The organism is Eubacterium segne, from assembly GCF_014287775.1.
GTDB lineage: Bacteria > Bacillota > Clostridia > Lachnospirales > Lachnospiraceae > Eubacterium_G > Eubacterium_G segne.
In genome coordinates this window covers 1-115,343 of sequence record NZ_JACOOZ010000008.1, presented here as the reverse complement: position 1 = coordinate 115,343, position 115,343 = coordinate 1, and the positions used below count along the sequence as shown (strand labels likewise).

The 115,343-nt window shown below is 34.9% G+C and carries 119 protein-coding genes, 14 tRNA genes, 1 rRNA gene and 1 pseudogene (1 of these 135 running past the window's edge); 9 read left to right on the top strand and 126 right to left on the bottom strand.

Annotation, left to right across the window (positions count from 1 at the left end; translation table 11 throughout):
• The 4 genes from H8S00_RS11355 to H8S00_RS11340 form a co-directional block, all read right to left on the bottom strand.
• Positions 1-703: the 5' portion of a dihydroorotate dehydrogenase electron transfer subunit gene (locus H8S00_RS11355; RefSeq protein ID WP_186840590.1), read on the bottom strand. 65 nt of this gene lie to the left of the window's left edge; only the first 703 of its 768 coding nucleotides appear in the window; the start codon lies at positions 701-703; its stop codon lies off the left edge, out of view.
• A gap of 27 nt (positions 704-730) precedes the next feature.
• Positions 731-1,648 (bottom strand): orotidine-5'-phosphate decarboxylase, encoded by a 918-nt coding sequence (gene pyrF / locus H8S00_RS11350; protein ID WP_021951847.1) that lies wholly within the window; start codon positions 1,646-1,648, stop codon positions 731-733.
• Between the two features lies 1 nt (position 1,649).
• On the bottom strand, positions 1,650-2,933 hold the full coding sequence (locus H8S00_RS11345; protein WP_186840589.1) for a dihydroorotase: 1,284 nt from the start codon (positions 2,931-2,933) through the stop codon (positions 1,650-1,652).
• A gap of 108 nt (positions 2,934-3,041) precedes the next feature.
• Positions 3,042-4,874, bottom strand: coding sequence for a DUF2079 domain-containing protein (locus H8S00_RS11340; protein WP_186840588.1), 1,833 nt, complete (start codon positions 4,872-4,874; stop codon positions 3,042-3,044).
• A 160-nt stretch (positions 4,875-5,034) separates the two neighbouring features.
• Between H8S00_RS11340 and H8S00_RS11335 the strand changes: the two genes are divergently transcribed.
• Positions 5,035-5,913, top strand: coding sequence for a DegV family protein (locus H8S00_RS11335; RefSeq protein ID WP_118589799.1), 879 nt, complete (start codon positions 5,035-5,037; stop codon positions 5,911-5,913).
• An 88-nt stretch (positions 5,914-6,001) separates the two neighbouring features.
• Here H8S00_RS11335 and H8S00_RS11330 read toward each other — a convergent pair whose 3' ends face one another.
• The 30 genes and pseudogenes from H8S00_RS11330 to H8S00_RS11190 form a co-directional block, all read right to left on the bottom strand.
• Positions 6,002-7,600, bottom strand: a complete 1,599-nt coding sequence (locus H8S00_RS11330) for an MBL fold metallo-hydrolase RNA specificity domain-containing protein (RefSeq protein WP_021951843.1) — start codon at positions 7,598-7,600, stop codon at positions 6,002-6,004.
• Between the two features lie 117 nt (positions 7,601-7,717).
• Positions 7,718-8,692: a choloylglycine hydrolase gene (gene bsh, locus H8S00_RS11325; RefSeq protein ID WP_021951842.1), complete on the bottom strand. Its 975-nt coding sequence runs from the start codon at positions 8,690-8,692 to the stop codon at positions 7,718-7,720.
• A gap of 177 nt (positions 8,693-8,869) precedes the next feature.
• Positions 8,870-9,673, bottom strand: coding sequence for an MBL fold metallo-hydrolase (locus H8S00_RS11320; RefSeq protein ID WP_021951841.1), 804 nt, complete (start codon positions 9,671-9,673; stop codon positions 8,870-8,872).
• 16 nt (positions 9,674-9,689) lie between these two features.
• Positions 9,690-10,187 (bottom strand): GNAT family N-acetyltransferase, encoded by a 498-nt coding sequence (locus H8S00_RS11315; protein ID WP_186840587.1) that lies wholly within the window; start codon positions 10,185-10,187, stop codon positions 9,690-9,692.
• A gap of 160 nt (positions 10,188-10,347) precedes the next feature.
• The gene (locus H8S00_RS11310) at positions 10,348-10,524 is read right to left on the bottom strand and encodes a hypothetical protein (RefSeq protein ID WP_186840586.1); all 177 of its coding nucleotides are present in this window, start codon (positions 10,522-10,524) and stop codon (positions 10,348-10,350) included.
• A gap of 117 nt (positions 10,525-10,641) precedes the next feature.
• Positions 10,642-12,363 carry a leucine-rich repeat protein gene (locus H8S00_RS11305; protein WP_186840585.1) on the bottom strand — a complete coding sequence of 574 codons (1,722 nt, stop codon included), beginning with the start codon at positions 12,361-12,363 and terminating at the stop codon, positions 10,642-10,644.
• A gap of 221 nt (positions 12,364-12,584) precedes the next feature.
• The gene (locus H8S00_RS11300) at positions 12,585-12,986 is read right to left on the bottom strand and encodes a DUF2752 domain-containing protein (protein WP_186840584.1); all 402 of its coding nucleotides are present in this window, start codon (positions 12,984-12,986) and stop codon (positions 12,585-12,587) included.
• A gap of 40 nt (positions 12,987-13,026) precedes the next feature.
• Positions 13,027-13,239, bottom strand: a complete 213-nt coding sequence (locus tag H8S00_RS11295) for a hypothetical protein (RefSeq protein ID WP_207721425.1) — start codon at positions 13,237-13,239, stop codon at positions 13,027-13,029.
• A gap of 79 nt (positions 13,240-13,318) precedes the next feature.
• Positions 13,319-13,783, bottom strand: coding sequence for a DUF2798 domain-containing protein (locus H8S00_RS11290; RefSeq protein WP_186840583.1), 465 nt, complete (start codon positions 13,781-13,783; stop codon positions 13,319-13,321).
• 224 nt (positions 13,784-14,007) lie between these two features.
• Positions 14,008-14,190 (bottom strand): hypothetical protein, encoded by a 183-nt coding sequence (locus H8S00_RS11285; protein WP_186840582.1) that lies wholly within the window; start codon positions 14,188-14,190, stop codon positions 14,008-14,010.
• Positions 14,191-14,250: 60 nt separating this feature from the next.
• Positions 14,251-14,346 (bottom strand): annotated as a pseudogene (locus H8S00_RS14110) (hypothetical protein); the annotation flags it as partial.
• A gap of 282 nt (positions 14,347-14,628) precedes the next feature.
• A complete protein-coding gene (locus tag H8S00_RS11280) occupies positions 14,629-15,030 on the bottom strand; it encodes a hypothetical protein (protein ID WP_186840581.1) in 402 nt (133 codons plus the stop codon).
• Positions 15,031-15,505: 475 nt separating this feature from the next.
• A complete protein-coding gene (locus H8S00_RS11275; protein ID WP_186840580.1) occupies positions 15,506-16,363 on the bottom strand; it encodes a GNAT family N-acetyltransferase in 858 nt (285 codons plus the stop codon).
• Positions 16,364-16,469: 106 nt separating this feature from the next.
• On the bottom strand, positions 16,470-16,859 hold the full coding sequence (locus H8S00_RS11270) for a hypothetical protein (RefSeq protein ID WP_243169588.1): 390 nt from the start codon (positions 16,857-16,859) through the stop codon (positions 16,470-16,472).
• 94 nt (positions 16,860-16,953) lie between these two features.
• The gene (locus tag H8S00_RS14105) at positions 16,954-18,258 is read right to left on the bottom strand and encodes an ATP-binding protein (RefSeq protein ID WP_366459863.1); all 1,305 of its coding nucleotides are present in this window, start codon (positions 18,256-18,258) and stop codon (positions 16,954-16,956) included.
• Positions 18,259-18,575: 317 nt separating this feature from the next.
• The gene (locus tag H8S00_RS11260) at positions 18,576-18,755 is read right to left on the bottom strand and encodes a hypothetical protein (RefSeq protein WP_186840579.1); all 180 of its coding nucleotides are present in this window, start codon (positions 18,753-18,755) and stop codon (positions 18,576-18,578) included.
• Between the two features lie 81 nt (positions 18,756-18,836).
• Complete coding sequence (locus tag H8S00_RS11255) at positions 18,837-19,334, bottom strand: GNAT family N-acetyltransferase (protein WP_186840578.1); 498 nt, start codon at positions 19,332-19,334, stop codon at positions 18,837-18,839.
• Between the two features lie 22 nt (positions 19,335-19,356).
• Entirely contained in the window at positions 19,357-19,788 is a 432-nt protein-coding gene (locus tag H8S00_RS11250) for a cytidine deaminase family protein (protein WP_243169586.1), read from the bottom strand.
• Between the two features lie 300 nt (positions 19,789-20,088).
• On the bottom strand, positions 20,089-21,150 hold the full coding sequence (locus H8S00_RS11245) for a HEPN domain-containing protein (RefSeq protein WP_186840577.1): 1,062 nt from the start codon (positions 21,148-21,150) through the stop codon (positions 20,089-20,091).
• Positions 21,143-22,387, bottom strand: coding sequence for a DUF262 domain-containing protein (locus H8S00_RS11240; RefSeq protein WP_118565289.1), 1,245 nt, complete (start codon positions 22,385-22,387; stop codon positions 21,143-21,145). Before H8S00_RS11240 ends, H8S00_RS11245 begins: the two co-directional genes overlap by 8 nt.
• Positions 22,388-22,409: 22 nt before the next feature.
• On the bottom strand, positions 22,410-23,702 hold the full coding sequence (locus tag H8S00_RS11235) for a DNA cytosine methyltransferase (RefSeq protein ID WP_186840576.1): 1,293 nt from the start codon (positions 23,700-23,702) through the stop codon (positions 22,410-22,412).
• Between the two features lie 9 nt (positions 23,703-23,711).
• Positions 23,712-24,593 carry a hypothetical protein gene (locus H8S00_RS11230; RefSeq protein ID WP_186840575.1) on the bottom strand — a complete coding sequence of 294 codons (882 nt, stop codon included), beginning with the start codon at positions 24,591-24,593 and terminating at the stop codon, positions 23,712-23,714.
• Positions 24,594-24,603: 10 nt separating this feature from the next.
• Positions 24,604-25,068 (bottom strand): ASCH domain-containing protein, encoded by a 465-nt coding sequence (locus H8S00_RS11225; protein WP_186840574.1) that lies wholly within the window; start codon positions 25,066-25,068, stop codon positions 24,604-24,606.
• A gap of 178 nt (positions 25,069-25,246) precedes the next feature.
• Positions 25,247-25,855, bottom strand: a complete 609-nt coding sequence (locus H8S00_RS11220) for an NlpC/P60 family protein (RefSeq protein ID WP_186840573.1) — start codon at positions 25,853-25,855, stop codon at positions 25,247-25,249.
• 138 nt (positions 25,856-25,993) lie between these two features.
• Positions 25,994-26,884: a plasmid recombination protein gene (locus H8S00_RS11215; RefSeq protein WP_186840572.1), complete on the bottom strand. Its 891-nt coding sequence runs from the start codon at positions 26,882-26,884 to the stop codon at positions 25,994-25,996.
• Positions 26,815-27,249, bottom strand: coding sequence for a hypothetical protein (locus H8S00_RS11210; RefSeq protein ID WP_186840571.1), 435 nt, complete (start codon positions 27,247-27,249; stop codon positions 26,815-26,817). The genes H8S00_RS11215 and H8S00_RS11210 overlap by 70 nt, the downstream gene beginning before the upstream one ends.
• A gap of 347 nt (positions 27,250-27,596) precedes the next feature.
• Entirely contained in the window at positions 27,597-27,842 is a 246-nt protein-coding gene (locus H8S00_RS11205; RefSeq protein WP_243169585.1) for a complexin-2, read from the bottom strand.
• A 368-nt stretch (positions 27,843-28,210) separates the two neighbouring features.
• Positions 28,211-29,548, bottom strand: a complete 1,338-nt coding sequence (locus tag H8S00_RS11200) for a virulence-associated E family protein (protein ID WP_366459861.1) — start codon at positions 29,546-29,548, stop codon at positions 28,211-28,213.
• 168 nt (positions 29,549-29,716) lie between these two features.
• Entirely contained in the window at positions 29,717-30,769 is a 1,053-nt protein-coding gene (locus H8S00_RS11195; protein WP_186840569.1) for a site-specific integrase, read from the bottom strand.
• A gap of 3 nt (positions 30,770-30,772) precedes the next feature.
• A complete protein-coding gene (locus H8S00_RS11190) occupies positions 30,773-30,973 on the bottom strand; it encodes a DNA-binding protein (RefSeq protein WP_117900690.1) in 201 nt (66 codons plus the stop codon).
• Between the two features lie 165 nt (positions 30,974-31,138).
• On the opposite strand from H8S00_RS11190, the gene H8S00_RS11185 reads away from it, so the two are divergent.
• Complete coding sequence (locus tag H8S00_RS11185) at positions 31,139-31,630, top strand: helix-turn-helix domain-containing protein (RefSeq protein WP_022088599.1); 492 nt, start codon at positions 31,139-31,141, stop codon at positions 31,628-31,630.
• Positions 31,631-32,211: 581 nt separating this feature from the next.
• Here the strand turns inward: H8S00_RS11185 and H8S00_RS11180 are convergent.
• The 41 genes from H8S00_RS11180 to H8S00_RS10980 form a co-directional block, all read right to left on the bottom strand.
• On the bottom strand, positions 32,212-32,796 hold the full coding sequence (locus H8S00_RS11180) for a peptidoglycan recognition protein family protein (protein WP_186840568.1): 585 nt from the start codon (positions 32,794-32,796) through the stop codon (positions 32,212-32,214).
• Positions 32,797-32,799: 3 nt separating this feature from the next.
• On the bottom strand, positions 32,800-33,270 hold the full coding sequence (locus tag H8S00_RS11175) for a phage holin family protein (RefSeq protein WP_186840567.1): 471 nt from the start codon (positions 33,268-33,270) through the stop codon (positions 32,800-32,802).
• A 96-nt stretch (positions 33,271-33,366) separates the two neighbouring features.
• Positions 33,367-33,540, bottom strand: a complete 174-nt coding sequence (locus H8S00_RS11170) for a hypothetical protein (RefSeq protein WP_186840566.1) — start codon at positions 33,538-33,540, stop codon at positions 33,367-33,369.
• Positions 33,537-34,376, bottom strand: coding sequence for a hypothetical protein (locus H8S00_RS11165; RefSeq protein WP_186840565.1), 840 nt, complete (start codon positions 34,374-34,376; stop codon positions 33,537-33,539). Before H8S00_RS11165 ends, H8S00_RS11170 begins: the two co-directional genes overlap by 4 nt.
• Positions 34,369-36,036: a hypothetical protein gene (locus tag H8S00_RS11160; RefSeq protein WP_186840564.1), complete on the bottom strand. Its 1,668-nt coding sequence runs from the start codon at positions 36,034-36,036 to the stop codon at positions 34,369-34,371. Before H8S00_RS11160 ends, H8S00_RS11165 begins: the two co-directional genes overlap by 8 nt.
• 8 nt (positions 36,037-36,044) lie before the next feature.
• Complete coding sequence (locus tag H8S00_RS11155; protein ID WP_186840563.1) at positions 36,045-37,883, bottom strand: hypothetical protein; 1,839 nt, start codon at positions 37,881-37,883, stop codon at positions 36,045-36,047.
• Positions 37,884-37,895: 12 nt separating this feature from the next.
• A complete protein-coding gene (locus H8S00_RS11150) occupies positions 37,896-38,300 on the bottom strand; it encodes a DUF6711 family protein (RefSeq protein ID WP_186840562.1) in 405 nt (134 codons plus the stop codon).
• A gap of 14 nt (positions 38,301-38,314) precedes the next feature.
• Complete coding sequence (locus H8S00_RS11145) at positions 38,315-41,317, bottom strand: hypothetical protein (RefSeq protein WP_186840561.1); 3,003 nt, start codon at positions 41,315-41,317, stop codon at positions 38,315-38,317.
• A 17-nt stretch (positions 41,318-41,334) separates the two neighbouring features.
• Positions 41,335-41,631: a Gp15 family bacteriophage protein gene (locus H8S00_RS11140; RefSeq protein ID WP_436233079.1), complete on the bottom strand. Its 297-nt coding sequence runs from the start codon at positions 41,629-41,631 to the stop codon at positions 41,335-41,337.
• 35 nt (positions 41,632-41,666) lie between these two features.
• Positions 41,667-41,963 (bottom strand): hypothetical protein, encoded by a 297-nt coding sequence (locus tag H8S00_RS11135; RefSeq protein WP_186840560.1) that lies wholly within the window; start codon positions 41,961-41,963, stop codon positions 41,667-41,669.
• Positions 41,964-42,040: 77 nt separating this feature from the next.
• Positions 42,041-42,475 carry a phage tail tube protein gene (locus H8S00_RS11130; protein ID WP_186840559.1) on the bottom strand — a complete coding sequence of 145 codons (435 nt, stop codon included), beginning with the start codon at positions 42,473-42,475 and terminating at the stop codon, positions 42,041-42,043.
• Positions 42,468-42,872 (bottom strand): phage tail terminator protein, encoded by a 405-nt coding sequence (locus tag H8S00_RS11125; RefSeq protein WP_186840558.1) that lies wholly within the window; start codon positions 42,870-42,872, stop codon positions 42,468-42,470. The genes H8S00_RS11130 and H8S00_RS11125 overlap by 8 nt, the downstream gene beginning before the upstream one ends.
• Positions 42,872-43,252: a hypothetical protein gene (locus H8S00_RS11120; RefSeq protein ID WP_186840557.1), complete on the bottom strand. Its 381-nt coding sequence runs from the start codon at positions 43,250-43,252 to the stop codon at positions 42,872-42,874. The genes H8S00_RS11125 and H8S00_RS11120 overlap by 1 nt, the downstream gene beginning before the upstream one ends.
• A complete protein-coding gene (locus H8S00_RS11115) occupies positions 43,252-43,590 on the bottom strand; it encodes a hypothetical protein (protein WP_186840556.1) in 339 nt (112 codons plus the stop codon). Before H8S00_RS11115 ends, H8S00_RS11120 begins: the two co-directional genes overlap by 1 nt.
• Entirely contained in the window at positions 43,590-43,970 is a 381-nt protein-coding gene (locus tag H8S00_RS11110; protein ID WP_186840555.1) for a head-tail connector protein, read from the bottom strand. Before H8S00_RS11110 ends, H8S00_RS11115 begins: the two co-directional genes overlap by 1 nt.
• 11 nt (positions 43,971-43,981) lie before the next feature.
• Entirely contained in the window at positions 43,982-44,308 is a 327-nt protein-coding gene (locus H8S00_RS11105; RefSeq protein ID WP_186840554.1) for a hypothetical protein, read from the bottom strand.
• A gap of 14 nt (positions 44,309-44,322) precedes the next feature.
• Positions 44,323-45,219: a capsid protein gene (locus tag H8S00_RS11100; RefSeq protein WP_186840553.1), complete on the bottom strand. Its 897-nt coding sequence runs from the start codon at positions 45,217-45,219 to the stop codon at positions 44,323-44,325.
• 13 nt (positions 45,220-45,232) lie between these two features.
• Positions 45,233-45,898, bottom strand: a complete 666-nt coding sequence (locus H8S00_RS11095; protein WP_186840552.1) for a hypothetical protein — start codon at positions 45,896-45,898, stop codon at positions 45,233-45,235.
• Positions 45,899-45,980: 82 nt separating this feature from the next.
• Positions 45,981-46,142 (bottom strand): hypothetical protein, encoded by a 162-nt coding sequence (locus H8S00_RS11090; protein WP_186840551.1) that lies wholly within the window; start codon positions 46,140-46,142, stop codon positions 45,981-45,983.
• A 147-nt stretch (positions 46,143-46,289) separates the two neighbouring features.
• Positions 46,290-48,941, bottom strand: coding sequence for a phage minor capsid protein (locus tag H8S00_RS11085; protein ID WP_186840550.1), 2,652 nt, complete (start codon positions 48,939-48,941; stop codon positions 46,290-46,292).
• 2 nt (positions 48,942-48,943) lie between these two features.
• The gene (locus H8S00_RS11080) at positions 48,944-49,135 is read right to left on the bottom strand and encodes a hypothetical protein (RefSeq protein ID WP_243169584.1); all 192 of its coding nucleotides are present in this window, start codon (positions 49,133-49,135) and stop codon (positions 48,944-48,946) included.
• Complete coding sequence (locus tag H8S00_RS11075) at positions 49,122-50,645, bottom strand: phage portal protein (RefSeq protein WP_186840548.1); 1,524 nt, start codon at positions 50,643-50,645, stop codon at positions 49,122-49,124. Before H8S00_RS11075 ends, H8S00_RS11080 begins: the two co-directional genes overlap by 14 nt.
• The gene (locus H8S00_RS11070) at positions 50,642-52,030 is read right to left on the bottom strand and encodes a terminase (RefSeq protein WP_186840547.1); all 1,389 of its coding nucleotides are present in this window, start codon (positions 52,028-52,030) and stop codon (positions 50,642-50,644) included. The genes H8S00_RS11075 and H8S00_RS11070 overlap by 4 nt, the downstream gene beginning before the upstream one ends.
• A 2-nt stretch (positions 52,031-52,032) precedes the next feature.
• Complete coding sequence (locus tag H8S00_RS11065) at positions 52,033-52,521, bottom strand: terminase small subunit (protein ID WP_186840546.1); 489 nt, start codon at positions 52,519-52,521, stop codon at positions 52,033-52,035.
• 82 nt (positions 52,522-52,603) lie between these two features.
• A complete protein-coding gene (locus H8S00_RS11060; protein WP_186840545.1) occupies positions 52,604-52,786 on the bottom strand; it encodes a hypothetical protein in 183 nt (60 codons plus the stop codon).
• A 56-nt stretch (positions 52,787-52,842) separates the two neighbouring features.
• Positions 52,843-53,718 carry an SDH family Clp fold serine proteinase gene (locus H8S00_RS11055; protein WP_186840544.1) on the bottom strand — a complete coding sequence of 292 codons (876 nt, stop codon included), beginning with the start codon at positions 53,716-53,718 and terminating at the stop codon, positions 52,843-52,845.
• A gap of 194 nt (positions 53,719-53,912) precedes the next feature.
• Positions 53,913-54,350 carry a hypothetical protein gene (locus H8S00_RS11050; RefSeq protein ID WP_186840543.1) on the bottom strand — a complete coding sequence of 146 codons (438 nt, stop codon included), beginning with the start codon at positions 54,348-54,350 and terminating at the stop codon, positions 53,913-53,915.
• Between the two features lie 4 nt (positions 54,351-54,354).
• Positions 54,355-54,609, bottom strand: coding sequence for a hypothetical protein (locus H8S00_RS11045; protein WP_186840542.1), 255 nt, complete (start codon positions 54,607-54,609; stop codon positions 54,355-54,357).
• A 66-nt stretch (positions 54,610-54,675) separates the two neighbouring features.
• Positions 54,676-55,368 carry an SLATT domain-containing protein gene (locus H8S00_RS11040; RefSeq protein WP_186840541.1) on the bottom strand — a complete coding sequence of 231 codons (693 nt, stop codon included), beginning with the start codon at positions 55,366-55,368 and terminating at the stop codon, positions 54,676-54,678.
• A gap of 194 nt (positions 55,369-55,562) precedes the next feature.
• Positions 55,563-55,772: a hypothetical protein gene (locus H8S00_RS11035; RefSeq protein ID WP_118590279.1), complete on the bottom strand. Its 210-nt coding sequence runs from the start codon at positions 55,770-55,772 to the stop codon at positions 55,563-55,565.
• The gene (locus H8S00_RS11030) at positions 55,765-56,172 is read right to left on the bottom strand and encodes a RusA family crossover junction endodeoxyribonuclease (protein WP_243169583.1); all 408 of its coding nucleotides are present in this window, start codon (positions 56,170-56,172) and stop codon (positions 55,765-55,767) included. The genes H8S00_RS11035 and H8S00_RS11030 overlap by 8 nt, the downstream gene beginning before the upstream one ends.
• Positions 56,162-56,386 carry a hypothetical protein gene (locus tag H8S00_RS11025; protein ID WP_118590276.1) on the bottom strand — a complete coding sequence of 75 codons (225 nt, stop codon included), beginning with the start codon at positions 56,384-56,386 and terminating at the stop codon, positions 56,162-56,164. Before H8S00_RS11025 ends, H8S00_RS11030 begins: the two co-directional genes overlap by 11 nt.
• A 254-nt stretch (positions 56,387-56,640) precedes the next feature.
• Entirely contained in the window at positions 56,641-58,860 is a 2,220-nt protein-coding gene (locus H8S00_RS11020) for an AAA family ATPase (RefSeq protein ID WP_186840540.1), read from the bottom strand.
• A 12-nt stretch (positions 58,861-58,872) separates the two neighbouring features.
• The gene (locus H8S00_RS11015) at positions 58,873-60,450 is read right to left on the bottom strand and encodes a DEAD/DEAH box helicase (RefSeq protein WP_186840539.1); all 1,578 of its coding nucleotides are present in this window, start codon (positions 60,448-60,450) and stop codon (positions 58,873-58,875) included.
• On the bottom strand, positions 60,450-60,914 hold the full coding sequence (locus H8S00_RS11010) for a DUF669 domain-containing protein (RefSeq protein WP_118589724.1): 465 nt from the start codon (positions 60,912-60,914) through the stop codon (positions 60,450-60,452). The genes H8S00_RS11015 and H8S00_RS11010 overlap by 1 nt, the downstream gene beginning before the upstream one ends.
• 18 nt (positions 60,915-60,932) lie before the next feature.
• A complete protein-coding gene (locus H8S00_RS11005) occupies positions 60,933-62,072 on the bottom strand; it encodes an ATP-binding protein (RefSeq protein WP_186840538.1) in 1,140 nt (379 codons plus the stop codon).
• Positions 62,072-63,385: an AAA family ATPase gene (locus H8S00_RS11000; protein WP_186840537.1), complete on the bottom strand. Its 1,314-nt coding sequence runs from the start codon at positions 63,383-63,385 to the stop codon at positions 62,072-62,074. Before H8S00_RS11000 ends, H8S00_RS11005 begins: the two co-directional genes overlap by 1 nt.
• A gap of 3 nt (positions 63,386-63,388) precedes the next feature.
• Positions 63,389-63,700 carry a hypothetical protein gene (locus H8S00_RS10995; protein ID WP_186840536.1) on the bottom strand — a complete coding sequence of 104 codons (312 nt, stop codon included), beginning with the start codon at positions 63,698-63,700 and terminating at the stop codon, positions 63,389-63,391.
• An 8-nt stretch (positions 63,701-63,708) separates the two neighbouring features.
• Entirely contained in the window at positions 63,709-63,975 is a 267-nt protein-coding gene (locus H8S00_RS10990) for a hypothetical protein (RefSeq protein ID WP_186840535.1), read from the bottom strand.
• A 203-nt stretch (positions 63,976-64,178) separates the two neighbouring features.
• Positions 64,179-64,352, bottom strand: coding sequence for a hypothetical protein (locus H8S00_RS10985; protein ID WP_186840534.1), 174 nt, complete (start codon positions 64,350-64,352; stop codon positions 64,179-64,181).
• A gap of 12 nt (positions 64,353-64,364) precedes the next feature.
• A complete protein-coding gene (locus tag H8S00_RS10980; protein WP_186840533.1) occupies positions 64,365-64,565 on the bottom strand; it encodes a helix-turn-helix domain-containing protein in 201 nt (66 codons plus the stop codon).
• 168 nt (positions 64,566-64,733) lie between these two features.
• On the opposite strand from H8S00_RS10980, the gene H8S00_RS13705 reads away from it, so the two are divergent.
• From H8S00_RS13705 to H8S00_RS10955, 5 genes are all read left to right on the top strand, one after another.
• Positions 64,734-65,045: a helix-turn-helix domain-containing protein gene (locus H8S00_RS13705; protein ID WP_207721422.1), complete on the top strand. Its 312-nt coding sequence runs from the start codon at positions 64,734-64,736 to the stop codon at positions 65,043-65,045.
• 28 nt (positions 65,046-65,073) lie between these two features.
• On the top strand, positions 65,074-65,769 hold the full coding sequence (locus tag H8S00_RS10970) for a restriction endonuclease (protein ID WP_186840532.1): 696 nt from the start codon (positions 65,074-65,076) through the stop codon (positions 65,767-65,769).
• 43 nt (positions 65,770-65,812) lie between these two features.
• Entirely contained in the window at positions 65,813-66,316 is a 504-nt protein-coding gene (locus tag H8S00_RS10965) for an ImmA/IrrE family metallo-endopeptidase (RefSeq protein ID WP_186840531.1), read from the top strand.
• 69 nt (positions 66,317-66,385) lie between these two features.
• On the top strand, positions 66,386-67,069 hold the full coding sequence (locus H8S00_RS10960; protein WP_186840530.1) for a hypothetical protein: 684 nt from the start codon (positions 66,386-66,388) through the stop codon (positions 67,067-67,069).
• Between the two features lie 142 nt (positions 67,070-67,211).
• A complete protein-coding gene (locus H8S00_RS10955; protein WP_118589736.1) occupies positions 67,212-68,267 on the top strand; it encodes a tyrosine-type recombinase/integrase in 1,056 nt (351 codons plus the stop codon).
• Between the two features lie 75 nt (positions 68,268-68,342).
• On the opposite strand, the gene tuf is transcribed toward H8S00_RS10955, so the two are convergent.
• The 13 genes from tuf to H8S00_RS10890 form a co-directional block, all read right to left on the bottom strand.
• Complete coding sequence (gene tuf, locus H8S00_RS10950; RefSeq protein WP_021951967.1) at positions 68,343-69,530, bottom strand: elongation factor Tu; 1,188 nt, start codon at positions 69,528-69,530, stop codon at positions 68,343-68,345.
• Between the two features lie 190 nt (positions 69,531-69,720).
• The gene (gene fusA / locus H8S00_RS10945) at positions 69,721-71,838 is read right to left on the bottom strand and encodes an elongation factor G (protein ID WP_021951966.1); all 2,118 of its coding nucleotides are present in this window, start codon (positions 71,836-71,838) and stop codon (positions 69,721-69,723) included.
• 87 nt (positions 71,839-71,925) lie between these two features.
• Complete coding sequence (gene rpsG, locus H8S00_RS10940) at positions 71,926-72,396, bottom strand: 30S ribosomal protein S7 (RefSeq protein WP_021951965.1); 471 nt, start codon at positions 72,394-72,396, stop codon at positions 71,926-71,928.
• A gap of 233 nt (positions 72,397-72,629) precedes the next feature.
• Positions 72,630-73,049: a 30S ribosomal protein S12 gene (gene rpsL, locus H8S00_RS10935; protein WP_021951964.1), complete on the bottom strand. Its 420-nt coding sequence runs from the start codon at positions 73,047-73,049 to the stop codon at positions 72,630-72,632.
• Positions 73,050-73,175: 126 nt separating this feature from the next.
• Positions 73,176-73,727, bottom strand: coding sequence for a DUF2207 domain-containing protein (locus H8S00_RS10930; protein WP_118589748.1), 552 nt, complete (start codon positions 73,725-73,727; stop codon positions 73,176-73,178).
• On the bottom strand, positions 73,709-75,736 hold the full coding sequence (locus H8S00_RS10925) for an AAA family ATPase (protein ID WP_186840529.1): 2,028 nt from the start codon (positions 75,734-75,736) through the stop codon (positions 73,709-73,711). Before H8S00_RS10925 ends, H8S00_RS10930 begins: the two co-directional genes overlap by 19 nt.
• Positions 75,737-75,748: 12 nt before the next feature.
• Positions 75,749-75,925 (bottom strand): hypothetical protein, encoded by a 177-nt coding sequence (locus tag H8S00_RS10920; protein ID WP_021951961.1) that lies wholly within the window; start codon positions 75,923-75,925, stop codon positions 75,749-75,751.
• Entirely contained in the window at positions 75,918-78,092 is a 2,175-nt protein-coding gene (locus H8S00_RS10915) for a DEAD/DEAH box helicase family protein (protein ID WP_186840528.1), read from the bottom strand. The genes H8S00_RS10920 and H8S00_RS10915 overlap by 8 nt, the downstream gene beginning before the upstream one ends.
• 12 nt (positions 78,093-78,104) lie before the next feature.
• The gene (locus H8S00_RS10910; RefSeq protein ID WP_186840527.1) at positions 78,105-79,259 is read right to left on the bottom strand and encodes an aminotransferase class V-fold PLP-dependent enzyme; all 1,155 of its coding nucleotides are present in this window, start codon (positions 79,257-79,259) and stop codon (positions 78,105-78,107) included.
• Positions 79,260-79,263: 4 nt separating this feature from the next.
• Entirely contained in the window at positions 79,264-82,794 is a 3,531-nt protein-coding gene (locus H8S00_RS10905; RefSeq protein ID WP_118589751.1) for a DUF6079 family protein, read from the bottom strand.
• The gene (locus H8S00_RS10900) at positions 82,787-83,635 is read right to left on the bottom strand and encodes a DUF4007 family protein (protein ID WP_158576816.1); all 849 of its coding nucleotides are present in this window, start codon (positions 83,633-83,635) and stop codon (positions 82,787-82,789) included. The genes H8S00_RS10905 and H8S00_RS10900 overlap by 8 nt, the downstream gene beginning before the upstream one ends.
• 15 nt (positions 83,636-83,650) lie before the next feature.
• Positions 83,651-85,366, bottom strand: coding sequence for a phosphoadenosine phosphosulfate reductase domain-containing protein (locus H8S00_RS10895; RefSeq protein ID WP_118589753.1), 1,716 nt, complete (start codon positions 85,364-85,366; stop codon positions 83,651-83,653).
• 14 nt (positions 85,367-85,380) lie between these two features.
• Positions 85,381-85,563, bottom strand: coding sequence for a helix-turn-helix domain-containing protein (locus H8S00_RS10890; protein WP_118589754.1), 183 nt, complete (start codon positions 85,561-85,563; stop codon positions 85,381-85,383).
• 206 nt (positions 85,564-85,769) lie between these two features.
• Between H8S00_RS10890 and H8S00_RS10885 the strand changes: the two genes are divergently transcribed.
• Positions 85,770-86,093, top strand: a complete 324-nt coding sequence (locus H8S00_RS10885) for a helix-turn-helix domain-containing protein (protein WP_021951955.1) — start codon at positions 85,770-85,772, stop codon at positions 86,091-86,093.
• A 154-nt stretch (positions 86,094-86,247) separates the two neighbouring features.
• Here H8S00_RS10885 and H8S00_RS10880 read toward each other — a convergent pair whose 3' ends face one another.
• The 14 genes from H8S00_RS10880 to H8S00_RS10815 form a co-directional block, all read right to left on the bottom strand.
• On the bottom strand, positions 86,248-87,900 hold the full coding sequence (locus H8S00_RS10880; RefSeq protein WP_118589755.1) for an ABC transporter substrate-binding protein: 1,653 nt from the start codon (positions 87,898-87,900) through the stop codon (positions 86,248-86,250).
• A 115-nt stretch (positions 87,901-88,015) separates the two neighbouring features.
• Positions 88,016-88,720, bottom strand: a complete 705-nt coding sequence (locus tag H8S00_RS10875) for a hypothetical protein (RefSeq protein WP_021951953.1) — start codon at positions 88,718-88,720, stop codon at positions 88,016-88,018.
• Positions 88,721-88,733: 13 nt separating this feature from the next.
• Positions 88,734-90,158 carry a sensor histidine kinase gene (locus tag H8S00_RS10870; protein WP_118589756.1) on the bottom strand — a complete coding sequence of 475 codons (1,425 nt, stop codon included), beginning with the start codon at positions 90,156-90,158 and terminating at the stop codon, positions 88,734-88,736.
• Positions 90,159-90,175: 17 nt separating this feature from the next.
• Complete coding sequence (locus tag H8S00_RS10865; protein ID WP_021951951.1) at positions 90,176-90,829, bottom strand: response regulator transcription factor; 654 nt, start codon at positions 90,827-90,829, stop codon at positions 90,176-90,178.
• 8 nt (positions 90,830-90,837) lie between these two features.
• Positions 90,838-92,064, bottom strand: a complete 1,227-nt coding sequence (gene hemW, locus H8S00_RS10860) for a radical SAM family heme chaperone HemW (protein ID WP_118589757.1) — start codon at positions 92,062-92,064, stop codon at positions 90,838-90,840.
• A 57-nt stretch (positions 92,065-92,121) separates the two neighbouring features.
• Positions 92,122-93,210 (bottom strand): hypothetical protein, encoded by a 1,089-nt coding sequence (locus H8S00_RS10855; protein ID WP_118589758.1) that lies wholly within the window; start codon positions 93,208-93,210, stop codon positions 92,122-92,124.
• Positions 93,210-95,024 carry a translation elongation factor 4 gene (lepA, locus tag H8S00_RS10850; protein ID WP_021951949.1) on the bottom strand — a complete coding sequence of 605 codons (1,815 nt, stop codon included), beginning with the start codon at positions 95,022-95,024 and terminating at the stop codon, positions 93,210-93,212. Before lepA ends, H8S00_RS10855 begins: the two co-directional genes overlap by 1 nt.
• A 60-nt stretch (positions 95,025-95,084) precedes the next feature.
• Positions 95,085-95,606: a DUF4364 family protein gene (locus H8S00_RS10845; RefSeq protein WP_021951948.1), complete on the bottom strand. Its 522-nt coding sequence runs from the start codon at positions 95,604-95,606 to the stop codon at positions 95,085-95,087.
• 2 nt (positions 95,607-95,608) lie between these two features.
• A complete protein-coding gene (gene yihA / locus H8S00_RS10840; RefSeq protein ID WP_021951947.1) occupies positions 95,609-96,196 on the bottom strand; it encodes a ribosome biogenesis GTP-binding protein YihA/YsxC in 588 nt (195 codons plus the stop codon).
• A gap of 4 nt (positions 96,197-96,200) precedes the next feature.
• A complete protein-coding gene (lon, locus tag H8S00_RS10835; RefSeq protein WP_118589759.1) occupies positions 96,201-98,516 on the bottom strand; it encodes an endopeptidase La in 2,316 nt (771 codons plus the stop codon).
• Positions 98,517-98,532: 16 nt separating this feature from the next.
• On the bottom strand, positions 98,533-99,816 hold the full coding sequence (gene clpX, locus H8S00_RS10830; RefSeq protein ID WP_021951945.1) for an ATP-dependent Clp protease ATP-binding subunit ClpX: 1,284 nt from the start codon (positions 99,814-99,816) through the stop codon (positions 98,533-98,535).
• Positions 99,817-99,884: 68 nt separating this feature from the next.
• Positions 99,885-100,466: an ATP-dependent Clp endopeptidase proteolytic subunit ClpP gene (clpP, locus tag H8S00_RS10825; RefSeq protein WP_021951944.1), complete on the bottom strand. Its 582-nt coding sequence runs from the start codon at positions 100,464-100,466 to the stop codon at positions 99,885-99,887.
• Between the two features lie 27 nt (positions 100,467-100,493).
• Entirely contained in the window at positions 100,494-101,774 is a 1,281-nt protein-coding gene (gene tig / locus H8S00_RS10820) for a trigger factor (RefSeq protein ID WP_021951943.1), read from the bottom strand.
• 399 nt (positions 101,775-102,173) lie between these two features.
• Positions 102,174-102,725 (bottom strand): DJ-1 family glyoxalase III, encoded by a 552-nt coding sequence (locus H8S00_RS10815; protein ID WP_021951942.1) that lies wholly within the window; start codon positions 102,723-102,725, stop codon positions 102,174-102,176.
• A gap of 175 nt (positions 102,726-102,900) precedes the next feature.
• Between H8S00_RS10815 and H8S00_RS10810 the strand changes: the two genes are divergently transcribed.
• The gene (locus H8S00_RS10810) at positions 102,901-103,344 is read left to right on the top strand and encodes a CYTH domain-containing protein (RefSeq protein WP_118589767.1); all 444 of its coding nucleotides are present in this window, start codon (positions 102,901-102,903) and stop codon (positions 103,342-103,344) included.
• Between the two features lie 31 nt (positions 103,345-103,375).
• On the opposite strand, the gene H8S00_RS10805 is transcribed toward H8S00_RS10810, so the two are convergent.
• From H8S00_RS10805 to H8S00_RS10690, 24 genes are all read right to left on the bottom strand, one after another.
• The gene (locus H8S00_RS10805; protein WP_118589760.1) at positions 103,376-105,589 is read right to left on the bottom strand and encodes a hypothetical protein; all 2,214 of its coding nucleotides are present in this window, start codon (positions 105,587-105,589) and stop codon (positions 103,376-103,378) included.
• Between the two features lie 9 nt (positions 105,590-105,598).
• Positions 105,599-107,155 carry an NAD(P)/FAD-dependent oxidoreductase gene (locus H8S00_RS10800; RefSeq protein ID WP_021951938.1) on the bottom strand — a complete coding sequence of 519 codons (1,557 nt, stop codon included), beginning with the start codon at positions 107,153-107,155 and terminating at the stop codon, positions 105,599-105,601.
• 142 nt (positions 107,156-107,297) lie between these two features.
• A tRNA-Leu gene (locus tag H8S00_RS10795) sits at positions 107,298-107,377 on the bottom strand.
• A gap of 86 nt (positions 107,378-107,463) precedes the next feature.
• Positions 107,464-107,536, bottom strand: a tRNA-Lys gene (locus H8S00_RS10790).
• Between the two features lie 34 nt (positions 107,537-107,570).
• A tRNA-Gln gene (locus H8S00_RS10785) sits at positions 107,571-107,642 on the bottom strand.
• 8 nt (positions 107,643-107,650) lie between these two features.
• Positions 107,651-107,724: transfer RNA gene (locus tag H8S00_RS10780), tRNA-His, on the bottom strand.
• Positions 107,725-107,752: 28 nt separating this feature from the next.
• Positions 107,753-107,826, bottom strand: a tRNA-Arg gene (locus H8S00_RS10775).
• 22 nt (positions 107,827-107,848) lie between these two features.
• Positions 107,849-107,919: transfer RNA gene (locus tag H8S00_RS10770), tRNA-Gly, on the bottom strand.
• Positions 107,920-107,925: 6 nt separating this feature from the next.
• Positions 107,926-108,000 (bottom strand) — tRNA-Pro (locus tag H8S00_RS10765).
• A gap of 127 nt (positions 108,001-108,127) precedes the next feature.
• The gene (locus H8S00_RS10760) at positions 108,128-108,610 is read right to left on the bottom strand and encodes a metallophosphoesterase (RefSeq protein ID WP_021951777.1); all 483 of its coding nucleotides are present in this window, start codon (positions 108,608-108,610) and stop codon (positions 108,128-108,130) included.
• Positions 108,604-109,209 (bottom strand): XTP/dITP diphosphatase, encoded by a 606-nt coding sequence (locus H8S00_RS10755; RefSeq protein ID WP_118589761.1) that lies wholly within the window; start codon positions 109,207-109,209, stop codon positions 108,604-108,606. Before H8S00_RS10755 ends, H8S00_RS10760 begins: the two co-directional genes overlap by 7 nt.
• Positions 109,210-109,223: 14 nt before the next feature.
• Positions 109,224-110,960: a lectin like domain-containing protein gene (locus tag H8S00_RS10750; protein ID WP_118589762.1), complete on the bottom strand. Its 1,737-nt coding sequence runs from the start codon at positions 110,958-110,960 to the stop codon at positions 109,224-109,226.
• Between the two features lie 9 nt (positions 110,961-110,969).
• Positions 110,970-112,121 (bottom strand): THUMP domain-containing class I SAM-dependent RNA methyltransferase, encoded by a 1,152-nt coding sequence (locus tag H8S00_RS10745; protein WP_021951774.1) that lies wholly within the window; start codon positions 112,119-112,121, stop codon positions 110,970-110,972.
• Between the two features lie 65 nt (positions 112,122-112,186).
• A complete protein-coding gene (locus H8S00_RS10740) occupies positions 112,187-112,471 on the bottom strand; it encodes a rhodanese-like domain-containing protein (protein WP_021951773.1) in 285 nt (94 codons plus the stop codon).
• 93 nt (positions 112,472-112,564) lie between these two features.
• The gene (locus tag H8S00_RS10735; RefSeq protein ID WP_118589763.1) at positions 112,565-112,867 is read right to left on the bottom strand and encodes a hypothetical protein; all 303 of its coding nucleotides are present in this window, start codon (positions 112,865-112,867) and stop codon (positions 112,565-112,567) included.
• 95 nt (positions 112,868-112,962) lie between these two features.
• Positions 112,963-113,036, bottom strand: a tRNA-Arg gene (locus H8S00_RS10730).
• Positions 113,037-113,176: 140 nt separating this feature from the next.
• On the bottom strand, positions 113,177-114,427 hold the full coding sequence (locus tag H8S00_RS10725; protein ID WP_158576815.1) for a glycoside hydrolase family 25 protein: 1,251 nt from the start codon (positions 114,425-114,427) through the stop codon (positions 113,177-113,179).
• A gap of 133 nt (positions 114,428-114,560) precedes the next feature.
• Positions 114,561-114,644: transfer RNA gene (locus tag H8S00_RS10720), tRNA-Leu, on the bottom strand.
• Between the two features lie 33 nt (positions 114,645-114,677).
• Positions 114,678-114,750: transfer RNA gene (locus tag H8S00_RS10715), tRNA-Val, on the bottom strand.
• A 35-nt stretch (positions 114,751-114,785) separates the two neighbouring features.
• A tRNA-Ile gene (locus tag H8S00_RS10710) sits at positions 114,786-114,859 on the bottom strand.
• 7 nt (positions 114,860-114,866) lie between these two features.
• Positions 114,867-114,939: transfer RNA gene (locus tag H8S00_RS10705), tRNA-Thr, on the bottom strand.
• 37 nt (positions 114,940-114,976) lie between these two features.
• Positions 114,977-115,048, bottom strand: a tRNA-Glu gene (locus H8S00_RS10700).
• Positions 115,049-115,078: 30 nt separating this feature from the next.
• Positions 115,079-115,150 (bottom strand) — tRNA-Asn (locus H8S00_RS10695).
• Between the two features lie 99 nt (positions 115,151-115,249).
• A 23S ribosomal RNA gene (locus H8S00_RS10690) occupies positions 115,250-115,343 on the bottom strand; the annotation flags it as partial.

Here is a 115,343-nt window from a genome sequence, read left to right as displayed (position 1 = left end):
TTGAATGAGCATCCTTATCCTTTGACTTACACACACAGGCAAGGCACGCCCCAATACCGCATGCCATTCTCTCTTCTAATGAAAGCTGACACTCTATTCCTTTTCCCATGGCATATTCTTTAATCGCCCTAAGCATAGGTGTTGGACCACAGGCGTATATTACGTCTCCCTGTATTTCTTTATCCTTTATGGCATCAATAACCGTTCCCTTAGTTCCGCAGCTTCCGTCTTCCGTTGCGATATAAAGACTTCCGTTTTCCTGCAATTCCTTAGTAAGAAAAAGTTCATCCCTGTAGCCTGCCACAATCTGAACCTCTGCCTTATCCTTTAATGCTTCTGCCAAACCTACCATTGGTGGGATTCCAATTCCTCCACCAATTAAAATGGCTTTTTTATTTTCACGCTGCATAAATCCATTTCCAAGAGGTCCTATTAATTCAATCCCGTCTCCTGACTTATAGCCTGACATTTCTTCCGTGCCGCCACCAACAACACGGTATACTATTCTGATTGTTCCGTTTTCCTTATCTATCTCACATATGCTGATAGGTCTTGGCAACAATTTAGTTTTGTCCTTACAGTAAATTGAAACAAACTGCCCTGCAACTGCACTGTCTGCCGCCTTAGTTTTTATTATCATACTGTAAATTCCGGTACCAATGCATTCCTGACTGACAACAACTGCTTTTTCCTTTTCTCTCATAACTAATCCATCCTTATTAAAATTTCACTAGAAAATTGAATTAATATCCTCAATCATATCTATAACTGCCTGACGTGATGCATCGGCATAATTTAATTCTCCAAATTTGGCATATTTATCCTGCTTGTATGCACATATAATTCCTCTTGAAGAGTTTACAATGGCACCAAGTCCGTCCTCGTTGAAATATGGTCTTAAGCCTTCTGCAGTTCCACCTTGTGCTCCGTATCCCGGTACCAGAATGTAGCTCTTTGGCATAATTTTTCTTAAAACTTTTCCCATTTCCGGATATGTGGCTCCTACAACTGCACCAATGTAGCTGTATTCATCACCCATGTGCTCCTGACCCCATTTTGCCACATATTCACCAACAAGCTCATACAAAGGCTTTCCATCAATTAATCTGTCCTGAAACTCTCCACTTGATGGATTTGAAGTTTTAACTAAAATAAATAATCCCTTGTTTTCTTCCTTACATACATCAATAAAAGGCTTGATTCCATCTGTTCCAAGATATGGATTAACAGTTGCAAAGTCTTCATCAAATAATGAATATGTTTTGCTTCCAACCTGAACCTTTCCAAGATGACCTGTAGCATATGCTGCTGATGTGGAGCCAATATCTCCACGCTTTACATCTCCTATTACAACTAAGTCTTTTTCCTTTGCATAATCTACAGTCTTTTTAAATGCCACAAGTCCCGGAATACCAAACTGCTCATACATGGCTATCTGCGGTTTTACTGCCGGAATTAAATCATATGTAGCATCAATAATTCCTTTATTGTACTGCCATATAGCTTCTGCTGCTCCCTCAAGAGTTTCTCCATATTCCTCAAAAGCCTTTTTTGTAATATGCTCCGGCAAATAACTCATCATAGGGTCTAAACCTACTACTACCGGTGCATTGGTTTCTTTAATTTTCTTAACTAATTTATTAATCATTCTATTTCTCTCCTTTATTGTATACTACATTGCCATTTAAAATCGTATATTCAACCTCTCCGGATACCCTGTAACCATTAAAAGGTGTATTTTTTCCTTTAGAAGCAAATTCATTTGAGTCAATAACATATTCTTTATTTGGATTGATAATGGTAACATCTGCTATGGCTCCTTCATTTAATGTTCCTTTGTTAATTCCAAGAACCTTCGCAGGATTGTAACTCATTTTTGCAGCCATCTGAAGGGGTGTAATATGTCCTTTTTTTACCAGATTAGTTATGGTAAGTGCCACAGATGTTTCAAGTCCCACGATTCCAAAAGGTGCATGCTCTAAATCCTTCGCCTTTTCCTCTGCACTGTGGGGAGCATGGTCTGTGGAAATAACATCCATTATATCATCACTTAATCCCTTTATTAATGCTTCCATATCCTCTCTTGTTCTAAGAGGAGGGTTCATTTTGAAATTAGCATCATTAGAAGTAATATCATCACTGCACATGGAAAAATGATGAGGGCACACCTCTGCGGTAACCTTTACTCCCTCTTCCTTAGCACGTCTTACCATTTCCACGCTGTCTTTTGTGGAGCAATGGCATAAATGCAATTTAGCACCTGTTTCCTTTGCTAAAAGAATATCTCTTAAGGCTATAACATCTTCCACTGCATTGCTTATTCCCTTAACCCCTAACTCCTTTGACTTGTCTCCTAAGTTAATAACTCCGCCTTCTACAAGGTTTATGTCTTCACAATGTGCCAAAACCGGAATATCCGCTTTTTTAGCATTTTTCATTGCTTTTCTATATACACCGGAATTCATAACAGACTTTCCATCTTCACTTATGGCACAGATTCCTGCTGCCTTTAGTCCCTCTACATCTGTAATTTCAACTCCTGCCATGTTTTTGGTAACTGCCCCTACAGGAAGTACATTGGTAAGCCCTACGGCTTTTCCCTTATCTATAATGTATTTAACTGTTTCCGGGGAATCTACTACAGGTTTTGTATTCGGCATGCAGCATACGGTAGTAAATCCACCTTTAGCAGCTGCCCTGCTTCCTGTTTCTATATCTTCTTTATATGTTAATCCCGGATCTCTGAAATGCACATGCAAATCTATAAGTCCCGGCATTACATAACAGCCTTTAGCATCTATAATCTGATTCGCTTCATTTTCAATATATGAAGCTTTTTTTACTATTACTCCCTTATCAATCAGAATATCCATAACACTGTCAAGATTTTCTGATGGATTAAGAACCCGTCCGTTTTTTATGAGTATTGACACCTATAAATCCTCTTTCTTATATATTTACCTTTAAAAGGCATAAAAATCCATATAAAAGTATAGCAAAAAAACACATCCCTTTCAATATAAAGAGATGTGTTCTAACTTTTAATTTGAAGTTCTTTTGTAAATTGTTATTAATCCGTCCACATTATACACCACTTCATACTTGCCTGAAGCTATAATATTGCTAAACTTCTCTTTTTCAGTATCATATCTTGCATCCACTACCAGATAATCAGTATATATATCACTTTCAAGATGATTCTGATCATATAAAATAAGGTTCTTTGACAAATGTGGTACCAAAAATCCTGATGCACATACTGAAGCATCCTCCGGAACCATGTCCAGTGCCTTGTTAAGTCCCTGGTATGTAGCCTTGTCCGCATTATATCTTGATACATAATACGGTGCCTTCTGGTAAATGCTTCCCATAAACATTACACTGGCACATATTACCGAAACAGTTGCCAGTTTCTTTGCCCTGTTTATATCCATATCTGCTATGTTTAATATAATTGCATACATCATAAGTGCTATAACACTAAAATCGTATTGGAATGTTATATCATGCATATATAAATATGTCGGCAATAAATTAATGATTATAAACGGAAGAAGTAATATATATCTTGAATACTTCTTTCCTGTTGTAAAAAGCACTGCTGCTACAGGAACAAGCATGGAAATGATATATCCGATTTTATCCATTGAGTTATCATTTGTGTTTCTTATAATCTGACTGATGGCATAACCCGGATTAGCCAAAAGCGTCTCAAATACCTGAATAAGACCTCCATCCTGAGTAAAGTATAAATTTCCAAATCTATATTCCTGTATTCCAAGACCATAGCTGTTTACTATGGCTGTTGCCATAGCGAAGTAAATTGCTGATGCCACAATAAGAATAACACCACGTTTTTTATCCTTCTTTGAAAACAGGAAGAATATCCCCAATATAAACACATAAACCGGTGCATCTTCCTTAACCATCAATGACAAAATTGCGAATATAACCGCTGCAACGTTCTTCTTTTTTTCAACTGTCCAGGCTAACATCAACAGAAAAAATGTTATAAAGCAGTTTTCGTGAATATCATAAAATGTTCCGCCTGCCGTAGCCGGATACAAAGCATATATCAGTGAAACTGCAATTGCCATCTGGTTAGATAACTTGTGATGTTTACAAAGTAATAATATTGGTATAACAGGAATGGCAACCATAAATGCCTGTATAAGCTGAACTGTTATGGCGTTATCAAATATAAAATATATTGGAAGCGCTATATAAAATATAGGTGAAAAATGCACTGCAAAATGTGAAAGCAATTTATTTCTCTCTACTGTAGTGCTGATGGTTCCTTTTTGCTTCATATATTCATACATTTGAGCAAATATACCAAAATCAAATGTTGAATTGCTATATGTAAGATATCTGTATACCGTAACCACTCCTATAAAGGCAAAGAGTAAAACACCAATTACAGCTACAACAATCCATATTTCTTTTTTAGTTAAATGAATTTTAGCAAAAATATTAAAAATATCCTCTTTCACATACATAAATGCCAAAACCGCAATGACACACAGCACTGTTTGGAAACATACATTTCCAATCCGGTTATAATATGATGCATCTCCCCATGAAACGGAATATCCCTGACATGCGCACAAAATTACAAAAAGATACACAAAAGCAAACATAGCCAGTTTTGCCATGGAATCCTTATGTATATAAAGCATGGCCATAAGTGCCATACCTATCACAAATAGACATATGACAATGGCAATATTAGTAGCTCCTCCAAAATTTACATCATTAATGTGCCTGTATGCCCCTCGTATTATTGAACATAACGCCCAACTTCCTACCGCACTTACAAAGAAACCTTCAATGATTTCTTTTTGATACTGTAATAATGATTTGATTTTATTCACTTTCCCTTCCTCACTTATAAAAACTTTTTCTCCATTTTAGCATATATCTTACAACTTATGTGGTAAAATTTTGTTTTTTGATAAAAATAATATTGATTAATGTTTTTTATATGATATACTATGTAGTATTAAATACTATGTTAAGGAGTTTTACAAGTCTATGTATAAGATAATTAGTGACAGTGCCTGTGATTTGTCAAAAAAGTATATTGCAGAACACGATATTACAATAGTTCCTCTTTCAGTTTCATTTGATGGAGAGACATATTACAGGGATTCCATAGATATTTCAAGAGATGAATGTTATGAGAGAATGGTTTCAAATCCGGGAGTTTACCCTAAAACTTCCCTTCCAAGTGTTGACAGCTATTACAATGCTTTTAAGGAATTTACTGACAAGGGTATTCCTGTTGTTTGCTTTACCATTACTCTTATTTTCAGTGGTTCTTATAACTCAGCAATGAATGCAAAGGAAATGATTGAGGAAGAAAATCCTGATGCTAACATTACTGTTATTGATTCTAAGCAAAATACCGTAACTCAGGCTCTTATTATTGACCAGATGGTTAGAATGCGTGATGCAGGAATTTCCTTTGAAGATTCTTTAAAGAAATTAGAGCCTTTAATGGCAAGCGCCCGTATTTTCTTTACAGTAGGTTCTCTTGACTATTTAAAAATGGGTGGTCGTATCGGTAAGCTTGCATCTATTGCCAGCAAAATCGACGTTAAACCTGTTATTATAATGAAAGATGGAGATATCAGCCTTGGGGGTATCGGACGAAACAGAAATAAACTTAAGGCTAAGGTTTTATCAACAGCTAAGGCTTATCTTGATGAAAACGGAAAAGACAATTTCGTGGTTTCCGTAGGATACGGATATGACAAAACAGAAGGTGTCAGCTTTATGAATGATGTAGAGGAAACTCTTGGAGTTAAACTTAATTCCGAAACCAATGTTGCCATTGGTATCGTATCCGGCGTACATACCGGTCCACATCCTATTGGATTAGGTGTAATCAGAAAATATGAAACACTGTAGTTAAACAAGCAACAGCAAAACAGGCAGTCAGAACGTGTTCAAATCACATTCTAACTGCCTATTTATATATCTTCTCTAAATTTCTGTTTTATCTGTCCCACTTATCGCATAGAGACTGTATCTGACTGGTGAATCTTGCCAAATCTTTATTGGCTCCACCTTCATTTCTCTTAATAACAGCCATAAGACGGTTACCTGCTGATACAAGGTTGTCGTAAATTCCATTAGCCCTGCGTTTCTTTGCCTTCTCAGCGATTCGTTGTGGAATACCTTCTTTAATCAACTCACCGGATATTAAATCAAACTCTGTTCCACTATATGGAGCATATGTATCATAACCATGCTGTTTGCTTAACAGTTCTGCAAAAGTATCACACACCTGATCTTCTCCATGAACGACAAACACCTTATCCGGCTTTTTCATCATGGATTCCATCCAGTTAATCAGTCCTTTTTGGTCTGCATGACCACTTACTCCCTTTAAATTTTCAATGTGGGCATTTACTGCAATTTCCTCACCAAAAAGTTTTACTGACTTAGCGCCTTCAAGAAGTGACCTTCCAAGAGTACCTACTGCCTGATATCCCACAAACAAAACAGTACACTCTTCCCTCCAAAGGTTATGCTTCAAATGATGTCTGATTCTGCCGGCTTCACACATTCCTGATGCCGATAAAATAACCTTTGGTTTCATATCTTCATTGATGGCAATGGAATCCTGAGTTGTTACGGAAACATTTAATCCCTCAAATCTCAGCGGGTTAATTCCCTGATTTATAAGTTCCATGGTTTCATCATCAAAACAGTCTATTATATTATTGTTAAACACGTTTGTAGCTTCCACCGCTAAAGGACTGTCAACATAAACCTGAAAATGAGGGAATCCGGGAACCATGTTTTCTTTTTTTATAATTCTTAAGAAATATAGCATTTCCTGAGTTCTGCCTACAGCAAAAGACGGAATAACTACATTTCCACCTCTCTCAAAGGTTTCATTTAGTATTCTGGCAAGAGCTCCCACATAATCCGGTCTGTCTCCGTGTAATCTGTCACCATAAGTTGATTCAATAAGAACATAGTCAGCACCATCCATAGGTGTAGGATCTTTAATAATAGGTTTATTAATATTTCCAACATCCCCTGAAAAAATAATTGTTCTCTTTTCCTCTCCCTCAGTTAAAAACATCTTAATGCTGGCAGAACCTAGCAAATGTCCCGCATCCTCGTACCTCACGGAGATTTCATCGCAGATTTTCACCATACAGTCATAGTCCACCGGAACTAACAACTCGCAGGCTGCCACAGCATCATCCATAGTGTATATGGGTTCATAAGGTGCCTCACCAGACCTCTTTGCCTTTCTGTTTCTCCATTCTGCCTCAAACTCCTGAATATGTGCACTATCACGAAGCATTATGTTGCACAAATCACAGGTAGCTCTGGTAGCAAACACCTGTCCTTTAAATCCCTGTTTCACCATCAGTGGAATGAGACCTGAATGGTCAATATGGGCATGGGTAAGAAAAATGTAATCGATTTCTCCTGCTAAAACCGGCAGTTCCTGGTTTACATAAATATCCTTTCCCTGCTCCATTCCACAATCCACAAGTACCTTTTTGTCACCAACCTGAATAAAATGACAGCTTCCTGTAACTTCATGGTCTGCTCCTAAAAATGTAAGAATCATAACTAGCACCTCCCTATTCGATTTTATCCGAAACTCATAATTTATATAACAGTAATTATACCATTTTCCCCGGAAGGTCGCTATATATATTTTAGCAAATGTGTTAGATTTAATTAGTTAATTCTGATAATTTATCTGCTCTCCTGTAATTAACGGATACCGTACTAACTTATCTCCATCTAATTTTTCCCTGTGCATGTCCACTGCGGTAATCTGATGATTGTTATAGGTTGTATAATAATAAATCCCCTTGGTTGCATTGCAGCATGAAGTATAAATTGTTATCTCATACTTGCCTTCTTCCACTTCACAGCATCCCCTTTGCTGGTCAACAGAGCCTAGAATATGGAAGAACTGACTGACACTTTCCTCTTCGCCATCTCCTGATACGGAATTCATTTTGGTAAAGGCAACCTTGGCAAATCTTGAAGCTGATGACAAATCCCCCGGAAGCCCCAAAGCTCCCATTCCACGACTGTAGGCATTAAAATCCAAATCCTTTGAAAACTTATTTTCAGGCTGTTTAGGAGATAAATTCATATAATTGTTTAACATAAACATCTGCTGATCAAAGGGTGGATTGTTGGTAAGAACTCCCACGGGATTGTCATATATATGAAGTCCGTCTGCCATACATTCCACTGTAATTGAGCTCTTTTCATCTGCAATTATCCAATGAAGCTGTGCAGAAGGCAACTGCTCACTAAAAGGTGTTGCCACCAGATTCATATGGGACAGCGCCTCCCTTGCCTCATCTACATTGGAGTATTGTGCCAAAATCCACATAATAAACTCAAACTGAGCCACATTGGTTTCATTTTCCTTAACTTCCTGATACATGGCATTTCCAACAAAATTAAGCCCTGCCATTCCAAGACCTTTCTCATTAATTGCATCATAATATAGAGGATACTCCCCTACAACATACGCCATGCCCATTATGGCATAGTGATTATCTAAAGCCTTTGTATGTCTAAAATTAATTGGATAATTTCTCGGAGTTATGGCAATTTCATCGCCATATGAAAACTCATAGTCCAATGTTCTTCCAAAATAAAAATCCTTTGTTTTATATGTTGCTGCGGTACACATACTACCTCCTAGTTTATTTTATAGTATTACGTTTTGCATATATTTATTTTTCTACTGTTGCCTGAACTCTATCTCTCCGGTATCTGCATTCATCCTGTCTACAATTGCAAGGGATTCTAAATGATATCCCAGATTTCTAATTGTTCTACCTCCCGGCTGGAAGCCTTTTTCTTATAATCACTCTTTAATTTCCACTATTTTTCCTGTGTGAATGGCTTTTAATTTATCTTTCATAATTTTATGCATTATCTCATAAGCTTTATCCCCTGTACAATGCCCGGTATAAAAAATAGTGTACATCTTGTTTAATTTTTTTGCAATAGCCTCTATATTTGCTGTTTCTTCTTTAGTATACCCACCGTTTTTAAACATATGAAACCCACTGATTACTACCATTGGCTCATTGGCAAATTTCTTCTTATATGCCTCTAAAATATTTATAATTCCACAATGTGCACACCCTGATATAAGGGCATTTCCCTTCTTTGTACATATTACAAGGCTTTGCTCATGGGAAAAATCATCTTCTGTAATTTTTCCATCCACTTTTCTTAGAAATTTTATATTTCTCTTTTCTGTGGGTACATTAGAAATCAAATATAAATTATCATCTATTTTATAGCTTCCATCTACTAATTTAAGCTGCGGCAAATTCAATATTCTGTTATCTATTCCTATATATGTGTCTTTATAATAGCATTCCTCTGTTGCATTTTTTTGCATATAAATTTGTGCATGATTGTTTATCTCACAAAATTTAAGCAAACCACCTGCGTGATCATAATGCCCATGACTTATAATAACCTTGTCAATTTCATTTAAATCAATTCCTAATTTTGCGGCATTTCCCACAAATCTGCCTGTGGCTCCCGTATCAAATAACAATTTATACTGTTGAATTTCAATATATAATGCCAAACCATGTTCAAAATCACACTCCATATCCTCCGGGGTGTCCTCAATTAATGTTATTACTTTCATTGTGTTTTTCCCACCACTACACTTCTATATAGTACACACATATATTTTCATATTTTCCTTCATCCACCTTGAAGCCATTGGGAATGACTCCCAGCTGCTTGAAGCCAATTCGCTCATATAAATGTATTGCATGCATATTTGATTCCACTACTGCATTAAACTGGAGAATTTTAAACTGCTCCCTGTGTGCCTGTTGTATGCAGTCACGCACCATTTTTTCACCAATATGAAGTCCTCTGCTTTCTGATGAAACTGCAAAACTTGCATTAGCAATATGTCCACACCTTCCAACATTATTAGGATGCAAAATATACATTCCCAGTATTTTTCCTGTGTCTTTGTTTACTGCTACTCCACAATAGCTCTGTCCCTCAAAGAATATCTTACCCTTTTCTTCTGTCAGTAAATCTTCCTGTGGGAAAGCATTTCCCTCCTTAACAACTTCATTCCAAATATTAACCATTTCAGGAATATCCCTTACTTCGTATCTTCTTAATTCAATATTATTAATCATTGTTCTTCCTCCTGTAACGGTACTTTTATACCTTAATACCGTATATTTTATGGTAACTCCATTGAAACTCTTTTGCAATACATCTTTATGACAATAACTCCAGAAGTTCCTCTTTATTAAATGAAGCCCCGGCATAAGATAGTCAAATTCGCTCCAGAGTTCACTTAACCTGTTTTCTCTCTTCTGCCGTTCCAACAACCATGGAAACATTAAGGGTCGGAGCAAACTTTTCAAATTCACTTTTCCAATTGTACACAAGACTACTAAACTCTTCACTTTTTTTCGTTTCAATATAAGTTTCATATACATTTCCACCACTTACATCTATATAAATCACTATACATTTATGCAGTTATTAACTACGTATGTGCATTTACTATTTCTATTTTTACATAAAATAACCCCGGTCACATACACCACCAATGACCGGGATTACAACTTTATTTACTAACGATTATTTAACTGTCATAGTCTTTTTGTACCCTGTAGATTTTTTCATAATCATTTTTTTATACTTCTTTAAAGATTTCTTAGGACACTTAATTGTAGCTTTCTTGTTAATTCCGCTAAATGCCTTCTTTCCAATCTTTTCAATATTTTTTCCAATTACTACTTTCTTTGTTTTGTTGCAATTCTTAAATGCCTTTTTCCCAATTGCAGTAACCTTGTATTTATCTTTACCAATTGTTACTGTTGCAGGAATTTTTACAGTCTTTTTATTTTTAGCTGCCTTAAGAGAAACAGTTTTCTTTGATATTGATGTAACTACATAAGTACCACTTTTAGCCTTTACAATATATCCCTTTTTAACTTTCTTAACAGAAGGTTTTGTATCGTTACTCTTTGTTCCTTTTTCCTTAACTGATACATCAAATGAAATATCTACAGATGTAGCCTCTTTACCCTCTCCTGATGCGAATTTAATACTTCCTGTAAACAGTGCATCTCTTGAACCTTTTTTACCCTTAGTGTCAGCAGTAAAATTAGCAGATGCCTTGACTTTGTTCATTTCAATTGCTTGTTCAATTGGAATGTACTTAATTATGTTTCCTCCCTTATCCTTCACTTCTTCTTCCTTAGTTAAGGCATCTAAGTTTCTGGATATACTTTTAACCTGGAAAACCATTTCTTTCTTCACTGCATCTAAGTATCCCTTTGGATATGATTTAGCTACTTCATCAAATCCAGGTAATGCAAACAATCTATCTGCTGCACTATTTATTATAACTTCCGCATTGTTTCCTAATGCCAGACTAAGTCTCTTGATTAACTCTGTCGCATTTTTTTCTGTTACACTAATAGTTGATTTTGTACCTGACTTTGTTTCAAATTTACCAAGAGTATAGTCAGCTGTATTAAGAACCAATGCCAATAAATCTTTCCCTGTACTCATTAACTGCTCACTGGATATGTTAAAGTTTGGATACATTTTTTCTCCATAATTCACATCTTTAATACATCCTATTTTATCAGCCACGTCTTCACCATCTTCCTCTGTATACACTGTATAAGATAATACTTCACGAATTCCAAGTTCTGACTTTAAGTATTTATTTAATTCGTTTATTCCATTAAGTGTAAGCTCTTCTATGGCAGGTATCTCCAATGCATCATAAATATCATTAACAGTTCTTCCTGTATATTCCTTCACAAATGAAACTAATGTGCCTAAATTAATTTTAATTTTTCCATTGTTATAATTTAATGAAATTGCCTTTGCATTTTTTCCTTTTGCAAGCTGAAGATATAAATCTAAATTAAAATTCTGTGAATCAATAACTGATGATTTTACTGTTCCCTTTAAGTCTAAAACATCTGCTCCAATAGGTTCGCCATCTTCATTTAAACCTGATGCAATGCCTAATTTAAGCATCCGGTTGTAAAATGCTTCACCTTCTTTAGTTAAAACCAATTTTCCATCTTCATATGAACCATAATCACTGTTATAATCAAAAGCTAACTGTCTAAAAGTTCTATAAAGCTGTTCAGCTACTTTCTCTCCCTTTACATTCGCCTTAAAATTAGCCGTAACATCTGCATTTTTTGCATCTAAAATGTCATTAACCTGCTTTGATACTGACTTTGTTTCTGCTGCATTTGCAGGTGTATGCATTGTTCCACCTAAACCTATTATCATTGTAAGTGATAATATAATTGCAACTATTTTTTCTTTCATAATGTTCACTCTCCTTCCAATAATTGTGGTGTTAATAAAATAATAACATAGGCAAACCTTCCCCCACATCACACAAAAGTGTTATATGGAGTAATTTCCTACATTTTTTATTCTTATGATTTTACAAAAAAAAATATTCCGGTAAAATCATTTCTACCAACATATTTTAATGAAATCATCCAAAGTATAAATTGCCATTCTACATACCAAAATAAGCAACTTCATTTATTAAATATTTTATATAACAGCCACTTTTCCGGCTGAAAAGCCACTATGCCATTAGGTGTAAACATCCTATATATGTAGACTATGCCAAATAAAATCAGCACAGTCCATATAATACCCGACAAAGCTTTTGGCTTTAGTCTTTTTCTATTTAGTATAATAATTAAAATCACCACCGGCATAAAAAATAACGGATGATAATAAAATGCCATTGAAAAATCTAATTTTAGTGCTGCTAACCATGCCCTGGTCATTCCGCAACCTAAGCATGAAACACCTGTGAAATATTTAATAATACAGGGAACGCCCTTTAAGTATACTCCCACATAGCCAATAATTATTATAAAAACAATTGCTATTATAATCCTTTGTTTCTTTAATTTATTGTCCTTTTTCAAGATTTGCCTTTCTTTATAATTTATCTTTTTGCTTAAAATACTATAAATATTTTCTTATGTCAATGGCAAAACTCTCTTCTATATTAACTAAGCGTTTTGCAATATCTTTAGTCTTCTCATAAGCGGCTTTGTACTGATTAAGATATTCATTCAAAGATTTAACGCCCATATTACATCCGTCAGTTATTAAGTCAGCGATGGTTTCATCTAACTCATCCATAACTAATTTAACATTTGTTTTTATCCACGACATTCCTTTTGCATAGGATTCGGATTTTTTCCTTCGTCATGGGTTTCTGATTGTAAACAATCTTTATGTAAAGCCATCATTTTTATGATTCGTGATTTTTTTCACGAAAAATCATTCTAAATATAAGCCTTACAAAAGGACCACAATAAAACATCTGATAACATATTGCCATTGGAAAATTCATTGCCCATGTCTGTATCCATGTCCCAAAGCTTTTTGTTTCCTTAAACAGTATGGTAGCAACTAAACTCATTATTGGACACATTATACAACAAATGCAAATTGAAATTGCATATGTTATAATCTGTGGTCTGTCGCTTGTTTTCATCACAGTAAAGGCTAATATTTTAGCTATTTTCCCCACTACGAAAAATTCTAATACAAAAGCCACAGGCACCATAATTGGCAATTCATGGGTTGCACTAATAAATGTTTGCCCTGTTACACTGCATGTATTAAGTGCTACATTATACACAACCATTCCATAAACCATCGTTGTAGCCATAATAATTGTAAATATTACATCCTGAAATTTGTTTTTTGGCATAAAAAATCCTCCTATCGATAACTTATAACTAATGTGTTGTTCGTTATCATCCCGGAGGATTGTGCGTTTCCAATAATAACCATAATAAAATTGCTAGGGAAGTATAACATATTTTTCTATTTAATGTAATACCTAAATTTAATATTTATCAACATTCCTACGTCGTAATTTTCACCATTTATCTCTGATTATAACAGTTATTTTTCACTCTATCTGCTATATTATTATTTAATATTCAGTGCATTCTTTAAAAATTCCACTACTCTCTTTTTGTATTCTCCATAAATTACATTTTCTATGCTATCAGTATCAGTTTCATCAAGATAATAGGCAGACACTTTTCCTCCAAGGTCTGATACCAGCTTAGAATAATATTTTATCATTTCTTCATCCGACATCCTTTCCATACCCATTGGTGTTCTAACATTAAGCCCCGACTGTCGCTTATCATCTAAATCAAGTTCCTCAAAATATAAACCTGAGTCATTGCAAATAACAGCATCAAAATACTGTCCGTAAAATTTTGCTTTACATACGGCATTTTCCTCAGGTGTTTTTCCTACTTCTTCCGGTTCCTATGATATCTCAAATTCCTTTAAAGTAATAAATTCTATATTGCAATTAGCTAAAAGCTCCGAAAATTTTTTTACTTTTGAAGGATTTGTTGTTCCCAGTAATACTTTCATTTTTTCTCCTGTCTTTTATATGATTCTACAAATCATGCTTACAAATTCAATTCAAACATTTTATACTCTGTCCAACCAGTACCTTCGTAATACATATTTTTAGCTTCCACAAATTGAAATCCGCAACCTGTATAAAGACGTTCTGCCGCTTTAATTAATTTATTTCATTTTAGAAATATATTTATTCAATTCGGTCATGTCATCTTCCTCAATTTTTTTCACATCACCTTCAAACAATAATTCCTTTTCCTGTAATATATACGCAGCATAACCATTGTCAAAATCAATCTTAAAGTCATAATTTTTTTCAGAAATATCACCTTTTATTGTATTATTTTCATTTACAATTTTCTTAATCAATCTGGTAAATTCCGATTTTTCATCATTAGTCAGAGTTATATTTTTGTCATTGCCTGTAATAACAATCTTGGAACTGTTTACCTCAAATACCGTCAGTCCTCCCTTTCCTCCATCTTTATTCGTAACAAATATTGTGATACCAATTGCAACCACAATTACTGCAAGAACAATTATACCCAGTACCTTTTTATTTCTAATCATGTGTTTTCACCTCTCCTTAAATATGTTGCCTGAATAGTAACATAAAGGTAGCAGTAGTGTAAATAACTTTAGGTTTATGCTTATTATTATAAACTACTTTTCTTGTTTTCTTAAGAAAAACCAGGGGATATGTATTTACAAATGCACAAAAACATCTACTTTGTCGCTGAACTACTTTTTTGTACATACCATTTTTTTACTGCCATTATCACATTGTAAAAACAATACACATATACAATGGACATATTATATGATAATTTACTTTGTATGTACGTACAATATACAGCGACTAATAAAGAAACCACAATATAACTAATAATATTTAATATAGACTTCATATTTTTCCTTTCTGAATTTTTTAATAATTTACATTTAAATTTCCCTATTTTGTATTTTTTAAGACTCATTCTTTTCTAGTTTTTTATTATCATCTATTCCGCATAAATTTATCACCGTTTTTTAATTACATTACTATTTATGCGTGAGTAATTGCCGGTAACATAAACTTGTAATCACCCAATATTTCAAATGCTTTTCCCTTAACAAAGAACGTTGTATCTTCTTCATCAACCTTCTTTTCTTCATAGCCGGTTTTATCTATAGGTGTAAAAAATAAAATCACATTGCTAATATTACTTCCAAAAGATGTAATCACGTCATCAATAGATGCTTCTCCGAAAATAGCATGCAACATAAGAGTATCTCCATCTACCTCAGCCACAACGTATGTATCTATACTATTGACGTAATAAACATTTTCTTTCATGAACTGTGATAAATAAAACATGAACAGTCCTTCATTTCCATTCATTGTCATGTTACCACACTGCGGCCTGGTTTTTATAATATCTACCATCTTTACCCAATCTTCAGATGTTTCCATTGGAATATTCTCTGTCACATCTGTTGCAGTGTTTATAACATGCTTACTATACTGGAATTCCGGTTTTGTGACAAAACCAAACTTAGGATAGAAATCGAGTACAGAATCATTTGCATACAAATATATTCCATCTACCTTACCCTCATATTCTTTCATTATTTCATCCATTAATATTCTTACATAACCGTTTCCTCTATATTCCGGAGCAGTCATAACAGTTCCTAGTTGAAGAAGTTTTAAAATATTTCCGTTGTAATTCATATTACACTTATTCACTGAAACATTAGAAACCACTTTTCCCTCAATAACAATGGAAACCGGATTGTAGTTCTCTTTCCAAAATCCATTTTGATACCATTCCTCAAATGAAAGATTGAAAACTTTCTTCGCCAGTTCATTAAAGCTGTCTCTTAATTCTTTGGTATCTCTATAATCTTTAACTATCTTCATATATACCTCTTTTTATTTCGTCTTCTTTATAATCCTACAAATACTCTCATCAGACAACGAATACTTTTTGCAAGTTTTTGAATGGTGACAATGTTTTACTGTTTTATTACATTTCCAAACTATTCTCATTCAACAAAAAATCATAAATACTCATAGTTGCAATACCGCCTTCATCACGCTGTACGTTTATAACATCCTTAACAATAATAATCTTCTTAAACGAATCATTAACGTTAAGTAATGATGCCTTTTCCTGTCTTATTTTTTCTTCATCTGATAAACTAAGAGCTGACTGTATATAATATCTCCTACTTCCCATATTAGCAACGAAATCAATTTCCAATTGCTTTCGTTCCTGTTTTCCATCTGCATTTCTTTCTATTTTGGGAACTATACCAACATCTACTTGGTATCCCCAGCACCAAGTCTCCATCGCACTATCGTCTAACTTATAATCCAAACTTCTTATGACCGACCATATCTGCTTTCTTGTCATACGCAATCCTCTTTCTATTTATTTTTGTGATGTGGCAATTTATATACATTATCCTGTTCACCATGAACAAGATAGTGAACAGGATGCCCAATTCTTACGAATAATACTTCTGATTCTTACTCGTTGCCTTATCTGGTATAGTCATTTTCAACTGACCATCTGTCAACATTGCATCCAAATAATGTCTTTTCAAATATAACCTGTTTGCAAAACCGAAATATTCAATAATTTCTTTTGTAGTTCTTGGTTCTTTACAATATTTTATAATTGCGCTTTTTATATCTTGTTCAACATCTTGTTCATTTTGAACAGGATGTTGAACATCATTTCTTAACAACTCCAAATACCTATCACAAGCCTTGCACAAAACCATAATGCCTGCTTCATTAATCTCATATTCTGGTAATGGTCCATCATACAACGCACAAGCTTCCTTAATTTTCTCAAAACCTCTTCCCCAAGCTTCAATCATACCGCTTTTGAAAAAGACATTTGCCAGTTTCGGATTGTATGGTTTAGAAGAATGTTTCATAAACAATTTGTCTGTCGAATCCAAATTTGGTGGCATCTCTCCATCATTCCAAATATATATCTTATCCTTATATACGCTAATTTGAATTGGATTACAACTACTATAATCTTTATGCACAATGGCATTAAGCAAAATTTCACGAAATGCATCTTTGTGAAACATAAACTGCTCAACTCTTTGAATACCTTCATAGTCAATTAGAGCCTTCATATATTTTGTATAAACCAAATCAACTGTCTTATCTACCTGTTCTATTAACGGACCATGTACCTCATCTTGGTACACCAAATCTGAATCAGATTTTCCGAAATAGCCTATCTTGATATATGAGCCTGTTACCCACTTTTCAGGATCTTTATAAAATGCCAGCATAGCTGCTTTTATCAAATATCCATCTTCATCAATCAAATGAAGATTTTCCATCAAAATATCATCTTCTACGCTTACTTCTTCCTTTGTAAGTCTTCCTCTTTTTACTGCCTTCTCTTTAAATAACTGTATTGCATCTTGTTTTAAATCAGTTACTGACAATTTAGGCAATGGAACACCATCCCATGTTCTTCCTTGCGTTTTTAACAACGTTCTTTCCAATTCCTTTCCAGTAATTTCACGCATGGTACTTCCAGAACGATAATAGTATTTTCCACGAAAACTAATTAAAGACGGATATTTTTCTACAATTATCTCTATATATTCCAATTCACCTTCATGTAAAAGATTTACATCAGCAATGATACCCATTATATCCGTTATTTTATTAGGTATTCTTTCTAATAAATCTCTCGCATTATTAATGCCAATAACATTACCATTGTCATCCATACCTATGTATATTGTTCCACCTTGAGCATTGGCGTATCCGCAAATCCATTTTAAATATTCATCTTACCACGACTCTTTCCACTCTATAGATTGGCTTTCTCTTTCTTACATATTTTCACCAACTTTCTGTTTTTTATTAATTAATAATACTTTTGTTTATTACTCAGATAATATCAATATATTTTTAAACACATATTACCTCGCACGAAAAATATTTCTCCATACTATTGCATCGAATATAATCCGTAATATATCCTCCCAATTCTCTAACTGCAAATACATTCTTTTCGCTAGAACAAAAAATAACATATATTTTTCTGTTTTTAATATTAATTTCTTTTTTAAGTTCATCATATATTGCTCTAAAATAGTCCGTAGCAAATTGCAAAAACACACTCACCATTTGATTGCACAATTACTTTTTCGTATTTATACGGAAACACTCTTGTAGACGCATTCATAATATCCAAAACATAATTCTCATATATGTCCTTCTTAAACAAATCAATAAAATTATTAGAATATTCAAACTTATAATTCAAATGCATAGCTCTCCCTAATATCCTCTTACTTTATAATCCAACATAAACTTTTTTTATTTTGTAACTTATATTAGGTTCATTCTATCCTATTTTCTTATATTTTTCCAATCTATAATGTTGCTCACTATCTAACTCTTTTATTCCATCCTTGTAATCATATCCAAATTTACGATAAAATTCTGTTGCCGTAATAGAAGATGGAATTTCAATTCGATCTGCTCGTAAATATAGTTCGTCTTGTCCCAATGTTTGCATAATAATTCTGCCTATCCCGTTTCCGTGAAGTTCTGGCAACACAAAGATAGTCAACAATATACTTTCTGTTTCACTTCCCCAAAAACTTGATATTGAACCCACACCAACGATCCTGTCGTCTAGTTCAAATACATACATATGAGCATAACTAACAATTTGTAAAATCTTATCAATTCCATAGTTAACTGCAAGTTCCTGCATTGCTTTAATTCCATAATCCTTGCTATTTACTTCAAGAAAATTACGTACAATTAACTCCTGTACTTCCTCTGCATCTGCTTTTTGAAATTTTCGTACCCTTACTTTATTTTTTATATCATTCATTTTCTTTCCTCTAAGATCTAATTTAACAAATTACGGGTTCCCAAGCAAAAGGCAATAAATCTCTTGCTTTAACTTTTATGAGTTGTCCTTTTTCATCATTAACAATAACTTTTATATCTGGACAATACTCATATAGCATTTGTCTGCAATTTCCACAAGGTGGAATAACACAATTTAAATGTTTATCGTGAACTGCCACAATTGTTTCAAACTCTCTTTCTCCTGCAGAAATAGCACTTCCAATTGTTATGTACTCTGCACAAGAACCATGTATCCCGTCGCAATTTACACCTTTATACATATTTCCATTTTTACATAGAACTGCACATCCTACTGTATGATTATAAATTCCATCATCAAAATTCTTTTTCAACACATCAAGACCTATTTCTATCAATCTTTTATCATGATCTGTCAATTGGTATCTTTCCATTTTATCCTCCAATTTTTGCAAACGGTGTGCAAAAAAGGCATCCCCGAAAATTTCGGGAATGCCTATAAATACTAGGTTTCTAGCTTATTATTCAATAATTGTAGCAACCTTACCTGAACCTACTGTTCTACCACCTTCACGAAATTGTCTCACCATTACTTAATGTTTTTTATTTAGTTTTCATTGCATTTCCTACTTGTTTTGGTTGCCTGTGCTGTCATTATTTCTATTTGCAGAGAAAAATGACGACAGTTTGACGACTGCACAAATTCAACAGTGGATTAAAATAATATTTTCACCTTACTTATTCAAAGTTATGTATTATGTATAGTAATATTTCCAATTTTTTTTAATATATCCATCAACCAAAATTCCAACATCTATATTATCTTCTTCAACTTTCTGTATATCTTTTTCATTATGCTGAATATTCAATATTTTAAATCTATTGTAATCCTTCCCCGTATACGCAAAAATATACTCCCCTACTTTTAATCTTGATTTTTTACTATTAATACATAATATATTATTATTGTACACATCGATAATCATATCGATTTCATTTAATAAGCCGCACGTTTGTAGAATTATGATTAATTCTTCCTCGAATATGTCGCAAATAACTTGTCCCATCATTTCCATAAATGGTATTATTTGTTCGACCAACACACTATTTGATAGCCTGGTATCTACGCACCAGCCATGTGCAACTTTATTTCGTTGTTCAACTAATTGTGTTAATTCTTCAAACAGTCTATTAACATCTCCACCTTTTTTCTTGTTAATGTACTCTTTTGCTTTTTCATCTGAGAATTCATTTTTATTTTTTATATACTCGACAAACTTCTTTTTTCCCAAGATTTTTGCTTTAGAGTTTTTTATTCCCAAATCATTAAACAACTCTATTAGTTGATCTATTCCTAAATTGCCACTATGCGTTAACAAAAGTTCTTTATTAAGTGAAAATTTTTCTTCTTCAAAACACGAATATAAATTTTTAATTACCTCTAGTTCAGTAATTTCAAAATTTTTAAACCTATTTGAATTCACCAAAAACTCTCCACTTTTCTTTATATGTTTTTGCTTAATTTCATTTGCTAAATTGACATACCTGTCTGCTTTTTCCACCCAAAAATCTAATAATGAATCAGCAATTTTATCAATATAGTTTTCAAAGCACCCATACAAACTTATGATTACAGCATTATAAACCACTGGGGTGCTCATCACTTTTGTAAATCTTTGTTTTATAATATTCACATCTAAATTTTCCCTATCAAAATTGTCTATTAATGAATGTTGTTCTTCCATACATGTAATATAATTTCGTATATCTTTTAAATTGTTTAAATACTCATCCTTACTTATGTTAATTCTATTCATCCATATTTCCTTCTAATATATTCTGAACAATTTTTTCGAAAAAGTCGGCTCTATTTAATATATCGGTTTTTGATTGTTTTTTCCCGTTAAACATTTCTTCGTTTTGTTTATATGCTTTTTCCATATATTGTGTAATTAGTTTATTGTTATTTGGTACACTATTTATATCATATTTTGTTAATGCCAACATAAGTGAATCATAAATCATCTTCTGTGGTTTTGACCATTTAAATTGATTTCTAATTTCTTTGTATTGACAAAAAGCTTTATCTCCAAACATTTTATTTGCTATTTCAATCGTATTTATAAATAATTCTTTTAGCACATCTCCTCTATCTGAATTTTCTTCTAAAATAGTGTTTCCAAAAATCATGCACTTGTCTAAAAAATCAGATAATTGCCCTGAATATTCATTAACATGTCTCATCGCAAAAAACCTTAATACTAATTCAACATCATACATTCTCATATATAAGTTATTTAAAGCGAGTTCATCCGCCACATCCAATGAATCTACTGTATCTAATTGATATAGTTCTTTAGTATTATTATCTTCATCAACACTTACCGGTATTCCCCACAATTTTCGAAATGTTGTATTTGTCGAAAGTTCCTTGCACAATTTATTAAATTCACCATTATATAGTGCATTTCTTATCTCTTGATCTTCTAATTTAACTCCACCGGTATTTAGTCTTTCAAATACCATCCTTTTCATTCTTTGCTCTTGTTCTTGAGATTTAGCTGATTCTTTTAGTAATGACACTACTGATATTTGTCGTCTGTCAATACCTTCTTTTATTTTTTTAGGTAATTCACTATATTTTTTTGTGTTTAATTCTGGCCATTCCGTTAAACCTTCTAATGCATATTCATTATCATAAAAATCCATAATTGCCGAAATACGCTGAAGACCATCCATCACCTCATATTTACCATACTCTACTTCATATATGAATATAGGTGGCACTGGAATATTCATTATAAATGATTCGATAAGACGAGAGCGCTTTTTATTATCCCAAGTAATTCGTCTTTGATATATCGGTTTTCTGTCATATTTACCGTTTGTAAAAACATCTTTTACTAGCGGTAATTTAATAGCTCCTTGTTCTGTAACAATTCTTGCCTCTCCAATTTCATATTTTTCATTAATTTCTTCCTCAGACAACATAACCTTTTTATTTTCTTTCCCTTCAAAATTTTCTTTTTCAAAATCTAATAACTCAATATTCATATTTTCTCCTTGTAAACTCAATTTATGCCATCATTCGTTTGTCTTCTCCAACATTACGAACAACTACATATTCTTTTTCTTTCTTCTCCAACTGCTCCTTAGCAAATTCTGCTATTGGTTCTGCGACTGCCAATGCTAACCTTACCGGTACAGCATTTCCTATCTGCTTATAAACTAAATCAAGTTTTGAATTTGCATTTCTGTTGCTTGTACCCCTACTAAACTCATACCAATCTGGAAATGTTTGAATTCTTGCAATTTCCTTAACTGACAATCTTCTATTATTCTCTTCTCCATCACTAAATATATATTTGTCTTTACCTACCTTTACCATAGGTTCTCCACCCGGATGTATAGGTGCCTGTCGTCCTGATGCCTGAATAGTAAAACTTGGCTGACTCCATAATTTTTTTCGATTACGCGACATAAAAATAGTTGAGTATGAGCCAACAAAATATTCTCCCGGATTTTCCTCTAAATCACCAATTGCATCCTGTAAAGTCACAACTTCTTCTAATCCATTAACCCCATATCCATGAGTTGGCTTTGGATGAACATATTCAAAATCTATGTCATTTCTCACTCCAACCAAAATTACTCGTTCTCTAATTTGTGGTACTCCATATTCTGCTGAATTAAGAAGTTTATGATAAATTTTATACCCTGCTGCTGCAAAGTCCTGAACAATCTGTTTAAATACTTCTCCTTTTCCTAGAGTCATCATTCCTTTAACATTTTCGGCAACAAATATTTTAGGTTTACTTTGCATCAAACAGCGAATAAAATGAAGGTATAAGAAATTTCTTTTATCATCCACTAATCGTGGACCCGCTTCTGAAAATCCAGGGCAAGGAAATCCGCCCAGAACAATGTCCGCTTTTGGAAATTCTTTAATTTTTCTTATATCACTTTTATCCATATAAATATATTTTCCAGCATTTTGAGCATAGGTTTGTCTCGCTTCGTCAAAGATATCATTTACATATATTGTATTAAAGACATTGTTATCAATATTTTCATCAAAAACTCTTTTGTCTCTAAACGCTTCTTCCATTACAGTTTTACCCATCACTGCTTGTAATCCTGCTAGTTCAAATCCTAAATCTAATCCTCCACATCCTGAAAATAATGATACTAAATTCCACTTTTTAGAATCATAGCTAAGTTTGTCAAATTCAATTTCTTCACTGCAATTTTCAAATACTTCTCTCTCTTCTTCTATTTTCTTATTAAGTAATTCTCTAACTTCATTTACATTATACTCTGGTGCAGGCTTAAATTTACCTCTACCACGCTCTTCTAAAATAACAGCCATTTCTTCTCCTCAACTTATTCTATCTGTTCCTGCATTGTCTTCATCAATATCATCTGTATTTTCTATATTCAATGTTTTCATATAGTGTATTAATCTATTCGCAATCTCGTTTCCTTTAACAGTTAAAGGATGATCAAAACTTAACTCAGGAATTAATTTATTATGTTTAGCACTCCAATTTACTTGTACAGAAAGTGGTCTATTACCATCCCATTTTTTTGCAAATGATCTATAATTAAGTGCTTTGCAAGCAAAATAAATATCAGGATGCATTTTAACATAATCCTTTATAGGAATCATCTTATCAATTACATCCTGTGCCGAATTAATATTCTCATCCATTAATATGTAATTTGCAACACCGCTATCTTTAATTACTTTCCCATTAACCATAGCATTTCTTTTGTCTTCTGCTAAATTACTCCCTGCATAAACATCAATTACTTGTTCTTCTGTTAACTTCATTTTTCCAGACAAATCGCCACTACTTTTATTCAACAGTTCAAATTTCCAGCCTAGTGTTATTGCACCTTTTTCCGTTCTTTTAAATTTGTTTTTATATATTAACATTCTCTCTTCAAATTTATCCATAATTGATGTCGTTGAATCTTCAATAATTTTTGCCCAATTTTTTCCAAATAATTGTTCTGCTCTTTCAGCACTCATTTTATTTTCAATAAAATCGGCATTTTCTTTTTTATACGATATTTTTATTTCCTTTTTATCAGATGCTGATTTTGCTAAAACATAAATATCTGTTTTAGGTTCTCCTTTATGACAGGTTGGTTTTCCCGAAATTTCTACCACAAATTTTTCGTCCTCAAACTTAAATTCTGTTCCTTCTACCATAAAAGATAAAATCTTTCTTTCTGCATCGCCAAAATCTCCCATAATGTACCTCCTAGTATTCTTGTCTACATATATCTTCTTTACTAATTTTATCAAATGAATTAACTTTTAATTTACCTATTTCTGAAGCATTTGTCTCTATAAATTCAAACAATTTTGGATAATTTTCTAAATAATAATACATTTGTGGACATACAAATTTTGAATCAAACTTTCGTAAAGTTTCTAAATTAATTTCTTTGGTCATTTGAAAAGACAATATTGGCATCGCATATGTGTGTTTTTCTAAATATTCGTCTATTCTTTCAGAAACTTCACCATCATCTTTATACTTTTCTTTCCATGTATTAATATCAATTTTTCGTCCTAAACGGATCTTTCCAACAATTTGCTTCATTGGACTACTCACATACATATAAGCCATTATTTCCTCATCTGGAAAGGTTCTTCTATATTCAAATATCTTGCTTCCATCCTTAATTAAGTTGTACCATTTAGGTTTAAAGCTTAATAGCATTGTTCGCATAACAAAAAATTATTCTCCTTGTAAAATACATACTTTAATTATATTATATAGCATTTTCGAACGCAAGTTCTATTTTTCTTTCTACAAAACACTCACCACATATATCCAGTAGTAATTTGAACTTATTCTTATATAATTTTGCTTCTTTTCAACTCATATTCCAATTCCACTACCTCTTTCGATATATTTTATATCCTTTGCCAAATAACTCTTCAACGTTTTCATGTCGCACAGAAACTTTACCTGTACTTCTAGTGGCATCAATAATAACAGCTACTTTTTGATTTTCACTTGTAAACTCTTTAAAGAACATAACATGACTTCCAATTTTAGCAAATACATCTCCTTGTTGTATCTCTTCTATTCTTTCTACAACATTAGCATAATCAGGTATTACTCTTGTTGAAATTTTTTGTGGTAAATTCCAACATATAGTCAGCAGACCTGAACAATCTACTCCAACACAATCGTAACTTATTCTTCTGGATTTATCCTCTGGTACATTACCTGCGTATTTTCCTGAAGCAAGTCCATTTTCAAACTCCTCTAACGTAGAACCTAATCCCCATCCATATGGAATTCCTATATTCTTTTGGCTTACTTTCCACCAACCACAATCTAGTTTTTCTCCACGCCACGTAGTATCTGGAGTATCGACTTCTATTCCTTTATTATCAATTCCATGTTTAAGATTTTTATCTGTTGCATACCATTCATAATTTGCATATTCCAATGCTTTATTTATAACTTCTTTTCCCCATTCGCTTGTTTTATTCATATTTATTACCTCAATAATTTTATTCTGTATAATCTAAATGTATCTACATTTTATCATAACACCCTCTCCAAATAAACATAATTCTTTTGCCAAGCAACTACCTTTAGTAGTCCCATTTGTACTAGAACTATCATATTTTTAACGAGTAAATCTTTTATTCTCTCTTTCCTCCTTCCCCATCTCTACAATCCTTTCATAATCTTCATTCCTGATAAATCTCCTAAAATATTCCAGCATAAACTCTGACTCTTCCAACTCACATATCCTTTCAGCTTTCTCATCAATCTCCTGATCCATACACTTTACTCTCCATCTAAGAGTTTCGTTTACTTCTGCCAGCCTTTCTCTGTCTTCATTTGCCTGCTCCAATTTCTTCTTCAATTCCATTGACTCTGCAAAGCAGCTTTTTGCCATTTTAACTATTCTTTTAAATATTCTGTTTAAACCTGCAATGAATGGCATTACAATCTTTTCTCTGTAAGATTTTGCACTCATTAGTCCTTTGGGTTCTTCCGGACCTTTTGCTACTTTATTTTCAAATTCCTTTATGTCCTTTATTCCCCATTGTGCCACGGCATCAGCTTCTTTCATTTCTTCATATGTTTTCTCCAGCTTCTTATCTGCGATTTTCTTTTCAACAGTCTTTTTAAGAATTTCATTATTCAGATTTTCAACCTCTTTTACTACTTTTTCATACTTCTCATTTTCCCTTTTTACCTTATATTCCTTAACTGCCAAATCATTATTGCGACCTTTTTCCTTTCCTTTCAGAAATTCTCCAATCCATATGAATGACCTGCCCTCTGCATATTCTCTTATTCTGCCCTGCAGTACTTTTTCAAGAAATTCCTTTGTGCATACTTTTCTCTTTGATACCTGCTTTGATATTCCCTTTTTAAATCCGTCAGCTACGGGAACTGCCACCACGTGCATGTGTGGGCTTGTCTCATCATAATGTATCACTGCATTTGCCACAACAAGGTTTGGTGCTTCCTCCTGTAATATGTTAAGCATTTCCTTAAATGCCACATCCATCCTTCTTCGCTTGTCAGGATTCTTATCCCGAACTCCTTGTCTCCTATCTGAAAAATAAGTTCCACTGCCATGTCCTTGTTTGACTTTGCAGTCTTTTCAAAATAATCATCAATCTTTCTGTCATCCCTTGTCTGCTTTTTGTTATATTCCCTGACTGCATCGTCAAACTGTTCCTTATATACTTTTTTTACATCCTGCACTAATTTATCCGTACCCCATAAAATTACAATGTTCTCCTTATCGTATTCCAAGGAGCGGTACTTTCGTAAATTGTGCTTTGCAACACCTGTGAGTTTTGCCTTGCTGTTAATGGCACTGTTCTTCCGGCTCAGGTGTGCTGAATATGATAATCCTGCCATAATCTCACTCCTTTTTTCTTTTATTGTTTTAATACGTGCGGTGACACCTGCACGTTGTTATTCTTTAGTTGTCTGCCCGAGTCTATTGAAAACGGGTAGTTCTTATCAATTTGGCTCTGCCATAATTGATAACCTCCTAGCAGTTCTGTCATAGACACAACTGCAGGGGCTCTGCCGAGGGCTTTAAATGCTGCCTTTACGGCATCAGTTCTGCTCACTGTTATAAAATATTTATGTGTGAGCAGACGTAACATCTAATCCGTTTTCCCTTTCCGTCGTTTTTATAACCGGCTTAATGTTACCATTACCTGCGGGTGTCACCCACAGGTCTTAATCATCAAAGGCAACTACCAACGGAAATCCTCCGGTATTCCTTTCCGATTAAGATAAGCTATTCTGTTACTCTCTCTTTCTTCATCCGTACCGGCCGTTAAGCTCTTCGTATATAAATCTCTAGTAATAAGCCTGTCCATCTTTTCAACCAGTCCTTCACTGATTTCCTCACGTAAATCTTCTCTGTCAAAAATAAAATACTGATACATCATTCTGAACAAATCTTCATCTATCATCATTTTCTTATTTTTCTTTTCCATTTTTCCTCCAATCTAACCCAAATTGTAAACACATAATAAAACAATTTATTTTTTTTAGTTTTCTCATCACTGTTTACAGTTTGCCGTTTACATTAAATTCACATTTCCCATAAATAAAGGATTTTCTCACTGTTTTCATGTAAACAGTCCGATTTTTCAGTCACTGTTACTGTTTACAAATCAACCGCCATTTACAAAATCACATGCTGTTTACATTCACTGTTTACAAATATTACAGCTGTTACTGTCACTTGCACTCCGGTAATATTCAACCTTGGGACTTCAGGTCCCGAGGTTCCAACTCCAAAAGAAAGTGACATGATGTCACTAACTTTTACTTTGCGACATCATGTCGTGAAGTTTCAATTCTACACATCAAAAGGCAGCTGAACATTTTCATCTACTTCCACAAATTCATCAATACGTTTTCTCTTCCATCCTCTCTGGGTTCCATACTTTTTAAATCGATGAGTGGATATTGATTCCCAATCATTTGAAAATTCATTTCTCATAATTGCTCCGATTTCTTTTGATTCATAAGGCTTAGGTTCTTCATTTTCATGGTGAAATGCCAATTCATAAATCATTGAGGAACATACATAATCCTCTTTCGTTGTTTCAAGGAAGTTTCCAATTATGCCAACCTTTGTGTCTTCCGGCATACAGTTCTTCTGCATTTCAATCAATTCTTCCGTAAGTTCCTTATTAAATACAAGTTTTGTATTAACACCCCTGTGATACATGTCCATAATTTCTGCCCAACACTGTTCCATATAACTTCTTGTTTCATCCTCATCTTCAAGTGGATGTTGCTCTGCCTTATCCTTATCAACAAATACAGGTATAAATCTTCTGTTACCTGACCTGTCAAAAGGTAAAAAGTCAGCATTGTTGGACGAACCAACGAATATGCACTGTCGTGGTCTATCTTCCGGATGTGTTTCATAGGGAACCTTATATGTTTCACTCTGACGGCTTAAAAATGACTTTATTTCCTCAACACTTCTTGCGTTGCAGGTTGCAAGCATTTCCGCCATTTCAATAATCCAGTGTCCCTGAATCTTTCTAAATACATTTTCATCATCAAGTTTTCTCAAATCATCTGAAAACCATTCGTTTTCCATTGTGAGAAATCTTAAAAAGCTGGATTTTCCTGCTCCCTGTCCGCCAACTAAACAGACCATATATTCAAACTTGCATCCGGGATTATATACTCTTTGTACTGCTCCCATCATCATTATTCTTGTAGCCTCGTAAATATAATCGCTTTCCTCTGTCCCAAGATATTTTGGAAGAAGATGTCTTACTCTCACAACTCCATCCCATTTAAGACCTTCAAGCTTTTCAATAATAGGATGGTAATGATTGTTGTTACTAACAATATCAATGGCTCTCTTAACATTCTTATCTCTGGTAATTCCATATCTCTTTTCCATACGGAGAAGAATGTTGTTAAAATCTGTATCCGTAAATGATTTAGAACGTCTGCGCCAGTCCATTTCCTTTACTATGTCTGTCTGACACGAGAGTTCATTTCTCTTAATTGCCCCTTTAAATTCAGGGTCATTTTCCAATACAATAATTGCATTACTAATGGTCTGTCTTGTTGTACCATCCTTTCTCTTTTCAAGGCTTTCGTAAACAGCCTTAATTTCGTTATTTAATTCTTTATTATTTTCCTCTGCATTAGAGGAACCATTATTCATGTAATAATTCATAGCAATTTCCTCCTAACATATAATTATTAATCTTAAAATTTTAATAACAAACCTCTTGTTGTCGGAAGAAACTCTTGCTATAATTCAATTGTCAGTTAAATGTAGCAAGGGAATCTTCCCGGTTACGACCAGCCCTTGGCTTTGTGCCTTGGGCTTTTAATTATGATTATTGTCAATTAAATCAGCGACACTTCTCGCTTTATTAGGATACAAGTGTCCATATGTATTAAGGGTAATTCTTATGTCCTTGTGACCTAACCTTTCTTTAATCAGCAATGGCTCCACACCTTTTTCAATAAGGTATGCTACATGACTGTGTCGCAAGTCATGGACCCTTATTCTCTTAACACCTGCTTTTTCTATTTGTCTGCGCATTTTATTTTGTACTGCCCGACATCCTACCGGAAATAGCCTTACATTATCAGGTAATCCATATTGTCTGTCGCACCATTCCTTTATTTCCTCTTTTAGAAAAACCGGAATTTCAACAACTCTTACAGACTGCTTTGTTTTAGGTGTTGTTATCATATCCTGACCATTTGCCCTAAAATAAGTTTTTGAAATATTGATTCTGTTATTATAAAAATCAATATCCGACTTTGATAAAGCAAGCAACTCACCTTCTCTTATTCCTGTCCAAAATAAGATTTCAAACATGATGTAATATCTGTCTGATTTGTCAACGGTACTTATAAACTTCTTATATTCGTCAACAGTCCAAAAGGTTAAGCTTCGCTTATCATCTTTTCCCATTCTTTTGACCTTTTTACATGGATTATTAGTCAGGTCGTAGATTTTTGTTGCATGCGTAAATAAAGCCGTCAACTGGTTTTGAATCATTCTCATATATGATTCCGATAGATTCTTTTTATAGATTTCATTCTGCCATGCTATAATCTGTGCAGGTTTTATGTCTGACATTTTCATATCTCCAAAATATGGTATAAGATAACTGTCAATCATATATCTCTTATTTTGCTTTGTTCTTGATTTAAGTTCATTTTCCTTATCCTGAAAATACTGCTCCACAAATACTTTCATACTCATTTGAAGATTTCCCTGCTTCTTTAGATTTCTGTCACATTCATATTGTTTTGCTTCTCTTTGTGTCTTAAATCCACGTTTTTTCTTCTGTTTATTCACACCATAAACATTAGGTTCATACCATTGTGCAACCCATTTTCCTGTTTCTTTGTCTTTAAATGCCATCGCTTAGTTCTCCTTTTCTGATTCTTTTAATCCAAATAATTTCTGCTCCAAATAGGCTTTCGGAATTTTTCCTGCAACTACAAGATATCCGCCTTTAGCAAGTTCTTTATTTAAATCTCTTATAACTCTATATGCATGACTGTTAGAACAATGTAGTAACATTCCAACATCATTTACATCTAATAAATACTTTTCATATATCATACACTCATCTCCTTTCTGTATACGTTTTTCGTACGGTTGTGTCCACATTATAATGTACGAACTTCGTACTGTCAAGTGTTTTTCGTAATTGTTTTTATTTGCAGTGTACTTTTTTCGTACACTGTGTTATACTATATAAAAATTTAGAAAGGTTGGTACCTGCAAATGGGTGATGGAAAAAACCTAAAAAAAATCCTTGATGAACAGGAAAAAAGTGTAAGATGGCTGGCAAAAGAAACCACAATCAGCCCTACAACACTTTATTCTATTATTCAAAAAGACACTGCTATCAGATTTGACTTTGCACTTAGAATAGCTAATGTCCTTAATGTTGAAGTTTCTGACATATGTTCCGATTCAGCCCTCAAAGCTGAAAACTGGTCCGATGAAAGCAAGATTATATTACCTGAGCTTCCACATGGATTTGATAAAGTTCTGGACGGAAACAGAATCAAAACTTATTTAAAGAATTCTCTTTATCCATTAATGGAATTGTTTGGAAAACAAAGTATGCCTAAATTAGATGAACATTTAACTAATTATTATCAGCTAACCGATGAAGGCAGACGTGATGTAGATAGTTTTATTGAAGCTCAACTTCAAATCAAAAAAGATCCAAAAAGAGCTGCAGATGTAAAGAAAATTACAAGATGGTAAGTATGAACTCCGAGTAAATTCGGAGTTCTTTTTTGTTTGCAACAAGTCCTCATTCTTACTTTTAGGTGAATTTTGACGACACTTTTGACGACACTTTTCTGAAATTCATCCTGTAAGAACGAAAAAAAGGCATCCCCGAAAATTTCGGGAATGCCTATAAATACTAAGTTTCTAGCTTATTATTCAATAATTGTAGCAACCTAACTAGATATGATTGTTTTTAATGTTTTTATATTATTTTCAATGTTTCTAATTGATATATATTCACATTTTACACATATTTTTTGCATTTTTAACTTTTTCTAGTACCGTTTTAGTACCATTTGACCTAAAACAAGTTTATAAGTGAAAACCTATTTCAATTTATTTACAGGTTTTTGTGTTTACATTGTACACCCAACAATCATGTCTCATCACATGGTAGAACTTACCCTGAACCTTATCTATTACAAGTCTCTGACCTTTTTTGAATTTTCCAAGACTCTTAGTTCTTGCTAAGGCTTTTGGAGCTTTTCGCTTGTGGCAGTTTTTTGACAGTTTTTTACTAACTAAAAGGCACCAAGTTTCCTTGATGCCTTACATTATTTAATCTTCTTCTTAAACTCCAGCCAAGCCTTTGCATTTGCTATTCCTGAAAATCTTTGTGGACAATTCTTTCCAGTCACATCAAAATGCCTAATTATTGTCTTTGCCTTTCTGCAATACTTCTGAATGTATTCAATCACTGCTCTAGTTGCTGCTATCTGCTTTGCAGTTGGTTTATTGTCAACAATACCGGCTAACTCAATAGATACCTGATTATAGTTATTGCATTTTCCAAAATATGTACCACCACCTGTTTTGTAGCAGTTTTCATATTTATTTCCACCAACTGAGTAGCACGCATCACTTAATCTTCCACTCTGATAGATTATTCCATCTAAATCAATGATGAAATGTGCTCCTGCGTATACTTTTTTATTGTTATAGAAATAATTTGCATTTGCATAAGCTGTGTCTCTACCCTTGTTTCCTGTGTTGTGAATAGGAATGTATCTGACGTTTGCTCTTTTCAACTTTCTTTTTGCACAGAAAAATGTGTTGTCAGATGCAAAATACCTGTAAATTGTGTAGATTTTTTTGTCAGATGCTCTAAACCTTTTAGTCGTTATTTTTTTCTTTGCCATTTTCTATTTCTCCTTATCCTCATTCTCCATGTTCACACTTGCCTCTGTCTGTGACTTAATATTCTTAACCAGTGGCAATAAAAAAGCAGGTATATTAACACCTGCATCCTTGATATTCTCTAATATTGATATTAATTCATTGCATATTAGCCACACGGCAACTATACAAGCTATTAAAAACTGAAATGGAAATTTAAGCCCTATGGTATCTGTTGTGTACTTCAGCAACTGGTCAACCACAACACCTACAACTACAAGCATCCACATGGAAATTTTCTTAAAAATCCCCCGGAAAGACTTATATGAACTGATAGTTCCATCATCTCTGTATTTAGCTGCGATTAAACCTGTTGTGTAATCTACCACGTTGCAAGTTACAAGGAGCAGTACAGGAATGTACAATATTCCAAGCATTGATGACAACACACTGCTTATTGCTCCCACTATTTTCTTCAATAAATTTGCCTTATCCATATTCTTTTACCTCTTTTCTTTATTGTTTTGTTTGTCAAGACACTATTACTGTACTAAAGGTACATTTTTTATCCATCCCTAATCATTGAATCACCTCTATTCTTCCTCTTCTCCTACTGCCTTATCTGTTTCCTCATATACTCGGTCAAATTCTATAGGGTCGTATGCTTCGTCATACATAACGTTGTCTCGCTTAATCTTCATTCCTATATCGGAATACGTATGATTAAATTCTTTTCCGTTAATTGTTATTTTTTCTGTTATTATCATTCTAATACCTCACTTTCATCCCAAGTTCCTGCATAATCTTCTTCAAACAGCGGAAACACCTCACATATTTCGTTTTTATAATCTTCAATTGCTCTAAACCTATCTGCATAAGTTGACCAATTAGTTGCTATTTTATAGCTCTCTAATAAATCTCTAGGAACATAAATGTAACAATCACCTTCTGTTAATGCGTAATTGGGGAAATTTGCTAATGATGTACATGGAACAACTTTCGATATGTAATTTATTATTATAATCTTCATAACCAAATTTGATTTGACAGACAAAGAATTTGATGCAAAATAATTTTCTGCTTTAACACATACATATTCTAAAGAAGTCGAAGAAATACAAGTATTTCCATTGAAGGACACTTTAGGAATATATAACTTTTTCAATTTATTGCATCCTATAAAATCATTAGCATTCACTCTGGTAAGATTTCTAAATTCTATTTCTTCAAAACTTGAAGAATAACAAGTATTATTTCCATTAAAAGATTCCAATTTATTAGCTATTATTTTTTTTACGTTTGGCATACTACTTAAAGCATACATGCCTATCGATATTATATTTGGAAGCTCAATAGTTCCAACCATAGACCTGTTGCAGTAAAAGGCATACTCTTTTAATGATGTAATTTCATCGTTATAATAATTAGAAATACTATCAGATAGAAAAGAATTAAAAACTGTATTATTACCAATTCTATTTACCTTATCCACTAATGTATTTAAGTTATCATCATCAGATACATCAACACGTCTGTCAATTAATATATTTTTTAGCTTGTCCTTCAGCCTGACAAGGCTCTCTATTTCCCATATACTAGTCATTGGCTCCACCTCCTACATAGTCGTTTATTAATTTATTTATAAAAATAAACTCCGATTCTCCTACACGCTTTCCTAAAACATATACGTGCCTTTCCGTTGAATTGTTCCATCCTTTGTCAAACGTCACTTTCAAATTTTTAACATCTTCAACTGATTGAATGCTCATATCAGTAGACCAATTCTTTGACGTTGTTAATGTTGATGTTGTAGCCTTAACTCCTGCCGATACCTTTTCAGCTATTGTTTCAATATATTTGCCCGGAATCGGAGAGTTTTTCAGGGAAATATTGTACACGTAAGTAGCTCCGCCGGTCAAAGCGTTTGTTAAAGTCACTATTGGCTCTGTTCCGTCATTGGCATATACATCAATGTTAGCTGATTCAGTCGACCATAAGGTTACACAAATTTTTAATTCCTCAAACTGTCCGTTTAAATTCAAATCGTTAAAATCTAATATAACTGTGTCACTGCTTGATGCAACTAACGTCTTATCAAGAAGCAATTCCCAATCAAATGCCGATTCTGTCAACTTATCAAGAATGTCCTTATTGTTGTGAGAATGCCTTACTTCCGTATTGTCTGAAACATTCTCATTTGAATTAATCGTAGCTTCAATAGTTGATTTGAATGAACTTTCGTACATATTCAGCCACGTGTTTGCTATCGTGGGTCCAAAAGTCTCGTATTCTGCCAAAGTAGAAAGTAAAGCCTGCGTTGTAATGTCTGATGTAAGCTCCATTCCTGCTATCTTTCTTGTCTTTTTCAGATACTCACTTAACTCAATATCTGTTGTTCCGAAGTGCTCCCATGCATTGCCAACATACATATATTCATCATATACATTGTCTTTTGTTGCTGATTTTCGAGGCACCATGTAAATTGTGCTTGTTGATATATCCGTTGTTGGAAGAACATCCACTTTTTTAACGTCTAATAAAGTTAATGAACTTACTAACTCATCTACATATGACTTGTCAGCTTTTCCTTTAACAAGCGCATTGTTTATAATTTGAGTTCCAACAAATGTTCGCAACAGTTCTTCCGGATCCGCAGTCATTGAATTAACAAGCTGTGCGACTGTTATATCGTTCTCTAATGTTTCGTTTGCGATTTTTCGTGTTGGTGGAACATAATTCAATTCTCCTTCAATCCTATCCGCTATTTCCTCTCTGTCCTCATCCGTCAAGTTATAGTCTTTTCCATTGAACAATCCTGCATCTGCATCTTCTCTGACTGACTGTGCTTCCTTTTTTGCTGATTCAGCTATTTCTTTTGTATCATTCATTATCTTTTGCATGTCTGCTCTAAATCCCGGCTTATCATCTTCTGAAATGTATTCCTCTGGCTGTTTTCTCTCCTGCACTGGAATAACCAGAAACTTCTTAGTGGTCTGGCTGTTTTCATCAATGTACTGCAAATATGCCGTTATTGTTCCATTCATGGCAATTAAAAAATCAGGTATTTCTACCTGACTGTCTGTAATAATCTTATTTGATGTTTTGTCTGTATCATCATTTGAAAACTGAACCTCAACTCCATCAGGAATATCAAGGAACTCTATTCTTTGTCCCCGGTCATACTGAAATATCCGTGGAGCTGTAAGCCTGCACTCCTGGTCAAATCTGACCTGTATAACATTATCAATTCTTTCTATCTTCATAACTGCTCCTATTCCTCATAATTAGCTTCAATATCATCCGTCAGTGCCACAATCCCACTCAATGTACGTTTAAGCACCACAGTAGTAATTGTCTTTTCCATATCAACCAGATTTCCGTCTTCATCCGGTGAATATTCATCAACCTTGTAACTTATTACATCACCCGGTGTTATAAATGGTAATCCCATCATTTTTAACTTTGTTGGTGTAAACTTAAGCTTGTTTTGACCTAACATGGATGAATTAACTATACTTATACAGTCAGCGGGGGTATATTGGTCTTTTAGCAGAAAACTGTATTTGACCGACATTGACGGCTTATCTGCTGTACCCTGTAGTGAATTTCCATTACTATCAATAATGTCAAATGCTTTACATTCATATACATTATCTGAGTATTCCACACCATCCATGTCATAATTTCTACCTATGTTATAAGGGGTACTAACATCCGGTGGTGCAACATACTCAAAGTGTGCCGTGTGGGGATTGTAAAAGCCAAATACTCCGTTTAAATTGCATATGTAATCAAGCAACTGCATTAATGTCATATTTGAAGAAAATGGCTTAATCCACAGAGTTACATTATCCATTGGTAATGTTGTTTCCTGCTGCTTAAAGTCAAATACTTCACCAAGATATTCAAACAGCTTGTCCCTAATTTTTTTAACCGTAGTAGTAGCTTTCTTATTTTTTGTTAATTTCTTTAAAATTTCACTTCCCTTAATATTATACTGACTGTCAAAGTAACCTGTGTACAACTCATACGGATTCCATTTACTCTGTCCTTTATTTACCGGCTGTAAATACTCATACCATGCAGACATGTCTAAATAGGAAGAACCACCCTGCGGTATTGTGTAATCACAGTGAATGACATCTCCTTTTTTATAAAGTGTGCCTTGTACCCATTCGCCCTTATTATGAGAATCAACCAGTCCATAATCTCCTGATTTAAAAAAATCTGAAATTATTATGTTACTGTTTTCATCAAGATAATGTAAGTAATCATATGCCACTATATCCCTGAAACGTCTGTCGTTTTTCTTTTTACAGCTCTCTATCTTTCCGTCAAACAACACAATATCGTCTGTATCACTTGTATCAATGTAACCGTAAGACTGCTGCCAATGCTCTTCATCACGTCCGGAACTTACCAGTAAACGCACATCCAGTTTTTGAATAAGAATGTCTAAAGCACTTCCATCTGATGATTTATCCTGTATGGAAATGGTAATTGACGTACATTTGCTATTTATCATGATAATGCTGTTAAAATCATTTGTGATTGTTGTAACATCAGGAGACGTACCATCACTTTTTGCCTGAATTATGTTCATCTGAAGATTGCTCCAGTCTATTGAGCCTGTGTTTACCTTTAATACACCATACTCTGTAATGTCATTTAAGATTGCCGTTTTTAATTTGCCAACATTTGGAATATCCTGTGTACTAAATTCCAGTGACTGTATTTCATATGTCTGCTTAATGCATTCATAGTATTCTCCACTGACACTTTTAACCACATCACCCTCATTGTATTCTTTGCTTAAATCACCAAAAAAACCTCTGTAATGTGGGTCCTTTAAGCTGATAGTTACTTTTATCATCTTGTTAGTCAAATCTTCATCAATGTCTGCCACTGTAATTTCAAACTGGGAAGAATTACAGCCACCAACTATAGGCTTGTTTTCCTCACATATGCTCTGTACAAGCTTCATACTTTCCTCTAAGATGTTACTGTTGGTAATATCAGCATGGTCTCCATTTGGGAATGATATTGTGATGTACTTTGGCATATTTTCATTAAGATATATTTCTTTGGTCTTATCACTAACGTTTAGCAATTGTGCTCCTCCTTAATATTCAATAAACTCTAGTTTCATTTGGTCATAGAGCAGTGTATTTCCCAAATTGTTAGGCTGGTAATCAATATCAGGCATATAACAGATTGCATCTTTATATCTTAATTCTTCTGAGTTCCAATATGTCACCTGTATCTTTCGCTCTCTTGAATTAACAATACCCTGATTTAATAAATTTCGTATTTCCTCGTATTCATTAAGCCATAATTTTGGTGTCTCAAATTCAATTTTAGTTTTAAAATTTGGGGAAGTCTGTCTCACTAAGAGATTAGCTGCATTACGATTTGCTTTAAGTTCAGACCTCTGATTGTCATAAGAATGATAAGAACCCCACATTATGTATTCGTTCGGAAATACTTTGTCTTTTATTTTTAGCAAATATCCTTTATAACTTGCCATAACCTGCTCCTTCCTTAATTAAATGCCGGGGTTCCCGTTCTGTTCTTATATTTTTTAGCTTCAGTTTTAACTAAATTAAATACTCCGTCCGCATCACCCTTTAGAAATACATTTACAACAATGTTGTCATTTCCACCTGTTCCTTTGTTGCTTTCCTGTACGTCTCGCAGTGCCTGTTTAATAGTTTCAAGTGGCGCCTCTATATTTGTTCCGTTTTTCTGATCACCTACCATTGCAAGAAATGGAGCATTAGGTTTTAACACAGCACCTTTTGCTAATTTTGGTATCTGCGGAACAGCTAACGGATTCTGCTCCCACAAGTCATGGAACGGATGCCATTTCATTATCTTTACATCCCTAATCTTGTTAAGCATTCCGTTAATGTCATTAAATGGTTTTTTAATGATTCCATTCATTGCATCAATAATTTTATTTACTACCATTTTAAAGACTCCTGATATACCATCTTTTATTCCGGTAAAGATCTTTCCACCCCTAGAAAAAACATCCTTGACAGCCTGCCATGCCTTACTAAATGTGTCTTTAAACCAATTTGTTACGTGGGCAAATGAGCCTTTAATTCCTTTCCATACTCCATCAAAAAAAGTACCTGGATTTTCCCAAATCTTTTTTATTCCATTTAGAGCTGAAGAAAAAATGTTTGTAAAGAACCCTGCTACTCCAGAAAATACATTCTTAATCAAAGACCATGATGTTTTCAAAACAGTAACGGTTCCACTAGCTACATTTTTTATAAAACTTGCTATTTTCCCACAAATTGCCACAATTATGTCCCTTACAAATTCCATTGCAACCTTTATGACATTTTTGATTCCATCAAAAATACCGCTAAATATGCCTTTTATACCATCCCATGCTTTTTGCCAGTCTCCTGTAAAAACTCCAACAATAAAATCAATGATTCCATTAATTACATTTACTAAATTAGTTATAATTACACTAATCATACTTACAACCGTTTTTACAATTATCCACACAAATTCAATAGCTGGCCCTAACTTTGACATTATGGTTTGTATTATCCATCCAATAATTGGTGACAAGAAATTAAACAATTTTCCTAATGCATCAATAATTCTTCCAACAAATCCAATGATACTGCCAACAAACGGCTTAATGTATGAATTTAGTACATCTGATATTCCATCTGCAATTCTGTCAACCACTGGAGAAATGTATGCATTATATCCATCTAACACATAGGAAAATATTGTCGATAATCCCGAACCTATATTATCTAAAGTTGGCTTTACATACTTGTCATAATTACTCTGTATAATTTCAAAAACTCCTTGAATAAAATCCTTAATGCCACCAACGATTTTACTTATTGGAGTTAATGTATTGTCCAAAGCTTCTTTAATTGCATCTTTATTTTCAATTATTGGTTTAGTGATAGCTGATAGCACATCTCTACCAATTTTTTCGCATAAAGATAAAACCTCTAAATGAACTATCGTGAAAATCGAAATAATGTCAGCCACTATTTGCTGTGCATTATCGTTTTCAAATATAGTGTAAATATCTGCTAATGCATCAAAAAAATTCCCCCATATTGTTGCTCTTTCTGATGAAATATCTAATATCTCAACAAATTTGCCTTTTATATAATCTTTATTTTGGTCAAGGAACTTATTTATTCCACCAATAAGCATTGTTCCGATACTTACTCCAATGCTTGCAACAGAGCCGGTTATCCTGCCTAAATTATATACAACGTTATCAACCCAATTATTTGCAGCACTTACAACTTTAGGGTCTGTAAAAATATCTTTTAAATTATCTCCTATGTTTCTTAAATAATTTAAAATCTGTTCAAAGCCATCACTTTTTAAACCAAGGGTGAAACCTGCCAGGAACAATTTTGAAAGTTTTCTAAATTTGTTCAAAATCATAGATAGCAATTTATCCATTTTTCCTAAAGAACCGTTACCTGCATCTATCCCTTTAGTTGAATACTTCACTCCATTTATATCTCCGGAACCGCTTCCTGGAGTGCTGCTGTCACTGTCCTGTTGCATTACATTCAGATTATCGAAATTAGCTAACCCATTTGCTGCCTTTGCTGCTTTTTTAGTAGATTTGGCTAATCCGTCCATTCCACTTGTGGCACCGTCAGCATTATCTTTTATTCCCTTAAGGTCATCACTTGTTTCAGATACACTAGTATCCTCATTCTTATTTCCTGTAAGCATTTCCGTAAATGACTTAAATGCACCTGCCAATGTACTTAACTTTGCAAGAAGAGTATTTATAAGCTTTAATACCGGTGCAAAAATATTAATAAGACCTTGTCCAATATTGGCTTTCAAACTCTCGAACTGCAAATTTAATATTCTTGTCTGGTTTGCCCAACTGTCTGACGTTCTGGCAAAATCACCACTTGCATCCGTCAATTGCTTCTGCACAAAGGCATACCTTAATGCTACCTTTTCCTGCTCCGTCATTTTTGCTGTTGTTTTGCCAAATCCATTCTGTAAAGCAAACTGATCCAATGCAGTTTGTGTCATTACAACACCTAAGTCCTTGAGGGATTCAGTTTCACCAGTAAACACTGACTTAAGTTTCGTATATGCCTCATCCTGACTAATATTGTAAAAAGATGCAACATCACCTGATAATCCGGTAAGAGTTGTACTCATTTCAGCTGCTTCTTTTTCAGAAAATCCAAAAGCCTTTGACATTGAGCCAAATGTACCTGCATATCTCTTTGCCATTGTTTCTGATAAACCAAATTGTGCGGCTGCATTCTTTGCGAACTTATCAATTGTCTTATTCATTTTTGGGAAAGCAACATCAACTACGTTTTGTACTTCCGTTAAGTCTGAACCAAGCTCTATACAGTCTTTGCCAAAGTCCACGCCTTTTTTTATTGCAAAAGCTCCTGCTATGGTTGCGCCGACCTTTTTAGCCATATTGCCTATACTTTTAAGCTGTGAATTAAAGCCCTTTTCATTTAGGTTTAAATCAAGTGCTACTGCTCCAACCGTTTGCATCCTATCCCTCCTTCCTGCTAAACATTTAATCCAGCCATTCTAAGGAATGCCCTTTCCATTCCTTCAATAGCCTTTTTTGCACCTTTTTTACTCATTGTCCTTGTATGTCTTAATCTCCATTCATTTCTTATTCTCATTTGGTCTTTTGTGAAGTTTTTCAGAACATCTCTGTCTTCTTCTGATCTGATTGACACTATTCTTCCAAGAACCGTGTCCGGCCCTATCCCGACAAGTAAACTTCTAAATTCAGACCAACGCATTTTTTTAATGTCTGACACACGCAAACCATATTGTGCTGTAAAAGATGCAACTATTAAGTCAAAATCATCTATCAGATCATAGAAAGGGTCTACTCCCCCTCTTCGCCTTCCGTATTACCTACTGCTACATCAATCGCTGACATAACCACCATCTGATAATCCTTAAAATTAAGTTTTAACTGTGACAATTCTTTCTGTGCCTCCTTCGTAAAGATAATCTTGCACATTTCTTCAACATCCTTTGCTGTTGGATTGTCACTTGCAAGTCCCATTACCTTTAACATATTTTCAGCACTTGCATCTATTTCTAATTCCAAATCCTTTATTTTGATTTTTGGATTCTCCTCAAAATTCAATTTTTCTGTAATATCAATTACTTTTGACATATATCTATTCCTTTCCTTTTATACAAAAACAGAGCAGAACCTATTAGTTCCACTCTGCCATGATTTATAACTACTAATTAAACAGCCGGTGTTATTGTCGGCTTACCATTTGACATAACATCAAATTCCAATGGTCCAACATTTGTGCTATCACCTGCGTTACAAGCTGTAACATTGATAACGGCATTTTCAAATGCAACAACTGTGCCATCAGGAAAAGTCCACTCAAAGTAACCCTCTGCATCCCTTCCATTGGCTGCCCATTTACCTGCTATATAGTCATTTCCTGTATCTCCTATGTTTCTTTTTCCTGATACTGACACGGTGATTCCCTTTGCAGTCATTAATCTCCTTATCCATCCCTCTGTATTCATTGGTGTCCATTCTTCCACACCATTGTCAAATGAAACTGAAAATGACTCCATATCCGCTATGGGGTTTACACTTCCCTTTGCTTCACCAACCTTAAACTGGTTTTCATATACAGGAAAAACTCCATCTGGTTTACTCATTCTGCTCTCCTTTCTCAAAATAAATTTCTAATTCAATTACTCTCTCATATACCCCTTTATCATCTGTCGCCACATCTATTGGTTCTGAAGACAATAGACGTATATAAGGTATTCTTGTGTTACCAATAGTCACATTGTTCGACTGTTTAATGGCTTCAAAAAGCTTATATGACGCCATTTCCGTTTCCAGTGAATCATTGTTCCAATGTACAAGCAGTGATACCGGTTTAATTTCATAAGATGCCATTCCACCAATACATTGTCTAGGCTCTCTGCTGGTTTTTAACTGATAAACTCCTATTGATTTATCCTGCTTATTATCAAGTTTACCTGTGTAATAATGTTCAGCTATGTTAAAGCCTTTCAGCCAATCTTTTATGTCTGCCAGATATAACATCATACACCTCCATTTTTCTTGTAAAGTTTTGCAAAAGTCTTTTCTGCAAAATCCTGCTTCTTACCTCCCGGTGTATACGATTCAAACCATTTTCCACCGGCATTTGCATTTTCAGATTTGCTAAAGTTATATTCCGGGTGATAGTAAAGCCTTCTTGCATAAGGAGTGGAAGATACCACGGAAACTTTTCCATTTCTGCTTTTTGAATCATCAACAAATGTGTCTGTATTCTGCAATGTTCCCTTGTCAAAAGGCATTGTTTCTGATTCTTTCAAATCACCCATAAGTGCTTCTGCTGTCTGTTCTAATGATACAGTAGCTGCATTGCTTAATTGCCGTATTACACCCATATTTAACTTTACTTTTGAACTTACCTTCATTAAACAATCTCCAACAACGTATAATTCACTGTTCCATCAGGATTTCTTGCTTTTGTTCCCTGATATATGTTCCTTTTAACACCATATACTTCAACATATCCACTACTTATTACGGCAAGTTTTGGGCATATGTCACCAGGTATATAAGCCTTTGCTCCTAATGTCACAATTTTCTGTTCTGCTGTGAGTTTTGTATATGACCGGTCCTGATAGTTAGATTTAATATTTTTGTCATATACAACAATGGGAGAGCCTGTCTCTGACAAACCCTCACCATATATAACCACTCTTATATCTGTCCTGCACACTGATTTTGGTATTAAATTCGGATATTTCATCACAACAGCCTGCAACAATACCCGGTCTGACAAAGCAGTCCATATATGTCTTTTTTTATAGCCACACCATTTTCAACATATACATTCCATGACTGACCGAATGACATTGATACACCATTGACACTGTAACTTTGTAAAATAGTGTTGATAATTTCCTCATTGTCATATTCAAATTCTGCCTGCTGACACACAACTTCTTTAATGGTTTCACTTTGAAACTCTGTAAGATTATCAAATCCTTCAGCATGTATCCGGTTAAAGGTCAGTGTATCAATGTGTCTGCTTGCCTTTTTTAGTAAAGAATACCGCTCACATTCGGGAATCAGTGTGTAACCGAATGAAGCATACTCTTCCGGTGTGACATAAGGAGTATAAGCCATAGGCTCACCTCCTACTCTACAGCTTTAATTTTCTTGATAATACCATCTCTTGATGTAGCATTACCCAAATCAACGCCTTTTTCTAAAGCGTAGGCTTTAAGCTCGTCTAATTCCATTGAAGAAAACTTATCACCTGAGCTTTTTAACTTAGAAACCAACTCCTTGAGTTCATCTCTTTCTTTCACCACAGTTTCGTACTCTGCATATGAAACTGTAGATTTAGGTGAACGTTTTATAAGTTTTCCTTTATCATCCAAAATGTCATATCCTAATGCAAGATATTCATCCATGTTTGATTCAGAAACTGTATAAACCTTATTGTCTTTTATTGCTCTCACTGGTTTTCTCCTTTCTAGGCAGTTGCAGCATTAATAATGCAACCGTCTTTCATAAGTTCATCAATAGCAAATGTTCCGTTAAACTTTCTGTTCTGGTAAACATAGTTATCCGCTGTTCTTGAATCTGTTCCCGGTGTGAAAACTGAAATGTAACTATATTTATCTCTTGATACCTGACATTCAGGGTCAATCAAAATGTAGTTAATCTGAACAGCTGAGACATCTGCCACACATCCATTTGTAAAGTTGTAAGCAGTCTTAAATCTTGCTGATGGGACCTGCTTAATCTTTCCAATATCATCAATAGAATGAACTCTTCTATCAATTCCTTTTACTCCGTTTGCTTCAAGTGTTCTCTGAATACCATCCGCATTTTTAAGTAACTTATAGTAAGCTGGTGTACAGTAAAGAATTACTCTGTCAAGTGGAACACCTGCCTCTGTCATTGCCTCTAAGATGTCGTCAAAATCTGAAAGAACATTTGCAGTTGTAAGTGCTGTTGTCTTAACTTTTGCTCCAACTCTTTTAGCTTCTGAATAGATTTTACTAAATGTGTAACAGTCTGCCTCCGGAATAGCCTGAGTTGTCTCAAATCTCTTCTGGATATTTCCAATTGCCACTACCATGTTAGTTTCATCTACATCCATTGGATCAATAGAAAATTCAATATCCCTATCATGATCTAATGTCTTTGTTTCATATTCATTTGAATATGAACCTGTGTTGAATCCTAAGCTACCTCTGGTATGGTCTTTATAACCACTTACTGATAACTTCGGAATTTTTAAATTTTTACCATTAACAATCTGAATGTCTGAATTTGAATTATATAAGTCAACAGATATCTGCGACTGGCCATATAATTCTCTTAAAATGTTGCTGAATATCTCAGCATACTGTAATACTGCCATGTGTTACTACCTCCTATTTTTTCTTTATTCCAAAAATGCCTCTTAATAAGTCATCCTGGTTCTGTTGATTGTTATTGTTTGGAGCACCAATTTGAAATCCCTGATTATTTGCTCCACTTTCTGCTGGTTTTAATGCCGGAACATCTTCCAAAACTTTGTTGATTGCTGCTTTCACCTTTTCTGCATCAACCGTTCCGTCTTCTCCTGCTACATCCTTAAAATCAGCCATTTTGATTACATACGGAATTGATTTTGCATCAATACCTAACCCTACAGCCTGTAATGTTGCAGAATTTTCAATCGTAAGCTGTAAGTTTCTGCTTTGTACCTGTGCAATTTGAGATTGCATTCCTGCCACATCAGGTGTATTTTTTGCTCTCTGCTCTTTGTAATTGTTAATTGCCTGTGTTACTTCATTTTCAGACATGCCCTGCTGCTGAAAAAATGACTTTAAGGCTGACTGCTCTGCTCTTGCTATTCTGTTATTAACAATTCCATCAAGCTGTTCCTGGGTATATGTTGTACCCTGATTGTTATTTCCAGTATTCTGGTTACTGTTACCATTTCCGGCGTTGTTGTTCTGGTTGCCGTTACCAGCTCCGCTACCCTCTCCTGAACCTTCTGCAAAAAACTGAATGTTCATAGGGAATTTTCCTGATTCTCTTGTTGTAGATTTCATAAAATATTTTCCTTTCCGTTTTAGCTCGTCAGCTTATTCCGAGAGTTTTTAGCCATCACGTTTTTGGGCATATAAAAAGCACCTACTTACTTGTAGATGCCTTAGGTTCATCTTTTTCAATTACTGCACCAATTTTTAGCAAATATTCTTTGCGCTCTTTTGTTTTTGCCTTAACCTCATCCCCGGCTTTTACCAAGGCAAGGTTGTTTTCCTTGTCATAAAAATTGATTTTTGCGATTAACATTTGTTACCTCCTTTATTTATTGATTTACAATTTTATTGTTTTCTTTGATATTTTTGCAGATATATTGTATAATATATAAAAAGATGAGAGTCACCTTCTCCACACCAAAGGAGCTTATGCTCTGGGGGGGGGCACGAGCTCATCTTTTTATTTTCGTCTTTTAAATACTCCCAAGACTTTATCATTTTTTATAATTACTAATTTATCAACAAATTTTGTACCTTTAGTAGAATATATATATTCTACCTGTGGTTCAATATCATTCAATTCCTTGTCGATTTTACTTATATCTATGATAAAATTATTTGCTTGTTCTTTTTTCTTATGTATAGCATTATAAATTGCCTTATCACTAGCACCGTTTAATTCTTTTAAATCAAACCTATCTCCTTTATATATATAATCTGGTGTTTTCGTTACACCTGGACATTCAAACATTAATTCCATTTCTCCACCAAAATTACTTTCTAAAAGTTCTGCTACCTCCTTTTCTCTTTTTCCAGTTCTGAATGTAGCAACACTATCTGTTGAACTAAAACGATTCCCTTTATAATCTACATAAGATTTACTATTTACTATTTTATGGCTATTTGGTGTTGCCGTCTTGTACCATTCTTCAGTTACATTATCAAAAGTTTTAGCAAGAGCATTTTCACTGATAGTAATTGTTTTAACTCCGGCTTTTTCTTTTGCTTCATTAATTACCTTTGCTATGCTTTCAGGTATTTGTTCGCCTTTATCCATAGCTAAAAATCCCTCTGCAAATGCCTCGTATGGATTTTCGACAGCATATTTACTTATCTTAGAAGCTTCTAGTTTTGCTTCCCTAGAATATTTGGTATTAATGTCATAGTGCCAATCTCCATTTATATATTTTCCACCAAGTTCTTTGGCTTTAAATACATTCTTTTTTTGTACAAAATCAACTTCTGCATGCCTATGTATAAAATGACCATATTCATGTGTGATTACATCTGAAATGTTTTCTCTTACAGCTTGTCTGTTTATATTCAGTTTTATTTCAGCTTCTGCTTTAGATAATATTGCTTTCTCTCTTTCATATCCCTTTATGCTTGAATCAGCCAATACTTTTTCTACTTCTGCAATTATTTCTTTTGCATTTTCTTTTATTTTATAATGTTTCTGCCATTCTTTTAGTGATGTTTCTGACTTGTTTATTATTTCTGAATACCTATCAGCATCTGCGATTTTGCCTGAAATATAAATTTTATCATCAAGCCAATTGTATGTTGCAGTTCCATCTGTAACCTTTAAAGGCTCATACAAAACACCTTTTGGCATTATGCCATATTTTTCTTTTAAATCTATGAGCGTTTGTTCTAACTGATCTGCTGCATCAGGTGTAATATTGCCTGGTAACTTTATTTCTTCTACAATACCATTACTTAATATTCTTTTTTCTGTCTCACTCTTGTATGCCTTTGTTTTTTCAAGAATATCAGCCTTAAGTTCACTTAGTTTATTTTGATACTCTTTTTTATTAACATTTATTTCCTTTAAAGCATCAGCTTCATCCTGCGTTCCAGTCATATCAAAATATACTTTCTGAGTAAGTTCCTTTTCTCTAGTACTTAGTACTTTTAACTTTTCATTTAAAACATTCCTTTCATTGATTTTTTCATTTATTTCTTTCTTAGCTATATCTTTATTAAATGGTATATCATCTAATTTCTTTTCTATATTTTTGTCTAAAGGTTGATGTTCGTTATTAGCTTTTAATTTAACTGCTTCTTTCTCCCATTGTTCCTTTTTAAAACTATATTTCTTTTGCTTTTCTTCATCTAAAGAATAATTAGATAACCTATCAAACTTATCTACATTTCTCTGTATCAATTTATTTCTGTTTTCCTGCTTTTCTGCAATCACAGCCTGCTTCATTTCTTTCTTTGTTACCTTTTCAGGCTTGTCAGAAATTCCTGGAAAATATGTACTATGACCGTCTTTGCAATTAGGGTGATATAAACCTCCGGCTATTGCCTGTGACATTAATGGATAAGGACCATCACTAGCCTTTCCACCACTCCAAACATCATCTATCAGTATTTTTCCAACCCATTTTGCACATCTTGGACAAGGTAAACCTCTCTTATGAACCACAACTGTGGAAATTCCCCACTCCTTACGTTTTTCACCTTCACCCTGCAAGTATGCTCTGGTATTGGCTGTTCTTAATGCCATTCCCGCATATGAGGCTATGTTAACTCTTGCACCATTCTTGTACTGAACACAGTTAATTCCACGACTTAGGAAATCCTTTGTAGCCATGTCCACTGCCTTTTCATATGTTCCTGCTCCTGTGTTGAAATACACCTGTGCATTGAATATTGATTTTTTGTACTGGTCATTTGCCATTCTAAGCATTGCTGTTTCAGCACGTCTCATACTACCATTTACTTCATTTAGCAAAGCATCTAACTTTCTATCATTAACACGAAAAAAAGCACCTTCAATGGTGCTCTCTGCTTTATGTGTTAATTTTGCCCCTTTTTTAATGGCTTCCAAGATTTCTTTTTCCTGATCTGTTGCTCCGGCTTTTCTGTGTAACAATATTGATTTTGTAATCTTGTCATTTATTTCTCTAAATTGTTTTGTAAACTTACTACTATTTTTCTGTTTATAGATATTTAAAGCCTTTAATTGCTCTGCTTGCCATGAGGTCCAATTAAATCCTTCTTTTGTTTCCTCTGCTCTGTGATGTGATAAGTTCCTCATCATAGAGTCTATTAATTCATTTTCAATTGCTCTGAAAGTCTCTTCAATGTCATAATCCTTTGGCATTCTTAATCAACTCCATTAGCATATACTTTAAAACCAGCTTTTTTGAACTGTCTTTTTAAATTCTTAACCTGTGTTACTGAACTGCATCTGTCATTACGCATTTCAATTATCTTATCTTTTTCCAATGCATATATACCTCTTGGTACCTGCTCACTTGCAATCCTAAGAAGATTCATTGCCTTATTCTTCGACATCTGGTACACTCTTTTGCCCACTATTACCTTCATATGTTATCTTTCCCTCCATATTTAGTGCCGGCTCCTGCTCATCTGATATTCCCTGCTCTGCTTTTAGCCTTGCTACTTCATTCTTTTTCCATTCTTCATCTTTAGTGTCACCATACAGTTCCTCAACGGAAGCCTCAACACTCATTATTCCCTGTGTCTTTGCTTTTCCAACTGTCTCTACCTGACTTTCAAATGATGGATTAGCATACTCACTGAAATCAATCGTGCATTTAACCTCTGTTAATGTTTTGTTTTGACTTAGATTAATAACATCAAACACCTTCTGAATGAATAATGGTAACTGATCTTGTAAAATATCAACTATATTTCCTCTTGTATAAAGGGTTGTCTTTTCCTTTTCTCTTTGTGCCTCAGCATTATCAAGTTTCTTTACATCAATGCCAAGAGTACTAGGACTTATTAATCCCTGTAAGCACAAATCCAATGCTGTAACATATGTAGCAAGATATGACTCATGCGGAATAGCTGGTTGTGTAACCTCTATCTTGTTTTGAGCATTCTCCGACATATCGTCACCCTTGGCAATATATGAATTATCAAATGCATTAGGTTTAATTATTGCACCTGTATTCGGATTTCTTGGAAGTATTGATTCTGGAATCCATTCTTTGCTTCGTCCTTTTCTTAAGGCATCCATCCACTGGCTCCAAGCTTCGTCCAATGCATCAAAATCATCTGTTTTCTTTTCAAATATTGACTGGCCTCTTCCTTCCCATTTGGCACTTTCACCATACATAATAGGATGAGCCATTATTACTGTTTCATCAAACTCCACATCAGCTAACCCACTCAATGCCGGAATAGTGTCTATAGCAACACTTACCTCATCAGTTCCACGATAAAGTTCATATTTGATATAACCATATCCATAACGTTCCTTCAGATAGTAGTCCATATTGTTATGACTATATTCTGTTGTAAACACAACTTCATGTATTCTTCCCCTGTTATATAAATAATCAACCTTATCAGCTCCTAAAAATTCTATTATTGGATATTGACTGACCTTACTATCAAGAGAGATTTTAAATGCACCATCTCCTAATATGAGCATTTTAGATACAGCCTTTTTCAGAACCTTTTTAAAGTTATTGTCTTTAGCTATATTGTCCCATATCTCTTTGTCAGTATCTTTTATAAATGTAATCTGGCTAAAATCAGTGATTATAATATCTGTAAGCCTGTCTACAATAATTCCCGGTAAGCCTGTATGTATTTTTCTTATCTCTCTGCCTACAGTTGAACATGCTGCCCAAAACTTTATTCCATCAGAGCCTCCATTTATGTTTTGGTAAAACTGTGTCAGTTCATAACTGTCACCACGATACCACAAAAGATTCTTTATACAGTTACTTGCAAAATTCAGTTGTTCTCTAATAATAAATGTCTGATTTGGAGCATCCTGTATTTTCAAAAAATGTCTTATTCCATCTCTCATTCTATCCACTAACCTCATTCTTTTTTAACTCCTATTTTCTTTCTGTATGGAATCCAGTTGTACTGAACAGAGTTGACCATATGATCATTTCCATCTTCCGGTTCCTGGTCCTTTTCCTCTAACCAAGAATACTTCTCCAACTCTTTTACATATTCCTTACAAGTCTCTACAATATAAAAACTTGGCTGAATACCTTTATCATTATTAAAGTTCATCCAACCAAGCTGTAATATAATTCTATCTATAATTTTCACAGCCTTATATGCCGGATTAAACACATATAAGCACTGTGCGTGTTCCCTTTTGAATTTATTTAATTCTGTAATTGTTGCTGCATCTGCCGAGTCGACAAATACGTGTTTTGCCAGTCCCCATTCTTTTCTGTTTCTTTCAAGAAAATCAAAATAATTCTTTGAAGTATCAGATGGAGCTATAGGAGTACCAATTTCCGCATTGTTATAAACTCTTTCGTCCAAAACAATATATCTGCCTTTATTTGTAATTCCTGCAAAACTCATTGCAATGGTATCAGGACTTTTAGTTGAATAAGCCGTGTCTAATCCACTTGTAAATATTTCAAACCATTCAGTTTGTTTCTTATCTGCTCTGTTTCTAATAAATGCTTTTGCATCAGCAACCGTAATCAAATGATGTTTTCTATCAAATATACTAAATACAAGACCTGTTGCCTTTCCTCTGAGACCTAATATCTTGTTTTTGTACATCTTGGTTCCTACCGGAACTGCATCTATTTTGTCCTGTATATCCTGCTCCGTTAAACTGGCATTATCATAAAAAGTAAAATACCAATGAACCCAACCAACTTTTTCAGGTTCATTTAACTCTGCCAACAACTCTTCCGGATAATCTTTGATATATTTCTTTAAAGGTCTACTGTGATTAATAAACTCTTTATATACAGGTAAGTCCGGACTATCAGGGTTTGATGTAGTCATCATATACTTACATCTATGTGAAATTTCTCTTAAGAACTCCATGTCGGCAGTATTAACTTCGTCAATGTAAACACAACCCTGTTGTGAACCTAATACCTTTTTCCAACGTGCTTTATTATCATAACCACACACATATATTATCTTTTCACCGTTTGGTGTCTGATATTTAATGTGTGATAAACCAATTCTGCCTTGACCTTTAGGATAATATTCAGCTAAACCATCAAACTGGTCTAAAAGTCCTCTCTCATTGTTAATAACATTCTTTTCAACAGTTCCAAGGTCTGCTCCAGCGATTACATGATACTTAATATCACTCTTTGCCACCATAAGCATAAACTTAAATATTCCTACAGTGGTCTTTCCTGCTGCCGTAGTACCTTCAAGGAAATCCCTCTTTGTTTCTGTCAGAATAAATTCTTTAAATTTAGGTGATAATTGTAACAATACTAATCACCCTTTCCTACAGGCTTCATCTGTTCTAATATGCTGGCTATATTATCCAGTTTTTCTGCTTTCTTTTCCTCTGCTTCATTGTTTACATCCACCTTGTCTGTATACAGTCCATATCTCTTGCCAAGAAGTTCGGCTGCTTTTAATCTCTCTTTCTCTGATGGTGGCTTTTCAATTGTTCTTGCTTCACTGCATCCATCTCCTATTCCCTCAACTACTAACTCACTTGAAGAACTTTCCCCTCTAAGCACTGACGTTAAATATTCAAGCACTTCCTGAGCATCTGCTGTTCTTTCATTATGTAATTTAGATAGTTGCCTATCTATGTACTCTTTAATCTCCGGTTTATTCATCAGCCTTGAAGCAGCTGCAGCTGCAACATTATCATTCTTAACACTTGGATAAGCTTTCTTATAAGCCAAGGTTTTATTAAATTCAGTATCTGATAAAAGTTCATCACAAAATATCTGTTCTTTAATTGTCACTACAACCACTCCTTTCTCTTGATTTAATATTGTATAAAAAAGAGACACCCTAAAGATGTCTCCTACTTTCATATTAAAAAAACTATTTCTTAATTCGTATACTATTGCTCAATGAATTATTAGGAACTTTTCCCAACCCAAAAGAGTAATTTGTCTGAATTTGTTCATATCTTTTTCCTGTATTAATCTGGTTTCTTACGGGTTGCTTATCATTAGAGGTTATTCCCAACTTAGCATATAATTCGTCAACTGAATAATTATCCATTCATTTTCCCTCCTTTTGCCTTGTTATTGTACCCCAAATTTAAAATATATACAACACTATTCACGACTTATCACTGCTTTTCCATTCTGATTTTCAATTATTTTTATCGCATCACTTCCAGAAATTGACAGCATATAAGCATGATGCACTGTTAAAATAGCATCTTGCAGTTCTTCGTTTTCTTCCATAGAAATAATTTTTAGTCCTATTCCTTTACAAAAGTCTATACTAAAATGTCTTCCATGATTTTTTGAATTGTCGTGTTCGTTTAATTGTGCCACAATCTCATCCACTATTCCACTTTGATCTCCTTCAAACATACAACTGCTTAACCATTCTTTTACCAATTTGCTAGATAACTCAATTGCATCTATCGCAGTTTTCATAAACGCAGCTGGATATTGCTGTAATTTTATTGCCCAATATTGGGCATTTTCATTGTTAATAGCTAAATCTTTTTTAGCCTCTTCAAACTCTTCTTTTATATTATATGCTGGTATTCCATTAAATTGAGGATCAATCGGTCCAAGACTCGATTGTTTTCCCATAATTATTTCCTTTCCCGCACAAGCAATCATAGTTCCCGCAGACATTGCAATTTGTGGAACAATTATTCTTATATCATTACCAAATTTACTTCTTAAATAATTTACAATTGTTTCTGCAGCAGTAGGCGAACCACCTGGTGTGTGAAGAATTAAATCCAATCCCCTTGAACAATTAATATCCTTTAAGGTATTCATAAACCCTGTCATATCCAAATCGTTAATATCTGTATTTGGTATATTGGGCTTATTTAAAAATGCCGAATAATACGCTATGGCATTTCTACCTGTTAATTCTGATAATTGTTTTAAATATTTTCTCCTCACATAATCTGCCGGTGAAAGTGTTTCATTCATTTCTTTTAATACATCATCCCATCCTGGCATATTCATCTCCTCCAAATCTTTTCTTTTATCATATATCTAAATGTGACAATTTTCAACAGAAAAAGAACAGCCAAAAGACCGTTCCTTCATGAAAAAAATACAAAATACTAGGGGGAAACCATCAAGACGATACAAAAATGTCATCTATCAAATTATCACAATACTATTTTAGCACGGGTCAATATAAACTTCTATCAACAGTTTAGTAATTTTTCAATTTCCTTTAATGCTCTTCCATGAAGTTTACACACCCACTGATAACTATAATTCATTTCCAATGCTATCTCTTCCCATTTCTTCATCAGGCAGTAGCGTTTGTACAGAATGTGCTCATATTCGTCGTTTCTAAGCATATGTATAGTCTCCATAACCTTTGAACGTATTCTCACAAATTCCCTTACCTTTTCATCCAGTTCACGTACTTTTTCGTCTATCTCGCACACGGTATTAGCCATTTTATCCTGTGCACCACTGCTTAAAACCTTTTCGTCACAATTTAATGCTCCAATACTAACCGCCAGCTCTTTTAGCCTTTTGATTTCATCCTGTAACTCTTTGATTTGCAATTCTATATTGCCTACCTGTTTCAAGTATTCCTTTGCTGTCTGTTCCACTATCATCATCCTTTCCATGCATTCATCCGTTAATATGTCTCTTCACTCTCTTTTTTATTTTTCTTCGTAGCCGCCTACGTTTGCTTCCTCTAGCTGTTTCTAATTGTTCATACCATTTTCTTAACGTTGCATCACAATTTATTGAATTTGCAATTGCTATAATAACACGCGCTTTATTTGCAAGTTTTTGTAGTGCTGAACCTAACCTTTCAAATGCCTCTTGAATTTTAGCCCCAGCTTCTTGTATGTCTTGTACGAATTTTTGATTTTGTTCCACTTCTATCTCTCCTTTCAGGCATAAAAAAACCAACCACCGAATATTGGTAGTTGGTAAAAGTATTTGCTATTTTTTTGCAAAACAAAATACAAAAATAATAATAGGAATTATAAAAAGAATAACATCTAAGAAATATTCAAATATTATTTTCGATTCTTCAACCATAACGTTTATTTCGCTTAAATAATTGTTAATAACTTTATCTTGTTTTTCCTTTATTTCTTGTTTTTCCTTTATTTCTTGTTTTTTCTTTGTCTCTTGATCTTTCAAAGGCTTCTCGTGTTTTCTTTTTTTCTTCACCCAACTGATTTTATATTCTTTGCATAACTGTTTGACCGTCCTAAAAAAATCTGTATCATTCCTTCTTTCCGTTTTATCAACAATTTCATTATATTTCTCGTTATATTTTTCAACTGAATCATTATCTAGTTTTCTTTTTATTGTTTTTAAACCGTTTAATGAATCAATTAATGAATCAATTCTTGAGGCATAATTTGCATTTTTGTTAACTAAAGAAAAAATCAACACAATTATGGATAATATTATATTAAAGTATTCATTCCATACAACGTTATAATGTTGCGGAAAATATTTTCCCGTAAGTGTTCCAATTATTAAGAAAACACTATAATATATTAACATTATTTCTGCAATATTCTTTTTACGTTCAAGTCTTTTAATCATATTCGCATAATTGCTTAAAGTTGTTTCAATTATCTTTCTTAATTTATCCGCATCATATTTTTGAGAATCCATCATTTTCCCCTTCCCTTTTGTAATACACAAATTATATCATTGCAACTACCAGTATTCAATTGTCAATGTGCATTTTCTTCTTAATCTCTGCCCTTAGACTTAAGTAAAATCCATAAGAATATAAACCAAGCTATCAGCAGTATATTTATTGCCCTCATATTTCCTCCTTAACATTTCTTAACATTTTTATCTCTAGTCTATTTTTCGTATATGTATTCCATTATTGCTGTTGCAATTGTCCTAACCAATGATTTCTCATGTTCTTCTGGATACGCTCTACAAATGCCATTCAACTCTCTTACCATTTCTTCACATACTGCATCATCAGATATATCCCTATCTTTGTATTCTGACACTGCATGCCAAACAAATAGCATAATGTTGTAAACAGTTATAAATTTATTCATTTTGCACCTCCTGTATCAGGATATATATTCCCGGAAGATCTGCCCAAAACTTTTCAACGTGTTCTGATACCACCAAACAATCATCTTCCCAAAAATTCAAACTAGTCATGCAGTCTTTTAACATTTTCTGTAAATTATCGGTATCAGGCCTTGTTGTTCTGTACTCACCGTTTTTATGACTACCTTTGGGAAATAACCATTTAACAACCAACATTACTCCTCTGTTAAATTTTTTATCCGGAACATTTTTTGCCAGATATGCCATCAGCTTACTCTTAGCTTCTTTTAGTTCCTGTGGTTCATAAAAAACAGGCTTACCATTAACCACTGCAACTTTATGTTCCTGATAAGTTTTAGTCGGTGGAACCATTGGCATAAAAAACTCACATTTATTTGCCATAGTCCGCACCCTCCCATTTTCCCGTGCTGCTATTGTACTTGATATATTTTTTATTAATTGCCATGTCAAAAACTTTTTGCCTTACTTCAGGAATGTTAATAAGCCATTCGCACACGTCACTGTTCATCACATCAAAATCACCGGTTCTGTTTTTATGTCTTAGTGGTGGCATTACCTTTGCCGTTTTCAAAAATGTGTAGTCCAAACTTCTCACTCTACTCAACTCCTTTTTGTCAATGTCAGGGGAAGGAGTTGTTGTGCGAAAGCTAACGCACAACTACTTTCCCCATTGACGAGGGAAATTTTTCTCGCGTATTACGTAGTAATATATATTTCCCTAGGGAAATTCTCGGTAATTTACCGACTTTTTCCCTCTGAGGGAAATTCTCGGTGTTTACCGACTTTTTCCCTCCAAAAGGTCAGGGAAATTCTCGGGAAATTTCTCCGAGATTTTCCTTTCCCTGACACCTATTTTTTGCCAACTTTCCCTTCGTCTATCCAAAATCCACCATGTTCTTTTAGTCTGTTTCTGATGGTCTTTTCAGTTACTCCCATTGAATCTGCCAATGATGTTATGTCAACTGTATTATCCTCATTAAACGTTGCCAAACTTTCAAATGCCTGGTCTAATGATTGTATTCTTTCCTTTTTTCTTTCTTCCGGTGTTTTTTTGTTTTTATTAAAGTTCTTTTTCCATGTCTGTTTAGGATTAACATCGTCCGGATTAATATCTTTTAAAACTCCTGTTTTATCCACTACATGCCTTGGATAATCAAACCATAGATTAACAGGTTGGAACTTGTTAAATTCACGCAAAGTTCCTTCCACTCTCCAAGCACTCATATGCTCCACCTGACTTACTCTTACAGTCAATTTTTCTGTGAGTTCTTTCCACTGTGCCGGTGTTAATAGCCTTTCCGCTTTTGCTTTCATTTGTGCACTACTGCACATATCATCCTGTGAAATGAAATCTTCCCAGTTATCAACTTTTTCGTTTAAATACTGTACAATAACATCACACATGACATTATTGGTTTTGTTTAATATCAAATCGTCATTAGTTTCCAATTCAATCAGGTCTAATAATGCATCAGGATCTCTCGCAAACACCCCGCTGCCTGAAGCTCTGTCCATTGATTTTTTAGTTCCCTGGCCACCTTTTGAATGGTGATGGCAATATATAACCGCACATCCCAATTCATTGCATACCTTGTCAAACTGATTGCAAAATTTAGCCATCTGATCAGCTGAGTTTTCATCACCTGTTATAACTTTATAAATAGGGTCAATAATAATGGCTATATAGTTCTTTTTAGCTGCTCTTCTTATCAGTTTAGGAGCCAGTTTGTCCATAGGTATTGATTTACCTCTTAAGTTCCAAATGTCTATATTTGACAGATTTTGGGGCTCATATCCTAATGCCTGATATACGTCTTTAAATCTGTGAAGACATGAGGCTCTGTCCAACTCCAGGTTCACATACATTACCTTTCCCTTTGCACACTTCCAATCAAGCCATTTTTTGCCTTCAGCAATTGCTATACACATTTCTATTAATGCAAAAGACTTTCCTGCTTTTGATGGACCTGCAATCAACATTTTGTGCCCTTGTCTTAATACATTGTCAATCAAAGGTGGTGCAAGTTCGGGCATGTTATCCCATTGCTCACTTAGGCTTTCAGGGTCTGGCAAATCATCATTGATTCCATCTATCCATTCCTTCCACTCTTCCCATGATTCCTTTCCAATATTTACATCAATTAAAAACTGTTTTTTGCCATTTCTGATTACTCCGGGCATTCTTGACAGTCTGCTTGGATTTTTATTTTGTGTATCTACAGTAAGTCCATTTTTTTTGCATACCGCATATAAATATTCAACTCTTTTTCTGTATTCTGTATAGTCAGTGGCTTCAATTTTTACTATTGCATGAAGACTTTTCCCACCTGAATATACCAGGCAGGCAATGGGTAATTCCAATTCTCTAATGATTGCATTTTGTTTCTCCAGTTCCACTACATCAGACTCCACCAAGGCATATCTGTAATCTGATACGTTATCATTCTTTACACCTTTTCCATCAAGTGGATTAAATCTTATCCACGCACCTGCTTTATCGTTATAATCACCAATTACCTTACATATGTCACCATTACACTTGTTCAGTTCCTGAATCAACTTTCCTGAAGTTCGATCCCAGCACCCCTTAGTCGGCAAAAATTTGCCTTCCTTTTCCCAAGTCTGTGTTACATATCCTACGTTTTCGGTAGAATCAAACAATGTTTCAAGATACGTTGTAAGCTCCTTAACCGGATTCCAGTTTTTAGGTTCCTTTATTTCTTTACCTTCAACCCATCCCTGTTGGATAACAACCATATCCTCTTTGCTGCCAATAGTTCCATCCCAATCAAGTTCATAATCATTTCTTTTAGGCTCCCATCCGTTTTCACGTGCCATTTGAACGATAGTTCCTGCTGTAACAGGACTGGAGCTACCATGGAAAGACTGCCATTTTCTAAAGCACTCTCCATGGTGATATCTACTGTCAGCTTTACTCCATGAATCCCAATCATTAGCTGTATAACCTGATTCTTTCAAAGCCATGCCAACGTTTACCCATTCCTGGTATTCCAAATCTGCCGGATTTATGTATTTAATTAATTCTAATAAATCATATCGCTGTTCCATCACTAAATCCTCTTATTGTGGAATATACTCTTGTGGTACAATTCCATTTGGAATCCTCCAACCATTTGCCGCTATTCTGTCTATCAGATGTTTGGCTGTATCAAACTGCCATGTTCCAACATGTAAAAATCCTCTACTCTCTAAAAATCTAATCTGCTTAGGAGTAGTTAATCCTGCCATTCGTCTCTTATCCAGTTTGTCTAAAATTTTTGCTGCTTTTCCTGCGTTATCTATTGAATCAGGATATATTCCCAATTTTTCCAATGTTTTTACCTGCTTGTCTGTAGCGGGTCCCATTTCCCAGCCAAAAGCCGGAACATAATTGGTTAAGTCCTCTGCCTGTATTGACATTTCAAATTGCAGTGGATCCACCAGCTTTCTTTTTCTGTTTCGCATTTCTTTCAGCTGTTTAGCAAGGCTTTCCTCTCTCTGTGCCACAACGTCTTCCTGTGCCTTAACTTCTGCCTCTTCCAAATCCACCGGACAACCTGCTTCAGCAATGTTTTTTGTAATCTGGTTTGCTACTTCTTCACTTTCACTGATTAAGTGTGCAGGATGGCATAACTCATGTCTTTCAGAATGCCAAAGGAAATCCAGAAGCAATAATTCCGTCTTTCCTTCACAAAGTCTTGTACCTCGTCCAACCATCTGTGAGTACAATGCCCTTACTTTTGTTGGTCTTAATACAACCACACAGTCTACACTTGGACAATCCCAACCTTCTGTTAATAGCATTGAATTGCACAACACGTTGTATTTTCCGTTATCAAAGTCCTGTAAAACCTCTGTTCTGTTATCACTTCCACCGTTTACTTCAACTGCACTAAATCCCAATTCATTTAAAATATGTGTGAACTTCTGACTTGTTTTAACCAAAGGTAAAAACACTACAGTTTTTCTGTTTATACAGTATTTTTTCATTTCATCACCAATTTGATATAAGTATGGGTCTAATGCCGTGTCAATGTCACTCGTCTTAAAATCTCCTGCCTGCTGACTTACACCTGACAAATCAAGTTTAAGTGGTATAGTCTGTGCTTTAATTGGACATAAATAACCTTCCTTAATAGCCTTTGGCAATGAATATTCATATGCCAGTGATTCAAAGTAAGAACCAAGGTTCTTCATGTCTCCTCTGTCAGGAGTTGCTGTTACTCCTAAAACTTTTGCATTACTAAAATGTTGCAATACTTTTTGATAGCTGTCTGATATACAGTGATGTGCTTCATCAATGATAATCACATCAAAATAGTTTCTATCAAACTGATTAAGTCTCTTTTCTCTCATTAATGTCTGCACTGAGCCAACTACAATTCTGTACCATGTGTTCAAACTTGACTGCTCTGCTTTTTCCGTTGCACATCCAAGTCCTGTTGTTTTTGCTATTTTATCTGCCGCCTGTTCTAATAGCTCCCCTCGATGAGCCAAAATAAGAACCCTTTTTCCACCCTTTACACATTGTTCAGTAATTTTTGCAAACACTATTGTTTTGCCACATCCGGTGGGAAGAACCAATAATGTTTTATCAACTTCTTCCCACTGTTCAAAAACAGACTCCATAGATTCTTTCTGATACGGTCTTAATTCCATTAGAACTGTCCCGGCTTCCATCCACTTGCTGTTTCAGGTGTTGGCTCATAAAACTGTTTTATCTGATTTGACTGATTGATTTCACCTTTATCATTTTTCCAACTGTGAATACCTACCTTGCAACGACCTTTAGAGCCAATTACGAGATTCCAGTTCATGTTTATTTTTTCTCCCTTTTTTCTCTGTCCTATGGCAGTAAAAAAGGCACATAACATTCCTTCTGTCTTACTATGTAAAAATAAGTTATGTTTAATTGTTGTTGATTTTTCTCCATCATCAGATGTCAACCTGATTGTTAAAACAGCCTTGTTACACGCTGGCAATTTTTCACTTCCATTATGTCTTGCTCTTTCAAATCCTACTACTTCAAAAGAATAATCACCTTCGGGAAGCAAAACAAACTCCGGACCATCCTTTTCTATTTCATCATCCCATCCTAATTCTCTTTCAATTACTTCTGACATTTCTCTTTCCTCCTTTTATTAAAAATTAAATGGTAATTCACTTTGTTCTGCACTAACAAATTCTCCTCTGGACTCCTTTGTTTTTTTAATAACTGCATATATCTGATTCCATGCTGCAACCAGGCAGCCATTAACAAAACCTTCATCATAATTCTGTATTGGTGTGTCAATCGGGTAATATCCCCTGCTTGCCACCGCTTCCTGAATTTCCTTTTCATTAACGTTATAAGCCACCATCAAATCATTCAACTTTCTCATGGCATCTGAGCCTAAGTCAGCTGTTTTATTTTCATTTGCGGGTACTGATGTCGATTTCTTAGGTTCGCTTACTTTATTATCATTTGCCTTTGACACATTTGTGTTATTAACATTTAAATTATTGATATTAACATTCTGTGTTGATACAGTATTTTCTTCCTTTACAGATGAAGAAGATTCAATAATTGGCGCAATAACTGAATAATCGAATGCTGTCTCCTCAGGTAAATCATATCTGTTTTTTGCATCCCAACAAGGATGATGGGTTGTATACATCACTCTTTTTCCACCCTGCGCTTTATGCTTCTTTCCCTGGTCGTCTGTGGCAACCACAATTGTCTTATAGTTGGCAAACAATAACATGTCCGACCATTCTTTAATCAATGGTGCCGTCTGAGATGCCGTTTTCTTCCCCAGCTTCAACTCCCACCTGTCATATGCTCCAAGTTCATCCGGCTGTTCAAATTTTCTTAACTGCGCATGGGCTGTTAATACAACATTGATTCCTTTATCCTTAACATCAGATAAAAGATTAAGAAATCTTCCAAATTCTTCTTTGCTATACACATATCCATTACCATAACCAAAATCTTCAATTCCCTTTTTGCCTCTTGTCTGGCACACATGCTCAATACAAAGATTTTCTGCCCAGTCAATAGTGTCAATGACTAATGTTTTGCATAAACCGGGTGTATTCATTACTTCCTTTATCTGTTCAATAATCATGGTCCAGCTTGAGGGTCTTTTTGTTCTTGCAACATTTAATTCTGCCGTACTGCCTTCTGTATCTATGAATAGTGGCTCCGGAAACTGTGCGGCAAATGTGGATTTACCAATTCCTTCAGGTCCGTAAATTACTACTTTTTTTGCACTTTTAATCTTTCCTCTGATAATTTCCATTAAAATACTCCTTCCTGAAATTTCGGTACGGATTCTTCTTTCTTGTCAATATTGTTTGAATATCCATCCTCTATAATGATTGAACATTCGTCTCCTGCGCCAACTCTTGTTGCAATTGCCTGCAAGCCTTCTTTTTCAATCCACTGTCCAAATTCTTTTAAAGTGTTTACATCCATTTGTTCAAGCTTGTCTATTAAAACAAAACCACAATTAGGATTTAATTTTCTTACTATGGCAGTAGCTACTTTCAACTGTTCACTACCTGACATGTTATCCCATTTCTGTCCCTTATAGGTCAATGCATTATCTTCAATTGATAATTCAGGAAGTGGAAGACTCGCATTATTTAACAAATTAATTCTTTCCTTTCTCTTGTCTTCAATCTGTGTGGTTAATGCATCATACTTGGTCTTTTCGATTTTTGCATCCTCTTCAGCTTTTTCCTTATCCATATTTGCTCTTATTTTACGATTTAACTCTTCAATGTTTGCAATATTATTTTCCAGTTCTGCTGTTGATTCATCCTGAAGTGTTAATGCATCAGTTTTAGCTATTGCAAGGTTCTGCTCCAACTCTGCTTTTTCTTTTCTTACTTCTTCAAGTTTAATACTAAGTTTAGTAATCTGTCCTTCAAGCTGCTTAACAGATGCATCCTTTAAGCTTACCTGTGCTTCATATAAACTTACCTTTTCACGTTTTTTCTGATTTTCTCCATTTCTGGCGAGTATTTCCTGCTGCTGTCTGATAAGCTCCTGAGGTGAAATTAATTCACTTGGGACATTATCATAATATGGCTGTTCATCAGCGTATTTCTTTTTCTGATCAGCAACTCTCCCAATCAAGAGCCTTTCGTTTACTAATGTCTTAATTTCTTCATCCAATGCATAAAGAGTGTCTCCAACACCAATAATTTTTAATAATGTATCTGCTTTTTCTTTATCATTGGCATTCATAAACTTTGGTAAGTTTAATGCTAATTCTTCAATAAATGTGTCTAACAACAACTGACCTGCTTTGTTTCCATTTGGATCCGTTACCTTTAAGTCACTGTTCTTTCCTTTTCTTTCAACCACCAAACCATTACTCAACTCAATATGTAAATTTGGCGGAATGACCGAACCATCTCTTTCAGGACTTGATGGTTTAAATTTGTTTCCACCTAAAGCCCATGCTATACTGTCAAGTACTGATGTTTTACCCTGGCCATTGTTTCCACCTATTACAGTTAAACCATTTTCCGTTGGCTCTAATTTAACTGCCTTAATTCTCTTTACATTTTCCAATTCCAAACTGTTTATTTTTATACTATCCATCTATTATTCCTCCATTAATATTTCATCAACTGCTCCACACAAAAAACTCATTGCTAACACCATTCCTGCTGAATACAACAGCTTCATTGGAATACTGTCAATACAAATCCAATTGTTGTACCACATTACAATTGCCACAACGATACCTATCATCAGATTCTTGTATCTGTTTGCAACTCTGTACTTTTCCTGTAAAACGTGGTAATCTTTAGGTGTATTGTTTTTGTGAGAGCTTGAATGTAGTGGTGTATATTCAGGCTCTTCTTTTTTGGTTTCTTTTACTTCTCTTACTTCAAGTCTTTTGTTTGTTTCCATAAGCTCTCCTAACTGAACATTAAATGTATGAATTTATTCAACATTTCATTTTCTTTTCTTGACAGTTTATTTTTGTTTTCTCTTGCACGCTTTTCAGCTTCTTCATCCGACATCACAGAACATTCCAGCAACATCTCAAACATTTCCTTTCCTATGTTTTCACCATGCTTTTTAATAAAATGCCTCTTTACAGCCTCCACAAATATCATTGCCTCACATTCAATTAATTCATCAGGACCTGCCATTGTTACCTTGTTTTTGTCTACAATAATCATCCTTATCCTCTAACCTTTCCAACCATATCGGTTATTTTTTCATTCGACCAACTTCTTGTTTCAGTCAATCTTGGACAATGTGTGTCCATAATGTCCTTTTCTTTTCCTTAAGGACAGTCCCTGCAACTACCTGAATGTTTTCTACAAATGTCACGCAAATCCCGGTAGCTGTTAATTGCTCCAATCAATTTAATCACTCCCTTCTATGAATAAAATCTTTCATTAAAATATTTAGTTGGAACCTTGCCTGACATTGTAATGTAGCCTTTCTCTTTCAATTCTGCATTCATCTGCTTAATTATTTTGTATGCAAATGAAAGACTACACTCCATTGTTTGAGCAATATCCTTTGCTCCCATAAATTGTTTTTCAGGCATATCTATCACCTCCTATTCTTTTTTAAATAGATACTCAATGTCCTCACCCTTAAAAAAAGCATTACGAATCTTAAACGCTTCGCTGATTGAAAATGAAGACTTCCCGTTAATTTTGTTCGCCACAGAGTTTCTGTGCAAATCCAACAATTTTGAAATGTCTTCTATATGAACATTTCTTTTTGCCATCTCACCTTTTAAATTCAAATAAGGCATTTTTAATACTCCTTTCTTTTGTTGTCTACGCATTTGCGTAGCTCACTTTTACAATATATACTCTTTTGCGTATATTGTCAACACTTTTTTACGCATTTGCACATTTTTTTATTTACTTTTTTACGCAAAACGTGTAATATAAAGATAAATAAAAGAGAGGTGAACAATATGGGAATCGGTTCTAAAATGAATAAATTGATGCAAGAGAAAAATATAAATGCAAATGAGCTTGCTAATAAGATAGGCATTGCTCCAACAACTATATATTCAATGATAAAAAGAGACAGCAAAAAAGCTGACATAGAAGTTTTAATAAGAATAGCGAAAGAATTAGGAGTTTCAGTTGAGTATTTTAGCGATGAGCCTACTGCTCCAACAACATTAGCAGCACATTTCGATGGCGATGAATACACTGAAGAAGAGTTGGAAGAAATTCGCCAATTTGCAGAATTTGTCAAGAATAGAAACAATAATAAATAAATTTATGAAATAAAAAGAGGAAATACTCATGAGCTTTCCTAATAAGAAGAAAAAAATAGAAGAACAAATACCAACACATACACCTATACATACCATTAAGGCCGGGAATATATCAGTTCCCATGATAATGAGAAAATATAGGATTGGTTCTCGAAAAGCCTCTCTAATTATGGACAAATTATACGAATTACACTACATAGCTCCTCTAGATGCCAATACTGATGTACGAGAAATGTTGGTAGATGAAAATATTATTTGGGATTATATTGCTTATCACTATAATTTTTCAACGGATTCGTCGAAAATCCATAATAATATGATTATAGCTCGCAATTCTACTTCTATACCAGAGTGTGCTAATAAAGATTACGATTTAATGGATGGACATGAATTTGAGTATTTTTGCGCAAGTTTATTAGAACAAAACGGTTTTACAAATATAGTAGTTACACAAGATAGTGTTGATGATGGCATAGATATTTTAGCAGAAAAAGAAGAAATTAAATACGGCATACAGTGCAAGTGCTATTCAAGCAATATTGGTAACAGTGCTGTACAACAAGCCTATACCGGTATTCAAATGTATAAATGTGATGTCGGTGTGGTCTTAACCAACAGATACTTTACTGATTCCGCAAAAAAGACTTCAGACAAAACAAGAATAAAGTTATGGGATAGAAAAAAACTTGAACAATTAATAGAGGTCGCTAAAAATTGCAGATAAATATAAAACAGCAGGAACAAGTCCCATTTATAGGTCTCTTCTTATGATAATATGGAAACACGAAAGAAAAGGGGTGAGAAAATTGACTAAATACGAAGAAATCATATGTGAATACGAACAAGACGTTGATGTTGTTGAATACAATTTTTCTTCTGACAATATAAAAGGGCTATATTCTGATGGCGTTGTTGCAATCAACTACAAACTAGCCACCAATGAAAAAATCGGTACGATTGCAGAAGAATTAGGGCATCATTTTACTTCCTGCGGAAATCTAATTGATGTACATTCCACTTCAAATAGGAAGCAGGAATTAAGAGCCAGATTGTGGGGATACAACAAACTAATTGGACTTTGTGGGTTAATTGATGCTTTTGAACATCATTGTCAGAATATGTATGATATTGCAGATTATTTAAATGTTACAACTGATTATTTAAAAGAAGCAATTCATGCGTACCAGAACAAATATGGTAATTATGTAGAACTAGACAATTACATTATACAATTTAACTATCCTAGTATTGGCATAATAAAAAATATTTAAAGCGAAACCCCATTGGTTATTTAGAGTTGATAGTTCATTAAATTATAATATTATTAAGGAGTAAACGCTATGAAATGGTTATCTAAAATAAATTCTATTATGAAAATAGTATCACCAAAAACTACTGCTACACCGTCATTTAGCATAGATAAGTCTGACACTATTTTTCCAGACTGGCATATTTCTATATCATTTGGTAAATCTACATCTGAAAACTATGCAAAAGCTGTTGTGTTAGCAAAAAATGCTCCACAATATCATGAGCAAATAGATAATGGAGTTATTCTTCATCAAGCTATTTATTCTTGCAAACCCACTGATTTTATAGCATATCTTATGTTGTATGAATTGGTTGGTTCATGGAAATCAACATTTGTTATAGTAAATGGCAATTTAACAGATCGAAAAATAATTGGTAAGTTAAATCGCTGTTATGGTGATAAATGCAGAATAGGAAATAACAAATATTGCTACGGTGCTAGCTATATGACTGAAAATCCTTTTGGATGTCATAGGCTCCAAATAAGTGCATGCAACACACCTTGGTGGTCATTTTATAATCATGTAGGAACCCAGTGGATCCTTGATAAACGTGCTATGAAAGAAAGAATTGATGCATATGCTCGAATCTACAATATTTGTCCTTGTTTTAATTATACTCAAATAATTAAAACTCTTAATGCCTTACCCGATTCAATGAGCAATTTTCAATATACAAATTTTTGTAATTCGGGTTACGGATTAAAAATGTAATAAAAAGAGCCAGCCATTTAAGACCGGCTCCAGAGCATGAATACATACTCCCTGAACAAGAATATTGTATCATCTTTGGAGCACCCGGTCAAATGCTGGGTGTTATTTTTATATCCTTTTTAGGGAAGAAAGGAGATACAATATGGCAGTTTTTAAAGATGAAACTAGAAACACTTACTATGTGAAAACTTATTACATTGATTACACAGGAGAAAAAAAGCAAAAAAAGAAACGTGGCTTCAAACTAAAAAAAGATGCTGTTAATTGGGAACGTGAGTTTTTGCTGCAAATGCAGGGCGAACCTGATATGACTTTAAACTCACTAGCTCAATTATATCTAAAAGACATAAAAACCAGACTAAAAGAAGTAACTTATGATGGTCATAAACATTTATTGAACAATAGAATACTTCCATATTTGGGCAATAAACCAATTAATTTATTAACTCCTGCTGATATAAGGGCATGGCAAAATAAACAGATTTCCCAGGGATATTCGGATGCATACCTTAAACGAATGAACAACCTGCTTGTTGCTACTTTAAACTTTGCTGTAAAATTTTATAATTTAAAAGAAAATCCATGTCATTTAGCTGGAAGTATGGGGAAAAGAAAACGAAACAAAATAACATTCTGGACTAAAGAAGAATATTTTAAGTTTATTGCACTTGTTGATGATATTACAAAGTATACAATGTTTCAAACTTTATATTACACCGGAATGCGTATAGGAGAACTATTAGCACTAACATATAATGATTTGGATTTAGATAATGGGATAATTAGAATTAATAAGACTGTAAATTTCAAAGGTGGAAAAGTCAATGTTACTTCACCCAAGACACCTAAGAGTAACAGAGAAATAACTATTCCCCAATTACTGGTTAAAGATTTAAGTAATTATATTGAAAGAATTTATGGCTATAAGATGACCGACCGTGTCTTTCCATATACCAAAGCTATTCTTTATAAGGAACTCAAAAAGAAAAGTGAACAGGCAGGACTAAAAAAGATACGAGTACATGATTTTAGACATTCACATGCAAGTTTACTAATTGATATGGGTATTAATCCATTACTGATTTCTGAAAGATTAGGGCATGAACGAGTTGAAACTACCCTTAACACTTATAGTCATTTATACCCTTCCAGAGCTGATGAGTTAGCAGAAAAGTTAAACAAAGTAGTACCATTTTAGTACCACTAAAAGAAAAAGGACTTAGGAAAAACTCCTAAGTCCCTTTATTTATAGGCTATTCGCCAACATATCGTATTATTCGATAATTGTAGCAACCTTACCTGAACCTACTGTTCTACCACCTTCACGGATAGCGAATCCAAGACCCTGCTCCATAGCGATTGGGTGAATAAGTTCAACTGTGATTTCTACGTTATCACCAGGCATACACATTTCTACACCTGCTGGTAAGTTACAAACACCAGTTACGTCAGTTGTTCTGAAGTAGAACTGTGGTCTGTAGTTGTTGAAGAAAGGAGTATGACGTCCACCTTCATCCTTTGTTAATACGTAAACCTGAGCTGTAAACTTCTTATGGCATGTTACTGTACCAGGTTTAGCAAGAACCTGACCTCTTTCGATCTGGTCTCTGTTGATACCTCTTAAAAGAGCACCGATGTTATCACCAGCCTGAGCTTCATCAAGAAGCTTTCTGAACATTTCGATACCTGTGATAACTGTCTTCTGTGTTTCTTCCTTAACACCAATGATTTCAACTTCATCATTTAAGTGAAGTGTTCCTCTTTCTACTCTACCTGTAGCAACTGTACCACGACCTGTGATTGTGAATACGTCTTCTACTGGCATTAAGAAAGGCTTATCTGTATCTCTTTCTGGATCTGGGAAGTAATCATCAACAGTATCCATAAGTTCCATGATCTTGTCGCCCCATTCTGAAGCTGGATCTTCAAGAGCCTTAAGAGCTGAACCCTTAATGATTGGTGAACCATCAAATCCATATTCATCAAGGATTTCTGTAACGTCCATTTCTACTAATTCTAATAACTCTTCGTCATCAACCATATCGCACTTGTTTAAGAAAACAACGATCTTTGGAACACCTACCTGACGTGAAAGTAAGATGTGCTCTTTTGTCTGAGCCATAACACCGTCAGTAGCAGCAACAACGAGGATAGCACCGTCCATCTGAGCAGCACCTGTGATCATGTTCTTAACGTAGTCAGCATGACCTGGGCAGTCAACGTGTGCGTAATGTCTCTTCTTTGTTTCATATTCAACGTGAGCTGTAGAGATTGTGATACCTCTTTCTCTTTCTTCTGGAGCCTTATCGATGTTCTCGAAATCTGTAGCTTCATTTCCTTCAACTCTTTCTGCAAGTACCTTAGTAATAGCAGCTGTTAAAGTTGTTTTGCCGTGATCGACATGTCCGATTGTACCAATATTACAATGTGGTTTTGTTCTTTCAAACTTAGCTTTTGCCATTTTAGTAATCCTCCTAAATTAATATATAAATTATTTTTGTTTGACCTTAATCGGCCAATTCACAAGGCTATCCCCATTATATTTTATAATGGAGATATTTTCAAGCCTTTTAAATATATAATCTCGAAAATTTTGTATCTAGCCTAAGCATTGCTTTGCTATATTCAATTTTCTGCTGTTATATTTTGAATTATTTTGCTCTGCTAGAAGCAACCTTCTCCTGAACAGACTTTGGAGCTGCCTGATATCTTTCAAAGAACATTGAATAGTTACCACGTCCCTGAGTTGCTGAACGAAGTTCTGTTGAGTAACCGAACATTTCTGCTAATGGAACGAATGCTCTAACAATCTTTCCACCACCAATATCGTCCATACCTTCAATCTGTCCACGCTTTGAGTTCAAGCTTCCGATAACATCACCCATGTATTCTTCAGGCATTGTTACTTCAACCTTCATGATAGGCTCAAGTAATACAGGGTCCGCCTTCTGCATAGCTTCCTTAAATGCCATAGAACCGGCAATGTGGAATGCCATTTCTGAAGAATCGACTTCATGGTATGATCCATCATATACTGTAGCATGTACACCAAGTACAGGGAATCCTGCGATAATACCTGACTGCGCAGCTTCTTCGATACCTTCTCCAACAGCCGGGATGTATTCCTTAGGAATATTACCACCAACTACTGTAGACTCAAACTTGAATGTTTCTTCACCGTTTGGATCCATAGGCTCAAATTTAACTTTACAGTGACCGTACTGTCCACGTCCACCTGACTGCTTAGCATATTTACTATCAATATCAACAGGCTTTGTAAATGTTTCCTTGTATGCAACCTGAGGTGCACCAACGTTAGCTTCTACCTTAAATTCACGAAGAAGACGATCTACGATAACGTCTAAGTGAAGTTCACCCATACCTGCGATAATTGTCTGACCTGTTTCAGGATCAGTATGAGCACGGAATGTTGGATCTTCTTCAGCCAACTTAGATAAAGCTTCACCCATCTTACCCTGATCATTCTTTGTCTTAGGCTCAATAGCAAGCTCGATAACCGGCTCTGGGAATTCCATTGATTCAAGGATAACAGGATACTTTTCATCACAGATTGTATCACCTGTTGTTGTTACCTTGAAGCCAACAGCTGCTGCGATGTCACCTGAATATACTTTATCAATTTCTGTACGTTTGTTAGCATGCATCTGTACAATACGTCCAACACGCTCTTTTTTATTCTTAGTTGCATTTAATACATATGAACCTGAGTTCATTGTACCAGAGTAAACTCTGAAGAATGCCAACTTACCAACAAATGGGTCAGTCATAATCTTAAATGCTAAAGCTGAAAATGGTTCATCATCTGATGAATGACGAACTACTTCGTTACCATCTTCATCAACACCTGTGATGTCAGGGATGTCTGTTGGAGCCGGCATATATTCAATAACACCGTCTAACATCTTCTGAACACCCTTGTTCTTGTAAGCTGATCCAAGGAATACTGGAACTGCTTCACAAGCTATTGTACCTTTTCTAAGAGCTTTCTTCATATCATCAACTGATGGTTCTTCTCCTTCAAGATACTGCATCATAAGGTCATCATCTAATTCACATACCTTTTCAACAAGGTTCTCGTGCCATTCATCAGCAAGATCCTTTAAGTCATCAGGTATAGCTGTGATTTCGATATCTTCGCCCTTATCATCTTTGTAATAATATGCTTCCATTTCAAACAAATCGATTAATCCGATGAAGTCATCTTCTTTACCGATTGGGATCTGTACAGGAATAGCATTCTTTCCTAAACGATCAATGATTGTCTGAACTGAATAAAAGAAATCTGCACCCATTTTATCCATCTTATTGATGAACGCCATACGAGGTACATTGTATGTGTCAGCCTGACGCCATACATTTTCTGACTGTGGTTCAACACCGGCCTTAGCATCAAATACACCTACAGCACCATCTAATACACGAAGTGAACGTTCAACTTCAACTGTGAAGTCAACGTGGCCCGGTGTATCAATGATGTTGATACGATGCTCTAATGCACCAGCCTTTGGCTTATGATGATCTTCCAATGTCCAATGACATGTTGTAGCAGCTGAAGTAATTGTGATACCTCTTTCCTGTTCCTGCTCCATCCAGTCCATTGTAGAAGCTCCATCATGAGTTTCACCAATTTTATAGTTTACACCGGTATAATATAAGATACGTTCTGTTAATGTAGTCTTACCTGCATCGATATGAGCCATAATACCAATGTTTCTTGTTCTATCCAGTGGATATTCTCTTCCAGCCAAGGTTTTTTCCTCCTATTTTTAGTCTATTAGGCAATTGCCTTATATGTCATGCAATGCTGCATATTCTCAATAAATAATTGAACTTTATTAGAAACGATAATGTGCAAAAGCCTTGTTTGCCTCAGCCATCTTATGCATATCTTCACGTTTCTTAACTGATGAACCAGTGTTATTAGCTGCGTCCATAATTTCGTTAGCTAATCTGTCCACCATTGTCTTTTCACTTCTCTGACGAGAATATAAAGTAATCCAACGAAGACCTAAAGCCTGTCTTCTTTCCGGTCTTACTTCAATAGGTACCTGATATGTGGCACCACCGATACGTCTAGCCTTAACCTCAAGTGCTGGCATAACGTTGTTCATAGCTTCTTCAAATACTTCGATAGCATCTTTTCCTGTCTGATCTGCAATCTTTTCGAATGCTCCGTATACGATTTTCTGAGCTACACCTTTCTTACCATCTAACATAATGTTGTTGATAAGTTTTGTAACTACGATGCTGTTGTACATTGGATCTGCTAATACTTCTCTCTTCTGAGCATGTCCCTTACGTGGCATTGTTGCTTCCCTCCTTAATCAATTTTTCCAGAATTTCCAAAAATATTCTTTATTTGAAATTCTTGTTTTGCATAATATCAAAGATATATGCGATTAGATCATAGGTACTCACTTAGATTGTGTCTTGCTCACGGCTTTAGACTCTATATCTACATAACTCTAATAACCGTTACACATTCATTCAACCTGTGACTGACTTATAAAAGTCATTCCTACTATTCGTAATGTGCTTATTACTTACCTGCTTTAGGTCTCTTAGCACCATACTTAGAACGTGCCTGGCGTCTGTTTGCAACACCTGCAGTATCAAGAGTACCTCTAATGATATGATATCTTGTACCTGGTAAGTCTTTTACTCTACCACCACGGATAAGAACAACGCTATGCTCCTGAAGGTTGTGACCTTCACCTGGGATGTAGCTTGTTACTTCGATACCATTAGAAAGACGAACTCTGGCAATTTTTCTAAGAGCTGAGTTTGGTTTCTTAGGTGTAGCTGTCTTAACTGCTGTACAAACACCACGCTTCTGTGGAGAAGCTGTGTCGTTCATCTTCTTATTCAAAGAGTTGTAGCTCTTTAATAAAGCTGGAGCAGTAGACTTCTTAACTGCTGTCTGACGTCCTTTTCTTACTAACTGGTTAAATGTAGGCATTCCTATTTCACCTCCTGTTATTAGAATTACGTGTTAATCTGTTACACTTACATACAAAAAGGCACACTGTCCCCTTTACGCATGCCCTACTATTATATTCTCTAAAAAAATAAAAGTCAACAGTTTTTATATATTCCGTCCCCCGCTAATTTCACGTTTAAGTTTCTCCTCATAGGATACACCTGAATCATCTAACTCATCCTTAAACTTTTTAGCATAATCTATACTGTTTCTAATATAATCCCGTCTGTTTGTGGCACCTGATTTTAAATCATCATATAATTTTTCAATACCGCCTCTGGCATAGGCATTAAACCTTTCTAAGCACTCCTTTGTTTCCTCTGCTTTTCCATCATCAGTGTCATATCTGAAGGCTCTGTTTATACATTCTTTTTCATCTGACTTTGCTCCGTCTAATAATGTAATCAGTCTATATAAAAACATACAGTCCTGCTTATGCTTAGATACCGCATCAGCATATATTTTACCGGTATCCTGAATTGAATTATCCCTTGGAGCCTTAACATTATAAAGATATCCTACAACAGCACCGCAAAGATACACATCAATATACTTGTCAAATATTTTAGCATCATTTACCAAAAATTTGACGTAGGCAGAATGTTTTCCCCTTAAAAGAACGTCACCTTCAAATAGTCTTATTCTGTTATCTGACATTTCGTATCCTCCTTGATTATCTCTGAATATGTATCACTATGTTTCTCCAGTACGTAGCTTTTTGCGACTTTTCCTTCTATAACTTCCTTTGCATAACGCCAGTCCTTTTCCATTACAAACATTATTACCTGCTCTGCAACTCCCGGTAATTCCCTGGCAATATTTTTTATGTGAATTTCGTCAGCATTAGAGAAAGGTGCATCAAGTATCAATGGATATGATTCCCCTTTCATCTCCTTATCTCCAATTTGAATTTTCTGCTCTTTTGCCAAATCCACCAGTCCTGCAATGAAGGCAAAGTTTTTAACCCTTATAAGACCTTCAGATTCACCGGAAGTAACCAGTTCGTCTGAGCCTTCTGCCTTTGTATACAAGGTTGTCCTGTATTTGTCATCAATTTTTAACACACGGGTTCCACTATACATTCTGCTAAATATCTCATTTACCTTATTTTCAAGTTTCTCCCTTATTTGCATTTCCTCACTAATATAATAATCATCAAACCATTCTTTAATTGCTTCGGCATATGCCATATATCTGTTTATCTCTTTGTTCTTTTCATTTCTGGCAACAGATATATTAATTATTTTTTTAGCATGATCTCTCTGCTCTTTATTTTTTGAGATTGTGGATATACAGTTATCTCTTTTTTCAGCTAAATCCTTTAATTTATTTTTAGTCTTATTTAATCTAAACTGGTATTTTCCTGCATCTTCTTTACCTGCAATTTCTTTTTCAATTTGCTTAACTCTGTCATTTGCTTCATTTATTCTTTCCGTAATATCAATCATTCTTTTTATTTTGCTTTGTAAAGACATATAAAAACCGTCGTCTCTGTTTTGTCTGTTAAACAAATTAATTTCTTTCTTAAAATTTGCCACGGTAGTTCCTATTGATTCCGGCGGAACATATTTTAACTGCTCCATTAAATGAATATATGCTTCATTGCCATTTTCGACTTTAGTTCCGCATATGCATCTTCCATTTTTAATAATCTCCTTTATGGAATCAGCAGTTATATCTCTTATTCCCTTATCTTCTATGTCAGCGTCCTCTAAAACTTCTTTGGCCTTTTTATATAACGGCTGTGCCATAAAGAAAACAAACCTGTCACTAAACAGTTTCACATAGGCATCACATTCGCTTTCTAATTCATTGTCATCCAAAATTCTTCTCTGTTCTAACTGTTCCTTTTCTTTCTGAAGCTTTGTTGCATCTGCTAACGATCTTATTTTATCTTCTAATTCCTCCTTAATCTGTTGATATTTTTTCATCTCATCTTCAGTATTGTTTTTTACTTCTTCATATTTAGTTATTTCTTCCTCCGCTCTTTGAACCTCTTTAATGTATCTTTGTTCCTTTTCCGTACCTAAGTGCGTCCCTAAATCATTGTAAAATCCACCGATAACCGTAGTTTTTGATTCTACTTTTCCCAGGTGTTTTCTGGCATTTCCCATGGCATTTAAGCCTAAAAGACCCTTTACTGCCTCAGACAAATCCTTTCTCTCTGCCACATTTTGAACCCGCTCAGTGTCAAATAGAAAATATCCTGATAATTCCTGCGGCATGATTTTGTTTATTATCTCTTTCCTGCTATCATCTTTTTCGACAGGATCGGTTCCTCCGGTGCTTAAATTCTTTGCAGACATTGTCAGCATAGGCATTAATCCCGTAACTTTTCCTTCTATCCTTTTATATGCTTGCTTTCGTGTTATGGTATACTCAGTATTCTGGTGCTGTAATACTATCTCTACCATAACCTGGTCTAAATCCCCATTATACATATTCATTGCCACATCAAGATTTAAAAGCATGTCCGGATTATCCTGCCGTCTAAACATTACTTTATTGTAAAGGCACCAGTTAAACATTTGAAGCAATGTAGTTTTTCCAAATGTATTATTTCCTAAAATAATTGTTACATTGTTGTCCTTATCACAGGAAAAATCTATTTTGTTTTCCCCTTTAAATTGTCTGAAATTCTTGTACTTTAATGATTTTATAAGCATAAATTGTTCCCCCTAAAAATTTTTATCTGACAAAGCATCAATTATAATTTTTCTGATAGCGTCAACCATGCCACTGTCGGTTTTCTGTTTTGTCTTTAAATTATCTTCTTCTAATTTGTAAATATCGTACTTTATTTTCCAAAGTATCTCTTCATCTAACTGTGTTTCCTCCTGTAATTTCTCACTCATAAAACTCCTCCTCATCTAAATAGTTTATTTGGTATTTATCCATTAGTTCATATATAATCTCATCCGCTTCACTGGAATTTTCAGCTAATGCGGCAAAATCCTTCATTCTTTCAATTTCTCTTTTTACCAGAGACGCTGACATTTTTACAATTGATTCGTTGTAGGAATCCACCCTATCTAATGGGATAGGTGACATTATAAAATCATATATATCTGCATACTTCTTTCCGGGACATTTTCTCAGTACCCTTCCCCTTCTCTGTATATATTCTTTGGGATTTGTACTGCTTGCCAAAATAAACGCCTTTCTGATACTTGGTATGTTTACACCTTCATCTAAACATCTTATGGCAATTAATGCCTGAATGCTCTCTCCCTCATCAAACTCTCTCTTTAAAATTTCACGTTTTTGTGCATCCTCCTCAGAGGTAAACTTCGCCACCTTCATATTAAGCTCAAGGCCTAAACGTTTCATTACAATGTCAATCTGTCTTTTTTCTTCTTCAAGAGGCTTTCCCTCTTTGTAGTCTATATCTTTCATGGTAGTAGCTCCGCAATATACCAATATATGATTTTCCTCCATATAGTCTTTCATTTCATCTACTAATGCATCAACCTTCTGCCTTGCTGCTGCCACTAATCTTGCCCGCTTTATTAAAAGCATTTTTGCCTGGTCACTTATTTCCTTCTTTTTGTTCCCTAAAATTAATTTTCCTATCTTCTTTGTCAGTTCCAGATAATCATTTAATTCTTCCGATTCAAAAGAAACCACCACAGGATGGTAGTAATATCTCACCAGCATATCATTTTCTATTGCATCCTTTAGGGAATACTCAATACATTTATTTTTAAAATAATTAAATAACTTTTCCGTGCCTGCACTGTCTCCGTGCCTTTCTAATGTTGCAGACAAAGCCAATCTGTATGGTATCTTTTCATCAAGGCACTTACTTAACTTCTCTGCTCCAAAATTGTGTGCCTCATCTACCAGTAATAAGGCCTTATCCTTTACATCTTCTATTATGTTTTGAACCTTTTTTGATGAATAGGTTGCATTGGTGAAAATCCCACACATATAGTCCGATGCACCAAATTCTAATGCCATACATGCATCCTTTAACCTGGATGCCCAATGCTTTTGAGGTGAAGCACTGTGACATATAACCGGCTTTATATTAAAGCTTTCTATATCCTCTACCCACTGACTTACTAAATGCTGATAAGGACACACTATAAATATAGCAAGTCCTTTTCTTACATGTTGGTATAGTCTTACAACTGCCGATAATCCTGTCAGGGTTTTACCTGTTCCTGTTGCCATATCAAATATTCCTATGTAATTATTTATCTCCCATTGCTGTATGGCACTTTTCTGATAATCTCTTATGCTAAACCATTCAGGAAAAGCCGGCCCTTCTTTTAGTTCTTTTCTCCCGTTATTTTCTGACTGATTCCAGTCTTCTTTTCTGTCTAAACTTAAATCTATTTCACTGCTTTTTCGATATTCAAAAAGTTTCTCCCTTGAAGCCTCCGGAAAATCCATTATACGTATGTGAGGTTCATAGTCATTCCACATTGCATCAAAGTTAACCTTTTTATTCATTACCCGCTGTCTTTCCGATTCCCCCTCCCATGATTTATAAACATCAATATTTTCCATATTGTATGAAAATGCCGTGGTACTTTCATTCATAGAACCGCTAAACGCTACAATATTTTCCTCATAGTCATATAGCAGTCCCATTTTTTCATGATACATTCCAATACCTGCTTCATTTTCCACAACTGCAATTTTTATTTCAAGAACATTTGCAGCTACCAGATTAGCCAGCAAATCAAGCCTTCTTTCCTCATATTCGTTTTCCGGTTCCAAAATAGCTTTATTAATGCTGTTTGTAATAACACTTTTCCGTTGCTGTAGCCCTTTCTCTATTGCCTCTACATCTTCCCCGGATAATTTAGGAGAAGCAATCAACCGGATTTTTCCTCCGTTTTCTACCAGACCTGATATGCCCTTTGATATTTCAATTAATGCTGTGGATGAAAAAAATCCCACTGCCCTTTCATATAATTTTGCCTTACTTAATAAAGGATAATAAAAATCTTCCACCATATTATCATTAAAAGAACGGTATTCTTGTTTTATTTCTACATCTTTAAAGCTCATAAAAAATTCCCCTTAGTATTCCTCTGCTATATCCCTTACAGCCTTTACAAAACCATCTATTTCTTCTTTTGTGGTAAACTTTCCAATACTTGCCCTTACCACTCCCATGTAATCAGTATCCTTTAAATATTTGTGAATTAGTGGAGCACAATGATATCCTGTTCTCACTGCCACGTCATAATCCACATCCAAAATCATTCCTGTTTCAGATGCCTTATAGCCTTCTATATTAAAAGGTACAATTCCAACGGAATTAACATTCCCTGTTACATACAATTTAACGTTATGTATTTTTTCAAGTTCCTTTACCAAATAATTTTCCAGCTCTTTTTCCCTTAAAAATAATGTTTCAACTGCTTCATTATCCTTTATTTCATCAAGAGCTGCGTTAAGTCCTGCTGCTGCCACCACATTAAAACTTGCCGGCTCATATCCTTTAATGCCATTATCAGGCATCTCCAGATTAAGGGAGTCAGTTCCGGTTCCCCCTGATATATATTTCCTTAAATTATTTCCACACTTTATAAAAAATCCGCCTATTCCCAAAGGTCCATACAAGGTTTTGTGCCCTGCAAACACCATATAATCAATATGTGTCTGCCCCAAATCTATGGGAACTAATCCCAATGACTGGGATGCGTCCACTACCACTGTGGCTTCGTATTCCTTAGCAAGGTTAGCTATTTCATTAACAGGCAATATATAACCTGTCACATTACTCACGTGACATGCAAATACCTTTCCCGGAATATCCTTGGAGAACATATACTTTGTTTTTTCAATATCTATTGTTAAATCCTCATTAAGAGGCAGTTCAACTATATTAAATCCATATATTTTTTCTGCAGCATGCAAAGTTCTCATTACGGCATTATGCTCAAAGGCAGAAACATAAACATTCTCCCCCTCCCTAAAGGAAAGTCCCATAATCACTTCGTTTAAGGCTATAGTTGCTGAAGGGGTAAGTACCACATTATAATCGTCACTGCCTCCTGCTAACTTAAGAAGTTTATTTCTTGTTTCATCTATTATATTTTCCGCTTCCTTCGCCTTACTGTATCCTCCCCGTCCCGGGTTCATTGCCAGATTTCTGTTGACAAAATCCATTGCCTTATATACCTCTTCCGGTTTAGGATATGTAGTTGCTGCATTATCCAAATATATCAATTTATTACCCCTCTAATAATTCCTCTATGGTCTGCATTAAAACTGACAGCTTTTCCTTTGTTTCCAGTGCATCTCCAAACTCATCCAACGCCTCTGTTATGGCATTTTTTAAGAAATACCCTGTACTGTCGTCTAAATTTGCATCGTAATATTTCTCTACCTTATTTCCATTTCTGTCTGTAAAGCTTAATTTACTTTCACCTTTATCCTCTTCCCCGTTAAAACTTTCCAGACTATTTTTAATTTCTTCTATAGAAACTAAAAACTTATCTTTTGTAAAATCATTCCAGTCTTCAATATAAATTCCACTTACTGCCTTTGCCAGCCAATTGGCAATCTCTAACTCATCATTTATATCCAAGTCCCTTATAACATTAATAAAACCTGATGTATTTTCATTCCACACCTGTTTAAAGGCATTATTTTCTATGGTTTTATACCAGCCCTTAAGGCATGGTGCCAAACTTTCTCCCGGTGCGACGCTCCAGATTTTCTTAATATTTCTGACAACGTCCTCCTTCTCCCTTAAGGCAAAGGAATTAAGATATTCAACTATCTTTTTCATTTTAACTATACAGGCTTCAAAGCTTTTTTCTTCTCCACCTAATATGTTTAAAACTTCCTCAAAGAGAATGTCCCTTGGATTAAGTTCAATATTTCTAAACAGATTTCTAAATCTGTAATATTCCCTTCCAACGCAATTTCTTTTGGTATTTATGGTAATCTGCGGGAGATTCCTGTACCATTCCTGAATTTTAGCAACAATATTTCCCAGCCTGTTTTGTCCTGAAACATTATCCATATGGAAAATATTTTCAACTGCCTTTAAATATTTTTCTTTTTCAAGACTTTCCTTTTCCGTGTATAAAAAATACCTGTCAGGATTTAAATTTATATTTTCAAACACATTACTTGTAATTTCGATTTCCTTATCAGACAAATAAACAACAGGCATATCTTCCATTGCCATAAATTTTCTTGCTAAATAAATAGGTATAACTCCCCTTCTGACACCGAAGCTTTCTCCCTCTAAAACATCATAAAGTTCCTTAAAAGATACTTTTTCTCCCGCTGATTTCATAATAAATCCGTCAATTTCCTTATTTATCAGCTCTACGCCCTTATCCACCGTTTTCTCATTATTGTTTTCTAATAATCCTGTATGAACCACAGTAGCCCTGAAAATGGTAGCTTCCGGACTTGTTCCTTTGTTGTATCCTATGCAGTCATCATTATTTAGAATATTATCAATTATTTTCTGACGTGCTTTTTTAATCTGCGCTGATACATTTGTACGGTTAATAAGCTCATTGTTGATTTTTGGTGCCATGTTGTAGTAGCTGCTACATATTCCACTTAAAAATCTGTTAAAGGCTCTCTCTGACTTTATTTCAGGTAACGGTTCGCAGTAAAAAATTCTACACTCCCCATTTTCAGGCATATAGCTTTTCTCTAAAAAGCTGTTTATTTCAAAAATCAAATCCTCTTCATATAACTTAAGCTCTGATAATAAAACCTGATTATCCTCAATAAACCTGTCATTTTTAATAAGCTGTTTTACTGCAAGAAGTTTTCTGATATTTTTATCCTGAACAAACCTGTTTTCAGGGTAAATAACCACAATTCTTTTATCATTTAATTTGTTTACCTGATGTATAATTTTCTCTGTGTCATCCTCTCCTGCATTTACTATAGCCACAATAATGCCGTCTGCCCTGTATTCCTCAAAAAGATATTCCGCCTTCGTTACCTTTTGAAACTGTTCAGGACTCATAAACACATATCTGAAAAACCTGGTCATGGTAAACTTCTGATTGTACTGTTTAGGAAGAGCAAAATCTAATTCGGAAATTTTCTCTATTTCCTTTGGAATATTCACTTTTCCCGTGAAAGAATTTACAACCTTTTCTATCTCTTTTTCTATATCAACACCTACGTTATGCTTAAAGGCATAGGTACCCATTTTTATTCTGAAAATAATAAGACCTTTTTTCTCTAATTTATCCACAGTCTTATTGAAGCTTTCCCTGTTAAGCCCTGATGCTAACCATAGCTTTTCTTTTACTATAGGCAATTCGTCCGGCTTTCTTATGATTCTAAACACCGCCAATGTTTTAATTATCCGTCTTTCTTCCTTTGACTCTGCTTTATTTAAGGCATAGTCCGCCTGTAACCATTCATTATGTATCTCAGGCATACCTTTATTTTCCCTAAAGAGATTTTCAAAATAATCATATACCACATCCACCCCTAACATTTCGTTTTTATCCAGCAGGTTAATAAGACTTCCATGCTCATCATTTGCCAGAAATGTAAATACACTTCTCTCATTTTGGGCAACCTTGGCACTAATATTAAAAAGGCAGTAAGAGGTAAGGGGTAAAAGTGGGAAACTTCCCCAAGCCACTATTTTCATATATTCTTCCATTGTAAAATTGCTTTGAAAATACGGTGTATTATATGACTTTTCAATTATTTCCTTAAAAGTATCATTCTCTTTTAAAAATGACTCATATTCTTTTTTGCTTTTTGATACAACATGTCCTATAATTTCATAATTATTTGCTGGAAATACTACAAAACGCTCTTCCTTTAAACGTCCCTCTACTCCCATAAAAGCGTTTATCATTTCTTCCGGCATGTCTTTTCCGTATTCTTTTATGCTTTTGTGGGCAACAAAAGTAATGTGGAGCTGGTACTCTTCATTTTTCTGAGCCAATTCACACATATCCTGTAATATTTTCATGTCTCTTGAAAAAGTGTCCTGCCGATGTCCTTCCACATACTTACTAAACTCATCAAAAATAACATAAATTCCACTGTATCCTTTTATTCGTACCAGTTTTTCCTTTATGTCACTGTAAAGCTTTATGGCAAGAGTTTCATATATAGGGTTAAACCTGCTGCCTGAAGTAAGCATTGGATATATCTTTTCAAATAAATCCATTGCCTCTTTGTTTTCCCTTGACAGCTTCTTTAAAAACTCCCCGATTTCATAATTATTTTCCCTTAATTTTCCCACAAAAGCCCTATATGTATCTTTGTAGTTTTCCTTCCACTCCCTGATACACTCATATGCCTTTGTATAATATGTTTCCGGGACAATGTCATTTAATCCCTCTCTTTTTAAAGCCTCCCTTAATCCTTCAATAAAACCGCGGTTTAAATCCTCATATGTGCCTGAAATAATAACCGGCAAAAACTTTTTTCCCTTTAAAAGTTCAATATTGGAAGTTTTATTTAATTTGTTTGCCTTAATTTTCCCAATAACTTTTTCAAAAACTTCTTTATTTCCACTAATTAATGCCATAAAAACCAAAAGCAAATGAGATTTTCCCTTACCATATGGGCCAATAAGAATATTTGCCTTGTTTCTGTTTTCAACAATATGTCCTGCATATTCATTTAAAACATCCACGGAAGACACCGTTGGAATATAACTTACTATTTTTTCCGGGTTATTTAAATCCAGTTCAAGATTAATTGAAGTTTGAAATCTTTTGTCAATATGTATCATGTCCGTTAATTTATGCATAATATTTCTCCATTATCTGCTCTAATGTAATGTTATTTTCCATGTATATCATATCAAGCCCCGCTGTTCTGTTTAAGGTGATATAGCCCTCTTCCTCTAACTTATCTAAGTATTCATTCATTTTAATCCGCTTTAAATTAAACACTTTTCCCGGTGACAAAGGTTCGTTTACAGCCTCATCAATTCTTAAGGATAAAGTATTTTTATAATCCATATATTTTTTTAGGGCATACAAAACCGCCATAGGGCTTAGAACCGTATAATCCGGTGCCGTTTTTATATATTTCTTTCCATTTTTCTTTATTAAACCGATTTTAGAAAAAGGTGAAATACGCTTTTCCTCCGGGTCGTAATCCTGTGTTTTTTCCCTTGTGTACATATTAAGTAATACATTTACATCATCCTGAAGGGAACGTACGGAAAAATCCTCCACCCCCATTTTATGAATTTCATTTTCCAGCAATACAAACAATTCATCCTTATCAAATTCCTCTGCATTTATCTTATTGAAAGTTAAATACCATGAGGTTGCATTTTCCCTGTTATGAACAAGATTTACATGGAAAATTTCCAAAGGGAATATATCCTCAAAATATCTGTCATTTTTCAGTATTATTTTTCCAATTTCAGTAAGCGAAACCTGACTTTTTCCTGTTTCCTTAGTAAAATCTCCTGCTTTTAGCCAATATCTGATAGCCTTTGCCATATTACTTCCCACTCCCAGAGTGTCTGCTCCAAAATTCTTAGAAAATACCTTTTCGTTTTTATCCACTTCTATTAAGCCTTTACTAAGCCATCCCTCACGAATGGCAAATGTCTCGTGGCCTTTCAGTTTTATCACAATCTGCCTCCTAATCTATTTATCCTTCTTAGTTGCAAGTACCTTTCTCATGTAGCATCCCCCTGTATAATGGTTGACGCACTCCATGCATCTCTTACATTTATCGTCTAAAATTCTGTAACTAATGCCTTCTTTTCCTTCCTTAATAACAATTGCATTATACTTGCATATGCTTTCACAGGCACGGCAACCCATACACATCTGATATTTTGTAATCTGGCATTTTACCTTTTCTTCTGCAGTTTTTACGCTTTTTGCACCATCAATGTGATAATCAACAATAGTTACCTTTAATGTATTACTGCCTATTCGTCCCTGAAGTTTTAATACCGGCATGGCATTTTTCCTTGTAACGTAAACCTCACCTAACCTTTTATTTCCCAAATCAAAATTTATATATCCAAAAGGTTTAAACAATTCATATAATTCCTCCGTTATAGGGCGAAGCAGCTGGTAATTAAAGGCATTTTCCTCTAATGCACAGGGTTCAAAAGAAACTGCTGTTTTTCCTGCATATTCTACGCCGTTTCCCCCTTGCCTTGCCTTCCATTTTCCGTCATCCACATACACTTCGGCATCAGGCTTTCCTATCTTTATAGCGAAATCAATAAGCATCTTCCTAAACTTATCAGACTGCTCCTTCATATGAATTTTAGATAAAAATTCTGACCATCCGCTATTATTCGGGCAGCACCAGCATCCTACCCTGGCATAGCCCAGCCTGTATGCATTGTTAAAATCAATTTTTGTGGTTAAAATGTATAACCATACATCAAAATCCATCCAGTCAATAATGGGAGATATGGTAATCTGCTTTGTTATTTTCGAGCCTTCCGTTTCCCTCTCATACTTGCTTCTGCTTTTTGACTCGCTTCTTCTTATTCCATAAAAAGTAATGATTTTATTTTTATTCTTAAACAGGGATTTTATTTTTCTTTGAATGGCACCTGTCTTAAACACTGTGCAACACCAACGCATAACACGACTTGGCGGCCCAACTAACTGACAAAGTTCCTCAAAATCCTTGTCCTTATTTCTAGATGACAAAACCGGAGTTTTAGGATGTTCTTTTTTAAATCTCTCAACATATTTAATGGTCTCCGGGAATTCTAAAGTCGTATCCCCAAATATATGCAAGATTTTCGGTTCGCTAAGAGCCCTTATAACTAAATCCGACGTAACTGTAGAGTCTTTTCCTCCCGAAAAAGACACAAACATATCCATTACCGTATAACCTTTTACAGACCCCCTTATATAATCCGTAGCTTCCTTAACTATAAATTCATATCTGTCACTATTTGCCTTAACAAATCTGTCTATGTACTCATCAAAATATTGCCGGTTAATATTTTTTTCTTCCTGAAAGTATCTCTTTCTAACCAAATCAGCATCTATATTTTTTAAATCCTTAACGGAAAATCTTATACGCTTTCCATCAATGTAATAGTAATTCCCCGAGCAATTCCAAACTGATGACTTTTCGTAGGTTCCGGGAGCCTTATTCCATATTAATTCCAGCAAAAGCCTCTCCTGTGGGAAAACCGGGCGGATATCCGTAGTTATTCTCTCTCCCTGCGTATTGCAGCATTTGCACACCTTTTCATATAATGGCACCTTACAGTTGTGACACCAATATATATCTGAGCTCTCTAACTTACTTCTGCCGCCACACACCGGACAGATACTGTTTTTTGTAATAATGTTATCCTTTTTGCATTTGTATCTAAGCACTGTTCTTTCCTACCTTACTCCATAAACTCTTCCGGTTTGACATTTAAATAAAAGCACAATTCCAAAAACTCTCCTGCCTCTAAAGGTTTAATCTCTCCCCGCAGTTTTCTCTCGTCTATTCCGGTATCTTTCGAAATTTGAAGAAAGGACAAATTATTAGATTCTATGTATTTTGAAACTTTTTCTGAAACGCTCAATGTTGTACCCCATTTCTTAACTTCTAAGACTTTTTTACTTATATAGCATTATATTCTTATTTGTAAAGAATTTCAATTCTAACTTTTCTCAATTAGTAAGAATTTGTTGACGCATATTTTGGGGTAGGATAAGATAAAATTTATAATATGATGTAAGTGTCCAAAGCATAACATCTATAATTTCTATTTTGAAAGGAATGTTTTAAATGAAAAATGAAATGATAGCAAAGGTGCTAAAAAAATATAGAAAAAATAACAAACTGACAGTTAATGAAGTGGCTGAGCTGTTAAATGAAAGGTCTTTAACAGTAGCTACCAAAACAATTTACGGATGGGAAAGCGGACAGGCTCAACCTGATGCCGACACTCTTTTAGTTCTTTGTGAAATATACAACATTGATGATATTTTAGGCACCTTCGGTTATAGTGATAAAAAGCAGTTTCATATTACCAATCATGAGCGGGAATTAATTGAAAAATACAGACAGCATCCTGAATTACAGGATGCTGTGGATAAACTACTAAGCTAATGGGAAAAAGCGTACTTAAACAGATCTCTGTCAGAGTTTTTAAGTAAATGAAGTATCAGTCGGACTGTTAATAGTCTTGCTGTTAGTTTTTATGCCAAAATAGGCTGCCGCTAATGCGACAGCCTATTTTCGTTAATCTTGTGCTTTTCTATTTTTATTTTCCATACAATTTCTTAAATGCATCTTTTAACTGTTTATCTGCTGTAACAATTTTTCCATTTATTTTGCTGTCCCAGTCAGATAATCTTGATTTTACACTGTCTGCCCAGTTCTTTTCAGTAAACCATGCACCGGCAACCTGCTGATCACCACATCTTAACCACTCTTCCATGGTCTTTACCGTATCTCCCTTTTCAGTTACTGTTGACGTCCAGCATTTATCAATTACATCCCAGTATCGTCCTTCATTCCATATTTTTAACACCTCATTAAATCCATCTTTATCTTTATAGGATTTATGTGCAGGCAAATCATTCCACATTTTCATTTGTTCATCATAATCTGTTCCTGTTACAACAGGGAAAGAATCTCCTGCTGCCGATTTTATTTGACCGTTATCACTCCACTTTTGGTCATAAATTGCCTTTCTTGCATCTGTAGAAGCTGTCCAGAAAGAAGCAAAGGTATAGGATATATCACGCTTTAACTCTTCCTCTTTACTCCATTCCTTATTTTTATCATCCAGTGCATAATTGTGTACACATATAGGATCCATAATTATTTTAATTGTATTTTCACAATAATCCGTAGAAGGATATGGATATATGTCCCAATCTGCTGATTTAATATATGAAGGGCTATCCTTTGCATCCTCATCAGCACCTGATGTTAAATACCATGGGTCTTCAAAATTTATTAATGTTCTGTTGTTTGTAAAATACGTCCAGCTGTATCCACCATTTTCCTTAACTATATCTTTTGTTATTTTTCCTGAACCGGCTGCCACATCTATAGACTTTTCAGCCCATTTAGGCAGATATTTAAGAAGTGACTTTACCTGTTCACTATTTAACTCAACCTTATTTTCTTCTAAAATCTTCTTATTTATATTATCTGTTCCAAGCTCCAAAACTTCTATAGGTGTTCCCTTTGATCCCCAGAACTCCTTACAATCTGCCTTAGAAATAAATCTTGTAAACTGGTCAATATTCCAGTCAGGCTTTGGAACATTTATATTATTATCCTGTGCCAACGCCTTATTGACCCAAATTCCTCCCGGAATTGTATATGACGGGAGACCTCCCTGAAATCCATCATAATTAATGCTTTTCATAAGACTTTCATTGTATTTTTTATATGTTTCGTCATCCTTATAAACTGACAAATCTGCAACCAGCCCCTTCTTTATATCCCCGGTTACGTCTGTTGATGCCCATACATCCGGATATTTTCCATACTTTGCCTGAAAGTTTTCCATTTCCTGCTCCCATGACTGAGTGTTATACTGATCCGGATCACCAATTTTTGACCACACATTAATTTTTATTCCCGGATAAACCTCATTAAATTTCTTTGCCACTGCATAAAGCTGGGCTACATTTTGTGCCACAATTTTTGTAGGGTCTGAAAGCTTCTTACCTGCAGTGCTTTTAGGATTTCCGATGTCCTCATAATATTCACCGTCACCGGACCATACCATTACGGAAACTTCTCCTTTGACATTTTTATCCAGTCCTGTCGTAATCTGAATTTCATCAGTGTTATCCTGTCCACTATCCTCCACTTTTTTGCCTGAACATCCACCTAGTAATGACATTCCTATAATTCCTGCCATTGCCAATATAAGCATTCTCTTACCTTTTCTCATAATTCCTCCTTATAAAATCAATTATGCGATTTCTTTAACACTTATATGGTAATATGCCGGCATTAAAAAAAGCTCTAAAAAAATGCAAAATTTTTGCAAAAATTAGAGCCTTCTCTTATTCTCCTAAAACTAACTTTCCACCACAATATTCCTTATTTTTGTAATCATACATTATCACAATATACTTTTCATTATTTCTAAAAGGAATATAAAATTTATCACCATGCCAGAAAATTTCTTCCCCATTGAAGTCACCCATTATTTTCTTTATGGTATCCAATTTAGGTGATACCATATTTTCTTTTATACATCCCTTAAGTATTGCATTTATCAGAGAATAAAGCTCTGAGCCGGTGCTGTCTCTGTCGTCCTGTACTTTTACAAATCCCTCTTCCCTTTCACCTGCATTATTGATTTCCACCATACTTTTTTGAAACTCTATTGCCCTGTTTTTTTCATTGATAAAAACATTAATTTCCTGAGAATTATCCTTTAACTTAATAATGTAGCTGTCACCATTGGTATAACCTGTTTTTTCAGTCCGGGTATCCATAGCATATTCCTTTATAATCTCATCTGTTATGGCACTGAACTTATTAAAATTCTTAACTTCTTTATAGCTACCGGTTATAATGCATTCACTGTTAAAAACCTTACGCTCTAAGCTGATGTCATTATCTAACTGTAAAAATGTGCTTCCAACCTTGTTAATTCTTGTTTTTTCTTCATGGGATGCATATATATTTATAGCTTCAACACCTGCTACCACTATTATCAGTGCTGCTAAGATTGTAACTATATTCGATATATTCTTTTTCATATATTTAACCTCATCAATCTAAATCATAAACAGGAAGTGTTACTGTAACAAGGCAGCCCTTACCTATGTCACTGGATATTTCTATTTCACCATTACTTAATTCAATAATCTTTTTACACAGTGCAAGACCTAAACCTGCCCCACCACTTTTTCGTGTTCGTGATTTGTCTACCATATAAAACGGTTCCATAACCTTCTTTACATCTTCCTTCGGAATCCCTATGCCATAATCCTGAATCTTTATTACAACCTTATTATTTTCCACAGACATACTTACATCCATTTCACCATTTTGCGTGGTAGCCTTAGCGCCATTATCTAAAATGTTATAAAAAACAGATTTAATTAAATCCTTATCAACCATAACATTTTTATTTACAATCTTTTTATTTATCTTTATATTACTTTTTTCCAAAACAATTTGTTCCGATAATATTACTTCATCCAGAATATTGCCTATATCAACACATTCACCCTTCACGTTTTTTTCTTCTATTTGTGCTAATTCCATTAGCTTCCCTGACATTGTTTTTAACCTTAATGCCTCTTTATAAATATACCCTGAATATTCCTTTATCTGTTCTTCCGTAAGATTCTGCTTAATAGTCAGTATATCCGAAAATCCTAAAATTGCAGTCAGAGGAGTTTTCATTTCATGAGCCATGTTGTCAATAAATACCTGCCTGCTTTCTATCATTTCTTCCTTTGCCCTGTTATCATCTGCTATTTTTTCGGACATCTGATTAACATCTTTTGTAAGCTCTGTAATTTCATTATTCCCCTTTACCTCAAGCTGTCTTCCATAATCTCCGTCAGATATACTATGTATTCCCCATTGAAGTTTTTTTACAGGTCTAAGTAAAAATCTGATAGTTACTAAAAGAATAATTCCCGAAAGCAGGGAAAATACTATGGTAAGTACCTTCAGCCTGTCCCTTTGAGCAAAATAAGCCCCGTAAATATGTGTAATATCATACTCCGTGTCGCATTTTATTTTTCTGCCATAAATACTGTTTTCAGATTCCATTATAAGAAAATAATAATCACTTTTGTGTACTATTTCATATCCTGCATATCTTTCCTGTTTAATCATATTCTTATTAACTATGTCATCTGAGAAGTCATAGTTATTCATTATGTTTTCCCCGTCCATACTTAATTTCAACCCATAACCTAAATCCTCAAATCTTTCATAGGCGGCTTTATATGCCTCTAAAAATTCGTGATCACTTAAAATCGATTTGGTTTTTTCCTGCATCTGTCGTTGCACTTCAACATTTACTGATGCCATAACATTTTCGTGGAACTTTTTGGAATTATTTATTTCTGCATCTATCTGATATTTATACTGGTTTCCAATTAGTAAAAGTCCCATTGCCAGTGTAAAAACCGTAACAATGAACATTGTCACTATAAATATTCTCTGCCATATCTTCATATGCCACTCCTATTGATTTAACTGTACAGGCAGTATCCTACCTTTGGAATAGTAACTAATTTTTCTTTTAATTTCATTTTCTTTCTTACCTGCTGCACATGGGTATCCACTGTTCTTGTTTCTCCCACAAAATCATATCCCCATATTTCTGCCATTAACCGCTCTTTCCTTATAACAATATCCTTATGCTTTAAGAAAAACACTAAAATATCAAACTCTTTTGGAGTAAGATTAATAATTTCATCATTACAGGTTACCTGATGTTTAGTAATATCTGCCTTAATATCGTGGTATTCAATTACATCCTCTTCATTATGATATCTTCTTAAAACCACTTCCACTCTGGCTAAAAGTTCCATTGCCTCAAAAGGTTTTAGTATGTAATCCTCCGCCCCTAACTTAAGTCCGTGAACCCTGTCCACTACATCCTGTTTTGCAGTTATAAATATAGTTGGAATTTTTAAGGGTTTTATATACTTCATTAAGGAGAAGCCGTCTATTCCCGGAAGCATGACATCTAAAAGAATAAGGGAATACTTATTATTTTCTATTTTTTCCTTTGCAGCTATTCCGTCATACACTTTATCGCAGGAATAATTTCCCATATCCAGCGTAACTTCTATCATTTTTGCAATACTTTCATCATCTTCAACTACCAGTATTTTGTTCATAGAGCCTCCTACAGTAAAAATTCAGACATTGCATAATTACTTACATCTATTCCCCTGTCTGTAAGCATTATCCTATTATCATTTTTCTTTAATAATCCCTGACTTATTAACTTATCTGCCACATTACCATAAACTGTCTCAAATTTTCTTCCAAATTTTTCTTCAAATTCATCCACAGATATTCCCTCCATCATTCTCAGTCCCAAAAACATAAATTCTTCCATCATATCTTTATTGCTAAGTTTCTGGATTTTTCCCTGAATCACAGTAAGAGGGTCTTCCTGAATATCCCATATATCATCCTGATAAATAGTCTCTCCCCAGAAATTTTCATTCTCCTCCAAATTGCCACCTGACATAACAGAAATGTACTGACTTAAACCTGCGATGTTGCTATATCTGGTATTTTTATATAACGATGCCGCCCCTAATCCAAATCCCAGATAATCCTTTCGTTTCCAATATCCTATATTATGCCTGCATTCATATCCCACCTTGCTGTAGTTAGATATTTCATATCTCATATAACCTGAATCCTTTAGGAATTTTCCGGTTTCATAGTACATTTCCCGCTCCGTATCCTCATCAGGTAATATGCTATATCCTGCATTCTCTGCTGCCTCCACCCTGTCATAAAGCGGGGTTTCCTCCTCCACAATAAGACTGTAAGCAGAAATATGTTCAGGATTTAAGTCTGTCACTTTTTTAAGAGTCTCTCTATAGCTTTCAATGCTTTGTCCCGGAAGTGCACTCATTATATCTACATTTATATTAGAAAATCCTGCCTCTCTGGCTAACTTATAACTTTCCAAAAACTTATCAAAATTGTGTATTCTTCCAATTGCCATAAGTTCATCATCATTAGCTGACTGCAAACCTATACTTATTCTGTTTATCCCTAAATCCTTATAGTATTTCAATTTATACTTATCAAGAGTTCCCGGGTTACATTCAATGGTAATTTCTGCATTCTCATCCACCACACAGTTTTGTCTTATGGCATCCATTATTTCTCCAATATATTTTCCTTCTAATATGGAAGGAGTACCTCCACCGATAAATATTGTATCGACAAGGTACCCTTCCATTCTATCCTTACTTAATTTAATTTCATTAATTAATGCAGAAACATACTCTCTTTTAGTTACCGAATCCCCTCTCATAGATAAAAAGTCACAATAATCGCACTTCTTAGCACAAAAGGGTATATGAACATATATTTCTAATTTATCCATAATTATAATTGCCTTTCTGTATAAGAGACCATTTTGATTTTCTTGTAATAAACTGATTTAGCGCCCCGGTGACCTTCGTAATACCCAATGGGGTGCAATCTGCTGTGGCGACTCCTCATATTCATTATTTTTATCATAAATGATATCTCTATATGAAGTTCCTGCTGCATTAAAGCACAGTTTAAATTTTACTGCTCCTTCCCCATTATAATATATTTTTATTACAAGGGGAAACTGTGTCAACAATTTGTTGATATCATTTTGAATTGCTGAAATGTTCTCCATATCCGGGATTCCTACAATATTTCCATCGTCATCACTTTTTATACATCCGTTTACACCCTGCTTTGTATGTACCGTGAAATAAGTTGCAATATTGCATACTTCCTTTTTATAATTGAGCAATAACTCGTTTACATAAGAATCGTTTCCCTCATAACCCGAAAAACTCTTTGGATTTGCAAAATTAACTACTTTAACTTTAATCCTTTTTTGCACCCCATTGTGTGCCCTTAAATAAACATAGCACGTTCCTTCTTTATCAAAGGAAGTAATTTTCCCCATCTTATTTACCTTCACTAGAGAAATATCACTGCTACTCCATATAACTTCTTTAGAAAACGGTTTTGCCTTTTTATTTTTAACCTTTCTGTCAGGATTAATGAATACCTGATACTCATTTTCGCTACATAGTCCTATACTAATAGGACTATTTCCCAAAATAAATACTTCTCCGGCATTTACTAATCGGTCATTAATTCTATAGGTTCTCCCTGACACCCGGTAGGATTTTTTACTAAACTTTTTCTTCCCTTTGTGTACTTTAAAAGATGACACTTTGTATTTATACACTTTATGGACTTTTAATTTTTTGTCAATCCAACAGGTCTTTTCATTATTAAAAACCGTCTTTATACTGACATATTTTTTCTTTTTACTGCTATATCTGTATATCCTATAACCATCGGCTTTTTTTACCTTACTCCATTTAATTTTTAATGCTGTTGTAATATACCTTTTAACTACAACATTCTTTGGTGTTTCGGCTTTAATGCTTTTGGCATAAGTTAATGTGTTTACATTAGCAGATATAATTACTGTAAACAATAAAACTGTGCAGTATGATATTATCTTCTTATAGTACATTACTCCTCATCTAATTTCAAAACCGCCATAAATGCTGACTGTGGTATTTCCACATTTCCAACCTGGCGCATACGTTTCTTTCCTTCCTTCTGCTTTTCTAACAGCTTTTTCTTTCTTGAAATATCGCCACCATAACATTTAGCAAGCACGTCTTTTCTCATTGCCTTAACTGTTTCTCTTGCAATAACTTTACTTCCTACTGCTGCCTGAATCGGTACTTCAAAAAGCTGTCTTGGAATTTCATTCTTCAGTTTCTCGCACATTTTTCTGCCACGCTCATATGCTGAAGCCTCCGGAACTATAAAGGATAGTGCATCCACCTCTTCCTTATTTATAAGAATGTCAAGCTTAACTAACTTAGCTGTTTCATATCCTTTTAATTCATAATCGAATGAGGCATACCCTCTTGAGCGGGATTTTAATGCATCAAAGAAATCATATATTATTTCATTTAACGGAATATCATATTTAAGAAGTGCTCTTGAACCTTCCACATACTCCATTCCTATATATCGTCCACGTCTTTGCTGACACAATTCCATAATAGAGCCTATAAACTCTGTAGTTACCATTATTTCGGCACTTACAATAGGTTCCTCCATATGTTCTATTTCACTTGGATCCGGCAAATTAGTTGGGTTGGTAAGTTCTATTAACTCCCCATTTTCCTTGTATACCTTATAAATAACTGACGGTGCCGTAGTTACCAAATCAAGTCCGTATTCCCTCTCTAGTCTCTCCTGAACAATTTCAAGATGAAGAAGTCCTAAGAATCCACATCTGAAACCAAATCCTAAGGCTATTGATGTTTCCGGTTCGTATTTAAGGGATGCATCATTTAGCTGAAGTTTTTCCAAAGCATCTCTTAAATCAGGATATTTGGCTCCATCTGCCGGATATACACCACAGTAAACCATTGAATTAACTTCCTTATATCCCGGAAGTGGCTCATCACATGGTCTGTCTGCATCAGTTACGGTATCACCAACCTTGGTATCACGGACATTTTTTATACTTGCCGTAATATATCCAACCATTCCTGCTGATAATTCATCACAGGCTATAAACTGACCTGCTCCAAAATATCCTACTTCCACAACATTTGCTTTAGCTCCTGTTGCCATCATTTTTATATTCATTCCCGGCTTTACGGTACCCTCTTTTATTCGGCAAAATACAATAACTCCCTTGTATGAATCATATAAGCTGTCAAAAATAAGTGCTTTAAGGGGAGCCTCCGGATTTCCCTCCGGTGCCGGAATATTCTTAACAATTGCCTCTAAAACCTCACCACAGTTAAGTCCTGTTTTGGCTGAAATAAGTGGTGCATCCTCTGCATCAAGTCCTATAACATCCTCTATTTCCGCCTTTACCCTATCCGGGTCAGCTGATGGAAGGTCAATTTTGTTTATTACCGGAAAAACCTCTAGGTCATGGTCTAATGCAAGATAAACATTTGCCAGAGTCTGTGCTTCCACACCCTGTGCCGCATCAACTACCAATACTGCACCATCACAGGCTGCTAAGCTTCGTGATACCTCGTAATTAAAATCCACATGGCCCGGTGTATCAATAAGATTAAAAATATATTCCTCACCGTCTTTAGCCTTATAAACAGTACGAACTGCCTGAGATTTTATTGTTATTCCACGTTCTCTTTCTAAGTCCATATTATCAAGAACCTGAGCCTGCATTTCCCTGTTTGTAAGAAGCCCTGTCATCTCTATTATACGGTCTGCCAAAGTAGATTTTCCGTGATCAATATGAGCAATAATGCAAAAATTTCTTATTTTACTCTGATCTATATGCGACATATTTTCCTCCATCTCTTGTTTATTTTGCTGTTAAACTGACTTTACCTTTATGTGAAATTATTACGTCAGATTATCTAATACATATTGATATATTTTCTGGCTGGTGTCCTTGTCCTGCCAATTTGCACACATTTTTGAGGCAATATCCTTATCAGGAGTTGCAATATTAAGTTCAATTAATGTACTGTCTCCTTCTTTTACCTGACAATGTACAATATAATCTCCATTTGCAGCCCTGTAATAATCCGAAACGGTTCCTGCCTCATTTCTTAATTCATATTTATTCTCAATAAGGAACATATCCACATCATCAACTATCTGGTTGGGAATTTTATTCTCAAAAAACTTAAGACTTTCCCTTCCCTCGGAAGTTAAATGATAATAAGATGTATTTCTATTAACATTTAAAAACACAAATCCGTTTTCTATTAACTCATTAATGGAACGCTGAACGGAAAAATAAGTTGTGTACTCATTCTCCAGAAAGAACTGGGCAATCTGGGTATTAGTCAGTGGGAAATCCACCTTATTAAGCATATGCATTATAATTAATTTATATAAAGTTTCCGGTTCTAATGCCATTTCTAACTCCTTGTTATTTCTTCAATCAAATCAAGAATTTCATCTTTTCCCTGCTTTGTCTGAGCCGAAAATGGTAGTATCTTTGTTCCACCTACTACGTTTAAGCCTGTCCTTATCATTTTAACATGCTTTTGTATCTGGCTTCTCTTTATTTTGTCAAGCTTTGTTGCAATTATTATTGGTTCATATCCATTGGCTAATATCCACTGGTACATATTTATGTCATTAGCTGACGGCTCGTGTCTTATATCTATTAAAAGAAAAACTGCTTTTAACATATCCGAAGTATGAAGATAGTTTTCTATCATTACACCCCATTTTTCCTTTACTTCCTTTGACACACTGGCATACCCGTACCCCGGTAAATCCACAAAATACATTTCCTCATTAACATTATAGAAATTAATTGTCTGTGTTTTTCCCGGCTGGGATGATGTTCTTGCTAATGCCTTCCTATTTACAAGACTGTTTATCAGTGATGATTTTCCTACATTTGACTTACCTGCAAAGGCAATCTCCGGCATATTATTTTGTGGCAGAGGACTTGTAATTCCACATACCGTCTCTAAACTAACATTTTTTATAACCATATATTTACCTGCTCAGAGCCTCCTTAATAACTTCACTCATATGACTTACATATACAATTTTCAGACCTGAAGTTATTTCCTCTGAAATCTCCTTTACCATAGGTTCATTCTTTTTAGGGACTAAAACCTTCTTAATACCTGCATTTTTAGCAGCCAAAAGCTTCTCTTTTAATCCTCCTATTGGCATAACATTTCCACGAAGATTAATTTCTCCTGTCATTGCCACCTTACATTTTACCTTAATACCTGACACAGCTGACAAAATAGCCGTTGCCATGGTAATTCCGGCTGATGGTCCATCCTTTGGCACTGCCCCTTCCGGAACGTGAATATGTATATCATTCTCACTAAAGAATTCCTTATCCACACCATAATCCGCTGCAATACTTCTAACATAGCTCAGTGCAATTACAGCAGACTCCTTCATAACATCACCAAGCTGTCCCGTAAGCTTAAGTTCTCCCTTTCCCGGCATTGTATTTACTTCTATCTGAAGGGTAGTTCCACCTACAGCCGTCCAGGCAAGACCTCTTACTATTCCTATATCATCTGACTCATTTGCCAAATCTTCATCGAATTTCTTTCTTCCAAGATATTTTTCAATATTTTTTGATGTAACCTTTAAATGCTTTTTATTATTTTGAACTATATCTCTTGCTGCTTTTCTGCATATTTCTTCCAGTTCCCTTTGCAGCTGTCTTACACCGGCTTCCCTTGTGTAAAATCTTATAATACTGTTTATGGCCTCATCTGTTATGGAAAGATTTGACCTTTTTATTCCATTTTTCTCATATGCCTTCTTAATCAGATGTTCTTTTGCAATGTGGAACTTCTCATTTTCAGTATAACCTTCAACTTCAATCATTTCCATTCTGTCAATTAAAGGCTCCGGTATGGTATTTATATCATTTGCCGTGGCGATAAATAATACCTTTGACAAATCAAGGGGAACTTCCAAATAATTATCCCTAAAAGATGAATTTTGTTCTGAATCCATAACCTCAAGAAGGGCTGAAGCCGGATCTCCGTGATAACCTCTTCCCATTTTGTCTATTTCGTCAAACAGCATTAATGGATTAGCACTGCCTGCCATTTTAAGTCCCTTTGCTATTCTTCCCGGCATTGCTCCCACATATGTTTTTCTGTGTCCTCTGATTTCCGATTCGTCGTCCACGCCACCTAAGCTTATTCTAACATATTTTTTGTTTAAAGCTTCTGCAATTGAGTGAGCTATAGATGTTTTTCCTGTTCCCGGAGGTCCTATAAGACAAATAATGGGACTTGTGCCTTTAGCCTCCGTTAAATTTCTCACTGCCAAAAACTCCAGAACTCTTTCTTTTACTTTTTTAAGTCCGTAATGATCTCTGTCTAAGATTTCCTGTGCATTAGTCAAATCAGGGTTTTCCACTGTCTGATTATTCCAAGGCATATCCAGCATTGTGTCAATGTATGTTCTTATTACATTAGCTTCCGGTGCATTTCCACCAAACATTCTGTACCTTGAAAGTTCCTTCATTAACTTTTCCTTCACTTCATCAGATGCGTTAAGCTTCTCTATTTTTCCCTGCAATTCATCTGCATCTGCAGAGAAATCTTCCCCTAATTCTTCTTTTATAACCTGAATCTGTTCTCTTAAAATATGTTCACGCTGACTTTTGTCAAGTCTCTCTTTAACCTTCTCAATTATATCAGCTCTTATTTGTCCGATTTCATTTTCTTTTCTTAAAAATGACATAACTGTCTCAAATTTAGACACTAAGTCATTTTTTTCCAAATATTCCTGCTTTACTCTAAAATCTACTTTTATTCTTAAAAGTAACTGTTCCATAAGAGTTGACAGATTATTTATTCTCATAACATTTCTTATTCCCTGTTCCGTCAGCCCATGGTTTGTTGCATCATATTTTCTTATGGTTTCTTTTAATTCTCTTACAAAGGCCTCTTCCTCGTTTTCAGATAAAAGATTTTCCTCCTGTGGAATTTCCTTTATATCTCCCTCAAAATATTTCCCATCTTCATATAATGTGAGAATTTCAGCTTTATTCTTTGCCTCTACCATTACACTTGTAATTCCATCCGGCAATTTATTAAGTTGCTTTATTAATACAACAGTACCTATTTTGTATATTCCATCAAAACCCGGTGTTGATTCCACCGGGTCTTTCTGTGCTGTAACAAACAATCGCTGTCCCTGCATCATAGCAGCATTTGCGGCAGCAATTGATGATTTTCTACTAATGTCAAAATGAACTGTCGTTCCCGGCAATATGGTAAGCCCCCTAAGAGGTATAACCGGTATTTTAAAAGTATTTTCTGACATATTTTCTCCTTGATACCTATGCGGTTTTTCCGCTTTTTTTCTTTGTTTTAGGTTTAGTTCCTGAAGGTGCGTACTTTATTTCTGCATCTGCTAATCCATTTACAACATCCTCGTTGACTATACATTCTTCAATGGTGTCATCAGATGGTGTTTCATACATTATATCCATTACCGCATCTTCCATAATGGCTCTAAGTCCTCTTGCTCCTGTCTTTCTTTCCACTGCAAGCTTAGCTATGGCATGTATTGCCTCATCTGTAAATGTAAGCTTAACTCCATCTAATTCAAATAATTTCTTATACTGCTTTACCAATGCATTCTTTGGCTCTGTAAGTATTCTCTCTAATGCCTTTTCATCTAAGAAATCCAATGAAACCGTAACAGGAACTCGTCCTATAAATTCCGGAATAATTCCAAATTTAGTTAAATCTTCCGGCATAACCTGCTTGAATAATTCATCTGTCTTGTGGTCATTTTTTTCACGAACCGGTGAATTAAATCCAATTGCACTTTTATCTAATCTCTTTTCTATAATCTTATCTAATCCGTCAAAAGCTCCACCACAAATAAATAAAATATTTGTAGTATTAATAGGTATAAGTTCCTGCTGAGGATGCTTTCTTCCACCCTGTGGTGGCACGCTGGCATCTGTTCCCTCTAATATTTTAAGTAATGCCTGCTGTACACCTTCACCTGAAACATCTCTTGTGACAGAAACATTTTCTGATTTTTTTGTAATTTTATCTATTTCATCAATATATATAATTCCATGCTCAGCCTTTTCAATATCATAATCAGCTGCCTGAATTAATTTAAGCAAAATATTTTCAACATCTTCACCAACATATCCTGCCTCTGTAAGAGTTGTAGCATCTGCAATGGCAAATGGAACATTTAATATCTTTGCTAATGTCTGAGCTAAATATGTCTTTCCAGAACCTGTAGGTCCTAACAAAAGAATATTGGATTTCTGCAATTCAACATCTAATTCCTTGTCTGATAAAACACGTTTGTAGTGATTATATACTGAAACTGCCAAAACCTTTTTTGCCTCATCCTGACCTATAACATACTGATCCAAAAATTCTTTAATTTCCTTTGGTTTTAAAAGATTTATCTCCTGTGTAGCACCGGATTCCTCTTCATGGTACATTTCTTCCACGATTCCTGCACATATTTCAACGCATTCATCACAAATATACACACCTTCCGGTCCGGCAATAAGTCTTCTTGTCTGACTCTCCGGCTTACCGCAAAATGAACAATATAATTTCTCATCAATAATTTTTTTATTTGCCATGTTTACCTCACTGTTTTGACATAAAATCCAAGTTAAGGCACCACAATTGCGGTGCCTTATTCTTATCTTTATCTTTCTTTGATTACATTGTCAATCAAACCGTACTCTTTTGCTTCATCAGCGCTTAACCAATTATCTCTGTCTGTATCTTTTTCAACAACTTCAACCGGCTTTCCTGAATTAGCTGCAAGAATTTCGTTTAATTTCTTTTTAGTCTTCAAAATATGCTCTGCTGCTATCTGAATCTCTGTAGCCTGACCCTGTGCTCCGCCTAATGGCTGATGAATCATAATTTCAGCATTTGGAAGGGCATATCTCTTTCCCTTAGCTCCGCTGGATAAAAGGAACGCACCCATACTTGCCGCCATGCCAATGCATGTAGTTGATACATCACACTTAACGTAATTCATTGTATCATATATTGCCATTCCTGCTGTAACAGAACCTCCCGGACTGTTGATATACATATGAATATCCTTGCCCGGATCCTCTGACTCTAAGAATAATAACTGTGCAACAACTGTAGAAGCCACTGCATCATTTATTTCCTCTCCTAAAAAGATAATTCTATCCTTTAATAATCTTGAATAAATATCATATGAGCGTTCACCTCTGGAATTCTGCTCTATGACATAAGGTACTAATGCCATTGCTATACCTCCTGCTTAATAATTAAATTATTTAGCCTCATCTACAACAAATTTAGCTGCTTTTCTTGCACAAATATCTTTCTTAAGATTTTCCTTGTCGCTATCTGTTAATAAACCTTTAAGCTTGTCAGCTTCCATGTTGTATCTTCCGGCCATTTCCTTGATTTCTTCTTCAACTTCTTCTTCTGTAGCTTCAATGTTTTCAGCCTTAACAACTGCTTCTAAAACAAGGCTTGATTCAACTCTTGCCTGTGCCTGTGGCTTAACCTGTTCCTTCATCTGGTCAACTGTTGCACCTGTAAACTGTAAATACTGTTCAAATGAAATTCCCTGCATAGCAATATTCTGTGCAAATTCTTCAAGCATCTGTTCAGCCTGTGCTTCAACCATCTTTTCAGGTATATCCATTTCTGCATCATTTACGATAGCTTCAATAACCTTGCTTTCCTTTTCAGCTTCAGCTTCTTTTTCTTTCTTTTCTGTAAGATTCTTCTTAATATCTTCCTTGTATTCATCTAAGGTATCAAATTCTGAAACATCCTGAGCGAAATCATCATCTAATTCAGGATATTCCTTAACTTTGATTTCCTTAATTGTTACCTTAAACATAGCAGGCTTTCCTGCAAGTTCTTTTGCCTGATAGTTTTCAGGGAATGTAACATTAACTTCAACTTCTTCTCCAACTTTCTTTCCAATAAGCTGTTCTTCAAATGTGTCAATAAATGAATGTGAGCCAATTGTTAAAGGATAATCTTCTCCCTTGCCACCTTCAAATGCAACTCCATCAACAAATCCTTCAAAATCGATTGTTGTCTGGTCTCCGTCTTCAACAGCCTTATCATCTGCTGCTACAAGTCTTGCATTCTGCTCTTTAACCTTATCAAGCTCTTCTGCTACTTCTTCATCTGTTACTGTAACATCAGCCTTTTCAACCTTGATTCCTTTGTACTTACCAAGCTTAACTTCCGGCTTTGTTGTAACTTCTGCTTCAAATATGAAAGGCTTGCCTTTTTCAATCTGAGTAACGTTAATTTCCGGACGTGCAACAATTTCTAATCCTGATTCTTCTGCTGCCTGTGCATAAGCTCCTGAAATAAGTTCATTAGCTGCATCCTCGTAAAATACTGCTGCACCATACATCTTTTCAACCATAGCATATGGTACTTTTCCTTTTCTAAATCCCGGAATGTTAAATTTATTCTTATTTTTCTGATAAGCTTTCTGAATAGCTTTATCAAATTTTGAAGCCTCTACCTCGATTGTAAGTTTTGCTGTGTTATTCTCTAACTTTTCTACCTGTAAACTCATTATTCTTCCTCCTTGAGATTTAACCGGGTGTGAGCTCCACCCATAATTATCCATTCTTAAAATTTATTTTTTAACATAACATAAGGGCATAATATCCCCTGACACAGAAAAACATTATATCACGAAAATCCCCCTATGTCACTAAGTTTTTTTGAACAATTCAGCCAAGCATAAAATAAACAAAAGGCAAAAGGCTGCTTGCAGCCAATTTTGCTTTTTGTTTATTTTATATTTGCTGAATCAACGAAGCGAGAAGAAGCAAAGCGTATTCGAGCTTAGGTGATTCAGGCTTGGCTGAATTGATTATTTTACTTTGCTGAATCAACGAAGCGAGAAGAAGCAAAGCGTATTCGAGCTTAGGTGATTCAGGCTTGGCTGAATTGACCTTTTATGCTTATTTTATCTGTCAAACTGTATTGCAGCTGCCACCTGTCCTGCTGTCTCCTCATCCACCAACACGCTTATTAGTTCAAGTCCCATTTCCAATGCCACTCCAAGTCCTTTTCCCGTAACAAAATTCTTGTCTGTTACAACTCTGCCACCATAATTTTTACAATCCATCTTATCTTCAAAACCCGGATAGCTTGTTGCATTTACATCCTTTAACAAACCAAGTTGTCCATAAATACTTGGTGCTGCACATATAGCTGCAAGCCATTTACCCTGTCTGTTATATTCAACTATATTATCTGTCAGTTTCTTACAGGCTGCAAGATTAGGTGTCCCCGGTATTCCTCCCGGAAGGAAAATGCAATCTCCTTTTTCAAAATCTATCTCGTTAATGTTTTTGTCAGCAAAAAGTTTAATCTTATGGGAGCTTTCCACTAACAAATCATCCTTAACGGAAACCGTAACAACATTTAATTTCTTTGTTCTTCTTAACAAATCAATTACCATCAAAGCTTCCACTTCTTCCATTCCATCTGCCAAAAATGCATATACTGTCTTCATTATCCACTATTCCTCCTAACATATGAATTCAAAAACAAGTATAACATACACCTGCCGTGTGTCAAAGTTATAAAGAATTTTTAACAAATTTATTATTTGCCGTAAGGTTTATTAACTTTTGTGTTACAATATCAGTATACAAATTAGTACAAGGAGGTCTTTATTTATGAAGCCAATGGAAATTGAGAGAAAATATCTTCCCCTTGATTTGCCCGCAAATTTAAACGACTACAAATGTCATAAAATAGAACAGGCATATTTAAATACTGCCCCTGTAGTCCGCATCAGGAAGCAGGATGATGAGTACTTTCTAACTTATAAAGGCGGTGGCATGATGGCAAGGGAAGAATATAATCTTCCTTTAAATGAAAAGAGTTATTACCACCTCCGGGAAAAAGCCGATGGCAATATCATAACTAAAACACGTTTTCTTATACCTTTAGAAGACGGTCACACTGCTGAACTTGATATATTTGAGGGGAAATTTGCAGGTATGCTGCTAGTTGAGGTTGAGTTTAGTTCCATTGAAGATGCTAACTCCTTTGTTCCTCCTAAATGGTTTGGAAAAGATGTGACAAATGACGGACACTATCACAATAGCTATCTTTCAAAAATATAAGCGGCAGGGAATTAAATTCCCCACCGCTTATTTATTTCCAAAATACCACCATTTCTTCTATTCTGTAAAAAATTTCCGGCACCTTCCTGCTTATACTACTCCATGTCGGTGAAATACATAAAAGTACATTTATCATAACTGTTGCCACTGTCAATATTCCAACAAGAACTAAAATATACTTTGTAATTTTTCTGTTTCTTCCCCTGTCATACATGTCAAACACAATGTAAATAACAGGAATAAAGAATAACCATGCAAAGTCAACGGAATATCTCAGGGATGTTCCGCCCATTGCTGTGGTAACATAACACATTAAAATTCCCACAATCACTGATAACATAACAAAAGCTTTATGTCCCATATCCTTTATTCCACGCTTCATGGACCATCCAAGAAGAATAACTGTCCACATTATAGGTTGAGCAAGAACTCCCATATAGCTCATTCCGTAATAATATCCCAAATAATTGCTGCTTTCTGATACTGCATTTACATAAGGGAACGTTGCACTGATAGTAGGTGGAATAAGTAATGCCCTTGCAATCATTAACGGAATCTTTCCAAAATCCGTCATGCCATAATATCCCGTGTCAAAAACCGTAAGCTGATACTTTGCTCCAAACTCAAAAGGCGAATCAAATCTTATGTAGTTGTAATACATAAGTCCCAAACCTACAACAACATAAGGTACAATAATGGCTAATATGGCTGTTATATTGCTTTTTGAGAAAACACAGCTTAAATATGTCTTTATCTTATTATTTCCACTTGCAACATATCCGCCTTTTTTAGCAAGCCCATTTAACATAAGACATGCTGCCACAAAACTTACAAGAATAAAATTAGGTCTGCATCCAACTGACAACGCCATAAAAGCTGCCCCTGCGCAAAGGCTTCCCACTGTCATTTTTTTGTTATCAAAAGCCCTCACTATAAAATTAAGTCCTGCCAATGCACAAGCTAACGCCGAGGCAGCTGCTATTTCATAGAATTTACTTCCGTTTATACAAAACAGAACCATTGACACATTTGTAAAACCTAGTATTGCAGCCATAACCACCCACAGGTTAAGTCTTTTTTTGTACTGACTTGCTATGGCATAAACTAACGCCGCCATAAGCATTTCTATAATCACTACTAGCAAAAGTGCTAAAATTTTTGTTTTAAGCATATGCCCTGTTACCAGATAATAGGGAAGGTAGAACACAAGTGCAGGCACTATTCCAAAGTAGCAATAATATTTTCCGTTATAAAATGCCCTGTCCCACTTATATGTTAATCCATCACGCTGACTACAGTCATAAGGATTTTGGAGTTTTTGTAGTTCCTTAATGTCCCGCATTTCCTGAATCTCCGTTTCCGGATTAAGACTATTAAGGTCAACCTTTCCTTTAGTTATTGCCAATGTAAGTTCCTGATACGGGTCCTGTGTATCCTGAAAATTAATACTCTGGATTTTTCCATTTTCGTTAAACTGTAAATTCCCGGCAATTGACAAAAATACCGTAAATACAATTTCCACTACAACCAGTCCCATAATTGCAGCAAACTGTCGGTTTGAATTTCTGTTAAACTGCAAACATCCTTTTCCTCTTGTAAAATATATTACAAATCCCATAAAGCATATTGCAGCAACCAAAAGTACCCTGAAAATATCAAATGAAAATTTTGCCGGGTAATTCAATTTAACCTGAATTGAATTTATTTCACTGTTTAAATCTGTCTTTAATTCAATTTTCAGATTACGACACTTTCCGGCAAAATGGGGGTGCATATGTCCCGTGGATTTCATTGACGGCACAATTACACTTTCATCACCACTTTCAGTATATTTATTTACAGCTTCATCAGAATAGTAAACCTTACATTCTATTGCCCTGTCGTTAGAATCCGGTATAACGTCTATATTATTTACTTTAGCATCAACGCCCTGCATTTCCAATGTGTATATATTTTTTTCAGTGGATGCAGATTTGGTAATGCTTCCGTATAACTCAGGGCTTAAATACCCATCTGACTTTACCTCAGAAGTCTTAATATCCGCAGACACGGTCATTTTATCACTTCTGGTATTTTCAAAACTATTAAAGTTAAAAGTAAATACTTCCAACACTAAAGCAATTAAAACCGCTATTATAGCTGAACAAATATATTTGTTATAGGACAAATATATTTTCTTTTTAAAGAATAATGTAAGTAAAATTATTGGAACCACTATTCCCACTACAAACATAAGATACTGCATCTTTACCTCCTACTGCTCCTTTGTTTCATGGTACTCTTTATCTGTGTTTACATTCCATACATTTGTTTTATCATGTATGCCATTAATAATATCCTTAACCGCCTCAAAGGAAGTAACCATAGAATGATCCATGTTGTTGTATCTGTGCTGTCCGTTTCTTCCTACGCAGAATAAATTATCAAAAGTATTTAAATAATCAATTATCTTATCCATGTTATCATATCCGTCAAAATATGCAGGATATGCCTTCTGTATGCGCTCTCTGTGAGAATCAATAACGTCATTTCTGTCAATTACGTCCATTGAAACCAATTCATTAATTGCCATGTTAATGCATTCCTCGTCACTCATGTTCCAGAATTCATCCCCTTCTCTGCAAAAATACTCAAGACCAATCCATACGTTTTCGTCAGGCTTTTCTACCATATATGGTGACCAGTTATTAAAAATCTGTATTCTTCCAAGCTTTACCCCTGTGTCCTGAACATATATCCAACAGTCCGGCACAATGTTGTTTAATGTTTTAATCTTTGTTTCATTCTTAAGATTTAATTTGTTAAGCAAAAGACCTACAGTTACAAAGTCCCTAAAAGGAAGGTCTGCTGCTGATGTTGCAACAATATCCGGAATATCGCTTCCTTTAATTCCTGCAATTAAATCATTAACAGGCATAGAAGACATAAATATGTCTCCCTCATAAACCTTCTCCTGTCCATTTTCTAAACAAACAACGTTTTTTATTTTTCCATTTTCAGTGTTTAAATACTTAACTTCACTATTTTTTACAATAGTTCCACCCATTTTTACAATGTCATCTGCCACAGCCTCCCAAAGCTGTCCCGGTCCGAATTTAGGATAAACATACTCCTCAATCAGTGATGTTTCCACTTCTCCGTCATTTTTCTTTGGAAGAATTTTCTTAAATACATCCTTAATAACGGCTGTTATGGATAGTCCCTTTACACGCTGTGCTCCCCAGTCAGCTGATATTTCCCTTGGATGTCTTCCCCATAATTTTTCTGTGTACCCTTCAAAAAACATTGAATATAACACACGTCCAAATCTGTTTATATAGAAATTCTCCAAATTATCTTCCGGTAGTTTTCTAAATACTGAATGAAGGTAGCTAAAACCTGCCTTAATTGTAGTCCCAAATCCCATGTTCTTTAAGGTACTCCATTTTAAAGAAATCGGATAGTCAAAGAAATGCTTTGAATAATAAATTCTTGACACTCTGTTTCTTACAAGCATTACCCTGTCTTCTTTTTCAGGATCAGGTCCCTTGTCAGCTAAAGTTTTCTCTCTGCCTAACACCTTATCATCAAATGACGGTGCTCCCTGAGTAGGCATTATGTTCTGCCACCACTCATTTACCCTATCGTCCTTCGAGAAAAATCTATGTCCCCCTATATCCATTCGGTTGCCCTTATAACGTACAGTCTGGGATATTCCACCTATTCTATCGCTTTTTTCTAATATAACAACCTCATATCCACCTTTTTTCAGTAGTTCATAACCAGCTGTAAGGCCTGCCGGTCCCGCCCCAATAATCACAATCCTCTTCATTTTTTCTCCCTTGTTTCTCTTTCAAATTTCAGATTTCCATTATAGCAAATAAATTATGTCGATAAAAGAGGTATAATAAACAAAAAAGTTATCCCTTTTTGAACTATATTTCATAAAGAGACAACTACTTTTTAATTTTAAATGCGGGTGACAGGACTTGAACCTGCACGGTTGCCCACTAGAACCTAAATCTAGCGCGTCTGCCAATTCCGCCACACCCGCAGCTATTTAATTTTCCGCTTTTATACAAACACTTACCATATGTTTGCCTTAGCAATAAAAAAGTGTAGGCACGAACCTACACTTAGTGAGCCACTGGGGAATCGAACCCCAGACAACTTGATTAAAAGTCAAGTGCTCTACCATCTGAGCTAGTGGCCCATATTAATTTTATAAGTTATTACTAACCCTTTAACTGGGCTAGCTGGATTCGAACCAGCGAATGCAGGAGTCAAAGTCCTGTGCCTTACCGCTTGGCGATAGCCCATTGTGTAAGGTGGCTAGAGGGATTCGAACCCTCGGCCTCCAGAGCCACAATCTGGCGCGCTAACCAACTGCGCTATAGCCACCATGCCATGCTCTGGTCTAATCCAGAAATGTGCCCGAAGGGATTCGAACCCCCGACCCACGGCTTAGAAGGCCGTTGCTCTATCCAGCTGAGCTACGGACACAAACATTTTAAAAAATGTTAAAAGCGGGTGATGGGAATCGAACCCACATATCCAGCTTGGAAGGCTGGTGTTCTACCACTGAACTACACCCGCACACAGTCGGGGTGACAGGATTCGAACCTGCGACCTCCTGATCCCAAATCAGGCGCTCTAGCCAAGCTGAGCCACACCCCGTGTTCGCGTTACTTATTTTTCACAGCGCAAGAGTAATTATATGGGAAACCCTTAAAATTGTCAAGCGTTTTTTTTATTTTTTTTTTACAATTTTTTTTCATACCCCGAAATCCCTTTTAAAATAGGGCTAAACGTACTCTATTCTGATATCTGCTTTTCCCTCTCCATTTACCTTCATAACCCCATATGTAGGTCTTCCACCTAACTGTCTTGGTCTTGATACACTTCCGGGATTTACAATGATTATTTTCCCCCTTATAGAGCTATCCGGTACATGAGTATGCCCGTAAAGTGCTATATTACATTTATTTTCCTCTGCTGCATAACTTAAACCATCCAGCCCGAAATCCACTCCGTAATTATGTCCGTGAGTTATAAAAATCCTGTTTCCACCAAATTCCACCACATCAGAAACCGGATTATTAGAATAATAATCACAGTTTCCCTTAACTTTTTTTATTTCACAGTTAAAAATTTCCGCCAATTGTTCGTCCTGACCCAAAAGGTCACCTAAATGTATCACCAAATCAATATTATGCTCTTTTTCGGCAATTTTTCTCACATTTTTTAAATCTCCATGAGAATCACTTATAATTATAGCTTTTAACATTCTTCCTCCAATCCGGCTTTCAGGATTTCCTTCATTTGTTCTAATGCCTTACCCCTATGGCTTATGCTGTTTTTTAATTCAGGAGCCATTTCACCGGTTGTCATCTCATATTCCGGCACATAAACTATAGGATCATAACCAAAACCGTTAGTTCCTTTTTGTTCATATGCAATAAGCCCCTCAATAGTTCCTTTACATGTCTTAATTTTTCCATTTGGGAAAGCCACTGCCATTGCACAAACGAATCTTGCACTTCTTTCTTTTCCCTTGGCATCCTTTAGTTTATCAATTATATAGTTATTCTTTATATCGTAAGATGTATCTTCTCCTAAAAATCTTGCAGAATATATTCCCGGTGCTCCATCTAAATAATCCACTTCCAAACCAGAATCATCAGCTATAGCTATTTCTCCTGTTATTTCCATTATGGTTTTTGCCTTAATAATGGCATTTTCTTCAAAGGTTTTTCCATCTTCCACAATATCAATGTTAATGCCTGCCTCTCCCATAGTTTGAAGTTCCACGTCAAAATCCTTCATCATCATATTGACTTCACGAACCTTATTTTTGTTTGTTGTTGCAAATATTACCTTCTTCATTGGTTTGTTCTCCTTTATTTTTTGTCTGTATATGCCTTTAAACAAATATTGCAATCATGTTTTTCCGAAGACTGCCATCTGTTTCCCGTAGAGCTGAAATATCCTTCTCCATCCGTTAAATCCACATTATAACTGTCATCACTTCCATTCATTTCAACAGGAATCAGCTTAAAGATTTTTTTGTCCTTCCCGCTAGTTATTTTCACTGTTACACTGAATTTTTGTCCCTGCTTTACACTATAAGGCTTATCTAATTTTATTGTATAATATCCTTTATTTTTCAAAGTTCCACTTGCTGCTGTATGGGTTCTCTCACTTAAGGAATTTTCTCCTTCAAATTTGCTGTCCACAAATACCTCATACTTCACTCCGGGGGTCACTGCATAAAATCCCACCGCCTGAAGCTTCCCGTTTTCAGAAGGATTGTATACGTTGGCAAAATACACTGTACTACTGCCCTCAAATCCCATGGAGCCTGTCCATCCGCAAATATCACTTTGATATATATTATCATAATTGTCTGTATTTTCTATGCCTGTATAACAAACATTACTTGTTCCTATTCTGTCATCGTAATATGAAACATAAAATGTTCCCTTATATCCAAAATCTTCCCCCCAGCTGTTCATGCATATAAATGCACCATCTCCCGGAATACTCTGGTCGTTAAACAGCTCTTTTGAATAATTATCATCCCATCCGATTATAACTACATCATGATTAGGCTTCTTTTTTCCTTTATAGCAATAAGCATACTCACTTTCGTTATAATAAACTGATTTTGATTTGGAATTATTAAGGGACATATACATGGAGCTTTCTACTCCGCCATATTTATACACCATTTCCTTAATCTGGTCATAGTCCTTTTCCGGTAAAATCTGTGCTTCCTGAATATGTTTTTTTGCCTTTAAACCGGTAGTTTTTTCCTGAGTTCCATAAGGGTCATCCTGTTCTAACACCGGTCCTTTCCATGCCATAAGATATGCCATTGACATAATATAATCGCCACCATCCTGGATTTCTCCTGACATATCATTACTTCTGGCAAGGTTATTCTCTGAAAAATCATATTGCTCTTCCGGCATAAGTGATGTTTCAATTGCCGTCAGTGTGGCAAAGGCCCAGCATGTACCATAATTTCCCTGATTTTTTGCCGGCACAGCTCTTTTTTTATCTAAATAGCTGTAACGCTTTGGCAAATAAGATTTAGTGCCTTTTTTGCCTGTAAATGAAGCTGTATTACTTTTGCTGTTCCAATTATAATCATAGGCAAAACACTTTGCAAATATATTTGCCGGCACAAAAATTGTTCCATCTTTAGTAACCGGTTTATCATCCAAACTATATTCATTATCATTGAAAATCATTTTTTTGGTATTTAAATAAAGTGCTACTATACTGCTTCCTTTTTCGATAACAATTTTTTCGCCACCATACACATTTGCAGCGCAATTAAATGTTTCTATAACTATATCAAGTGGTATCATAAGATTCATATTACCACTCATGTACGCCCTTTTATTTACATATTTAACTTCTTTTTTATCAACTATAACATTTATTTCATCCTTATTTGCACTTTTAGCCATAATCCGATTCCATGTATCTAAAATCGGTGCCTGTGTCTTTTCCCCATCAAAAGAAATACTTTTTTGTACACTTTGTTTTGAGTAGGAAAAACCTGCAATTATAACCACTAAAATTGCAATAAGTGGAATATATACTACAAGTATTCTCTTTTTTTTCATTAACAACCTCTATTTATTTTTGTTTTTAGGAGGCTTCGGTCCCATAAACTGATAATAATATGTCTTAATCATTCCGTTATATATTTTACGGTTTTTCGTTGCTTTTATTCCCATATCTTTTTCTACATTTTCATAAGATGAAATGATAAATGCCGACCATGAATCCAAAGCTTTGTACTTTTCTCCTAAAGTTGTATAAATCTTCTGTAAACTTTTCTGTTCCTCTAATCTTTCGCCATAAGGGGGATTTGTAATTATAAATCCATATTTTTTCCTATGGCTTAATCCTGAAACAGGACGTTCCTGAAAATGAATTAAATGTTCCACTCCTGCATTTATAGCATTTTTTCTGGAATATTCAATCATCTCCCCATCAATATCATATCCCTGTATATCTGTTTCTATATCATCATTTATTTTATCATTTGCCTCATTAACAGCCTGATACCATAACTTTTTATCTATAAAATTAGTCCATGTTTCCCCGGTAAACTCCCTGTTCATTCCCGGTGCAATATTAGCTGCTATCATAGCCGCCTCAATAGGAAATGTTCCACATCCGCAGAAAGGATCCACCAAAATTCTATCCTTATTCCATGGAGTAAGCATAATCAGTGCTGCCGCCAATGTTTCGGAAATAGGTGCCTTTGAGGTATAATATCTGTATCCTCTTTTGTGAAGTGATTCTCCTGATGTATCCAATGCAATAACTGCCTCATCCTTATAAAAAAACACTCTGATAGGATAACTTGCCCCATCTTCACTAAACCAGCTTACACCATATTCCTGTTTCAGATTCTCCACAATTGCCTTTTTTACTATTCTTTGTATATCTGAGGGACTAAATAATTTACTTTTAACAGAACTGGCTTTTTTTACCCAGAATTTTCCGTTTTCCGGTATAAAATCACTCCATTTTAATGCCTTAACTGCCTCAAAAAGCTCGTCGTATGTCTGAGCCTTTACTCTTCCAACCTGAATCATTACACGTTCAGCAGTTCTTAGAAATACGTTAGCCCTGCATATTGCCAATAAATTTCCCGAAAAAGTGATTCTTCCATCTTCAACCCTCTCTATTTCGTATCCTAAATCTATAATTTCTCTCTTTAAAACCGATTCCACTCCAAAATGACATGGAACGATTAAATGTAATTTATCCATATAAAATTCACCAAAATCCTTATTTTTATCTACTTAATGATAATCTGATAAAAAAACAATGTCAACTACATTCTATATCCGCCTACCACTGCCATAACCTTATATCCCTGGTTTGCCATTTCACTGGCAAGTCTGAAACTTAAACTGCCTCTTCTACAGTACAAAATCCATATGTCTCCTTTTCTACCGAAACTGTCGATTTTTCTAATATCACCCTCTGGAATATTTATTGCATTCTCAATATGTCCTTTGTCAAATTCACTTCTGCTTCTTAAATCCACCACTATATATCCTTTTTCCATAGCCCTTTTTCTTGCAGTATCAATGGAAACTAAGTCAAATCTGTTCATTGGTTACCATCACTTTTTTCTTTTAGTTTATTCATCTTATTACAATATGTTAAAACCCTATAGCCACTTACTGCTATAGGGTCTTAACCTTAACTATCTGCAATCTGTACAGTCTGTTGATTTGTTTTTAGAAGTACTATCTGTTGCTTTATTCTTTGATGTATTATATGCTGCCTTGTTTTTAGAAGTACCATCTGTTGCCTTATTTTTTGATGTGCTATCTGTTGCACTGCTTTTTGATGTGGTATCTGTTGCACTGTTTTTTGATGTGCTATCTGTTGCACTGCTTTTTGATGCACTATCTGTTGCACTGCTTTTTGATGTGCTGTTGTATGCATTCTGCATGCTACTATAACCTGATGCATCGTTTTTACCTGACGAATATTTCTTTGCCATGACTACCTCCTGATTTTTTTATTTGTCACATAAGTAGTATGGCAAACTTTTTTGTTTTTATTCAAAAAAAGCAGTCCCATAATGGAACTGCTTAACGTGCGTGAAAGGATTCGAACCCTCGGCCTTCTGGTCCGTAGCCAGACGCTCTATCCAGCTGAGCTACACGCACATAACCCGCAAAAATCATTTTCTGATGATTGCGACTTATATATATTACACCACCAATTGATATATGTCAACAATTTTTATTTGTAGTGCACCATTTTGTTTAATATGATTTTGCTTAATATTTAATCTAAGTATCCTAAACTACCTGGCAATAATATTTATATTTAAATCTACGGCACCGCCAATACCATTTACTCTGCCATTATCTGAATACTGCCACATTTCAACGTTAGGCAACCCATAATCCTCATATTTTGAAGGATTAAAAGTCCATCTTGCCAACCACAATCCGTATTTTGAAACTTTGTTATAATCCACTGAATTTTTGAAAAAGGACAAATAAGAATATATACATGTATCATATCCTCTTTCTTCTAAATAATCGCAGTATGTGGTTATTATTTTAGTATTTGAACTTTTGTATTTTGCCTTATTTCTATATGTATTTTCAAAATCAAAAGCCACCGGATAATCAAAGTCATTATATTTCTTTAAAAGCTTCTCTGTAAAAATTGCCTCTTTTTTCGCTTCAGCAACATTGTCAGCATAGCTATACAGGTAAAATCCTATTTTTATTCCATTCTTCTTTGCCTGATTATAGTTATAATCAAGCTGTCTGTCTATGGTTCCACCCTTTGTTGTACCATAACCTAATCTAATCATGGCAAATGTAACACCTGACTGTTTAACCTTACTCCAGTCAATTACTCCATTATGGTGGGAAACATCTATCCCCTTAATCTGTGCTTTTTTAGTTAATGTTAATGGCAAACTTTCATAAGTAACCCCATTTACAATCTCATAAGCCTTAATTCTATAGGTATACTTCTTCCCTTTAACAATATCATAATCATCATACAAACCATAATCATAAGCATTATTACTTGTTAATAATTCCCATTTGTTATTGCTGTTTTTTCTATAAATATTGTAACCGGATGCTGTATCACTAATTTTCCATGTAAGTAAATTATAATCATCCATGGAAATTGCTGACGCTGTCTGCACGGCATATGGCAGTGCCTTAAGACTTTTACTCTTATTGCTATATGACGAATACACCTTTTTCTTCTTTTTATTTAACTTATATGGTTTAACTCTATACTTATAAGTTTTTCCCGTTTCTATATTTGTATCCGTATATTTCTTACTTTTAACATAATCAACTTTTCGGTATTTTCCACCATTTACACTTCTATATACAGCATATCCTGAATACTTTGTTTTTGATTTCCATAATACTTTATTTCCAACTTTAGAATTGTATATCTTTGTAATACTTACCTTATTACTTGCTGCATAAACATCACTTTTGTCTGTTTTTAATCCCATAAAACACATTCCTGCTAAAAGCAAAACAAAAGCCGTCATCTTTATTTTCTTCTTTTTCATTTTGTACCTCTTTTTTTTCATTTTATGTTTACTAATAAATTTAACTTCCTGTAGATATTAACCTGTAATTGTCATAAAAATTTAATGTGAAAAATATACACGAAAAAAGGTACCCTCATGGATACCTTTTCACTGCCGGCGACCGGAATCGAACCGGTACTGTGTTGCCACAACAGGATTTTAAGTCCTGCGCGTCTGCCAGTTCCGCCACGCCGGCATAATATATAACAGTTATTTAATAATAACCAAATGGGACCTACAGGGCTCGAACCTGTGACCCCCTGCTTGTAAGGCAGATGCTCTCCCAGCTGAGCTAAGATCCCAAAATTTACTGCTGGATAATGTTTATAAATAAAAGTGGACCTGCGGGGACTCGAACCCAGGACCGACCGGTTATGAGCCGGTTGCTCTAACCAACTGAGCTACAGGTCCAAATAAAAGCCGATGAACGGACTCGAACCGTTAACCTGCTGATTACAAATCAGCTGCTCTGCCAATTGAGCCACATCGGCGTATATTTTTCTTCCACAAGTATTAACATATACATAATGACTCCAAGGGGATTTGAACCCCTGTTACCGCCGTGAAAGGGCGGTGTCTTAACCGCTTGACCATGGAGCCAAAACTTTTATACCATATAGTATAAAAAAACTCCCCGAGTAGGGCTCGAACCTACAACCCCTCGGTTAACAGCCGAGTGCTCTACCATTGAGCTATCGAGGAATATTTTCCACAGACCTAAGTCTGATTTATGAATGCATTGTACATTCAAAACTACATACTGAAATTTACATCCGGAGGATAACTCCTCTTCCTTCCTTTATGGATAAGCCCTCGACCTATTAGTATCAGTCAGCTCCATGCATTACTGCACTTCCACCTCTGACCTATCAACCTCGTCGTCTTCAAGGGGTCT

Bases quoted from the DNA above. Each gene is read 5' to 3' on its own strand.
- pyrF (WP_021951847.1), bottom strand. From the start codon at position 1,648: ATGATTAATAAATTAGTTAAGAAAATTAAAGAAACCAATGCACCGGTA.
- H8S00_RS11335 (WP_118589799.1), top strand. From the start codon at position 5,035: ATGTATAAGATAATTAGTGACAGTGCCTGTGATTTGTCAAAAAAGTAT.
- H8S00_RS11330 (WP_021951843.1), bottom strand. From the start codon at position 7,600: ATGATTCTTACATTTTTAGGAGCAGACCATGAAGTTACAGGAAGCTGT.
- bsh (WP_021951842.1), bottom strand. From the start codon at position 8,692: ATGTGTACCGCAGCAACATATAAAACAAAGGATTTTTATTTTGGAAGA.
- H8S00_RS11320 (WP_021951841.1), bottom strand. From the start codon at position 9,673: ATGAAAGTAATAACATTAATTGAGGACACCCCGGAGGATATGGAGTGT.
- H8S00_RS11315 (WP_186840587.1), bottom strand. From the start codon at position 10,187: ATGATTAATAATATTGAATTAAGAAGATACGAAGTAAGGGATATTCCT.
- H8S00_RS11305 (WP_186840585.1), bottom strand. From the start codon at position 12,363: ATGAAAGAAAAAATAGTTGCAATTATATTATCACTTACAATGATAATA.
- H8S00_RS11295 (WP_207721425.1), bottom strand. From the start codon at position 13,239: ATGTCGTGGATAAAAACAAATGTTAAATTAGTTATGGATGAGTTAGAT.
- H8S00_RS11290 (WP_186840583.1), bottom strand. From the start codon at position 13,783: ATGCCAAAAAACAAATTTCAGGATGTAATATTTACAATTATTATGGCT.
- H8S00_RS11285 (WP_186840582.1), bottom strand. From the start codon at position 14,190: ATGGAAAGGATGTCGGATGAAGAAATGATAAAATATTATTCTAAGCTG.
- H8S00_RS11280 (WP_186840581.1), bottom strand. From the start codon at position 15,030: ATGATTAGAAATAAAAAGGTACTGGGTATAATTGTTCTTGCAGTAATT.
- H8S00_RS11275 (WP_186840580.1), bottom strand. From the start codon at position 16,363: ATGAAGATAGTTAAAGATTATAGAGATACCAAAGAATTAAGAGACAGC.
- H8S00_RS11270 (WP_243169588.1), bottom strand. From the start codon at position 16,859: ATGACAAGAAAGCAGATATGGTCGGTCATAAGAAGTTTGGATTATAAG.
- H8S00_RS11255 (WP_186840578.1), bottom strand. From the start codon at position 19,334: ATGAATGATATAAAAAATAAAGTAAGGGTACGAAAATTTCAAAAAGCA.
- H8S00_RS11245 (WP_186840577.1), bottom strand. From the start codon at position 21,150: ATGAATAGAATTAACATAAGTAAGGATGAGTATTTAAACAATTTAAAA.
- H8S00_RS11240 (WP_118565289.1), bottom strand. From the start codon at position 22,387: ATGAATATTGAGTTATTAGATTTTGAAAAAGAAAATTTTGAAGGGAAA.
- H8S00_RS11235 (WP_186840576.1), bottom strand. From the start codon at position 23,702: ATGGCTGTTATTTTAGAAGAGCGTGGTAGAGGTAAATTTAAGCCTGCA.
- H8S00_RS11230 (WP_186840575.1), bottom strand. From the start codon at position 24,593: ATGGGAGATTTTGGCGATGCAGAAAGAAAGATTTTATCTTTTATGGTA.
- H8S00_RS11225 (WP_186840574.1), bottom strand. From the start codon at position 25,068: ATGCTATTAAGCTTTAAACCTAAATGGTACAACTTAATTAAGGATGGA.
- H8S00_RS11220 (WP_186840573.1), bottom strand. From the start codon at position 25,855: ATGAATAAAACAAGCGAATGGGGAAAAGAAGTTATAAATAAAGCATTG.
- H8S00_RS11210 (WP_186840571.1), bottom strand. From the start codon at position 27,249: ATGGCAGGATTATCATATTCAGCACACCTGAGCCGGAAGAACAGTGCC.
- H8S00_RS11205 (WP_243169585.1), bottom strand. From the start codon at position 27,842: ATGGAAAAGAAAAATAAGAAAATGATGATAGATGAAGATTTGTTCAGA.
- H8S00_RS11200 (WP_366459861.1), bottom strand. From the start codon at position 29,548: ATGAATAATGGTTCCTCTAATGCAGAGGAAAATAATAAAGAATTAAAT.
- H8S00_RS11195 (WP_186840569.1), bottom strand. From the start codon at position 30,769: ATGGCATTTAAAGACAAAGAAACAGGAAAATGGGTTGCACAATGGTAT.
- H8S00_RS11190 (WP_117900690.1), bottom strand. From the start codon at position 30,973: ATGATATATGAAAAGTATTTATTAGATGTAAATGATGTTGGAATGTTA.
- H8S00_RS11185 (WP_022088599.1), top strand. From the start codon at position 31,139: ATGGGTGATGGAAAAAACCTAAAAAAAATCCTTGATGAACAGGAAAAA.
- H8S00_RS11180 (WP_186840568.1), bottom strand. From the start codon at position 32,796: ATGGCAAAGAAAAAAATAACGACTAAAAGGTTTAGAGCATCTGACAAA.
- H8S00_RS11175 (WP_186840567.1), bottom strand. From the start codon at position 33,270: ATGGATAAGGCAAATTTATTGAAGAAAATAGTGGGAGCAATAAGCAGT.
- H8S00_RS11170 (WP_186840566.1), bottom strand. From the start codon at position 33,540: ATGATAATAACAGAAAAAATAACAATTAACGGAAAAGAATTTAATCAT.
- H8S00_RS11165 (WP_186840565.1), bottom strand. From the start codon at position 34,376: ATGACTAGTATATGGGAAATAGAGAGCCTTGTCAGGCTGAAGGACAAG.
- H8S00_RS11160 (WP_186840564.1), bottom strand. From the start codon at position 36,036: ATGAAGATAGAAAGAATTGATAATGTTATACAGGTCAGATTTGACCAG.
- H8S00_RS11150 (WP_186840562.1), bottom strand. From the start codon at position 38,300: ATGGCAAGTTATAAAGGATATTTGCTAAAAATAAAAGACAAAGTATTT.
- H8S00_RS11145 (WP_186840561.1), bottom strand. From the start codon at position 41,317: ATGCAAACGGTTGGAGCAGTAGCACTTGATTTAAACCTAAATGAAAAG.
- H8S00_RS11135 (WP_186840560.1), bottom strand. From the start codon at position 41,963: ATGTCAAAAGTAATTGATATTACAGAAAAATTGAATTTTGAGGAGAAT.
- H8S00_RS11130 (WP_186840559.1), bottom strand. From the start codon at position 42,475: ATGAGTAAACCAGATGGAGTTTTTCCTGTATATGAAAACCAGTTTAAG.
- H8S00_RS11125 (WP_186840558.1), bottom strand. From the start codon at position 42,872: ATGTTATATCTGGCAGACATAAAAGATTGGCTGAAAGGCTTTAACATA.
- H8S00_RS11120 (WP_186840557.1), bottom strand. From the start codon at position 43,252: ATGAAGGTAAGTTCAAAAGTAAAGTTAAATATGGGTGTAATACGGCAA.
- H8S00_RS11115 (WP_186840556.1), bottom strand. From the start codon at position 43,590: ATGAAATATCCGAATTTAATACCAAAATCAGTGTGCAGGACAGATATA.
- H8S00_RS11110 (WP_186840555.1), bottom strand. From the start codon at position 43,970: ATGGCTTATACTCCTTATGTCACACCGGAAGAGTATGCTTCATTCGGT.
- H8S00_RS11100 (WP_186840553.1), bottom strand. From the start codon at position 45,219: ATGGCAGTATTACAGTATGCTGAGATATTCAGCAACATTTTAAGAGAA.
- H8S00_RS11095 (WP_186840552.1), bottom strand. From the start codon at position 45,898: ATGAAATCTACAACAAGAGAATCAGGAAAATTCCCTATGAACATTCAG.
- H8S00_RS11090 (WP_186840551.1), bottom strand. From the start codon at position 46,142: ATGTTAATCGCAAAAATCAATTTTTATGACAAGGAAAACAACCTTGCC.
- H8S00_RS11085 (WP_186840550.1), bottom strand. From the start codon at position 48,941: ATGCCAAAGGATTATGACATTGAAGAGACTTTCAGAGCAATTGAAAAT.
- H8S00_RS11080 (WP_243169584.1), bottom strand. From the start codon at position 49,135: ATGTCGAAGAATAAGGCAATGAATCTTCTTAGGATTGCAAGTGAGCAG.
- H8S00_RS11075 (WP_186840548.1), bottom strand. From the start codon at position 50,645: ATGAGGTTAGTGGATAGAATGAGAGATGGAATAAGACATTTTTTGAAA.
- H8S00_RS11060 (WP_186840545.1), bottom strand. From the start codon at position 52,786: ATGGATAATTATTCAGTTGACGAATTATATGCTAAGTTGGGAATAACC.
- H8S00_RS11055 (WP_186840544.1), bottom strand. From the start codon at position 53,718: ATGCCAGGATGGGATGATGTATTAAAAGAAATGAATGAAACACTTTCA.
- H8S00_RS11050 (WP_186840543.1), bottom strand. From the start codon at position 54,350: ATGGAAAGGATGATGATAGTGGAACAGACAGCAAAGGAATACTTGAAA.
- H8S00_RS11040 (WP_186840541.1), bottom strand. From the start codon at position 55,368: ATGATGGATTCTCAAAAATATGATGCGGATAAATTAAGAAAGATAATT.
- H8S00_RS11035 (WP_118590279.1), bottom strand. From the start codon at position 55,772: ATGAATAAATTTATAACTGTTTACAACATTATGCTATTTGTTTGGCAT.
- H8S00_RS11030 (WP_243169583.1), bottom strand. From the start codon at position 56,172: ATGGCAAATAAATGTGAGTTTTTTATGCCAATGGTTCCACCGACTAAA.
- H8S00_RS11020 (WP_186840540.1), bottom strand. From the start codon at position 58,860: ATGGAACAGCGATATGATTTATTAGAATTAATTAAATACATAAATCCG.
- H8S00_RS11015 (WP_186840539.1), bottom strand. From the start codon at position 60,450: ATGGAATTAAGACCGTATCAGAAAGAATCTATGGAGTCTGTTTTTGAA.
- H8S00_RS11010 (WP_118589724.1), bottom strand. From the start codon at position 60,914: ATGTCAGAAGTAATTGAAAGAGAATTAGGATGGGATGATGAAATAGAA.
- H8S00_RS11005 (WP_186840538.1), bottom strand. From the start codon at position 62,072: ATGGAAATTATCAGAGGAAAGATTAAAAGTGCAAAAAAAGTAGTAATT.
- H8S00_RS11000 (WP_186840537.1), bottom strand. From the start codon at position 63,385: ATGGATAGTATAAAAATAAACAGTTTGGAATTGGAAAATGTAAAGAGA.
- H8S00_RS10995 (WP_186840536.1), bottom strand. From the start codon at position 63,700: ATGGAAACAAACAAAAGACTTGAAGTAAGAGAAGTAAAAGAAACCAAA.
- H8S00_RS10990 (WP_186840535.1), bottom strand. From the start codon at position 63,975: ATGATTATTGTAGACAAAAACAAGGTAACAATGGCAGGTCCTGATGAA.
- H8S00_RS10985 (WP_186840534.1), bottom strand. From the start codon at position 64,352: ATGCCTGAAAAACAATTTATGGGAGCAAAGGATATTGCTCAAACAATG.
- H8S00_RS10980 (WP_186840533.1), bottom strand. From the start codon at position 64,565: ATGCCTTATTTGAATTTAAAAGGTGAGATGGCAAAAAGAAATGTTCAT.
- H8S00_RS13705 (WP_207721422.1), top strand. From the start codon at position 64,734: ATGGGAATCGGTTCTAAAATGAATAAATTGATGCAAGAGAAAAATATA.
- H8S00_RS10970 (WP_186840532.1), top strand. From the start codon at position 65,074: ATGAGCTTTCCTAATAAGAAGAAAAAAATAGAAGAACAAATACCAACA.
- H8S00_RS10965 (WP_186840531.1), top strand. From the start codon at position 65,813: ATGATAATATGGAAACACGAAAGAAAAGGGGTGAGAAAATTGACTAAA.
- H8S00_RS10960 (WP_186840530.1), top strand. From the start codon at position 66,386: ATGAAATGGTTATCTAAAATAAATTCTATTATGAAAATAGTATCACCA.
- H8S00_RS10955 (WP_118589736.1), top strand. From the start codon at position 67,212: ATGGCAGTTTTTAAAGATGAAACTAGAAACACTTACTATGTGAAAACT.
- tuf (WP_021951967.1), bottom strand. From the start codon at position 69,530: ATGGCAAAAGCTAAGTTTGAAAGAACAAAACCACATTGTAATATTGGT.
- rpsG (WP_021951965.1), bottom strand. From the start codon at position 72,396: ATGCCACGTAAGGGACATGCTCAGAAGAGAGAAGTATTAGCAGATCCA.
- rpsL (WP_021951964.1), bottom strand. From the start codon at position 73,049: ATGCCTACATTTAACCAGTTAGTAAGAAAAGGACGTCAGACAGCAGTT.
- H8S00_RS10930 (WP_118589748.1), bottom strand. From the start codon at position 73,727: ATGTCAGATAACAGAATAAGACTATTTGAAGGTGACGTTCTTTTAAGG.
- H8S00_RS10925 (WP_186840529.1), bottom strand. From the start codon at position 75,736: ATGCTTATAAAATCATTAAAGTACAAGAATTTCAGACAATTTAAAGGG.
- H8S00_RS10920 (WP_021951961.1), bottom strand. From the start codon at position 75,925: ATGAGTGAGAAATTACAGGAGGAAACACAGTTAGATGAAGAGATACTT.
- H8S00_RS10915 (WP_186840528.1), bottom strand. From the start codon at position 78,092: ATGAGCTTTAAAGATGTAGAAATAAAACAAGAATACCGTTCTTTTAAT.
- H8S00_RS10905 (WP_118589751.1), bottom strand. From the start codon at position 82,794: ATGCATAAATTAACGGACATGATACATATTGACAAAAGATTTCAAACT.
- H8S00_RS10885 (WP_021951955.1), top strand. From the start codon at position 85,770: ATGAAAAATGAAATGATAGCAAAGGTGCTAAAAAAATATAGAAAAAAT.
- H8S00_RS10880 (WP_118589755.1), bottom strand. From the start codon at position 87,900: ATGAGAAAAGGTAAGAGAATGCTTATATTGGCAATGGCAGGAATTATA.
- H8S00_RS10875 (WP_021951953.1), bottom strand. From the start codon at position 88,720: ATGAAAAAGAATATATCGAATATAGTTACAATCTTAGCAGCACTGATA.
- H8S00_RS10870 (WP_118589756.1), bottom strand. From the start codon at position 90,158: ATGAAGATATGGCAGAGAATATTTATAGTGACAATGTTCATTGTTACG.
- H8S00_RS10865 (WP_021951951.1), bottom strand. From the start codon at position 90,829: ATGAACAAAATACTGGTAGTTGAAGATGATGAAAGTATTGCAAAAATG.
- hemW (WP_118589757.1), bottom strand. From the start codon at position 92,064: ATGGATAAATTAGAAATATATGTTCATATACCCTTTTGTGCTAAGAAG.
- H8S00_RS10855 (WP_118589758.1), bottom strand. From the start codon at position 93,210: ATGTACTATAAGAAGATAATATCATACTGCACAGTTTTATTGTTTACA.
- lepA (WP_021951949.1), bottom strand. From the start codon at position 95,024: ATGTCGCATATAGATCAGAGTAAAATAAGAAATTTTTGCATTATTGCT.
- H8S00_RS10845 (WP_021951948.1), bottom strand. From the start codon at position 95,606: ATGGCATTAGAACCGGAAACTTTATATAAATTAATTATAATGCATATG.
- yihA (WP_021951947.1), bottom strand. From the start codon at position 96,196: ATGGTTATAAAAAATGTTAGTTTAGAGACGGTATGTGGAATTACAAGT.
- lon (WP_118589759.1), bottom strand. From the start codon at position 98,516: ATGTCAGAAAATACTTTTAAAATACCGGTTATACCTCTTAGGGGGCTT.
- clpX (WP_021951945.1), bottom strand. From the start codon at position 99,816: ATGGCAAATAAAAAAATTATTGATGAGAAATTATATTGTTCATTTTGC.
- clpP (WP_021951944.1), bottom strand. From the start codon at position 100,466: ATGGCATTAGTACCTTATGTCATAGAGCAGAATTCCAGAGGTGAACGC.
- tig (WP_021951943.1), bottom strand. From the start codon at position 101,774: ATGAGTTTACAGGTAGAAAAGTTAGAGAATAACACAGCAAAACTTACA.
- H8S00_RS10815 (WP_021951942.1), bottom strand. From the start codon at position 102,725: ATGAAGACAGTATATGCATTTTTGGCAGATGGAATGGAAGAAGTGGAA.
- H8S00_RS10810 (WP_118589767.1), top strand. From the start codon at position 102,901: ATGGAAATTGAGAGAAAATATCTTCCCCTTGATTTGCCCGCAAATTTA.
- H8S00_RS10805 (WP_118589760.1), bottom strand. From the start codon at position 105,589: ATGCAGTATCTTATGTTTGTAGTGGGAATAGTGGTTCCAATAATTTTA.
- H8S00_RS10800 (WP_021951938.1), bottom strand. From the start codon at position 107,155: ATGAAGAGGATTGTGATTATTGGGGCGGGACCGGCAGGCCTTACAGCT.
- H8S00_RS10760 (WP_021951777.1), bottom strand. From the start codon at position 108,610: ATGTTAAAAGCTATAATTATAAGTGATTCTCATGGAGATTTAAAAAAT.
- H8S00_RS10755 (WP_118589761.1), bottom strand. From the start codon at position 109,209: ATGAAGAAGGTAATATTTGCAACAACAAACAAAAATAAGGTTCGTGAA.
- H8S00_RS10750 (WP_118589762.1), bottom strand. From the start codon at position 110,960: ATGAAAAAAAAGAGAATACTTGTAGTATATATTCCACTTATTGCAATT.
- H8S00_RS10745 (WP_021951774.1), bottom strand. From the start codon at position 112,121: ATGGATAAATTACATTTAATCGTTCCATGTCATTTTGGAGTGGAATCG.
- H8S00_RS10740 (WP_021951773.1), bottom strand. From the start codon at position 112,471: ATGAACAGATTTGACTTAGTTTCCATTGATACTGCAAGAAAAAGGGCT.
- H8S00_RS10735 (WP_118589763.1), bottom strand. From the start codon at position 112,867: ATGGCAAAGAAATATTCGTCAGGTAAAAACGATGCATCAGGTTATAGT.
- H8S00_RS10725 (WP_158576815.1), bottom strand. From the start codon at position 114,427: ATGAAAAAGAAGAAAATAAAGATGACGGCTTTTGTTTTGCTTTTAGCA.